Origin of the sequence: Cryobacterium arcticum (genome assembly GCF_001679725.1) — a bacterium.
Taxonomy (GTDB): domain Bacteria; phylum Actinomycetota; class Actinomycetes; order Actinomycetales; family Microbacteriaceae; genus Cryobacterium; species Cryobacterium arcticum_A.
The window spans coordinates 3,145,356-3,257,988 of the sequence record NZ_CP016282.1 but is presented as its reverse complement, the minus strand read 5'-3'; the positions used below and the strand labels follow the sequence as shown (position 1 = coordinate 3,257,988).

Sequence of the window (112,633 nt, the reverse complement as noted above, 5' to 3'; positions counted from 1 at the left end):
GGCCTGGAAACGGGCCGAGGGATTATAGGGATGAATTGCCAAAAGGCAATTGCATAGCATAGGATAAATCCTTGGTGTCTAGCACCGCCTTTATTGGCGTGTCTGGCCGCCACATCCACGCACGACCAGCAACCAATACTTTAGCGATAGTGAGTTATGGCCAAAAAAGACGGTGTCATCGAGATCGAGGGCGCAGTAGTCGAAGCTCTTCCCAATGCGATGTTTCGCGTTGAGTTGACCAACGGCCACAAAGTTCTTGCCCACATTTCGGGCAAGATGCGTCAGCACTACATCCGCATCCTCCCCGAGGACCGCGTGATCGTGGAGCTGAGCCCTTACGACCTGACCCGCGGTCGGATCGTTTACCGCTACAAGTAAAGCGTTGCTGTAAGTAACGGCCGATCTCGACAAGCTCGATCACCGGGTATCGGCACGAAGACAGCGAACATAAGGACACACCCATGAAGGTCAAGCCCAGCGTCAAGAAGATCTGTGACAAGTGCAAGGTCATCCGCCGTAACGGCAACGTGATGGTCATCTGCGAGAACCCGCGTCACAAGCAGCGTCAGGGCTAGTCACCTGGCAAGCTCAGCAGCCTCAGGGCTGGTCGAGCTTGTCGAGACCCGCAGGCCGATCTCACCGCGGTCCGCAGCTTTACAACTGAATACTTAGCAGTGCCGGGAACCCCTCGGGGTGACACCATCGGTTGGAGGCCGATGCACAGGCACTGTTACAGACCTCCACTCATCCCACAGGAGAAGCCACAATGGCACGTCTAGCCGGCGTAGACATTCCGCGCGATAAGCGCGTGGAAGTTGCACTTACTTACATTTTCGGTGTTGGCCGTACGAGGGCCCTCAAGACCCTCGCCGACGTCGAGATCGATGGAAACATTCGCGTCAAGGACCTGACTGACGAGCAGCTCGTCCAGCTCCGCGACTACATCGAAGGAACCTTCAAGATCGAGGGTGACCTTCGACGCGAGATCGCCGCTGACATCCGCCGCAAGGTCGAGATCGGTAGCTACGAAGGTATTCGTCACCGCAAGGGCCTGCCCGTTCGCGGCCAGCGCACCAAGACCAACGCTCGCACCCGCAAGGGCCCGAAGCGCACCGTAGCCGGCAAGAAGAAGGCGCGCTAGGCCTCGCCTAGCCCGTCTCGCCTCTAGGATTCAGGAGAAATCATGGCAGCACCCAAGTCGGCCGTACGGAAGCCGCGTAAGAAAGAAAAGAAGAACATTGTTGTGGGCCAGGCTCACATCAAGTCCACGTTCAACAACACCATCGTCTCGATCACTGACACCACCGGTGCAGTCATCAGCTGGGCGTCCTCAGGTGGAGTCGGCTTCAAGGGTTCGCGCAAGTCGACCCCGTTCGCCGCTCAGCTGGCCGCCGAGTCGGCTGCCCGCCAGGCGCAGGAGCACGGCATGAAGAAGGTTGACGTCTTCGTCAAGGGACCGGGCTCCGGCCGCGAAACGGCTATCCGTTCGCTGCAGGCTGCCGGCCTCGAAGTTGGTTCGATCAACGACGTGACGCCCCAGGCTCACAACGGTTGCCGTCCCCCGAAGCGCCGCCGCGTTTAATTCCTTTCAGTGACTGGCGATTGGGCTTGTCTGGGTCGAAAGATCCGGGCAGGCTCACTCGCCGTTCACCGCGACAGGGCGGCCAGCCACCCCGTCGAGTCTCACAACTTAACAACTCGCCACTAAGTGTCATATAGCGGACACTTCGCCGAAAGGAATCAATAGTGCTTATCGCACAGCGCCCCACGCTCACCGAAGAGAACATCTCGGAGTTCCGGTCCCGGTTCGTCATCGAACCGCTCGAGCCCGGCTTCGGCTACACCCTCGGTAACTCGATGCGCCGCACCCTGCTTTCCTCGATTCCCGGCGCTGCTGTCACCAGCATCCGCATCGATGGAGTGCTTCACGAATTCAGCACCGTTCCCGGGGTCAAGGAAGATGTCACCGAGATCATCCTGAACATCAAGGGACTCGTCATCTCGAGCGAGCACGACGAGCCGATCACCGCGTACCTGCGCAAGCAGGGCTCCGGCCAGGTCACCGCTGCCGACATCTCGGCTCCGGCCGGCGTGGAGGTTCACAACCCCGAGCTCGTCATCGCGACCCTGAACGACAAGGCCAAGTTCGAACTTGAACTGACCATCGAGCGTGGCCGTGGTTACGTGTCGGCTACCCAGAACCGCAACGAGTACTCCGAGGCCGGCCAGATTCCGGTCGACTCGATCTACTCGCCGGTTCTCAAGGTGACCTACCGTGTCGAGGCAACTCGTGCCGGTGAGCGCACCGACTTCGACCGCCTCGTCGTTGACGTGGAGACCAAGTCGGCTATCTCGCCTCGCGACGCCATCGCATCCGCCGGTCGCACGCTGACCGAGCTGTTCGGTCTGGCCCGCGAGCTCAACACGGCCGCCGAGGGCATTGAGATCGGCCCCGCGCCGGTCGACGCCGTTCTCTCGACCGAGCTGTCCGTGCCGATCGAAGACCTCGATCTGTCCGTGCGCTCGTACAACTGCCTCAAGCGCGAAGGCATCAACAACGTCAGCGAACTGGTCGCCCTCTCGGAGACCCAGCTGATGAACATCCGCAACTTCGGACAGAAGTCGGTGGATGAGGTCAAGGACAAGCTCGTTGAGCTTGGCCTGTCACTGAAGGATTCTGTGCCCGGCTTTGACGGTGCGCACTTCTACAGCGGCTACGACGAAGAAACCATCTAAGGCTCGTCGTTCCTCGACGCCTTTCGACTTTGATACTGGAGATTACCGATAATGCCTAAGCCCACTAAGGGAGCCCGTCTCGGTGGCGGACCGGCGCACGAGCGCCTCATGCTCGCGAACCTGGCCGCCAGCCTGTTCACCCACAAGTCCATCAAGACGACCGAGACGCGCGCCAAGCGCCTGCGTCCGGTTGCCGAGCGCCTGGTGACTTTCGCCAAGCGTGGCGACCTGCACGCTCGTCGTCGCGTTCTCGCGACGATCGGCGACAAGACCGTCGTGCACGAGCTCTTCACCGAGATCGCGCCCCAGGTTGCGCTCCGCGATGGCGGCTACACCCGCATCACGAAGCTCGGCTTCCGCAAGGGCGACAACGCCTCCATGGTGCAGATGGAGCTCGTTCTCGAGCCCGTCACGCCCAAGGTGAAGTCGAACAAGGCTTCCGCGAAGGCGTCCGCGCCGGTCGCCGAGCCCGTCGTCGAAGAGACCGAAGCCCCCGAGGCTGAGGTTGTCGAAGCCGACGCTGTCGAAGCTGAGACCGTTGAGGCCGACGCTGCCGAGGCATCCGCTGAGGAAGCCAAGTAGCATCAGCGTCATCTGCTGAACCTGTAGTACCTGAAAGGGCCCGACTTCGGTCGGGCCCTTTTTGTGTGCCCGGATGCGTTCACCGCACCTCTGGTGGGTGACCGCGCCCGCTATAGCGGGCGCGGTCGCCGACAGGCGGTGCAGCGAAGGCTAAGGAGCCTGCGGCACGGCGGCTGTCGGGCTTGGGGCCGTGGGGGAGAGGCTAGCGGGGCTGCGGGCGGAAGGCCTGCAGGGTGTCTGGGCCCGGCACCGGGGCCTGCGGCGCACCCGCCAGGCTGTCGAGCGCGGCCGCCACGGCGTCGGCGTAGATCGCGCCACCGGTGGGGCCGGGGTGGATGCCGTCGTCGGCGAGCACGTCCACGTGCGGGGCGATCGCGGCACTCCAGTCGGCCAGGGCGACGCGGGCGCGGTGCGCCGAGAAGTCCGCCAGCTCGGCGTTGACGCCCGGGGTCCAGTCCCGGTCGGCGAAGGCGTTGACCACGATGAGTTCGCGGCTCGGTCCGATGGAGCGCATGATGTCGGCGAGCTCGGTCTGGGAGATCGGGCCGTTGGTGCCCAGACCCACGACCACCACCGGGCGCAGGGTGCCGGCGTCGCGCTGCGCGGCGAGGATCTCCGGCGCGGCGTCCATGCCACGGGACACCTGCGCGTCGATCGCGATGCCGGGGAACTCCGCCTGCAGCTCGGCCGCGGACGCCAGCATGACCGAGTCGCCGACCGCGGTGATGGTCGAGCCGCGGGTGGCTTCAGCGGCCACCCCAGCGGCCTGCGCGGCGGCAGCGGCAGCGGCCTGAGCCTCGGCGGCCTCGGCCGCCCGGTCGAGCGCCTGCTGGCCGCGCAGCACCTCGGCCTGCGCGGAGGTCATCGATGGCGCCGTGAGCACGGATGCGGCGGTGCCCGCCACCAGCAGCACCGTCACGAGGGCGGCGCCCACGAGGGTTGCCCGCGGCCGACGGCGTCCCGGAACGACCGCCACCGGGCCCGCGCCGAGGGGCGCGGTGGTGGGGCGAGGGGCCCAGGCGCGCAGCCGGCGGAGCGCGCCGCGCAGGCCGAGGCGGCGGATCGGAGTCTCCAGCCAGCGGTACGAGAGCGCGGCGGCGGTGAGGGCGAGCCCCAGGGTGATGAGTCCGGTGCCCACGGTGCTCCAGGGGCCGGGGCCGACGGGTGCCCAGAGCTGCACGAGCACCAGCAGCGGCCAGTGCCAGAGGTAGAGGCCGTAGGACCGCTCGCCGAGGTAGCGCAGGGGAGCGGAGTCGAGCATCCGTCCGAACCGACCGTCGGCGATGGCCGCCCAGATGACCACGGCGCTGAGCAGGGAGACCAGCAGGAGGCCGCCGCGGTAGGTGACGGCGGAGTTGTCGGGTAGCCAGATCGCAGCGGCGAGGAGGCCCGCTACGGCGCCCGCACCCCACCAGGGGCGGGCGGCGGCGAGGGACCGTCGGAGCGGCGTGCGGCCGGGGCCGAGGTCATCGGGGCGCGGACCGGCCTGCGGAGCGATCTTGGCGTTCGAGCGCACCAGAGGGGGCTGACTCGCCGAAGGGGCGGGCCGGGGGCGCAGCAGCAGGGCCAGGCAAGCACCGATCAGCAGGCCGAAGCTGTGCGTGTCGGAGCCGTAGTAGACCCGGGTGGGGTCGCTGCCGGGCTGGAAGCCGACGCCCATCCACGCGGCCGAGGCCAGCGCGAGCGCGGCCACGAGGGCCAGGCGGAGGCCCGGGCTGCGCAGGCGCAGCAGCAGCAGGAGGATGAGCGGCCAGAGCAGGTAGAACTGTTCCTCCACCGCGAGAGACCAGAGGTTGCGGAAGAGCTCCGGTTGGCCGGAGTCGAAGTAGCTGGTGTGCGCGGTCAGGGACACCCAGTTGTAGCTGAACGTCGCAGTGCCGAGCAGCTTCCAGCCGAGGCCCACCAGAACGTCGCCGCCGATCAGCCAGGCCGTCGTGCATGCCACGAGCACCAGCGGCACCAGCGCGGGGATCAACCGGCGGGCCCGGTGCAGCCAGAACCGGCGCGGAGAGAACCGGCCGGTGCTGTCCCGCTCGGCCACGATCAGCCCGGTGATGAGAAAGCCGCTGATCACGAAGAAGATGTCCACGCCGATGAAACCGCCGCGAAGCGCCGGCGGGAACAGGTGGTAGACCACGACGAGAGCCACGGCGAGGCCCCGGAGTCCGTCGAGGCCGCTGAGGCGGCGACGGCCCGGCCCGGTGAGGCCTGCGACTCCCGCGGCGCCGGTGGCACCGGATGCCGGGTCTGACCCGGCTGCGGAGAGGGCTGTGGCGGGGGAGTGGGGGTCCGTGCGGAAAGTACTGGTCATAGCGAGGGGGGCCCGTCGAAGGCCCGTCCTACGATAACCCGGCCGGGCCTCTACACTGACCTCTGTGAGTTTTCCCGAGCCCGTAGACGGCCTTCCGCTGCCGGTGCTGACGGACCTCAACCCGGATGGCGCGCTCGCGGAGCCGTCCGATTCGATGCCCGAACCCGGCTCCACGCGCATCCGCCTCGACGTGGCGTACGACGGCACGGGCTTCTTTGGCTGGGCCCGCCAGCCCGGCTACAAGACCATCCAGGGCCAGATCGAGGAGGGCCTGGGTGCCATCCTGAAACGGCACCAGCCCACGCCGGACCTCGTGGTCGCCGGGCGCACCGACTCCGGCGTGCACGCTCTGGGCCAGGTGGCCCACTTTGACCTCAATGCCGACCAGGTCGACAGCCTCGTGCGCGTCAAGCGGGGTCGGGGCACCCCCCGGTACCCCAACGAGCTGGCGTCGATGGTGCAGCGCCGACTTGGCGGCATCCTGGTCACCCAGCCCGAGATCGTGATCCGCAGCGCCACCATCGCACCCCCCGGGTTCGACGCGCGCTTCTCCGCGCTCTGGCGCCGCTACGAATACCGCATCGCCGACACCCAGGCGCTGCACGACCCGCTGCAACGGATGCGCACCACCTGGCACGGCTTCGCCCTCGACCTTCCCGCGATGCAGGAGGCCGCGGCCACCCTGATCGGGCTGCACGATTTCGCCACCTACTGCAAGCCGCGGCCGGGGGCCACGACCATCCGCACCCTGCAGTCCTTCGACTGGCGGCGCGACCCCGACGGGGTGCTCGTGGCGACGGTGCAGGCCGACGCATTCTGCCACTCGATGGTGCGCGCGCTCGTGGGCGCCTGCGTATCGGTGGGCGAGGGCAAACTCGTGGGCACCCGCCTGGTGGACCTGCGCATCGAGCGCGCCCGCACCAGCGAGTTCAAGGTGATGCAGGCACATGGGCTCACCCTCATGGAGGTGGGCTACCCGGAGGACGCGGGTATGGCCATCCGTGCCGCGCAGACGCGGGCGCGCCGGGAGCTGCCCGAAGACGAGTGAGTTCGCACGGATCTGGTCTGCGGAGTTGTGCCGCAGTTACCCGGTGAACTAGTGTTGACCTTTGGTGTCTGAGCGTTGCAGCCAGGCCCGCGAACGTGAGCCCTCCATCGATCGTGTTCTCCTCGAGAACACACCCGGAGCGGGATTCACGAACACCTCCGTTCGAACAAGAAAGCAGCACAACAGTGACGCGCACTTATACTCCCAAGGCAAGCGAACTCCAGCACGACTGGGTCGTCATCGATGCCACCGACATCATTCTGGGTCGGCTCGCCAGCCACGCCGCGATTCTCCTTCGCGGCAAGCACAAGGCGACCTTCTCCCCCCACATGGACGGTGGCGACTTCGTCATCATCATCAACGCCGAGAAGATCGCCCTCACCGGCGCGAAGCTCGAGCAGAAGAAGGCCTACCGCCACTCCGGTTACCCGGGCGGCCTGACGGCTACCACCTACGCGGAGATGCTCGAGAAGCACCCCACCCGTGCGGTTGAGAAGGCGATTCGCGGCATGCTGCCGAAGAACTCGCTCGGCCGTGCACAGCTGCTGAAGCTCAAGGTCTACGAAGGCCCGCAGCACCCGCACGCTGCGCAGCAGCCCAAGCCGTACACCCTCAGCCAGGTCGCTCAGTAGCGTCGGCCCCCAGACTTCTCGATATCTAAGAAAAAAGGATTCACACCATCGTGGCGAAGATCGCAGACCAGATTGACGCAGCTCCCGAGAGTTACTCCACCGAGACTCCCGCTGAAGCAGCAACCAAGGCGCCCCGCGCCGTCCTCAACGTTCCCGGCGCAGCCGTGGGCCGTCGCAAGCAGGCCATCGCCCGCGTGCGCATCGTCCCGGGCGCCGGCAAGATCGTCGTCAACGGGCGCGAGCTCGACGACTACTTCCCGAACAAGCTCCACCAGCAGCTCATCAACGACCCGTTCAAGGTCCTCGACCTGCTCGGCAGCTACGACGTCATCGCCCGCATCACCGGTGGTGGCCCGTCCGGCCAGGCCGGCGCGCTGCGCCTCGGCATCGCTCGCTCGCTGAACCAGATCGACGAAGAGAACAACCGCGCGATCCTCAAGAAGGCCGGCTTCCTCAACCGTGACGCTCGCGTCAAGGAGCGCAAGAAGGCCGGACTCAAGAAGGCCCGCAAGGCGCCTCAGTTCTCGAAGCGCTAACCCGTTAGTCGAGTTCGCACTCATATGGCTCGACTATTCGGCACGGACGGCGTCCGGGGCCTGGCTAACCGTGATCTCACGGCTGGCCTGGCCCTGGGCCTCGCCCAGGCGAGCGCCGTGGTGCTCACCTCGGGCCGCCGCGCTGAGCTCCGCCGCGCACAGGGCCGTCGCCCCGTCGCCGTGGTCGCTCGCGACCCCCGTATTTCCGGTGAATTCATCACCTCCGCCGTTGCAGCAGGCTTGGCCAGCTCCGGCGTAGACGTGTTGGACGCCGGCGTCATCCCGACGCCCGCCGCCGCGTTCCTCATCGCCGACATCGGCGCAGACTTCGGCGTGATGATCTCCGCCTCGCACAACCCTGCGCCCGACAACGGCATCAAGTTCTTCGCCTTCGGCGGCACCAAGCTTCCCGACGACGTGGAGGACCGTATCGAGGCGGTTCTCGCCGCCGGCGACCAGCTGCTCACCCCGATCGCCGGTGACGTGGGCCGCATCCGCCGCTTCGCCGACGCCGAGGACCGCTACGTCGTGCACCTGCTCGGCACCCTGCCGCACCGGCTCGACGGCATCCACGTGGTGCTCGACTGCGCCCATGGCGCCGCCGCCGGCGTCTCGCCGCAGGTCTTCACGGATGCCGGCGCCCGCGTCACCGTCATCGGCGCCGACCCCGACGGCCTCAACATCAACGACGGGGTGGGCTCGACCCACCTCGACAACCTCGCCCGCGCGGTGCTCGAGCACGGCGCCGACGTGGGTATCGCCCACGACGGCGACGCCGACCGCTGCCTGGCCGTGGACCGCGACGGCAACATCGTCGACGGCGACCAGATCATGGCGATCCTGGCCGTGTCGATGGCCGAACGCGGCGTGCTCACCGACAACACCCTGGTGGCGACGGTGATGAGCAACCTCGGCCTCAAGAAGGCCATGGCCGCCAATGGCATCAGCATGATCGAGTCGAAGGTGGGCGACCGCTACGTGCTCGAGGAACTCGACGCCCACGGGCTCTCGCTCGGCGGCGAGCAGAGCGGGCACGTCATCATGACGAAGTTCGCCACCACCGGCGACGGCATCCTCACCGGCCTGCACCTCGTGGCCGAGATGGCGCGCACCGGCAAGAGCCTGGCCGAGCTGGCCAGCGTCATGACGGTGTTCCCGCAGATCCTCGTGAACGTGCGCGGCGTGGACCACCACGCCCTCGCCGGCGACGAGGTCATCGCCCAGGCCATACGCGACGCCGAGCTCGAACTCGGTGACACCGGCCGGGTGCTGCTGCGTCCCTCCGGCACCGAGCCGATGGTGCGGGTCATGGTGGAAGCCGCCGACCAGCCCACCGCCGACCGCCTGGCCCACGCCCTGGCCGAGGTCGTACAGTCCCGCCTGGCCCTGCCCGTCGCCTAGACACCCCCGCTCCCGCGCTCGGCTCGAGGGATCTCGACAAGCTCGATCACCGCAAGGGTCGCGCCCGTCTCGCCCGTTGCGTTGGTCTCGGCGGTCTCGGCCGTTGCGTCGGTCGAGCTTGTCGAGACCTCGTGACCGGGTCTGCGTCCGTTCCCGTCTCGTCGGTCGAGCCTGTCGAGACCTCGTGAGGGTCGTCGCGTACGCGTTCGGCTCGCGTGATCTCGACAAGCTCGATCGCCGTATGGGTTGCGCCGGTCTCGGCCGTTGCGTCGGTCGAGCCTGTCGAGACCTGGTGAGGGTCGTCGCGCGCGCGTTCGGCTCGCGTGATCTCGACAAGCTCGATCGCCGTATGGGTTGCGCCGGTCTCGGCCGTTGCGTCGGTCGAGCTTGTCGAGACCTCGTGACCGGGTTTGCGTTCGTTCCCGTCTCGTCGGTCGAGCTTGTCGAGACCTGGTGCGGGGTGGTGTGTGCGCGTTCGGGTTGCGGGATTTCGACAAGCTCGATCGCCGTATGGGTCGCGCTGGTCTCGGCCGTCGCGTCGGTCGAGCCCTGGGAGCGCAAAAAGCGGGCGGCCAGGAGAACCTGACCGCCCGCATCCGTCCTGCTGCCGTTACGGCGTGGGCATGCCGCCGTTCACGTTCAACGTCTCGCCGATGACGTAGCTGGATTCACCCGACGCGAGGAAGACATAGGCCGGGGCCAGCTCGGCCGGCTGGCCGGGACGCCCCAGCGGGGTCTGCTCGCCGAACTCGGGCAGCTCCTCGGTGGGCTGGCCGCCCGCGGTCTGCAGCGGCGTCCAGATCGGTCCGGGTGCCACGGCGTTGACCCGGATGCCCTTCGGCGCCAGTTGCTGACCGAGCGCCTTGGTGAACGCGTTGATCGTGGCCTTCGTGGAGGCGTAGTCCACCAGGTTCTCCGAGGGGGAGTAGGCCTGGATCGAGGTGGTGTTGATGATGCTCGAGCCCGGCTTGAGGTGCGGCAGGGCCGCCTTGGTGAGCCAGAACATGGCGTAGACGTTCGTCTTGAAGGTCTCGTCGAACTGCTCGTCGCTGAGCTCGAGCAGGTCCTCCACATGCTGCTGCTTGCCGGCATTGTTCACCAGGATGTCCAGGCCGCCGAGCCCGTCGACCGCGCTGCCGATGATCTCGCGGCAGAAGGCGGAGTCGGTCAGGTCGCCGGGCAGGGCGACGGCGGTGCGGCCGGCCTCCTCGATGAGCGCGACGATCTTCTTGGCGTCCTCTTCCTCCTCGGGGAGGTAGGAGATGGCCACATCCGCCCCTTCGCGGGCGAACGCGATGGCGACGGCGGCGCCGATGCCGGAGTCGCCTCCGGTGATGAGGGCCTTGCGTCCGGTGAGGCGCCCGGAGCCGCGGTAGGAGGTCTCCCCGCGGTCAGCGGTGTTGTTCAGTTTGGCGTCCAGCCCGGCGCCCTTCTGGGACTGCGCGGTGGTATCGATGTCGGCGTACTTCTTGGACGGGTCTTCGAAGGTGTACTGGTCAGAGGACAATTTTGTACCTTTCATCGGTCGTCGGCGTGCCGCCGCCGCGGGGTGGCAGGCACAACTGAACAAGCCTAGAACGGGCGGTCTGAGCGCCTGCTGCGAAAATTCTGACGGTTCGTGACGACTGTCAGTTTGCGCCGTCCCGACCGCCGGACGGGTCGGTGAGGGCAGTTTCGGCGGGCTTTCCGACGGCGGGCAGACGGTACCGCACGTGTCGCCGCAGGGCCGAGTCCGGGGCGACCCGCGGGTGGTCGAACTCGCCGGCCGGACGCATCCCGAGCCGCTCCATGACCTTCCGTGAGCGGATGTTGACCACCGCCGTGATCGAGTTCACCTCGGCCAGCCCCACGGTGTCGAAGCCGAACCGCAGGGCCGCCATCGCTGCTTCGGTGGCGAAGCCGTGGCCCCATGCCGTCGGCGCCAGCCGCCACCCCACTTCGACGCCGCCGGCACCGGGGATGCCCTCCGGCAGGGGAGCGAGACCGGTGAAGCCGATGAACTCGCCGGTGTCCAGTCGCTCGAGCGCCCACAGCCCGTAGCCGTGCGTGTCGAACAGCGCGTCGGCGCGTGCAGCGAGGCCGTCACTCTGGGCGCGGTCGAGGGGAGCGGGGAAGAAGCGCATCACCTCGGCATCCGCGTTGAGCACGGCGAACGGCGCGCGGTCGCTGTCGAGCCAGCGCCGCAGAAGAAGCCGCCCCGTGCGCACCTCGAAATCCATAGCTCCACCGTAGCCGCGCCCGCCAGGGTCAGACCTTGCGGAGCAGCACCTTGTCGACAGTGTGGTCGGAGTCCTTGCGCAGCACCAGTGTGGCGCGGGAGCGCGTGGGGCGGATGTTCTGCAGCAGGTTGGGCTCGTTGATGGTGCCCCAGATGGTGCGGGCGCGCGCCCGGGCCTCGTCCTCGCTGAGCGAGGCGAACCGGTGGAAGAACGACTTGGGGTTGGTGAACGCCCCGCGCTGCAGCCCGAGGAAACGCTCCTCGTACCAACGTGAGATGTCGGAGGTGCGCGCATCCACGTAGATGGTGAAGTCGAACAGGTCGCTGACCGCGAGCCCGTGGCCCGGCGCCGGCGGCTGCAGCACGTTGAGACCCTCGACGATCAGGATGTCGGGCTGACGCACGACCACCTGCGCGTCGGGCACGATGTCGTAGTTGAGGTGCGAGTAGAACGGGGCGCGCACCTCGGCGGCGCCGCTCTTGATCGCGCTGACGAAGCGCAGCAGCGCACGCCGGTCGTACGACTCGGGGAAGCCCTTGCGTTCCATCAGCCCGCGGCGGGCCAGCTCGGCGTTGGGGAAGAGGAACCCGTCGGTGGTGACCAGCTCCACCCGGGGGGTGTCTTCCCAGCGGGCGAGCAGCTCACGCAGCAGCCGCGCGATGGTGGACTTGCCCACCGCCACCGACCCGGCCACGCCGATCACGAACGGGGTGGCCCCGGCGCGCTCACCGAGGAAGTCGCTGGTGTCGCGATGCAGTTTGCGGGCGCCGGCGGCGTAGAGGTTGAGCAGCCGGCTGAGCGGCAGGTAGACATCCGACACCTCGTTGATGTCGAGCGGCTCGCCCAGGCCGCGCAACTGCACAACCTCGGTTTCACGCAACGGCAGCCGGGTCGAGGGCGCGAGGGAGGCCCACACAGCACGATCGAGCTCCACAAAGGGGGTGCTGTGACCGGTATTACCTGGGCTCACCAGCGGCTCGGACATCTACGCAAGCATAGTGCGACTAAAATCAGGCCCATGTGCGGAATCGTGGGATATGTCGGAGACAACAAAAGCGTCGAAGTGCTCATGGGTGGGCTGCGTCGACTTGAGTACCGGGGCTATGACTCGGCGGGAATCGCGGTGATCGACGCGAACGGCAAGCTCAACACGGCCAAACGTGCCGGCAAGCTCGCGGTGCTCGCGGCCGAGCTCGAGGCGCACCCGATTCCGAACGGTGTCACCGGCATCGGTCACACCCGCTGGGCCACGCACGGTGGACCCACCGACGGCAACGCGCACCCGCACCTCGGTGACAACGGCAAGCTCGCCCTCATCCACAATGGCATCATCGAGAACTTCGCGCCGCTCAAGGCCGAACTCCTCGCCGAGGGCTACACGTTCCTCAGCGAAACCGATACCGAGGTGGCCGCTGTGCTGCTCGGCCGGGAATACCAGCGTGTCGGCGACCTCGCCGAAGCGTTCCGCACCGTCGTGTCCCGCCTGGACGGCGCGTTCACGCTGCTCGCCGTGCACGAAGACCAGCCCGGCGTCGTCGTCGGCGCCCGCCGCAACTCGCCCCTGGTCATCGGCCTGGGCGAGGGCGAGAACTTCCTCGGCTCCGACGTCGCCGCATTCGTGGAATACACCCGCCGCGCCGTCGCGATCGGCCAGGACCAGATCGTCACCATCACGCCCGACCTCGTCACGGTCACCGACTTCTTCGGCGCGCCCGTCGAGGTCGAAGAATTCGACATCGCCTGGGACGCCTCCGCCAGCGAAAAGGGCGGCTGGTCCTCCTTCATGGCCAAAGAGATCTCCGAGCAGCCGGATGCCGTCACCAACACCCTGCGCGGCCGCATCCACGACGGCCAGGCCGTCGTGCCCGAGCTCGAGGCCTTCGGCGACGACGTGCTCGCCGGCATCCGTCGCATCGTGATCGTCGCCTGCGGCACCGCCGCCTACGCCGGCCAGACCGCCAAGTACGCCATCGAGAAGTGGGCCAAGGTGCCCGTGGACGTGGAGCTCAGCCACGAGTTCCGCTACCGCGACCCGGTGCTCGACGACCACACCCTGGTGATCTCGATCAGCCAGTCCGGCGAGACCATGGACACCCTCATGGCCGTGAAGTACGCCCGCGAAGCCGGCGCCAAGGCCATCTCGATCTGCAACACCCAGGGCGCCACCATCCCGCGCGAATCCGACGCCGTGATCTACACGCACGCCGGACCCGAGGTCGCCGTCGCGTCGACGAAGGGCTTCACCGCCCAGATCGCCGCGCTGTACCTCTTCGCGCTGCACCTGGCCCGGGTGCGCAACACCCTCTCGCTCGAGGAGCTCGCCGAGCAGGTCGCCGAACTGCAGGCCATCCCGGAGAAGCTCGCCACGACCCTGCTGCAGGGCGAGGCCGTGCACCAGCTGGCCACGTGGATGACCGACACCCGCGCGGTGCTGTTCCTGGGCCGTCACGTGGGCTTCCCGATCGCGCTCGAGGGTGCGCTCAAGCTCAAGGAACTCGCCTACATCCACGCCGAGGGCTTCGCCGCCGGTGAGCTCAAGCACGGCCCGATCGCGCTCATCGAGCCCGGCCAGCCGGTCTTCGTGGTGGTGCCGAGCCCCCGCGGCTCCGCGCACCTGCACCCCAAGGTGGTCTCCAACATCCAGGAGATCCGCGCCCGCGGTGCCCGCATCATCGCGATCGCCGAGCAGGGTGACGCCGCGGTGCTGCCGTTCGCCGACTCGGTGTTCCACATCCCGCTGGCCGCCCCGCTGTTCGAACCGCTGCTGGCCGTGGTGCCGCTGCAGATGTTCGCCATCGAGCTGGCCACCGCCAAGGGCCTGGACGTGGACCAGCCGCGCAACCTGGCCAAGTCCGTCACGGTCGAATAAGTCACAGCCAGCCGGATGCCCAGGGCCCGCACCGCTCCACCGCGACAGCGGTGCGGCGCGCACCCTGGGCATTTCGCCGCCACCCACGGGATGAGGACACGTTGATCAAGGGCATCGGGGTCGACATCGTCGACCTGGCACGCTTCGACCGGCAGGTCGCCCGCACCCCGGGGCTGATCCCGCGGTTGTTCGCGCCCGCCGAACGCGCACTGCCGCCGCACTCGCTGGCGGCCCGGTTCGCCGCCAAGGAAGCGCTGATCAAAGCGCTCGGCGGCAGCGTGGGTGCAAGCTGGCAGGAGTTGGAAGTGGTCTCAGACCTCGACGGCAACCCGTCCTTCGCACTGACCGGCGTGGCCGCGGCGGCCGTGGCCGCGCGCGGCATCACGGGCGTGCACCTCAGCCTCACCCACGATGCCGGCGTCGCCTGCGCGTTCGTGGTGTTGGAGGGCGACAAATGAGCAGCGCCTTCCGCGAGGCGGTCATCGACCTCGCCGCCGTGCAGGCCAACGTGGCCCACCTGCGCAGCCTCATCGGCACCCGGCACACCATGGCCGTGGTCAAGGCCAACGGCTACGGTCACGGCGCCGCCCCGGTGGCCCGCGCTGCCCTGGCCGGGGGAGCGGACTGGCTCGGCGTCGCCGACCTCGACGAGGCCCTGGCCCTCCGCGCCGCCGGCATCGACGCCCCGCTGCTGGCCTGGCTGCACGGCCCCGACACCGACTTCGCCGCCGGGATCGCCGCCGACATCGACCTCGGCCTGTCCTCGGCCGCGCAGGTGCGCCAGGCGGCGGGTGCGGCGCTGAGCGTGGGCCGCACCGCATCCGTGCAGATCAAGATCGAGACCGGTCTCAACCGCAACGGCGTGGACGAAGCGGACTGGGCCGAGGTGTTCGGCCTCGCTGCGGCGTTCGAGCGGGTGGGCCGGCTGCGGGTGCGCGGCGTGTTCAGTCACCTCGCCAACACCTCCCCGGCCGACGACGAGTCCGCGCTGCTCAGCTTCGACCGGGGACTGGAGGCCGCCGCTACGGCCGGTCTCACGCTGGACCTGGCGCACCTGGCCTCCACCGCGGCCGCGCTGCGGCTGCCCGCGGCCCGGCACACGATGGTGCGGCTGGGCATCGGCATCTACGGGCAATCCCCGTTCGACGACGCCGACTCCGCCGCGCTCGGTCTGATTCCCGCGATGACCCTGCGCGGACGGGTCGCCGCGGTGCGCCAGGTGGCCGCCGGCGCGGGCGTCTCCTACGACTACCTGTGGCGGGCCGCCACCGACACCACGCTCGCCCTGGTGCCGCTCGGCTACGCCGACGGGGTGCCCCGGCAGGCCATGAACGCCGCCTTCGTGGCGATCAACGGGGTGCGTCACCCCGTGGTGGGCCGCATTGCCATGGACCAGTTCCTGGTGGACGTGGGCGCCGTGCCGGTCGCCGTCGGCGACGACGTGGTGCTCTTCGGCGACCCCAGCACCGGGGCGCCGAGCGCCGCCGAGTGGGGCGCGGCGGCGGGCACCATCAACTACGACATCGTCACCCGGGTGGGTTCCCGGGTGCCCCGGCGGTACGTGGGCGCGCCCGCCAAGAGCGCGGGGGAGTAGCCGCCGATGCGCCGCATCATCGACGACCCCGAAGCCATGCACGCGCTGGGCGTGGAGCTGGCCGGAGTACTCCGCGCCGGGGACCTCATGGTGCTCACCGGCCCGCTCGGCGCCGGCAAGACCACCTTCACCCGCGGCCTCGGCGAGGGGCTGCGAGTGCGCGGCCCGGTCACCAGCCCCACCTTCGTGCTCGCGCGCACACATCCGAGCTTGGTCGGCGGCCCGCCGCTCGTGCACGTGGATGCCTACCGGCTGAACAGCGCCATGGAACTCGACGACCTCGACATCGATTTCGCCCGCTCGATCGCGGTGGTGGAGTGGGGCCGGGGGTTGCTCGAGGGCATCACCGAGTCCTGGCTCGACGTGGAGATCGTGCGGCCGCTCGGCGCCTCCGAGGCCGTGGGTGGCACGGCGGGCTCTGACGCCGATGCCGATGCCGATGAGATAGACGCCGACCTCGACCGCGCGGAGCCGCGCACGGTGACGATCACCGGAGTCGGACCCCGCTGGGAGTCCGGCCTCGGCCTCGCCGCCACGGCGGGCACGGGCGGCGACGCTACCGGGTCCACGCCCGCCGCCGCCCCCGATCACAGTGGCGCCGGCCCTGATGGGCCGACGACCGAATGAGCGCCACCCCGGCGACCCCGGCCGCGCCCGCGAGCCCCAAGGGCACCTGGTACTGGCTCGCCCTCATCCTCACCGGCCTGATCGGCGGACTGCTCTCGGGTGTCTTCGGCGTGGGCGGCGGCATCGTGATGGTGCCCCTGCTCATCTCCCTCGTGCACATGAACCAGCGCCAGGCCGCCACCACCTCGCTCGCGGCCATCGTGCCCACCTCCATCGTGGGGTCGATCACCTACCTGGCCAACGGCCATATCGACCTGGTCGCGGGGGTGATCATCGCCAGCGGCGCCGTGGTCGGGTCGATAATCGGCAGCAACCTGCTGCAACGCATCCCCCTGTTCTGGCTGCGCTGGTTGTTCATCGCGCTCCTCGTGGTCGTCGCCGCGCGCATGGTGGTCGTCGAGCCCGAGCGCGGCGCCGCCCTGGAGCTCAGCGTGCTCGTGGTGCTCGGCTACCTCGCGCTCGGCCTGGCGATGGGGGTCGCGTCCGGCCTGTTCGGCATCGGTGGCGGCGTCATCGCGGTGCCGGCGCTGGTGGCGGTCTTCGGTGTGAGCGACCTCATCGCCAAGGGCACCTCCCTCCTGGTGCTGGTGCCCACGAGCATCGTCGGCACCATCGCCAACCTGCGGGCCAAGCTCGTGGACCTGCGCGCCGGCCTCGTGGTGGGCGTCACAGCCACGGTGGCCGCGGTGCCCGGGGTGGCGCTCGCGCTGCTGATCCCGCCGCGCCTGTCGAGCATCCTCTTCGCCGTGCTGCTCATCCTCGCCGCCGCCCAGCTCACCGTGAAGGCCCTCCGCACTCCGCGCCCCTGACCGCACGCCCTCGCGCGCGCTCAGCTGGTCCCCGTGCGGACAAATGTGTCCGGCGCACCGGCCGCATTTGACCGATGTGGAAACTGTCGTGGGCTCCGTGGGCCCCGGCGAGCGGATGCGCCGGGGCCGCATAGGCTGGACGGGTGCTCCTCGCCATCGATACCTCCGCCGGCACCAGCGTCGCCGTCGTCGACCTGACCCAGGGTGTGATCGCCGAACGCGGCATCCCCGACACCATGCGCCACGCCGAGGTGGTCGGCCGCCTCATCCAGGAGTGCCTCACCGAGGCCGGCATCCCCGTCACGGCGCTCTCCGGCGTGGTCGGCGGTATGGGCCCCGGCCCGTTCACCGGCCTCCGTGTCGGCATCGCCGCCGCGCGGGTCTTCGCCCTCGGCGTCGGTCGGCCCCTCGTGCCCGTGATCAGCCACGACGCCATCGCGTACGGCCACTACCGCACCGGCCACACCGGTCCGCTGCTCGTGGTCACCGACGCCCGCCGCCGCGAGGTCTACTGGTCGGCGTACAGCGGGGCGGATGCGGCGACCCTGCCCGTGCGCATCGGCCCGCCCGCGCTCGCCAAACCCGCCGAGCTGCTCGCGGACGACTTCGCCCACGCCGGGATGCCCCGCCTGGACGCCACCACCATCTCCGCCGGAGACCTGGGGATGGTCGCCGAACTTACCTTCGCCGCCGGTCGCCCGTTCGCTGCCGACGACGCGCTCTACCTGCGCTCGCCCGACGTGACGGTGTCCAAAAACGGCCCCAAGCGGGTGAGCTGATGACCTGGCAGCTGCGCCGCGCCACCGCCGACGACGTCGACGCGATCATGGCCCTGGAGACGTCGATCTTCGAGAACGACGCCTGGTCCACCGAGATGATGGCCCGCGACGTCGCCGACCCCGGCTGCTACTACCTGGTCGCGTTCCCGCCCGACGCCCCAGACCACATCGTCGCCTACGCCGGCCTGCAGGCCGCCCAGCGGTCGCCCGAGAGCGATATCCAGACCATCGCCGTGGCCGAGGAAGCCCGCGGCCGGGGCCTCGGCCGGGTGCTCATGCAGAGCCTGATCACCGAGGCCCGCAAGCGCGGCGCCCGCGAGACCTTCCTCGAGGTGCGCGCCGACAACCCCGGCGCCCAGCACCTCTACCGCTCGCTCGGCTTCGAAGACCTCGGCGTGCGCCGCGGCTACTACCAACCAGACAACGTGGATGCGATCGTCATGCGCCTGCCCATTCCCCCCGCCGAGATGCAGTTCACCACGGATGCCGCCCCCGCCCGCCCGCTCAACCGCACCGACCCGCTCGTGCTCGGCATCGAGACTTCCTGCGACGAGACGGGCATCGGCATCGTGCGCGGCACCACCCTGCTCTCCAACACCATCGCCTCCTCCATGGACGAACACGCCCGCTACGGCGGCGTCGTGCCCGAGGTCGCCGCCCGCGCGCACCTCGAGGAAATGGTGCCCGCCATCCGCGCCGCGCTCGCCGAGGCCGAGGTGCGGCTCGACGAGATCGACGCCATCGCCGTCACGAGCGGCCCCGGCCTCGCCGGCGCGCTCATGGTGGGCGTGGGCGCCGCCAAGTCCCTGGCGCTGGCGCTCGACGTGCCCATCTACGCCGTCAACCACCTCGTCGGACACGTCGGCGCCGACCTGCTCCGCGGCGAGGGTGTCACGACGGATGCGCCGCTCGAATACCCCACCATCGCCCTGCTGGTCTCCGGCGGGCACACCTCGCTGCTGCTCGTGCGCGACCTCGTCTCCGACGTGGAGCTGCTCGGCGAGACCATCGACGACGCTGCCGGCGAGGCCTTCGACAAGGTGGCACGGGTGCTCGGCCTGCCCTACCCGGGTGGCCCGCAGATCGACCGGGTGGCCGCGACCGGCGACCCCACCGCCATCCGTTTCCCGCGCGGACTCAGCCACCAGAAGGACATGGCCCAGCACCGCTACGACTTCTCCTTCTCCGGCCTGAAGACCTCGGTGGCCCGGTGGGTGGAGCAGAAGCAGGACGCCGGCGAGACCGTGCCGATCGACGACGTCGCGGCGAGCTTCCGCGAGGCCGTAGTCGACGTGCTGCTCACCAAGGCCGTCGCGGCGTGCACCGACCTCGGGGTGCCCCGGCTGCTCCTTGGCGGCGGCGTGATCGCCAACGCCAGGCTGCGCCAGGTGGCCCAGGAACGTACCTGTGCGGCGGGCATCGCCCTGCGTATCCCGCCGCTGTCGCTCTGCACCGACAACGGTGCCATGATCGCCGCCCTCGGCGCCCAGCTCATCATGGCCGGGCACGCTCCCTCCACCCTCGACTTCGGTGCGGACTCGACCCTGCCGGTGTCGCTCATCCAAGCCTGAAACCGCAGTTCACCAAGCGTTTCACGGGCGGACGCGGTACTCTGACCCTGGGGGTTCACCGCGGCGCATGCACGTTGACACCCCCATGGCGTGGGTGCCACTATGGCACCGCCGCACCCAGCGCCGCTTGCCTATGCTGCACCCATGTGAAGGAGCCCTCACAATGACCGATCCAAACCAGACTCCCGCATCCAACGAGCCCACTCCGCCGCCCGCGTACACCCCGCCGGCCCCGCCCGCCTACGGCTCCGCGCCCGCCGCCCCTGCATACGGCTCGGCACCCGCCGCCCAGGCCTACTCGCCGCAGGGCTACGGCCAGCCGAACGCCGCTGACAAGTGGAATGTTCTCGCGATCATTTCCCTGGTCAGCGCGTTCTTCGTCTCCCTCGCCGCGGTGATCTGCGGTCACATCGCCCTCAGCCAGATCAAGAAGACCGGCGAGAAGGGCCGCGGCCTCGCGATCGCCGGCCTGGTCCTCGGCTACGTAGGCCTGATCGGCGGCATCATCTTCATCATCGTGATCGTCCTGGCGACGATCGCGGGCATCAACAACGGCTCGTACAGCACCTACTAGCCCCGGCCGCACCGGCTCGGCATTCTGGCCGGGCCGGTCGACCACCGGCCACGGCGCAGACTCCGGATGCCGACATCCGGGTCCCGCAGGCAGCTCCGGCAGCACAGGAAAGGAACCAGTCATGACTGATCCGAACACTCCGCACCCCGAGGTTCCCCAGGTACCCGACGTCCCGCAGGTGCCCGACGTGCCCCAGGTCCCGGATTTCCCGCAGGACAGCGCCGCGGGAACCCCTTCGGCCTCCGAGCCGTCTGACGCTGGAACCCCGGCCGCCGGGCCCCCGCCCGCCTCGAACCCGCCGCCCGCGAGCCCGCCGCCCGGTGGCCCGCCGCCCGCACAAGGCCCCCCGCCCACGCAGGGACCGCCCACCCCACCGCCCTACGGCGCCCCGCAGCCCGGCTACGGCACACCTCCGTCCGGCTCCGGTGCCGTGCAGCCCGGCTACGGCCCACCGCCGCCCGGGTATGGCCCGCCCACGCCGGGAGCCCCGGCCACCGGCTACGGCCCGCCGCCGTCCTACACGCCCACCAAGCAGCCGATCCTGAGCATCCTGTCGATGGTCGCCGGCGTGATCGGCATCCTCGGTTCGCCCGTCGCGTTCTTCCCGATCTTCGGGGGCATCCTGGCGATCATCCTGCCGGCCGCCGGTGTGGTGCTCGGTTTCATCGCCCGCAACCGGGAACCCAGCGGCCGGGGCTTCTGGCTCACCGGCATCATCACCGGATTCGTGGGCATCGCCCTGGCGCTATTGAGTATTCTGCTGTGGGCGCTAGTCTTCGCGAGCATGCCCAACAACTACTACTACTGACACTCGGATCACCCCGCGGCCGGTAGCCACATCGGCTGACTTTACGCCGGCCGATTTGAGAAATGAGCCCCACCCATGCCGCAGCCCGGGCAGCCCGACACCCGGGCAGAGCCGCAGCCGGAGAGCGCCGGAGCGCAGAACTCCACCGGGCAGGCCCAGACGCGCGCCGAAGCTCGGGCCCGGCAGGCCGCGCAGGGTTCCTCGGCCGCACCCGCCACTGAGGGACTGCCCACCGGGCAGCCCGTGCGGCGGCCCGACGGCCCACCGGCCGGCCAGCCCGCCCACCGGCCCACCGCCCAGACCGAGGCCCGGCCCACCGGCCTCACCCGGCCTCCTGTCGCCGGGGAACTGGCCTACGAGTCCACGATCACCGCGCCCACCGAATGGGTGCCCTACGTCTACACGACGGCTGAGATCCAGACGCACCCGATCCGCCGTGGCCTCAGCGTGGCCGCCGTGGTCTGCGGCTCGCTCAGCATGCTGGCGGGCATTTTCGTGGTCTGGGCGGTGCCGCTGGCTCTCGCCGCGGTCGTGCTCGCGCTCGTGGCCCGGTTCGTCGAACGCCGCAGCGGCGGACTCTGGATCCTCGGCCTGGTCACCGGGCTCGTCGGCATCCTGCTCGGCGTGGTCTGGCTTGTCGTGATCACCCAGGTGCTGCCGCCGTACTTCGGCTGAGCGGCCGCCGCTCAGACGCGTTCGACGAGCAGTGCCACCTTGTGCCCGGCCGCGCGCGTCAGCACGAGGGTGCCCGACTCCGGGCCCTTGAGCTTCAACCGGGTGCGCAGCGTCGCGGGGTCCACATCCACCCCGCGTTTCTTGATCTCCAGGGTGCCGATGCGCCGCTCGGCCAGGGCGATCCGCAGCTTCTTCTCGTCGGCGGGCAGCACCTCCACGACCCGGAACGCGGTGGCGAACGGGGTCTCGGTGAGCGTCGCGCTGGTGAGGTAGGCCAGGCCTTCGCTGAGCATGAGCGCATCCATCGACCGGGCCAGGTCGCCGATCAACCGGGCACGGATGATGGCGCCGTCGGGTTCGTAGAGGTACTCGCCGAGCTCGCCGACGGGTACGTCCTCGCTGTCGGCGGGCGCGGTCAGCTCGGCCACACCGTCGCGGGTCAGCAGCAGCGCCGCACGGCGGATGCCCGGGCGGGCGAGCGCGCCGAACCACAGGCCCATTTCCACCAGCTTGCCGTCCACCGACACCCACTGCGCCTCGGCGGTCTCCGGGATCTGCTCCCGGTCGTGGCCCGGGCCGAGCTTGACGCCCACGGGCATCCGCTCGGCCAGGGCGTACACGTCGTCGAGGTGAGGGGAGTAGTCCTCGGCGCGGGTGAGCCGGCTGGTGTTGCCGTGCCCGGCGGTGCGGCGGGCCGGGTCGAACCAGAGCGCGTCGTACTCGGCCGGGTCGACGCCGGCCGCGTCGGCGCAGAGCACCGAGGCGGTGGGGAACGGGGCGAGGTTGAAGCTCGCGACGGTGGCCGTGACCTCGTCGATGTCGATGGCGGTCACGGTGAGCTCCATCGCGGCCATGGCCATGGCGTCGCCACCGATGCCGCAGCCCACGTCGGCGACCCGGGCGAGCTTGGCCTCCACGAATCGACCGGCGTGCAGGGCGGCGACCCGCAGGCGGGTGGCCTGCTCGAGGCCGGCCTCGGTGAACAGCATCCGGCTGGCGAAATCGCCGAACTTGGCCGTAGCCTTGGCGCGCAGCCGGGACTGGTAGAGCACCGCATTCACGAGGGCGGGGGAGTGCCCAGCCTTCCGCAGGGCGCTGACCGTGCGCACGACGTCGGCGCCGGCCTCGTAGGGCGGCAGGGAGTCCAGCAGGCGCAGGCCTTCGGGTGAGAGCAGCTCAACGAGCTCGGCGCGATCCATCCCGCAAACCTATCAACCGAAACCGGGTGGAGTCCCGTGCACTCTGGCACTCACGTTGCGTGAGTGCCAGTTGCGCCCTAAACTCGACTTAGCACTCTCGCTGTGAGTCTGCTAACTACGTCTTAGCTAAGAAAGAGGTCAACCGTGTCGGTCTCCATCAAGCCGCTCGAAGATCGCATCGTCATCAAGCAGGTGGATGCAGAACAGACCACCGCTTCCGGACTTGTGATCCCGGACACCGCCAAAGAGAAGCCCCAGGAAGGCGAAGTTGTCGCCGTCGGCCCCGGCCGCATTGACGACAACGGCAACCGCATCCCGCTCGACGTCGCCGTCGGCGACAAGGTGATCTACTCCAAGTACGGTGGAACCGAAGTCAAGTTCGGTGGCGAGGACCTCCTCGTTCTGTCGGCCCGCGACGTTCTCGCGGTCGTCGTTCGCTAGTAACACCCCATATCGTTGAATCCCGGATGGCCTCGGCCATCCGGGATTTTTCGTGTCCGCACTCGCGGAATGAAACCGCTGCCCAGACAGGATCACCGGCATGACGCAGGGCCCCACACGACGTAAACCTGCCGTGCGCAGCGCCGCGAACACCGGCCTGATCTACGCGATCTGTTCCTACGGCATCTGGGGCTTCCTGCCGCTGTACTTCCTGCTCCTTGCGCCCACGGGCGCGTTCGAGATCGTGGCCTGGCGGGTGCTGTTCTCCCTGGTCTTCTGCGGTGTGCTGATCCTCGCGACCCGGGCGTGGCGCCCGCTGGTGGCAGCACTGCGCACCCCGAGGGTGGTCTGGACGATGGGCCTGGCCGGCGTGCTGATCTTCATCAACTGGCAGACCTTCATCCTCGCCGCCCTGAGCGGACACGTCGTCGAGACGGCACTGGGCTACTTCATCAACCCGATCATCACGGTGCTGCTTGGGGTGCTCGTGCTGCACGAGCGGTTGCGCGCCGCCCAGTGGGCCGCCGTGGTGATCAGCTTCATCGCCGTGATCGTGCTCAGCGTCGGCTACGGCACCGTGCCGTGGATCTCTCTCATCCTGGCCTTCTCCTTCGGCCTCTACGGCCTGATCAAGAAGCGGGTCGGCGGGCACCTGGATGCCCTCACTGGGCTGACCCTGGAGACGATGTGGCTGGCGCCCATCGCGATCGTGCAGCTCGTGGTGGTGTCGCTGCTCACCGGGCTGACCTTCGGCACGGTGTCCCCGTTGCACACCGTCGCGCTGATCGGCTCCGGAGTGATCACCGCCGTGCCGCTGCTGTTCTTCGCCGCCGCATCGCGCCGCCTGCCCCTGTCCACGCTCGGGCTGGTGCAGTACCTCGCGCCGGTCCTGCAGCTGATCGTGGGGGTCGTGGTCCTGCAGGAGCCGATGCCGCCCGAACGCTGGCTCGGCTTCGGCCTGGTCTGGGTGGCCCTGATCGTGCTCACGGTCGACATGATCGTCGCCGGGCGCTCACAGCGGCGTTTGCTGACCGACCTGGTCTGAGAGGCCGGGCCGCGCCGCATCCGGAGCGCCCCGCCCGTTACGGTTTCTTACGCCCACCCGCTGGCCCCCGTTTGGGGGCAAACCGCGCGCGCCCGCTGAACGACTGCTGAAGGCATCCTGATCAGAAGGACGTTTCGTAACGATTTGGTCGCGTTACACGCCTGTAACACGACCGCCTTGTTTGATGTCGTTCCGATGAATACCTTTGCAACACGGCAACGATCGTTTGCCGTGCTCGACCTCTCGATTCCCCTTACCCTAGGAGCAACATGAGCGTATTCGCGAAGGCCTCGGCCTCCCGCTCGGCCCGCGCCGTAGTCACAGGCGTCGCCATCTTCGGCGTCAGCGCACTTCTGCTCACCGGATGCAGCACGTCGGAGAGCACGCCGGCCGCATCCGAAGAGCCCGCAGCGACCAGCAGCGATGTCAACCCCGTCGAGGCCGGCGACCGCGATCTGGCCCTGAAGGTCGGAACGATCCTGCCGCAGAGTGGTGGACTCGCCTTCCTCGGCCCGCCCGAAGAAGCCGGTGTACAGCTCGCCATCAACGAGGTCAACGACGCAGGCCTGGGCATCGACATCGAAGCCATCCTCCGTGACTCGGGCGACACCACGACCGACACCGCCACCGTCTCCGTGACCGACCTGCTCTCGCAGAAGGTCACCGCGATCATCGGTGCGGCGTCCTCGGGCGTCTCCAAGACGGTCATCGACCAGATCACCGGTGCCGGCGTCGTGCAGTTCTCCCCGGCCAACACCTCGGCGGACTTCACGTCCTACGACGACAAGGGCCTCTACTGGCGCACCGCTCCCTCCGACCTGCTGCAGGGTGAAGTTCTGGGCAACCAGATCGCCGAAGACGGCAACAGCACCCTCGGACTGATCGTGCTCAACGACTCCTACGGAACCGGCCTCGCCGACTCCACCACCGCCGCCTTCGAGGCAGCCGGTGGCGAAGTTGTCGCGACCTCGCTCTTCAACGAGGGTGACGCGAACTTCGCGGCACAGATCGCCGAAGTCACCGCAGCCAACCCCGACGCGATCGCACTGATCACGTTCGACCAGGCAAAGGTCATCACCCCGTCCCTGGTCGGCGGCGGATTCCCGGGCGACAAGCTCTACTTCGTTGACGGCAACCTGGCCGACTACAGCGCCGACTTCGCTCCCGGCCTGGTCGAGGGCTCGAAGGGCACGCTGCCCGGACTCGACGTGGCGACCCTCGGTGACTTCACCGAGCGTCTGCTCGAGGTCGACCCGACGCTCACCGACTACAGCTACGCCGCTGAGTCGTACGACGCCGTCATCCTGATCGCCCTGGCTGCGTACGCGGCCAACGACGTCTCGGGTGAGTCCATCGCCAAGTACCTGCAGCAGGTCTCCGGCGGCAGCGGCGAGGGCACCAAGGTCACCGACTTCAAGTCGGGCGCCGAGGCACTCGCCAAGGGTGAGCAGATCGACTACGACGGTTACTCCGGCCCGATCACGTTCGACGAGAACGGCGACCCGACCGACGCGACCATCGGTATCTACCAGTACGGCGCAGACAACACCTACGCCCGCATCAACTAGTCACCACCGCTAACCGGTACACCCACAGCAGACGTACCGCACAGCACCAGAAGGGCCCCGGCTTCGGCCGGGGCCCTTCTGCGTGCCCGCGCCGCCCCGTGTGCCCCTGGCGCCCGCTGTGCCCCTGACGCCCGGTGTGCCCGTGCCCGCTGTGCCTTGCCACTGTGCCCCGTCTACCCTGGCCGTGCCCGCACACGCCCGTTCGGGGCGCGGTGTGCACAACTCCTGCTCGATTCGGCGCAGCGGATGCCCGGGCCCGTATTTCCGGGGTGCAGCATCCGTCGCCGAGGGAACTGCAGGAGCTATGCACCAGAGGCACCCAGACGCATCCGCGACCTCGGCGGCGGCGGCGCTCAGGGGCCGCTGGGAGGCCCGGGGGAGGGCGGAGCGCCCGGATGGCGTGCCCGGCGCGGTTGGCGCCTCCAGAGGGGCGCAGGGGCCGCGCGGTTAAACGCCGCGTGCCCCGGGCGGCCGGGCTGCTCCGTGGAAACGGGCAGCACGTCCGCGCCGGGGCACGGGGGTGAAGCGAGTGGTGCGGGTGGGGCTAGTCGTCCTGGCCCAGGGTGCCCAGGTACAGGCCGATCACCTTGGGGTCGTTCAGCAGCTCACGGCCGGTGCCGGTGTAGGCATCCCGACCCTGGTCGAGCACGTAGCCGCGGTCACAGATCTGCAGGCAGCGACGGGCGTTCTGCTCCACCATGATGGTGGTCACGCCGGCCTTGTTGATCTCCTTCACGCGCAGGAACGCCTCGTCCTGACGCACGGGGGAGAGCCCGGCGCTCGGCTCGTCGAGCAGCAGCACGTGCGGGCCCATCATGAGCGCCCGCGACATCGCCACCATCTGGCGCTCGCCGCCCGAGAGCGAACCGGCCCGCTGGCCGAGGCGCTTACGCAGTTCCGGGAAGATCTCGGTGACGAACTCGAGGCGTTCGGCCAGGCCCTTGGGCTTCTGGTACATGCCCATCTCCAGGTTCTCCTGGATCGTGAGCGTGGGGAACACGTTGTTCGTCTGCGGCACGAACCCGACGCCCTTGGAGACCAGCTTGTTGGCCTTGAGGTTGGTGATGTTGTCACCGCGCAGCCGGATCTCGCCCTCGCGCACCTTGACCAGGCCGAAGATCGACTTGAGCAGCGTGGACTTGCCGGCGCCGTTCGGGCCGATGATGCCGATCAGTTCGCCGTCGTAGGCGGTCAGTGAGCACTCGTTGAGGATGTTGACCCCGGGCACATACCCGGCGGTCACGTTCTTCACCTCGACGACGGCAGAGCGCACCGGCGGCGGCGTCGCGTCGATCAGCGGGCTAGAGTTCGTCATCGAGCAGCTCCTTAATGGCTCCGACATGTTCCTTCTCGGCGTCAGGATCCTCGCCGAGGTCTTCATCGTGGTGCTGACCCAGGTAGGCGTCGATGACGGCCTGGTTGCGCATGACCTCGTGCGGGTCGCCCTCGGCCACGACCTTGCCCTCGGCCATCACGATCACCCAGTCGGCGATGTGGCGCACCATGTGCATGTCGTGCTCGACGAACAGCACGCTCATGCCCTCCGCCTTCAGGTTGAGGATGTGGTCGAGCAGCGACTGGGTCAGCGCCGGGTTGACACCGGCCATGGGCTCGTCGAGCATCACCAGCGACGGGTCGCTCATGAGCGCCCGAGCCATCTCGAGGAGCTTGCGCTGTCCGCCGGAGAGGCTGGCCGCGTAGTCGTCCTTCTTGGTGTCCAGCTTGAACCTGGCGAGCAGGTCGAGGGCCTTCGCCTTGTTGTCGGTCTCCTGCTGGCGCCAGAGGAACGGCAGCACCGCACGGAACAGGTTCTCGCCGACCTGCGCCTTGGCGCCGAGCAGCATGTTGTCCATCACGGTGAGCAGGCCCAGCGCCTTGGTGAGCTGGAAGGTGCGCACCTGGCCCATCCGGGCCACCTTGAACGCGGGCTTGCCGCCGATCGGGGTGCCGTCGAAGGTCCACGAGCCCGTGTCGGGCTTGTCGAATCCGGTGAGCAGGTTGAACAGTGTGGTCTTGCCGGCACCGTTGGGGCCGATCAGGGCGGTGATCGCCCCGCGCGGAATCTCCAGGTGCTCGACATCCACGGCCTTGAGGCCGCCGAAGGTACGGCTGACGCCGTCGACCACGAGGATCGGGTCCTTCTTCTTGCACCCGGGAACGGCCTCGCCGATGTGCATGTCGACGGTCTTGACGGGCTTGGCGGTGGGAACGGTGTTATTTGACAAAAGCCAGCTCCTTCTTGTTTCCGAAGATGCCCTGCGGTCTGTAGATGACTATGAGCATGATCGCCACACCCACGAGGATGAAGCGCAGCTGCCCGGCCTGGATGCTCGACATGAACGGCAGCCAGCCGGCTTCCACCGCACGGGCGATGAAACCGGAGAAGAACGACAGGAGCACCCAGAAGATCATCGAGCCGATCACGGGGCCGAGAATCGTCGCGGCGCCACCGAGAAGCAGGATGGCGTAGACGAAGAAGGTCAGCGACGTCTGGTAGTTCGACGGCACAACGGCCCGCGGCAGCACGAAGATCATTCCGGCGATCGTGCCGAACACGCCACCGAGAATCAGCGACTGCATCTTGTAGGCGTAGACGTTCTTGCCCAGCGCGCGCACGGCATCCTCGTCTTCACGGATGCCCTTGATCACACGGCCCCAGGGGCTCCGCATGATCTGCCAGGTGAACAGGCAGGCCAGGATCACGACGGTCCAGGCCACGATGCGCAGCCACCAGTCGTAGGCGTTGTACTCGAACGGACCGAACCCGTAGGTGCCGTCGGGGATCGGGTTGAGGTCGGCGAAGCCGCCCTTGTAGCCGCTGAGCCCGTTGGCCGAACCCGTGACGGGTTCGAAGGTGTTCGTCGTGAACAGCAGTCGCACGATTTCGGCGGCCGCGATGGTCACGATGGCCAGATAGTCGGCCCGCAACCGCAGGGTCGGGATGCCCAGCACCAGCGCGAAGATCACGGATGCGCCGATGCCGACGAGCACGGATGCCCAGACCGGGAACCCGAAGGTCAGGGTCGAGATCGCGTACCCGTAGGCGCCGAGTGCCATGAAGCCCGCCTGGCCGAAGTTGAGCAGGCCGGTGTAGCCGAAGTGTACGGCCAGGCCCAGCGCCGCGAGGGCGTAGGCGGCGGTGGTCGGGCTGATCAGCTCGACGGCCGCGTTGCTAAAGATTGCTCCCCAGTCGATCATCGTCAGCCCCTAGCCAATTCTCTCTTTGCGACCCAGGATGCCTTGCGGCCGAAGCAGCAGCACCAGGATCAAAACGACAAGTGCACCGACGTACTTGAGGTCGGACGGAAGCCACAGCGTGGACAGTTCGACGAACAGGCCCACGATGATCGAGCCCACCAGGGCGCCGAAGGCGGTGCCGAGACCACCCAGGGTGGTGGCGGCGAAGACCAGCAGCAGGATCTGGAAGCCCATGTCCCAGCTGACGCCCGGACGGAAGTAGGCCCAGAGCACACCGGACAGGCCGGCCAGCGCACCGCCGACGATCCAGACGATGCGGATGACGCCATCCACGTCGATACCGCTCGCCGAGGCGAGGCTGGGGTTGTCGGACACGGCGCGGGTGGCCTTGCCGATGCGGGTGCGCAGCAGGAAGTAGGACACCGCGAGGAGCACGACGACGCTGATACCCATGCTGGCCAGGTCGATCGGCGAGAGCGAGATCGGCCCGAACTTGAGGTCGGCCATGCCGGAACCGGGCAGCTGGCTGGTACCGCCGCCGTAGAACAGCTGGAAGGTGTACCGCAGCGCGAGCGACAGGCCGATGCTGACGATCATCAGCGGGATCAACCCGACACCCTTCTTCCGCAAGGGTTTCCAGATCGCCGCATCCAAACCGAAGCCGAGGGCGCCGCTGAGCGCGATGGCGACGATGATCGCCAACCAGATCGGCACACCGAGGGTGACGGACAGGGTGAGGGTGGCCAGGGCGCCGAAGGTGATCATCTCGGCGTGGGCGAAGTTGCTCAGCCCCGTGGTGCCGAAGATCAGTGACATGCCGATGGCGGCCAACGCCAGCAGCAACCCGAAGTTCAGGCCGTTGACGAACCGGTTCACGAACTGGTCGAAGAAGCTGACGGTGGTGCGTTCCCCCTCACCGAGGAAGAAGTTCACCGACTTCACTTTCGTGAGACCGAACTCGGCATCGATGGTCGACCCGCCCTTGGCCACGACGACACCCTTGGGCAGGGTGTCCTCGTCGAGGCTGACCGTGTAGGTCTCCTTCTCGGGAACGCCGATGCGCCACTTGCCGTCGGCGTCGGTGACGACCTCGGCCTCGTAGCCGGAGCCCTTGACGGAGATGAGCACGTCTTCGATCGGTTCGCCGTCGAATTGCACGTTGCCGGCGATGACGTAGTCGTATTGGTCCGTATTGATCTCGTCCGCGTGAGCCGCTCCCGCGCCAAGCGTGGAAAGGGTCAAGGCAGCAAGGAGCAGGCCGAGTAAGAGCACCAGCTTCCTCGGTGCGAATCTACGAACAGCGTGTGTATTGCTCACTGCACCTCCAAGTGGGCACCGTCGGTGCGAATTCGAGCCGGCGGGCTTACCTGCCAGCGACGTTGCTGACAGTACGTGCCGATTATGTCGCATATGTTTCGTACGCAGAATTTAGTGGGTCTGATTCTGCTTCGCGGAATGCCTGGGGCGCAACGTCGCTTAACATTGACTACCGGTTGCATCCCTCGAGATCCCGGGCTTTCTTCCTTATTCGCGAATGCAAAAGGGGTTTCATGGATCAGCCAGATCCGTTCGGTTTCACCGGGCTCACGTACGACGACGTCCTTCTCCTTCCGGGGCACACTGACGTAATTCCGAGTGAGGCCGAGACAAAGTCCCGGCTAACCCGCAGAATCAGCGTTGCGACACCGCTGCTGTCGAGTGCAATGGACACCGTCACCGAGACGCGTATGGCTATCGCCATGGCGCGTGAAGGCGGCCTGGGCATCCTGCACCGCAACCTGTCGATCGCGGACCAGGCCGAGCAGGTGGACCTCGTCAAGCGCAGCGAATCCGGCATGATTACCAATCCGGTAACGACTTCGCCCGATGCCACCGTCGCCGAGGTGGATGCGCTGTGCGGCCAGTTCCGCATCAGCGGCCTGCCGGTCGTCGACAACGACGGCGTGCTCGTGGGCATCATCACCAACCGCGACATGCGTTTCGTCTCCAGCGTGAAGAAGCACACCACCAAGGTGCGCGAGGTCATGACCACCTCCCCGCTCATCACGGGCAAGGTCGGCATGGCGCCCATGGACGCCGTGGCCATCTTCGCCACCCACAAGATCGAGAAGCTGCCGCTCGTCGACGACTCCGGCCGCCTCACGGGCCTCATCACCGTCAAGGACTTCGACAAGAGCGAGGAATACCCCAACGCGACGAAGGACGACGCTGGGCGCCTGCGCGTGGGCGCGGCCATCGGCTTCTTCGGTGACGCCTGGCGCCGGGCCTCCGCCCTGCTCGAGGCCGGGGTCGACGTGCTCGTGGTCGACACCGCCAACGGCGACAGCGCCGGAGTGCTGGAGATCATCCGCAAGCTCAAGAGCGACCCGGCCTTCGCCGACGTCGACGTGATCGGCGGCAACGTCGCCACCCGCTCAGGCGCTCAGGCGCTCATCGACGCGGGCGCGGATGCCATCAAGGTGGGCGTGGGCCCCGGCTCGATCTGCACCACCCGCATCGTCGCCGGTGTGGGCGTGCCCCAGATCACCGCGGTCTACCAGGCCTCGCTGGCCGCCCGGGAGACCGGCGTTCCGGTCATCGCCGACGGCGGACTGCAGTACTCAGGTGACATCGCCAAGGCGCTCGTCGCCGGCGCCGACACCGTGATGCTCGGCTCGCTGCTCGCCGGCTGTGACGAGAGCCCGGGCGAACTGGTCTTCACCAACGGCAAGCAGTTCAAGACCTACCGCGGCATGGGTTCGCTCGGCGCGCTGCAGACCCGCGGCTCCAAGACGTCCTACTCCAAGGACCGCTACTTCCAGTCGGATGTACCCAGCGACGACAAGCTCATCCCCGAGGGCATCGAGGGCCAGGTGCCCTACCGCGGCCCCGTGTCGAACGTGGCGTACCAGCTCATCGGCGGGCTGCGCCAGTCGATGTTCTACGTGGGCGCGCGCACCATCGACGAGCTCAAGCAGAAGGGCAAGTTCGTGCGCATCACGGCGGCCGGCCTGAAGGAGAGCCACCCCCACGACGTGCAGATCATGGTGGAGGCGCCCAACTACCGCCGCTAACCATCCGCGAACTGTGAGCGAAGCCCCGAAACCCAAGAGTTTTCAGGGCTTTTCTCACGGTTCGCGGGAGGTGTGGGGGAAGGTCGATGGCCTGGCTGAGTGGGGGCTGCGACTAAACTGGGCGGGTGAGTATGGAAATTGAAATCGGCCGGTCCAAGCGCGCTCGGCGTGTGTACGCCTTCGACGACATCGCGGTGGTGCCCTCCCGGCGCACCCGTGACCCCGAGGATGTGTCGGTCGGCTGGTCCATCGACGCGTACCAGTTCGACATCCCGTTCCTGGCCGCCCCGATGGACTCGGTCGTCTCCCCGACGACCGCGATCATGATGGGCCAGCTCGGCGGACTGGGTGTGCTCGACCTCGAGGGCCTCTGGACCCGTTACGAGAACCCCGAGCCGCTGCTCGCCGAGATCCGCGACCTGCCCGCCGATAAGGCCACGGCCCGCATGCAGGAGATCTACGCCGAACCGATCAAGCCGGCCCTCGTCACCGAGCGCCTCGCTGAGATCCGCGCAGCGGGCGTCACCGTCGCCGGTGCCCTGTCGCCGCAGCGCACCCAGGAACTCTACGAAACCGTCGTCGCCGCCGGCGTCGACCTGTTCGTCATCCGTGGCACCACGGTCTCGGCCGAGCACGTCTCCCGCAACCAGGAGCCGCTGAACCTCAAGAAGTTCATCTACGACCTCGACGTGCCCGTCATCGTCGGCGGCGCCGCCACCTACACCGCGGCCCTGCACCTGATGCGCACCGGAGCGGCCGGCGTGCTCGTCGGCTTCGGCGGCGGCGCGGCCTCCACCACCCGCACCAGCCTCGGCATCCACGCCCCCATGGCCACCGCCGTGGCCGACGTCGCCGGCGCCCGCCGCGACTATATGGACGAGTCCGGCGGCCGGTACGTGCACGTCATCGCCGACGGCGGCTTGAGCACCTCCGGCGACATCGTCAAGGCCATCGCCTGCGGCGCGGATGCCGTGATGCTCGGCACCGCTCTCGCGCGCGCCACCGACGCGCCCGGCGGCGGCTTCCACTGGGGAGCCGAGGCGCACCACTCCCAGCTGCCCCGCGGCCGGCGCGTCGAGGTGGGCTCCGTCGCCCCGCTCGAAGCGATCCTGTACGGCCCGTCCACCGTGGCCGACGGCACCGCCAACCTGGTCGGCGCGCTGCGTCGCTCGATGGCCACCACCGGATACAGCGGAATCAAAGAATTTCAGCGGGTTGAGGTAGTTGTCGCGCCGTACTGAGTGAACTAGCGTCGAAGCAAGCACCACCGATGGCGATGGGAGTTTGCAGATGACGCACGATAATTCGGTGACCAGGTCCACAAAGCTCGGACCAGAGGAACGCGCGGCCGCGATCGAACGCCTCAAGGACAAAGAGCTCGACATTCTCGTTGTCGGCGGGGGAATCGTGGGCACCGGCTGCGCGCTGGACGCGGTGACCCGTGGCCTGAGCGTGGGCATGCTCGAGGCCAGGGACTGGGCGTCGGGCACCTCCAGCCGGTCGTCGAAGCTGGTGCACGGCGGCATCCGCTACCTCGAACAGCTCGACTTCCGCCTGGTGCGGGAGGCCCTGACCGAACGTGGCCTGCTGCTCAAACGCATCGCCCCGCACCTGGTCAAGCCCGTGCGCTTCCTCTACCCGCTCAAGAAGCGGGTGATCGAGCGCGCGTATGTGGGCGCGGGCATGCTGCTCTACGACGTGCTCTCGTACCTCGGCGGCCGGCCGGGCGTGCCGCACCACCGCCACCTCACCCGCGGCCAGGTCGCCAAGATGGTGCCCAGCCTCAACCACAACGCCCTGGTGGGCGGCATCACCTACTACGACGCCCAGGTCGATGACGCGCTCTACGTCGCGTCGCTGGCCCGCACGGCATCCGCCTATGGCGCCCACGTGGCCAGCCGGGTGCGCGTTGAGGGGTTCATCAAGGTGGGCGAACGGGTCGTCGGCGTGCACGCGCACGACCTGCAGACCGGGGAGCGCTTCGACGTGCGCGCCAAGCAGGTGGTCAACGCCACCGGCGTCTGGACCGACGACACCCAACGGATGGTGGGGGAGCGCGGCACATTCAAGGTGCGAGCGTCCAAGGGCATCCACCTGGTCGTGCCGCGCGACAGGTTCCAGTCCGCGATGGGGCTGTTGCTGCGCACCGAGAAGAGCGTGCTCTTCGTGATCCCGTGGGGCCGGCACTGGCTGATCGGCACCACCGACACCGACTGGCACCTTGACAAGGCGCACCCCGCGGCCACCGCCGCCGACATCGACTACCTGCTCGAGCACGTCAACGCCGTGCTGCAGGTTGCGCTGACCCGGGAAGATGTCGAGGGGGTCTACGCGGGCCTGCGGCCCCTGCTGGCGGGGGAGAGCGAGCAGACCTCGAAGCTCTCCCGAGAACACCTGGTGGGGCACTCGGTGCCCGGCCTGGTCGTGATCGCCGGCGGCAAGTGGACCACCTACCGAGTCATGGCCAAGGACGCCATCGACGCGGCAGTGGATGCGCTGGACGACCTGGTGCCGCCGTCGACGACCAAGGAGATCCCGTTGCTCGGCGCCGAGGGGTACCGGGCCGCGTGGAACAAGCGCGCCAAGATCGCTCACGCGTTCAACCTGCACACCGTGCGGGTGGAGCACCTGCTCAACCGCTACGGCACCCTCACCGATGAGCTCCTCGACCTGATCAAGGACCATCCGGAGCTGGCCGAGCCGTTGCCCGGCGCGGACGACTACATCCAGGCCGAGGTGGTCTACGCCGCCACCCATATGGGCGCCCTGCACCTCGAGGACGTGCTGGCCCGCCGCACCCGCATCTCCATCGAGGCCTGGGACCGCGGGGTGTCGGCGGCGCCGGTCGCCGCGCGGCTGCTCGCCGGGGTGCTCGGCTGGGATACCGAACGTGAGGAGCGTGAGGTGTCGATCTACCTCAAGCGGGTCGCCGCCGAGCGGGCCTCGCAAACCCAGCCCGACGACGAGTCCGCCGACCGGGTGCGCCTGGAGGCCCCCGACATCGTCACGACCTGACCCTGCGGGTGCGGGGCGGCGGGTACCCGCTGCCCCGTCCGGTGCGCCTCGTGTGGCGCGGTGCGCCTCGTGTGGCGCGGTGCGCCAGCTATAGCTGGCGCATCGGGCCACCAGGGGTGCAGCGACGGTTCGCGACACACGCATGGGGTCCGCTGCGGTGCGCCGGCTAGCGGGCTCGAGGGACGCCCTTGCGGGCGAGAAGGTCGCCCAGTGCCGGGAGCGAAGTGGCGACGGGCCAGCCCCACCGGAACACGCCCAGGCCCAGCGCGCGCAACCGGTCCTCCCTGACCTTCTCTGCGATGACGATGTCGGCGGCGGCGCGTCCGTGGGTGAACTCGTCACGCAGATACTTGCCGTCGCCGTCGAACTCACCGACGGTGCGGATGCCCGGCCAGAAGAAGTCGGTATACCCGATCAGCCCGGCCTGATCCCAGTGCGGCACCTGCAAGTCGGGAGCGAGAAATCCCAGCAGGAAGATGCCGGCCCGGCTGATCGACTCTCCGGCGGAGCCTGATAGCGGCGTGGCGAACTCCAACACCCGCCCGGCCGCCGCGCGGCCGGGGACATGGCCGAGCTCCGCCAGGGCCCCCTCGAGTTCGGCCCGAGTGGTCAGCGGGTCGCCATCGCGTGGCTCGTGCAGGGCCTTGTCCATCACCGCTACCGCCCGACCGAAGGGGAGCATCCGGGCCATGGCCACCGCGGTGGCCGCGACGGATGTGACCCGAAGCCCGTCGTGCTCCACGACGTCGAGGCAGTGCTCCTGCGAATGACGCACAACACCGGGCCGGGATCGTCCGCCCGCTGCCGCCGAGGAGGTGAGGTGAATCTCCGACGGCCAGGCCCCCACAACCGGCAGCCCCCACAAAGCGGCCGCGGAGAAGTGCGAGTAGACGGCGGGCCCCTCGGCGACAGCGGCATGGGCTCGGATCCGACGGAGGTAGCGGTCGTCCGCTCCCAGGGCAGCCCACTCTGCGGTGAGCACGTAGACCCCTCGACGCAGACGAAAAACAGTCTGTCGTTCGAACTCGAGGCGAAGCTCCCGTTGGAGGCCGACGCGCCCGGCATCGGTCGCGAGGATCAGTCCGTCGCGGCTGGACAGCGCGGAGAGCATGCTGAGGGTGGTCGATGACGAGATTCCCATGCCGACAGGCAAGCAGAGTGTGAGGTCTATCGGCAGGAACCGGTGACATCTGTGCACTCCCGATTCGAGCATCCGCTTGAGTGCGCCCCGTATGGCGTGGTGCGCCAGGCATAGCTGGCGCACGGCGCCACACGGGGCGCACCGAACACCGGCGGCGAGGAGTCACGAGCGAGCCCCGGTCGAGCGGATGCACAGGGGCCGCGGCCCGGCCAACCGGCCGAAAGCCTCCGGTAGAATAGGTACACCGCCCACAAGCCTCAGGAGTCGCACCATGGTTGACGTTCGACGGGTCAAGCTCCCCGGTGTGGGTGTGCTGCACACCTTCATCACCGATGACGGCGGCAAGGTCGGCGTGATCGCCCACCGCTCAGGCCACAGTGACCTCATCACCTTCGCCGATGACGAGGGCGGACCCGACGCCAGCAAGGTGTCCCTCCGGCTCAGCGAGGACGAGGCGCACACCCTCGCCGAACTCCTCGGCGGCACCCAGATCACCGAGTCGCTCACCGCGCTCGACCAGATCCCCGGCCTGAGCATCGACTGGTTCACGGTGGACTACGAGGACCATATCGCCGGGCAGCCCCTGGGCAACCCCGCCGAGCGCGGCATCGCCGGGCTCACCGTCGTGGCCGTGGTGCGCGGCGAATCCGCCAACCCGGCCCCCGCGGCCGACTTCAAGGTCTTTCCCGGCGACACCCTGGTCGTGGCCGGCTCGCCCGAAAAGGTGGCGAAGGCGTTCGCGTTCTTCCGCACCGGCGAGATCAAGGCGAAGCCCGTCGACTCGCCGCCCGGAGGCTAGCCGATGAACCTCGGTGAAGATCTACTCACCCTGGGCATCCTCCTCGTGGTTGCCTACGTCCTGGGCCGCCTGGGCAAGCTGATCGGCCTGCCGTCGATTCCGATCTACATGATCGTGGGCCTGTTGGCGAGCCCGTACAGCGGATGGTTCCCCCTCGACTTCCACTCCGCCGACATCGAACTCATCGCCGTCTTCGGGTTGATCCTGCTCTTGTTCAGCCTGGGCCTGGAGTTCGACCAGGAGGCGTTCTTCGGCGACGCCGGAAAACTGTTGATCTCCGGCGGGTCCTACATCCTGATCAACATGGGCGCCGGCTTCGCGTTCGGCCTGATGACCGGTTGGGGCACCCGCGAGGCCCTCGTGATCGCGGGCATGACCGGCACCTCCTCGAGCGCCATCATCACGAAACTGCTCATCGAGCTGCGCCGTCTGGCGAACAAGGAAACCCCGATGATCCTCGGGGTGACCGTGGTGGGCGACATCTTCATCGCCGTGTACCTGGCCATCGTGTCCGTGGTGCTCAGCGGCAAGACCGAGATCTGGCCCATCGTGTTGCAACTGTTCATCGCGTTCCTGTTCCTCGTGGTGATGTTCTCCGTCGCCCGGTGGGGTGGCCGGGTGGTGTCGCGGCTGATGCGCACCAAGGACGACGAGCTGTTCACCATCCTGTTCTTCGGCCTCGCCGTGCTCTTCGCCGGCATCGGCGAGATCATCGGCGTCACCGACGCGATCGGCGCGTTCCTCATCGGCGTGGTGCTGGGCGCCAGCACCTACCGCGGCCGCATCGAGCGGGTCGCCGTGCCGCTCCGCGACGTGTTCGGCGCGTTCTTCTTCCTGAACTTCGGGTTGGCCCTCAACGTGGCCGAGTTCGGTTCGGTCATCTCGCTGGTGGCCATCGCCATCCTGATGACCTTCGTGCTCAGCCTGGGTTCGGGCATGCTGCTGGCGCGGATGCACCAAATGGGTATGCGGGAAGGCCTCAACACCGCGGCGATCTTCGTCAACCGCGGGGAGTTCACTCTGATCCTGGCGACCCTCTCGGTGGGCGCCGGCCTCGACCAGCGGCTGCAGCCCTTCGCCGGTCTCTACGTGCTCTCCATGGCCATCCTCGGCCCGCTGTTCACCGCCAACTCCGAGAAGATCGGCGCCGCCCTCGGCCGCCGCTCCCGCACCCCCAAGCCGCCCACCCGCACCCCCGAGCGCGACGCCATGCGCGCCGAGGAGATCGCGCTGGTCGAGGCGGCCACCCACGACCAGAAATCCGGCGACCCGATGGTGGACTTCATTTCCGAGACATACCCGACCCCCGAGAAGAAGCCCGACAAGGCAGGCCAGCCCGGCAAGTCCAGCACGGACGACGGGGCGGGGGACTACTCATGATCGGCATGATGCTGCGCCCGCGCTGGATCGCCGCGCTGCTGCTGGCCTTGGCGATCGCCGCGGCGTTCGCGCTGCTCGGCCAGTGGCAGCTGGACCGCGCCATCAGCTCCGGCCAGGTCGTGGAGCGCAGCACCGAGATCGTGCAGCCGCTGCGCGACACGGTGTCGCCGGATGGGCCGCCGCCGCAAATCGCGGAGGGCCAGCGGGTCGAGACCAGCGGCTCCTTCGTGCCCGGGGATGACCAGATCATCAGCGGCCGGCACAACGGCGGCGAAGCAGGGTACTGGGTGGTCAGCCACTTCGTCACCGACGACGGCATCAGCATCCCCGTCGCCCGCGGCTGGACCGCCGACGCCGACCAGGCCGCCACGGTGCGCGACCGGCTCGCCAACGAGATGAGCATCGCCTCGCTGCAGCCGCTCACCGGCCGGTTCGTGCCCGACGAGGCGCCGCAGGTGCCCGCCGAGGGCGTCGACCCGCACACCATGACCACGGTGTCCACGGCCGCGTTGATCAACCTCTGGGCCAACTGGAACGACCAGTCGGTCTACCAGGGCTACATCGTCGACAGCGCCGCGGCCGACGGCCTCGCCGTGATCGACTCGCCCGAGCCGGTCGTCGAGGTGCCGCTGAACTGGCTGAACATCTTCTACGCCGTCGAGTGGGCCGTGTTCGCCGGGTTCGCCGTGTTCCTCTGGTACCGCCTGGTGCGGGATGCGTGGGAGCGCGAAGTCGAGGAAGCCGAGCTCGCCGCCAACGGCGGCGGCACCGACGCCGGGGGCTCAGCCGGCGACGGGCCCGACGCATCCGCCCCGCACGGCGGCCCCGACCGGAGCCACGCCAAGGCCCCGTAGAATTAGCCCATGCCACTTGCACCCAAGCCTGCCGACCTGCCCAGAATCCCGGGGGCGCTCAAGCTGTACCAGGTCTCATCGATCATCACCGGTGTGTTCCTGCTGCTCTTGTGCATCGAGGTCATCCTCAAGTTCGTCTTCCAGTACGAACTGGAGGTCGGAGGTCCCAACGGCTTCCTCGCCCTCGTGGCGCGCGACACCGTGACGGCCTTCAACCTGAGCACCGCGATCCTGATCGTGCACGGCTGGTTCTACGTTCTCTACCTGTTCGCCGACTTCCGCCTCTGGAGCCTCATGCGTTGGCCGTTCCCCATGTTCCTGCTGATCGCCCTGGGAGGCATCATCCCGTTCCTGTCCTTCTTCCTGGAGGTGAAGGTCGGCCAGCGGGTCAAGGCCTACCTCGCCGCCCACCCGACTCCCGCCGTGCAGGCCGGAGCGAACGCATGAGCGCCGTGAACCCGATGGATGTCGTGGGTGCCGACGGCGCCGAGGGCGCCGAGGGCCTCGAGAACCAGCTCGGCACCGAGGAGGGCACCGCGCCCACGGCCTCCGGCATCAGCCGCCCCGTGCTCGTGGTCGACTTCGGTGCGCAGTACGCGCAGCTGATCGCCCGCCGCGTGCGTGAGGCATCCGTGTACTCGGAGATCGTGGCGCACTCGATCACCGCCGCCGAGGTCGCAGCCAAGAACCCCATCGGCATCGTGCTCTCCGGCGGGCCGTCCAGCGTCTACGCCGAGGGCGCCCCCACCTTCGACCCGGCGATCTTCGACCTCGGCATTCCGGTGCTGGGCATTTGCTATGGCTTCCAGGTGATGGCCACCGCCCTCGGCGGCGAGGTCTCGCACACCGGCCAGCGCGAGTACGGCTCCACCCCGGTGGTCGTCGCCGACAGCAGCAACGCTCTGCTCGCCGACCAGCCGGTGGAGCAGACCGTGTGGATGAGCCACGGCGACTCCGTCTCGAAGGCCCCCGACGGTTTCACCGTTCTGGCCTCCACGGTGTCGACCCCGGTCGCCGCGTTCGCCAACGACGAGCGCCGGCTCTACGGCGTGCAGTGGCACCCCGAGGTCAAGCACTCCGCGCACGGCCAGCACGTGCTGGAGAACTTCCTGCACCGCGCCGCCGGCATCCCCGCCGACTGGAACAGCGGCAACGTCATCGCCGAGCAGGTCGCCCTGATCCAGGCCCAGGTGGGCACGGGCAAAGTCATCTGCGGCCTCTCCGGTGGAGTCGACTCCGCCGTCGCGGCAGCCCTCGTGCACAAGGCCATCGGCGACCAGCTCGTCTGCGTGTTCGTCGACCACGGCCTGCTGCGCGAGGACGAGCGCCGCCAGGTCGAAGAGGACTACGTCAAGGCCACCGGCATCCGCCTGGTCACGGTGGATGTGCGTGAGCAGTTCATCAACGCCCTCGCCGGGGTCAGCGACCCGGAGACCAAGCGCAAGATCATCGGCCGCGAGTTCATCCGCACCTTCGAGCAGGCGCAGGCCGAGCTCATCAAGGAGTCCGCCGAGATCGACGGCGACCCGATCCGCTTCCTCGTGCAGGGCACCCTGTACCCCGACGTGGTCGAGTCCGGCGGCGGCAGCGGCACCGCCAACATCAAGAGCCACCACAACGTGGGCGGCCTGCCCGAGGACCTGCAGTTCGAGCTCGTCGAGCCGCTGCGCGCCCTGTTCAAGGACGAGGTGCGCGCGATCGGCGCCGAGCTGGGACTGCCCGCCGAAATCGTGCAGCGCCAGCCGTTCCCCGGACCCGGCCTCGGCATCCGCATCGTCGGCGAGGTCACCCAGGCTCGTCTCGACCTGCTGCGTCAGGCGGATGCGATCGTGCGCGCCGAACTGACCGCCGCGGGCCTGGACCGGGAGATCTGGCAGTGCCCCGTGGTGCTGCTCGCCGACGTGCGCTCCGTGGGCGTGCAGGGCGACGGTCGCACTTACGGGCACCCGATCGTGCTGCGTCCGGTTTCCTCCGAGGATGCCATGACCGCCGACTGGACCCGCCTGCCGTACGACCTGCTCGCGAAGATCTCCAACCGCATCACCAACGAGGTCGACGGGGTCAACCGCGTGGTGCTCGACGTCACGTCGAAGCCGCCGGGGACCATCGAATGGGAGTAGGCGTTCCGCCGCTCCGCTAGCTGTTCCGGAAGCACCCCCGCCCGCGCGGGGGTGCTTCCGTCGTTAACCCCGGTGCCGGGGTGGCCTCGCGCCGGCGGCCGGGGGCATCCGTTCAGGGCGGACACGGTGGCGGATGAGGTGCGCGGGTGGGGCGCCGCTTCGCGGGTGGCGTGCCACGAGCGGTGCGGCGCGGTGCCCGCGTAACTCGGGATGTGGGCGCGGGCCGGGGTGCTGCGCGGGTGGGGCGCCGGTTCGCGGGTGGCGTGCCGCTTCGCGGATGGCGTGCCGGTGCGCGGGTGGAGCGCCGGTTCGCGGGTGGCGTGCCACGAGCGGAGCGGCGCGGTGCCCGCGTGACTCGGGATGTGGGCGCGGGCCGGGGTGGTACGCGGGTCAGGCGCCCCTTCGCGGGTGGGGCGCCGCTTCGCGGGTGGCGTGCCGGTGCGCGGGTGGGGCGCCGGTTCGCGGGTGGCGTGCCTGGGTAGGCCTCGCCGAGGCCCGAGCCAGCCGAACGCATTCACCTGACCGGCGCGGGAGACGACGAGAGGGCCGGCCCGTGGTGGGCCGGCCCTCTCGGGTGGTGCGGATGCCGCGACTGCGGCGGATGGCGCGGGGCGCCGAGTGCGCTACTCGCGGGCGATCGCGAAGATGCGCAGCAGCTCCACGTACAGCCACACGACGGTGACCATGATGCCGAAGGCGCCGCTCCAGCCGTACTTGCGCGGGGCGCGGTTGTTCACGCCCTTCTGGATGAAGTCGAAGTCGAGCACGAGCGAGTACGCGGCCATGAGCACGGCCAGGATGCCGATGACCAGGCCCAGCTTGATCTCGAAGCCGGCGATCTCGATGCTGCCGCTGCGCATGCCGAACGCACCGTCCGTGGCGCCGAAGATCATCATGCCGACGTTGACCAGCGAGAACACCGCGTAGCCGACCATCGCGATGAGGAAGACCTTGGTGGCCTTCTTCGAGGCGCGGATCTTGCCGCTGGAGAACAGCGCGAGGGTCACACCGACCACGACGAGGGTGGCCAGAACGGCCTGGGTGACGACGCCTGCGTAGATCTGCTCGAAGACGCGGGAGATGCCACCGACGAACAAGCCCTCCATCGCCGCGTAGGCGAGGATCAGGGGCGGCGACGGCTCCTTCTTGAAGGCGTTGACCAGGCCGAGCACCAGGCCGCCGATGGCGCCTAGGATCAGCAGGAACGGGGCAACCGGGGTCAGCACCCACGCGGTGGCCGCGGCGGCCAGCAGGATGGCGAACGCCAGCACGGTCTTGCCGATGGTGTCTTCGTAGGTCATCCGGTCGGTGTCCTGCGAACCGGCGGACGGCGAGTTGTACAACGCCTGCAGGTCGTTGTCGGAAAGCACCTTGGTCGTTGCAACGGCGCCGGGAGCGCCGAACGCGGCGTTTCGGAATGCGGGGTTGGAGGTTGCCATGGTTTTTTGCCTAACAATCAGCTGGATGCGGGTGCGCCGGGACCCGGCGCGAGTGTGCAACAAATCTACTGGAACAACCCGAAGTTTGCTGAGAGACTACTCAGGGTTGACAGGGGGCGCATCAACCACGAGCACCGATGCACCCTGCGCCGCCCGCAGCCGCCGTCGCGCCCGCCAGGCATCGAGCATCCGTCGGCGCCACAGCATCAGCGCCCAGCCGAGCCAGGCGCACGCCACCGTGGTGAGCGCGCCGCTGAGCAGTGCGATCCAGTTCTGCCCGTACTCGTGCAGCAGCGCCTTGAGCACGAAGCTCAGCACGATCACCGGCAGCAGCGCCAGATAGCTCAGCACCGGGCGGTGCCGGGCGAACAGCCATCCGCCCAGGAGCACGGCGAAGGCCCCGGCGAAGTCCGGCCCGGCCACGAGCACGAGCGCCGCCACCAGGCACGGCAGCAGAACCAGCAGCCGGCGCCACAACGCCCCCGGCAGGATCAGCCAGCCGAGCAACTGCACGGCCGGACCGACAGCCAGGAACCACAGGCTGTAGGTGCTGATGAGGTTGGTCGCCGCCGCGCCGAGCACGATCGTGACCAGGCCGATTCCGTACCGCCACCGGGGGTCGCCCCAGCGCACGCGGGCGGCCGGATCGATCCGAGTGGTCATAACTCCAGATTCTCGCAGCCCACAGCGACGCGCAGCTAACCTTGTGTCATGAAACCCCTTGTGATCGGCCATCGCGGAGCCAGCGGCTACCGGCCGGAGCACACCGAGGCCGCCTACCGCCTCGCGTTCGCCCTCGGCGCCGACGCCGTCGAACCCGACATCGTGGCCACGCAGGACGGGGTTCTGGTGCTGCGGCACGAGAACGAGATCTCCGGCACGACGGATGTGGCCGCCCACCCCGAATTCGCCGACCGACAAACCTCGAAGGTCATCGACGGCGTCGCCCTCACCGGCTGGTTCACCGAGGACTTCACCTGGGCCGAGCTGACCACACTCCGGGCCAGGGAGCGGCTGCCCGCCCTCCGCGGCATGAGCGCCAGCTTCGACGGGCTCTTCCCGATCATGCGTCTGCGTGACCTGTTCCGCCTCGTCGACCTGGCCGAGGCCCCGCTCGACCGGGAACTCGGCATCGTGGCCGAGCTCAAGCACGCCAGCTACTTCGAGTCCATCGGCCTGCCGCTGGACGAACTCTTCGCCGCCGAGGTGAACGAGGCCGGCTGGAACACCGGCGAGGGCAGACTCACCATCGAGAGCTTCGAACGCACCGTGCTGGCCCAGGTGCAGGCCAGGGGTATCTTCGGCCGCCGGGTGTTCCTGCTCGAGGCCACCGGAGCCCCCGCCGACCTGGTGGCCCGCTTCGGCGACCGCGCCACCAGCTACGCCGACTACCTCACCGACCTCGCGCTCTACCAGCTCGGCCACCAGGTCGACGGCATCAGCGTGCCCAAGTCCCTGATCCTCAACACGGATGAGCACGGTGTCGTGGACGGCGCCTCCGACCTGGTCGATTCCGCTCATGCCGCCGGCCTGCAGATCTACACCTGGACGCTGCGCCCGGAGAACCGTTTCCTCGCCCCCGGCAACCGGGTGGGCACCCGCAAGGCCGACGTGGGCAACTGGCAGGCCGAGTTCCGCACGATCATGGACACCGGCATCGACGGCGTCTTCGCCGACCACCCCGACCTGGCGGTGTTCGTGCGGGACGGCCTGCACACCCGGATGCCGCATCCGCTCTCGCAGTACTGACCCGCGCCCGGCACCGGTGTCAGCCGCTGCGCCTAGAATTGACCGGCCATGACTTTGTCTTCAGACCTGCCCAACACTCCGGCCACGCGGCCCTCGGCGACCCCGATCATCCTCGACGGACGGGCGGGCCCGCACGACGGGGCGCACGGTAGCGATGAGCAGCAGAACCCGCTGTTCGACGGCCTCAACCCGCAGCAGCTCGAGGCCGTGCAATACCGCGGCCCGGCCCTGCTCATCGTCGCCGGCGCCGGCTCGGGCAAGACCAGCGTGCTCACCCGCCGGGTCGCCGGGCTGATCGAGAGCCGCGAGGCCTGGCCCAGCCAGATCCTCGCGATCACGTTCACCAACAAGGCCGCCGCCGAGATGCGCGAACGCGTGCGCGGCCTGCTCGGCCAGGCCTCCGACGGCATGTGGATCAGCACCTTCCACTCCTCCTGCGTGCGCATCCTGCGCCGCGAGGCCGAGAGCGCGGGCCTGTCGACCAACTTCAGCATCTACGACTCGGCCGACTCCAAGGTCACCATCAAGCGCATCATCAAGCAGCTTGACGCCGACACCCTCGGCTTCACGCCCGGCAACGTCGCCTCCAAGATCTCCAAGCTCAAGAACGAACTGGCGGATGTGGACTCCTACGCCCGCAACGCGAACATGAGCGACCCGCAGGAGGTCATGTTCGTCGAGATCTTCCGCCAGTACACCCGGCGGCTCCGCGCGGCCAGTGCCCTCGACTTCGACGACCTGATCGGCGAGACCGTGTTCCTGTTCCGGGCCTTCCCCAAGGTCGCGGCGCTGTACCGGCGCCGGTTCCGGCACATCCTGGTCGACGAATACCAGGACACCAACCACGCCCAGTACGCGCTCGTGCGTGAGCTCACCCGCCCCGTCGACCCGGAGCTGGCCGACGACATGGAGGACCAGGGCCTGCACGTCAAGAACCTGCAGGATGCGTCCGGGCAGATCCCCGGCGCCTCGCTCACCGTGGTGGGCGACTCCGACCAGTCGATCTACGCCTTCCGCGGCGCCTCCAGCCGTAACATCACCGAGTTCGAGCGGGACTTCCCGGGCACCAAGGTGATCCTGCTCGAGCAGAACTACCGCTCCACCCAGAACATCCTCTCGGCCGCGAACGCCGTGATCGGCAACAACTTCGACCGCCGCGAGAAGCGGCTCTGGAGCGCCGGCGGCGACGGCGAGAAGATCGTGGGCTACACCGCGTACAACGGGCACGACGAGGCCCAGTTCGTGGCCGACGAGATCGAGGTGCTGCACCGCGCCGGCATGGCCTACCGGGACATGGCCGTGTTCTACCGCACCAACGCGCAGACCCGTGCGCTGGAGGAGATCCTGGTGCGCGCCGCGGTGCCGTACCGGGTCGTCGGCGGCACCAAGTTCTACGAACGCGCCGAGATCAAGGATGCGTTGGCGTACCTCATCGCCGTCGCCAACCCCCTCGACGAACTCGCGCTCCGCCGCATCCTGAACACCCCCAAGCGCGGCATCGGCCCGGCCACCGAAACCCAGCTGGCTAGCTTCGCCGAGACCAACGGCATCTCCTTCCGCCAGGCCATGCGCGACTCCGGCGGCCTGGGCCTCGGCCCCAAGGTGACCGGCGCCATCCTGCAGCTTGCCACCCTGCTCGACTCGGCCGCGTTGATGATGGACCCGCAGAACCCGGCCGGCGCCGCGAACGTCAGCGACCTGCTCACCTTCCTGCTCGACGGCAGCGGCCTGCTCGCCGTGCTGCGGGCCAGCCGCGACGCGCAAGACGAGGTGCGTGCGGAGAACATCGAGGAGCTCGTCGCCCAGACCAAGGACTTCAACCGGGAGAACCCCGACGCGGGCCTGGTCGACTTCCTCACCCAGGTGTCGCTCGTCGCCGCCGCCGACGACCTCGACGACGCCTCGGGCACCGTGTCGCTGATGACGCTGCACACCGCCAAGGGCCTCGAATACGAGGCCGTGTTCCTCACCGGCGTGGAGGAGGGCCTGCTGCCGCACCAGATGTCGGCCGGCGAGCCCGGCGGACCCGCCGAGGAACGCCGCCTGTTCTATGTGGGCATCACCCGTGCCCGGCAGCGGCTGTACCTGTCGCTGGCGATGACCCGCGCGCAGTTCGGCGAGGTCAACGTTGCCATGCCCAGCCGGTACCTGCAGGAGATCCCGGCCGCGCTGATCGACTGGAAGCAGTCGCCCGGCATGGCCAACTCCCGCGGCGGCACCCAGCCGCGCGCGCTCAACGCCCGGCGCGACGGCGGCGGCTTCGGCAGCCGCTCCGGCACCCCCGGCCAGCTGCCGCCGGCGCCCAAACCGAAGACCGAGTGGGCCAACCGGGTCACCGCGCAGGTGCGCGACAACGGCGACCTCACCCTCAACGCGGGCGATCGCATCCGTCACGTGGACTTCGGCGACGGCAAGGTCAACCAGGTCACCGGCGAGGGCACCAAGCGCATCGCGCACGTGCAGTTCGACACCGCCGGGGCGAAGAAGCTGCTGATCAAGATCGCGCCGATCGAGAAAATCGAGTGACGACCCCGCACCACAACGATTCGACGGATGCGTCCTCCCGGCCGGAAACCCTCCGGCAGTGGGCGCGCTCGCTCCGCGCCCTCGACCTCGAGGTCGCCGTGCGGGCGACGCTCGCGATGGTGGTTCCGCTCATCGTGCTGGTGCTCCTGGGCCGCATCGACTGGGCGGTGTACGCCACCTTCGGAGGTATGACGGCCCTGTTCGGCCGTGGCGAGCCGTACAAGCTGCGCGCCCGGTCGGTGAGCATCGCGGCCGCCGGGATGCTGGGCAGCATCGCTTTCGGGGTGGGGATGGCCGCTCTCGGCGCGCCGCTGGCCCTCCTCACGCTCGGGCTGATGATCGTGATCGTGCTCGGGGTGCTGCTGATCAGCACGGCCGGCCTGTTCCCGGGCACCCCGCTGTTCTTCGTCTTCGCGTACACGGTGTGCGCGCAGGTGCCCACCGACCCCGCCGATGTACTGCCGAGCCTGGCCGTGGGCGCGGTCGGCGCCGCGTTCGCGTGGATCGTGACGATGTCGGGCTGGGCCGTGCGCCGGGCGGCGGCCGACCGGTCGGCGGCCCTGTTCAAGGAGCTGCCGCGGCACCCCCGGATCAACCCGGCGGCGTACCGCGACAAGCTGGTCTGGCTGTCGATCGGACAGATGCTGGTGGGCGTGCTCGTGGCCGGCGGCCTGGCGATCCTCGTGGGCATCGGGCATCCGTACTGGGCCGTCGTGAGCGTGGTGGCGGTGCTGCCGCCACCCGGCGCCCGGCACTCCACCGCACGGGCGTTCCACCGCATCTTCGGGACCGTCGCCGGGGTGCTGCTCACCGCGTTGATTCTGCTGCCCGGGCCGCCGGTCTGGGTGCTCATCCTCACCATCGGGATCGGCCAGTTCGGGGCCGAGATCCTGATCGGACGGCACTACGGTGCCGCCCTGCTCTTCATCACCCCGCTGGCCCTCTCGGTGTCGCACCTGGCCAGCCCGGCCCCGGTCTCGGAGCTGCTCGTCGACCGGGTCGTCGAGACCGCGCTGGGCGGGGCGGTGGCCCTGGTGGTCGTGCTCGTCAGCCGAGCCGCCCTGGCCCGCGCGGCCCGGCGCCAAGCCCCGTCCGCCCCGCCCGCCTGAGCGACGACCGGTTATCAGGACATCGGCCGATTATGAGGACGTTTCGCGCCATCGCGTCCTCATAACCTCACTTTTTCCTCTCAAAGCGCCGCGGATTTTTCGGGTGAGCTGACCGCATCCGGGGCCGCACCGGCGGCGTCAGAAAAACTGCCCAATCGGATGCCGGCACCCTTGCCGCTGACCGGCGGCGCAGGTACGGTGTCACGCACTGGCACGTCGCGCAGTCCGGCGTGGCAGGCATCCGTTTCGTTTCCCGCTGTACACCCGTGTGTCCGAAGGAGGCTCGCAATGACCCATGACTCAGACGGCCTGTGGCCGCACGACCCCGAGGCTCTCGACGATAATCGCAGCGTCGACGACCTGGAGATCCCCGACGACCTGCTTCCCGACGAGGACGATACGGCCGAGAACGAACTCGACGAAGACGAGTGGGGCGACGACGCCGACAACCGCCTCGTCGAACTCGGCGACGACGACATCGACGACGAAGACGAAGACGACCTGGCCCGCTGACCTGCCCCGGTCGCCGGTCCGGCCCGTCCACTCCGTGCGCCGTCCTGCTGCGCGTCCCCGATCGTCGGTTGAGCTTGTCGAAACCGGGTGGGCCGTCCTGTGGTGCGCTCCCGATCGGCGGTTGAGCTTGTCGAAACCGGGTGGGCCGTCCTGTGGTGCGCTCCCGATCGTCGGTTGAGCTTGTCGAAACCGGGTGGGCCGTTCCTTGGACGTTGGTCGGGTTGTCCTGTCGTCACGCGGTGTCTCGACCAGCTCGACCGACGAGATGGTGACGTCCCCCGATCGGGGGTTGAGCTTGTCGAAACCTGGTGGGCCGTCCTGTGGTGGGTTCCCCCGTCGTTGGTTGAGCTTGTCGAAACCTGATGGGCCGTTCCTTGGACGCTGGTCGGGTTGTCTTGTCGTGTCGCGGGGTCTCGACGAGCTCGACCGACGAGATGGTGACGTTCCCTGATCAGGGGTTGAGCTTGTCGAAACCGGGTGGGCCGGCCTGTGGTGCGTTCCCGATCGGCGGTTGAGCTTGTCGAAACCTGGTGGGCCGTTCCTGAGACGCTGGTCCGGTTGTCTTGTCGTGTCGCGGGGTCTCGACAAGCTCGACCGACGAGATGGTGACGTTCCCCGATCAGGGGTTGAGCTTGTCGAAACCGGGTGGGCCGTTCCTTGGACGTTGGTCGGGTTGTCCTGTCGTCACGCGGGGTCTCGACAAGCTCGACCGACGAGATGGTGACGTCCCCGAGAACGACGGGACACCCCGGAGGAGTTACGTCATGGGGTGGACTCGCAGGTGACCACCGGCGGCACCCAGGCGCCGTCGAGCACCTCCCGGCGCGGCCCGTACAAGCGCATCGTGACGCCGAGCGGTCCCAGCGGCGCGGGCAGCCAGTTGGCCTCAAGGTCCGGCGCCGGGCGGTCGTGCTGCAGGTACAGGTCGAGCGACCCGTCGCCGTTGAACCGCAGGTCGTCCCGGTCGCCGATCGCGTACCGGTCGAGCTCGTTCGCGGTCTGGAAACCGTCGGAGTCGTACATCGTCACCGACCAGAACGCCTCCACCGGCGGCAACTCGGCCTTCTCGAAGTGCATCCGGTACCGGTTCTCGCCGTCGAGCGGCCGACCGTCGGCATCCGCCATCAGGATCGGGTACACGGCATCCTCCGGCGGGTTGGCGCCCAACCCCACCAGCGCCACCACGGCGCGTTTGAGGTAGTCGTTGCCGTAGTTGCCCATGGTCTCCACGTTGAGCAGCCAGCCGTTCACCCGCCGTCCCATCAGGGGGAGTGTGGCGAGCAGGGTCGCCCGGGCCTCGGCCACCCCGGCCTCGAGCTTCGCCACGGCGTCGGCAGTGAGCCGGTCTCCGTCGAACGGGGTACCGGGCACCAGGCCGAGATTCGCCAGCCGCGCCAGAACGGAGAAATCGGTGGAATGCGGCGGCACGGCGCGCAGCAGCGAGGCCGCCCGGCGGAAGAACTCCACGCCGCTCATCTGCGCCACCGTGCGCAGCGGCGGGGTGGTCGAGTCCACCGTGGGATCCAGCGGGAACGGCTCGTACGCATCCGGCAGGGTGAGCGAAAGCTGGTCTTGCAGGGCGCGCACCGCGGGGTAGTCGTCGACGCCGTTGGTCTGGAACCGGCCGACGACCCACACGAACGGGGTGGGCGCCTGGAGGAGGATTTGCCCGGCGGGCACCTCGCCCGACCAGCCAGGAGGGGCCACGAACAGGTCCGCGGCCGCGGTACCGGTGGTGCGCTTGCCCGGACTGGCGAACACCTCGGTCCACATGTCGATCAGCGGCAGCATGTAGTACCGGTCCGCGGCGTCCGGCACATGCACCACGACCGGCCCCGCCCCGAGATCGAGCCAGGCGATCGAGTAGAGCGTGTCGAAGTTGGGCCGCACCACGTCACGGAACTCGGCCGTGGGGAAGGTGCGGGTGTGCACGAACGTGTTGGCCGGCCCTCTGCCGAAGACCCGCCCCGGCGCGGTGTTGATGCTCTGCTGCCGGGTCACGTCCATGAGCACGAGCGGGTAGAGGTAGAGATAGGCCTCTTCGGCCAGGGTCTTGGGGTCGATCGACAGGGTGCTCATTGGGCTCCTCGGCGTGGGCGGGCGCCCGGGTGGGCGCGGACCGTTCACGGGCATTGTGCCCCAGCCCGGCAGCGGGGCACAGGGCCTGCTCGGTTCTGTCGAGCGAGCGTTACGCGGGACGGGCGCCGGTACGCGCCTGGCACGCCACCGGCGAAACGGCGCCCCACCCGCGGAACTGGTCAACGGCCCCGGCGGCACTCTCGAACGCGGGGCAAGCGCCGATTCGCAGGGCAAGCGCCGCTGCGCGGCCGGCCTGAGCGCTGCGCGGGGCAGGCGCTACGAGATGCGCGGATGGCGCGAGCGGCCGGTTGCGCCCCCGGCTCAGCCGATGCGCGCGGAGCGCCGACGCTGCACGAGCAGCGCGATCGCGCGCCAGCCCAGCAGGAACACGCCGAGCACGATGACCGTGACGATGACGAAGCTGAGCTGCACGCCCTGGCCGCTGGCGACGCGCAGGAGCATGCCCACGATGACGGTGACCAGCCACACGATCACACCGGTCCAGACGAGGCGGAGCGGGTGCCGCCAGGCGCGGGAGACCAGCCAGCCCACCGCGAGCCCGGCGAGGAACGGCCACCAGGTGAGCAGTACTCCCCAGAGGCCTTCGCCGTGGCTGGCCCGGCCGATCAGCACGAAGAGCAGCACCAGGGCCGCGTCCACTCCGGCGGCCAGGGGAACGAGCGAAGGGCCGGCGGGGCGAGAAGACATGCGTCCAGACTACGTCCAGACCGGGTCGCCCAGACCCTCCCAGGAGGTGCAGACCGGGTCGCCCAGACCCTCCCAGGAGGTCCAGACCGGGTCGCCCAGACCCTCCCAGGAGGTGCAGACCGTGTCGCCCAGACCCTCCCGGAAGGTCCAGACGCTGTCACCCAGACCCCGACGAGAGGTCCGGATCGCTGTCGCCGTTCCGGACCTAGATCGTCGTGCCGAGCAGGCCACCGATCAGGTAGGTCACGCCGAGGGCGAGCAGCCCGCCGATGAGCACCCGCGCGATCGCGCGCATCCGTGGGCTGTCACCGAGGAACGCGCTCAGCCAGCCGGTGATGATCAGCGCGACAGCCACCGAGACGAACGTCGCCGGCACCCGCCATTCCGGCGGCGGCAGCAGCACCGCCAGCAGCGGCAGGATGGCGCCCACCGTGAACGCCACCGCCGACGCGAAGGCCGCGTGCCAGGGGTTGGTGAGCTCGTCGGCGCCGATGTGCAGCTCCACCTCGAGGTGCGCGCCGAGCGCATCGTGCGCGGTCAGCTCGTCGGCCACAAGGCGGGCGGTCTCGGCGGAGAGGCCCTTGGCCTGGTACAGCCCGGCGAGTTCGGCCAGCTCCTGCTCGGGCATCGTGGCCAGCTCGGCTCGTTCCTTGTTGATCAAGGCCCGCTCGGTGTCCCGCTGGCTGCTCACCGACACGTATTCGCCGAGCGCCATGGAGATCGCCCCGGCGAGCAGGCTCGCCACCCCGGCGATGAGGATCGCCGCGGAGTCGGAGGTGGCCGCGGCGACGCCCACGACCAAAGCCGCGACCGAGACGATGCCGTCGTTGGCGCCGAGCACACCGGCGCGTAACCAGTTGAGCCGGGAAGCGTGCCCGGGGGAGTGCGGCTCGGTGGCATGGTCGGGTTCGGCGGCTGGGGAGGAGGGTGCGGGACCGGTGGGCTGGCGCGCCGGGTCTGATTCGCTCATAAGGCCAGCCAAGCACTGTGGGGGCGCCGTGACCAGCGGTACCGGACGTTCGGTGCGCCCCTTCTGGGCCGGCGCGCCCGCTATAGCGGGCGCATCCAGCCACACGAGGTGCAGCGAGACCGCCGAGGGACCAGCGGGCATGGCGCCCGATCTGAGAAGGTAGAGTTTGAGATGGTCAGTATCTCTCGACGTCGAGCTAGTTTTCGCGCCGGGGCATCAGGCCACACCTACCCCATGCACGGAACGCTATGACGCGGATTGGAAGAGCAGCGTGGATCTTTACGAATACCAGGCCAGAGACCTGTTTGAGCAGTATGGAGTCCCGGTTCTGCCCGGGATCATCGCAGACACGCCCGAGGAGGTGCGCGCCGCGGCCGAGAAGCTGGGCGGTGTCGTCGTCGTCAAGGCGCAGGTCAAGGTCGGAGGCCGCGGCAAGGCCGGCGGCGTCAAGGTTGCCAAGACCCCGGATGAGGCCGAAGCCGCCGGGCGCGCCATCCTGGGCCTGGACATCAAGGGCCACACCGTGCACCGCGTGATGGTGGCCGGGGGAGCCCGCATCAAGCAGGAGTTCTACTTCTCCGTGCTGCTGGACCGGTCCAACCGCTCCTACCTCTCGCTCGCCAGCTACGAGGGCGGCGTGGAGATCGAGGTTCTCGCGGTGGAGAAGCCCGACGCCCTGGCCTACGTGGCCATCGACCCGAACGCCGGCATCGACCTGGCCAAGGCCAAGGAGATCGCCGTCCAGGCGAAGTTCCCGGCCGAGCTGGTCGACAAGGTCGCCCCCGTCTTCGTGCAGCTGTACAGCGTCTTCGCCGGCGAGGACGCCACCCTCGTCGAGGTCAACCCGCTGGTTCTCACCGAAGAGGGCGACATCATCGCCCTCGACGGCAAGGTCACCATCGACGAGAACGCCGACTTCCGCCACCCGGGCCACGCCGCCCTGGAGGACAAGGCCGCGGCCGACCCGCTCGAGGCCAAGGCCAAGCAGAACGACCTCAACTACGTCAAGCTCGACGGCGAGGTCGGCATCATCGGAAACGGCGCCGGGCTGGTCATGTCGACCCTCGACGTGGTCGCCTACGCCGGTGAGAACTTCGGCGGCGTCAAGCCGGCCAACTTCCTCGACATCGGCGGCGGAGCATCCGCTGCCGTCATGGCCGCCGGCCTCGACGTCATCCTCGGCGACCCGCAGGTCAAGAGCGTCTTCGTCAACGTCTTCGGCGGCATCACCGCCTGCGACGCCGTGGCCCACGGCATCGTCGGCGCGCTCGCCACCCTCGGCGACGCCGCGAACAAGCCCCTGGTCGTGCGCCTCGACGGCAACAACGTCGAGGAAGGCCGCCGCATCCTCAACGAGGCCAACCACCCGCTGGTCACCCTGGCCGCCACCATGGACGAGGGCGCCGCCAAGGCCGCCGAACTCGCCCACGCCGCCCGCTGATCCGGCCCGTCGAGATCAAGGAATAGGAACAACATGTCAATCTTCCTCAACAAGGACTCCAAGGTCATCGTCCAGGGCATCACCGGCGGCGAGGGCACCAAGCACACCGCTCTGATGCTCAAGGCCGGCACCCAGATCGTCGGCGGCGTCAACGCCCGCAAGGCCGGCACCACCGTGACCCACGGCGACGTCGAGCTGCCCGTCTTCGGCACGGTCGCCGAGGCCATGGAGAAGACCGGCGCGGATGTCTCCATCGCGTTCGTGCCGCCGGCCTTCACCAAGGACGCCGTCATCGAAGCGATCGACGCCGAAATCGGCCTGCTCGTGATCATCACCGAGGGCGTGCCCGTGCAGGACTCCGCCGAGTTCTGGGCGTACGCCCAGGAGAAGGGCAACAAGACCCGCATCATCGGGCCGAACTGCCCCGGCATCATCACGCCCGGTGAGGCGCTCGTGGGCATCACGCCGGCGAACATCACCGGTAAGGGCCCGGTCGGCCTGGTCTCCAAGTCGGGCACCCTGACCTACCAGATGATGTACGAACTGCGCGACCTGGGCTTCTCCACCGCCATCGGCATCGGCGGCGACCCCATCATCGGCACCACCCACATCGACGCGCTCGCCGCGTTCGAGGCCGACCCCGAGACCCTCGCGATCGTCATGATCGGTGAGATCGGCGGCGACGCCGAGGAGAAGGCCGCCGAGTACATCAAGGCGCACGTCACCAAGCCCGTCGTGGGCTACGTGGCCGGCTTCACCGCCCCCGAGGGCAAGACCATGGGCCACGCCGGCGCCATCGTCTCCGACGGAGCCGGAACCGCCCAGGGCAAGAAGGAGGCCCTCGAGGCCGCCGGGGTCAAGGTCGGCAAGACGCCGAGCGAGACCGCGACCCTGCTGCGCGAGGTTCTCGCCGCGCTGTAAGCCGTTCGACGAAGGGCCCGCCGATTCGGCGGGCCCTTTCTCGTGCGCGGGGCGGCGAGTATCATGCTGCAATCGACAGCGCCGGTCGGCAGACGACGGGGCGGATGTCGATGCCCGCGATCGGAGGACCATGTCCCGCAATGACGCCACGGTTCCCGTGCGACCCGAACCGGCCCGCTCCGAGGGCAAGGGTCTGGCCACCGGCACCCTGGGCCTGTTCGGCTCCACCGTGATCGGGTTGGCGTCCACCGCCCCGGTGTACTCTCTGGCGGCGACGCTCGGTTTTGTGGTCCTCGCCGTGGGCGCCCAGGCTCCCGTCGTGTTCGTGATCGCGTTCATCCCCATGCTGCTGGTGGCATTCGCGTACCGGGAACTCAACCGGGACATCCCCGACTGCGGCACCACCTTCACCTGGGCGACCAAGGCATTCGGCCCCTGGGTGGGCTGGATGGGCGGCTGGGGCGTGGCCGTGGCCGGCATCGTGGTGCTCGGCAACCTCGCCCAGATCGGCGGCATCTACTTCTGGCTGCTCGCGGCTCCCGACCTCGCCGAGAACGAACTCGTCGTCACCCTCACCGGGGTGGTCTTCATCGTGCTGATGGTGTGGGTGAGCTATCGCGGCATCGAGATCGGGGAACGGCTGCAGAACGTGCTGCTCGGCTTCCAGTATCTGGCCCTGGTGCTGTTCACGGTGTTCACCCTCTGGTCGGTGTTCGACGGCAGCGCCCCGGCCGGCTCCACGGTGCCGCAGGCAGACTGGTTCAACCCGTTCGCGCTCACCTCATTCAACGGGCTCGTCGAGGGCGTGCTGCTGGCCCTGTTCATCTACTGGGGCTGGGACACCTGCCTGGCCCTGAACGAGGAGACCCGCGACCCCAAGCGCATCCCCGGCCGGGCCGCGGTGCTCACCACGATCATCCTGCTGGTCACCTACGTGGGCGTCACGGTCGCCGCGATGGCCTACGCCGGGCTCGGCACGACCGGCCTGGGCCTCGGGAACGAGGGCAACGCCGACGACGTGTTCTTCGCCCTCAAGGACGCCGTCTTCGGCCCCTGGGCGTGGCTGCTCGTGGCGGCCGTGATGATCTCGGCCATCTCCTCCACCCAGACCACCATCCTGCCCACCGCCCGCGGCACCCTCGCCATGGCCGTGTACAAGGCGCTGCCGCGCCGGTTCGCGCAGGTGCACCCGCGGTTCCAGACGCCGTCGTTCTCCACCCTGATCATGGGCGTCGTGGCGGTGGCGTTCTACGTGGGGATGACCCTGGTCAGCTCCAACATCCTCAACGACACCATCCTCTCGTTGGGCCTGGCGATCGCGTTCTACTACGCCATCACCGGGTACGCCTGCGTCTGGTACTTCCGGCACGACCTGTTCACCAGTTGGCGCAACGCCTGGATGCGCTTCGTCTTCCCGCTCGTCGGGGCGCTGCTGCTGACCGGAGCGTTCGTGTTCTCCGTGATCGACATGCTCGACCCCGACTACGGCTACACGGTGCTGTTCGGCATCGGCGGGGTGTTCGTGGTGGGGGTGGGCTCGCTGCTGGCCGGGGTGGTGCTCATGGTCATCTGGTCATTCTTCGCGGGCTCCAAACCGTTCTTCCGGGGAGAGTCGCTCAACGCGGCCACTCCGGTGCTGGTGCCCGACGAGGATGTGCCCCTCACCCGGTCGGTCGACGGCGGCGTCTGAGCGACCCGAGGCCCAATTCCATCCTCCTGAAGTCACTTTTGCCTCATAACCGCTCGCGGTTCCGCACTGCGCGGCGGGGTACGGCGAACCTGCGGCCGGCCCAGGGTAGGCTCCCTTTCGGATATGAACCGTATAACGACTGCCCTGCTCGCCGCGCTCGAGGCGCTCATTGTCGTCGCCATCGGCGTGGGCATCGCCCTGGTGCCGCTCACCGTGCTCTGGGGCACCCACTACGGTCTGGGCATCGACTGGTTCGTGTTCTGGCGGGCCGCCGTGGACGTCTGGCTGCTCGGCAACGGCGTGGACCTCGCGGTACAACTGCCCGTCGAGGTCACCACCGCTCTGGGCATTGCCGGGGCCGAGGCCCCGTTCAGCCTCACCATCGCCCTGCTCGGCTTCGCCGTGCTCGCGGTGCTGCTCGGCGTGCGCACCGGCCGCCGCGCCGCCGGCACCGACTACCGCCTCACCGCGGCCGGCACAGCGGTGCTCACGTATGCGCTGCTCGCCGCGCTGCTCACCTTCTCCGCCGGCACCGCGGTGGTGACCCCGGCGCCCGTGCAGGGCATCCTGCTGCCCACCCTGGTCTTCGCGCTGGGTGTGCTGATCGGCGCGTGGGCCCCGGGCCGGGCCGCCGGCACCGTGTGGCCCGGCTGGCTGGCCCGCCCGGTCACCGACCAGCTGAACCGCATCCCCGCCGAGGTGCGCAGCCAGTTGGCCGCCGCGCTCCGCGGCGGAACGGCCGCCGTCGCCGGCATCCTGGTGGTGGCGGGCCTGGCCGTGTTCGTGTCGGTGCTGGCCAACTTCGCCACCGTGATCGGCCTCTACGAGACCCTGCAGGCCGACGTGATGGGCGGCATCAGCCTCACGATCGGCCAGCTCGCCTTCATCCCCAACATCGTGATCTGGGCCGCCAGCTGGTTCGCCGGCCCCGGCATCGCGCTGGGCACCGGCAGTAGCATCACCCCGCTCGGCACCTCCGTCTCGGCCGTGCCCGGGCTGCCGCTGTTCGGCGTGCTGCCGCACGGCACCCTGGACTTCGGCTTCCTCGGCCTGCTCGTACCCGTGCTGATCGGCTTCGTCGTGGCCGTCCTCGTGCGCCAAGGCCTGGACAAGCGCGCCAACTCCCCGCACGGCACCGCACGGATGCTGATCACCGGCGGCCTGATGGGCCTGGTCGCGGGCATCCTGCTCGGCCTGCTCGCCTGGTGGTCGGCCGGCGCGATGGGCCCGGGCCGGCTCGTCGACGTGGGACCGAACCCGCTGCTGGTCGGAGCCCTCACCGTCGTGGAGGTGGGCATCGCCGCCGCACTCGGTATGCTCGTCGGTGGCCGTCGGGCCCGGAGCACGGATACGCGCACCGAGGAAGTCTCAACGAAACGGTAGGCTCGGATGGTGCTGTCACTGGTCGTATTGATCTCCGGCGGAGGCTCGAACCTGCGCGCGCTTCTGGAGGCGTCCGGCGACGCCGAGTTCCCCGCCCGGGTGGTCGCCATCGGCGCCGACCGGGACGCCGACGGGCTCGAACTCGGTGAGGAATTCGGCATCCCCACCTTCTCGGTGCCGTTCTCGTCGTACCCCGACCGGGATGCCTGGGGCGACGCCCTGCTCGAGCAGATCCAGCAGTGGCAGCCCGATCTCACGATGCTCAGCGGCTTCATGCGCCTGTTGCCGCCGCGGGTGGTGTCGGCGCTGTCGCCGCACCTGATCAACACGCATCCCGCCTACCTGCCCGAGTTCCCCGGCGCCCACGGCGTGCGCGACGCGCTCGCCGCCGGCGTGACGCAGACGGGCGCCAGCATCATCGTCGTGGACAACGGAGTGGACGACGGACCGATCGTGAGCCAGGAACGGGTACCGGTGCTCCCGGACGACACCCAGGACTCGCTGCACGACCGCATCAAACTCGTCGAACGCCGCCTGCTCGTGCAGGCCGTGCTCGACATCGCCAACGGACACGTCGATCTCAAGGAGCATTCCCCCATATGAGCGGTCACACCAACGCCCGGAGCCTCTACCGCGACCGGGACGTCATCCCCGTGCAGCGCGCGCTGATCTCGGTCTCCGACAAGACCGGCCTGGTCGAACTCGCCAACGCGCTCGCCGCCGCCGGCGTCGAGATGATCTCCACAGGCTCCACCGCCGCCACCATCCGCGCGGCCGGCCACGACGTCACGGATGTCGCCGCCGTCACCGGGTTCCCGGAGTCGCTCGACGGCCGGGTGAAGACCCTGCACCCGAGCGTGCACGCGGGCATCCTCGCCGACCTCCGCCTCGAGGCGCACGAGAACCAGCTCGCCGACCTGTCCATCGCGCCGTTCCAGCTCGTGGTCGTGAACCTGTACCCGTTCGTGGAAACCGTCGAGTCCGGCGCGGAGCCCGCCGACGTGATCGAGCAGATCGATATCGGCGGACCGGCGCTCGTGCGCGCATCCGCCAAGAACCACCCCAACGTGGCCATCGTGGTCGACCCGGAGAACTACTCGGAGATCATCGCGGCCGTCGCCGCCGGCGGCAGCACCCTGCGCCTGCGCCAGAAGCTGGCCTCGCTCGCGTTCGAGCACACCGCCAACTACGACCTGAGCGTCTCCGCCTGGTTCACCGAGAACGTCTACGACCAGTGGCAGGACGACACGGAGGCGCTCGGCGAAGAAATCCTCGACGCGTTCGACGCGATTGTCGCCGCCGAAGACCCCGAGGCCGACGCACTGTTCCCCGAGACCCTCGCGATCGAGGCCACCCGCGGCACCGTGCTGCGCTACGGCGAGAACTCGCACCAGGCCGCCGCCCTCTACCTCGGCGAGGGCGGCCAGGGCATCGCCCAGGCCACGCAGCTGCACGGCAAGGAGATGTCGTACAACAACTACGTCGACGCGGATGCTGCCGTGCGCGCCGCCTTCGACTTCGCCGAACCGGCCGTGGCCATCATCAAGCACGCCAACCCGTGCGGCATCGCCGTGGCCAACCCCAAGGCGCCCGACGCCATCGCCTCCGCGCACCACCGCGCCCACGACTGCGACCCGGTGTCGGCGTTCGGCGGGGTCATCGCCGCCAACCGCGTTGTCACGCTGGGCATGGCCGAGACGGTCAGCCAGATCTTCACCGAGGTTCTCGTGGCGCCCGGCTTCGAGCCGGCCGCGTTCGAACTGCTCAGCGCCAAGAAGAACATCCGCCTGCTGGAGCTGCCCGCCGACTACCGTCGTTCCTCGCTGGAGCTTCGCCAGATCTCCGGCGGCCTGCTCGTGCAGGAGACCGACACCTTCGACACCCTCGACACCGCCGAATGGCGTCTGGTGTCCGGCCCCGAGGTGGATGAGGCAACCCGCGCCGACCTCGAGTTCGCCTGGAAGGCCTGCCGGGCCGTGAAGTCCAACGCGATCCTGCTCGCGCACGCCGGGGCATCCGTGGGTGTCGGTATGGGCCAGGTCAACCGGGTCGACTCCTGCCACCTCGCCGTGAGCCGGGCCGGCGAGCGGGCCGAGGGCGCCGTGGCCGCGTCCGACGCGTTCTTCCCCTTCGCCGACGGCCTCGAGGTGCTGCTGGAGGCCGGCGTCACCGCGGTCGTGCAGCCCGGCGGTTCGGTGCGCGACGAGGAGGTCATCGCCGCGGCGACGGCCGCCGGTGTGTCGATGTACTTCACCGGGGAGCGTCACTTCTTCCACTGAGCCGATGTCCGGAACCGGCGGCACTCGCCGGTTCCGGACCGACTCAGCTGCCGGGGCGTTTGAGCTCGCCGGTGAGGTACTGCGCGCGGCCGAACCCGAACGACCAGTCGGCCGGGCTGTTCTCCACGAACCCGATGACGACGTCGGCTTCGGCTACGCCCACGGCCGCGAGGTTGGCAGTGAGGGCCGCGAAGAAGGCCTGCTTGGCCTCATCGGAGCGGCCGGCCTGGGTGAAGATCTGGATGATCACCAACTGCTCGGACCGCTCGAAGCCGAGCCCCACATCGAGCGCGATCATCCGTCCGGCGGGGTGCTCGGTGACGATCTGGAACCGGTCCCGTTCGGGCAGTTCGTACACCTGGACCAAGGTGTCCTGCAGGGCATCTCCGATGGCCTGGATCTGGGTGGCGTCTCGTCCTTCGACGAGATCGATGCGAACGAGGGGCATGCGGTCTCCTTGAGAGTGGTGTCGTGCCGCCGGCGTGAGACCGGGGCACCCCGCCGGGGCGGTTGGGGAAGCGTAGCCCGGCCGGCTGGGCGGCAGCGCCGCATCCGTGCCGCACTCTGTGGCTCTTCTCAGCGAGTGCTGTCATGATGGGAGGTCCACGTGACACCGCCGTTGCAGACCTCTCACAGACCTGACACGGAAAGGCCACTTGTGATCGATGTTCTCGGGCTGTCCCTGCCCGCCTTCCCCGTTGCCGCTCTCGCGGCAATCGTTCTCGCGCTCGCGATCACCGCGATCGCCGCGTTCGCGTTCCGCCTGGTCGGCAAGCGCAAGGCGTGGGCGCGTGTGCTCGTGCAGCTCATCCGGGTGCCGTTCCGCATGACCGTGCTGATCGGGCTCCTGTGGCTCGCCGTAGCGGGATACCTCGACGTGCCCGCGGGCTGGGATACCACGGTGGGCTTCGTCTTCCGGGCCCTGTTCATCGGCAGCGCCACCTGGCTGCTCTGTGCGCTGCTGTACTTCGCCGAGGAGATGGCCGCCAACCGGTACCGCATCGACGTGCGCGACAACCGGGTGGCCCGCCGGGTGCGCACCCAGCTGCGGATGATGCGCCGCATCGGCATCGTGATCATCATCATCTGCGCCATCGGCACCGTGCTGCTCAGCATCCCCGGCGCCGCCACGGTCGGGGCCAGCCTGTTCGCCTCCGCCGGCCTGCTCAGCGTCGTGGCGGGTCTCGCCGCCCAGTCCACCCTGGCGAACATCTTCGCCGGCATGCAGCTCGCGTTCAACAACGCCCTGCGCGTGGATGACGTCGTCATCGTCGAGGGGGAGTGGGGCAAGATCGAGGAGATCACCCTCACCTACATCGTCGTGCACATCTGGGACGACCGCCGCATGGTGCTGCCGTCCACATACTTCACCACGACCCCGTTCCAGAACTGGACCCGGCACAACAGCGAACTGCTCGGCGCCATCGAGTTCGACCTGGACTGGCGCGTCAACCCCGCCGCGATGCGTGAGGAGCTCAACCGCATCGTCGCGCAGACCGACCTCTGGGACGAACGTGCCGTCGTGCTCCAGGTGACGGATGCCGTGGGCGGCTACGTGCGCGTGCGCGTGCTCGTGACGGCGCAGGACGCGCCGACCCTGTTCGACCTGCGCTGCTTCGTGCGGGAGAACCTGATCGACTGGGTCAACGCCGAGAACCCCGACGCCCTGCCGATGAGCCGCGTCGAGGTGCGCCACGAGCCCGAGGCCCCGCCGGTGCGCCCGTCCTCCCGCGGCCGCAAGCCCGCCCGCCCCGTCATCGAGGCGCCCGGCTTGTTCTCCGGCGACGAGGGCGGCAAGGAGCGTGCCCAGCACTTCACCGAGTCCATCACGGTGCAGGACTGGGACGACGCCCCCGAGTCCCTCCCCGCGCCTCGCTAGTTCGGGCGTCCGCCCGCGCCCCACGCGCGGTGACTGGGATCCTCACGTGGCAAGTTGGTGACATCGGCACGGGCGGACGAAGCGAGACGCGCGGCGCGGGGGTGTTTTAGGCTGTGCGCATGACTACCTCCGGTGACTCTGGCCTGCCCACCGACACGACGCCCACCGGCGCCGGCAAGCGCGCCCTCGTGCGCCGGCCCGTCGACATCCTCGCGGAGGGGCAGATCACCCACATCGACCGCGTGCCCATCGACCTCGAGCTGGCCCGCTCCCAGTGGGAGGGCTACGTCGCCGCCCTGCAGGCCGAAGGCTGGGCCACCACCGAGGTGGCACCGGCGCCCGACCAGCCCGACTCGGTGTTCATCGAGGACGCCGTGATCCTCTTCGGCGGCACCGCCGTGGTCGCCAGCCCCGGAGCGCCCAGCCGGCGCGGGGAGACCGCCGCCGCCGAAGCAGCCGTGCGCGACCTCGACCTCACCGTGCACCGGCTCGAATCACCCGGCACCCTCGACGGCGGCGACGTGCTCAAGGTGGGCCGCACCGTATATGTGGGCCAGAGCCTCCGCACCAACGCCGAGGGCGCCGCGCAACTGGCCGCCATCGTGGAACCGCTCGGCTACACGGTCGTGACGGTTCCCGTGACCCGGGCCCTGCACCTCAAAACCGCGATCACCGCGCTGCCGGACGGCACCATCATCGGCTACCCGCCGCTGGTGGACGACCCGGGTCTGTTCGAGAAGTTCCTGCCCGTGCCAGAGGCCGAGGGCACCGCCGTCGTGATCCTCGACGAGAACACCCTGCTGATGTCGGCCGCGGCCCCGCAGACCGCCGCACTGCTCATCGGGCTCGGGTACCGCACGGTGACCGTGGACATCACCGAATTCGAGAAGCTCGAGGGCTGCGTCACCTGCCTGAGCGTGCGGGTGCGCTGACCGTGCCCGGCCGGATGCGGTCGGCCTCGCGCCCGCATCCGCGCCCGAACCAGGCGCCGGCAGAAATTCGCTCTTGCGCCCGGCGCAACCGGGGCCGTATCCTGAAAGGCTGCCTGAACATGGGGGGCACAAGACGATGAACAGACGCGCTCAGGAGGCCGACATGACCAAGACAGCCCGCACCACGCTCGCAACGATTGCGACCGGCGCTGCCTTCGTCCCGGCGCTCCGACCCGCCTCCGCCTAGGAGTCCGGCCACACCACCGCTGCTCGCCTCCGCGGGCACTCAGCTATCGCGGGCGTCACCGCCCGCTTCTCCTCTCGGACGCGGCACCCCCGCGCCAGCACGGCACCGTCGGCTTCGCCACGGCTCCCGCACCGACTCAGCACGCCTCATCCACCCGTTCGACTCCAGAATCACGCGGGTTTAGCAGGAACGACTCATGACCTCCACTGCAGAACAGCATCCGCCCCACACCGCGCCCACGCCGGCCGCCCGTCCCAACACCCTCCGCACGCTGCTGCGGCTGTACCCGTTCGCCAAGCCGGCACTGCCGCGCATCGGGCTGGGCATGCTGTCCGCGCTGCTCGCCTCGCTCGTGGCCCTGGCCATCCCGCAGGTGCTGCAGCAGCTCGTCGACGGCGCCCTCAGCCAGGGCGACACCGCCCCGATCTGGCCCGCCGTGCTCACGGTGCTGGCCCTCGGTGTGCTCGAGGCCGTGATGATCGCGTTGCGCCGCTGGTTCGTGCTCGTGCCCGGCACCCACATCGAATCCCGGATGCGCAACGCCCTCTACGCCCGGCTGCAGGACCTGCCCGTGACCTTCCACGACCGCTGGCCGAGCGGGCAGCTGCTCTCGCGCGCCATCAGCGACCTCAACATGATCCGCCGCTGGATCTCGTTCGGCCTGGTGCTGCTCGTGGTGAACTTCCTCACCATTCTCGCCGGCGTCGTGATCCTCGTGTCGATGAACTGGGTCCTCGGCCTGATCTTCCTCGTCTGCTCGATCCCGATCTGGATCTACGGCTACGTCTTCGAGGAGAAGTACTCGGTGATCGCCCGGCGCAGCCAGGACCAGTCCGGCGACCTCGCGACCGCCGTGGAGGAGTCGGTGCACGGCATCCGGGTGCTCAAGGCGTTCGGCCGCGGCAGCTTCGCGCTCAAGAGCTTCGCCAACCAGGCCGAAGAACTGCGCGGCACCGAGATCGAGAAGGCCCGCGCCATCGCCGGCATCTGGCTGTGGCTGCTGCTCGTTCCCGACGTGGCGTTCGCGCTCTGCCTGGTCTCCGGCGTCTGGCTCACCAGCCAGGGCCAGCTCAGCGTCGGCGAGCTGGTGGCCTTCTTCGCCACCGCCACCGTGCTGCGCTTCCCCGTGGAGTCGATCGGGTTCCTGCTGTCGATGACCTTCGACACCCGCACCGCCACCGACCGGTTCTTCGACATCCTCGACACCCCGAACACCATCACCGACCCGCCCCGCCCGGTCACCATCACCGCCCCGCGCGGCCGGCTGGCGTTCGAGAACGTGCACTTCCGCTACGCCGACTCCCCGGAGCGCTTCCCCGACCTGCTCGACGGGGTCGACCTGGTGCTCGAACCCGGCGAGACCATGGCGCTGGTCGGGCTCACCGGCTCCGGCAAGTCCACCCTGACGGCGCTCACCACCCGGCTGTACGACGTGACGGATGGCTCGGTGACCCTCGACGGGGTCGACGTACGCGCCCTCCGCCGTGAGGAACTGCGCCGGCACATCGCGATGGCGTTCGAGGATGCGACGCTGTTCTCGGCATCCGTGCGAGAGAACGTGCTGCTCGGCCGCCCGGAGTTCGCCGAGCGCAGCCCGGAGGCCGACGCGGTGCTCGCCGAGGCGCTGGATATCGCCCAGGCCGGCTTTGTGCACGACCTGCCCGACGGCGTCGACACGCTCGTCGGCGAGGAGGGCATGAGCCTGTCCGGCGGGCAGCGGCAGCGCGTGGCGCTGGCCCGTGCCGTCGCCGCGGCGCCCGCCGTGCTCGTGCTCGACGACCCGCTCTCGGCGCTCGACGTGAACACCGAGTCGCTCGTCGAAGCGGCGCTGCGCCGGGTGCTCGTCAAGACCACCGCGCTGATCGTGGCGCACCGCCCGTCCACGGTGATGCTCGCCGACCGGGTGGCCCTGCTGGAGAACGGCCGGGTCACCGCGGTCGGCCGGCACTCCGAACTGCTGGCCTCGAGCCCGCACTACAAGTTCGTCATCTCCAGCCTGGAAGACGAAGAACGACGAGAGTCCAACCGAACGGGAGAATCGCTGTGAGCGTCACCGGCGTCGAAGGCGAAGAACGCCTCGACTACACCAAAGCGGAAAGCGGCCAGATCCGCCGCCGTTCGCTGCGCCTGCTCGGCTCGCTGCTGTTCCCGGTGCGCTGGTCGGTGGTCGTGGCCATGCTCGTCGTGGTCGTCTCCACGGCCGCGCAGGTCGCCGGCCCCGCCCTGATCGCCTACGGCATCGACAAGGGCCTGCCCGCCCTGCTCAACCAGGACTGGATGCCGCTGGCGGCCACCGGCGCGGTCTACCTGGTCACCGGTGTCACCGGCGCCCTGCTGATCGCCTGGTACACGGTGCTCTCCGCGCGCATCAGCCAGGCGGTGCTCATCGACCTGCGCAAGCGTGTCTTCCTGCAGACCCAGCGGCTCAGCCTTGAGTTCCACGAGTCGTACACGTCCGGGCGCATCATCTCCCGGCAGACCAGCGACCTGGATGCGATCCGCGAACTGCTCGACTCCGGCATCAACCAGCTTGTGCAGGGCCTGCTCTACATGGTGTTCACCGCCATCGCGCTGGTCACCCTCGACGGGGTGAGCGGGCTGGTGCTGCTCGTCGCTCTGGTGCCGCTGCTCGCGCTCACCCGCTGGTTCCAGGTGCGCTCACAGCACCTGTTCCGCCGGTCGCGCACCGCGTCGGCGAGCCTGATCGTGCAGTTCGTGGAGACCATGACGGGCATCCGTGCCGTCAAGGCGTTCCGTACCGAACCGCGGAACGAACGGGTCTTCGGCAAGCTCGTCGAGGCATACCGGCTCGTCAACGCCCGGGTGATCCAGCTGTTCGGGGTGTTCGACCCCGGGCTGATCCTGATCGGCAACGTCACCGTCGCCGTGGTGCTGCTGGTCGGTGGCTTCCGCGTCGCGGACGGGCAGCTGGCCATCGGAGCGCTGCTGGCCGCGCTGCTGTACACCCGCCGGTTCTTCGACCCGATGGAGGAGATGGCGATGTTCTACAACTCCTACCAGTCGGCCGCCGCCGCTCTCGAGAAGATCTCCGGGGTGCTCGAGGAGCAGCCCGGCGTGCCCGACCCGATCAAGCCGGTGGACCTCTGGACGTCGACCGGTGCCGTGCAGTTCGAGAACGTGCAGTTCGAGTACCAGGCCGACCGGGTCATCCTGCCGCACTTCGACCTCACCCTGGAGCCTGGGCAGACCATCGCCCTCGTCGGCTCCACAGGTGCGGGCAAGTCGACGCTGGCCAAGCTGATCTCCCGGTTCTACGACCCGTCCGACGGCCGCGTGCTGCTGGACGGCGTGGACCTGCGCGACCTGCACCCCAAGGACCTGCGCCGGGCCATCGTGATGGTGACCCAGGAGGCGTACCTGTTCAGCGGGAGCGTCGCCGACAACATCGCGATCGGCAAGCCCGGGGCCACCCGGGCGGAGATCGAGGCGGCGGCGCAGGCCGTGGGCGCGCACGACTTCATCGTGGGCCTGCCCGGCGGGTACGACACCGACGTCAACAAGCGCGGCGGCCGGGTCTCGGCCGGGCAGCGCCAGCTGATCTCGTTCGCGCGGGCATTCCTGGCCGACCCGGCGGTGCTGATCCTCGACGAGGCCACCTCGTCGCTGGACATCCCCAGCGAACGGCTGGTGCAGGAGGCCCTGCAGACGCTGCTCAGCGACCGCACCGCGGTGATCATCGCGCACCGGCTGTCGACCGTGGCGATCGCCGACCGGGTGCTCGTGATGGAGAACGGCGTCATCGTGGAGGACGGCACCCCCGACATGCTCATCTCGGGTACCGGCCGGTTCTCCAAGCTGCACGCCGCCTGGCGCGAGTCCCTCGTCTGACCCTCGGGCTAGGACGGACCCAGGGGCGGGGCGGACGCCGGGTCGGCGAGGGGGTCGCCCTTCAGCTCGACGAAGATCGCGTGGGTGGGCGTCGAGCCGGTGTTCTCGCCCGAGTGCACCTGGGCGGGCAGCCAACGCGCCTCGCCGGCATCCAGAACCGTGTCGAACACCCGGTCGCCCAGCGAGAGCCGACGGCTGAAGTCGCTCAGGGTAACCATGACGCTGTCCGGATGCCGGTGCGGCGTGGTCGTCGTGCCCGGGTCGTCGCGGTACTCAAGCACCCGCACCCGGTCGTTCTCGAACAGCACCCGGTAGTGCTCCGGGTTGGAGGTCACCGGGTCGGCCGGTGCCGCGCCGACCGGCGGGGTTCCTTGCGGTGTGTCCGGACCGCGGTCGACCGCGGATCCCTCCGGGGCATCCATTGCAGGGTTCTGGGAGTCGTCGTCGGCCGCATTCATGCAGGCACGATACACCCGGCGTGAACCGTGAGCTAAGCCCCGAGAACGCGGGAAATTCGGCCTCAAGCCACAGTCCGCAGGGGCGTGAGCAGAGGTGTGGGCGGGGGTTTGAGTCGGTCGTGTTTCGGGCATGTCAAAGGCTTCGAACCACTGGCCGAGAACCCGCCCGACACGCTTGACACGCCCCGGCCGGGCCGCGAATCTGAACCCAGAGCACATCACACAAACCGCCCAGGACCGAGCCCGCTCGGTCCTCGAGCCGCCACCGTAGCCGGTGGCGCGCCTGTCTGATCGGGGGATCACCCAGCATGCAGTCAGTCACCATCGTGGGCGCGGGGGTGGTGGGGCATGCCAGCGCGGCTGCCCTGCGCGCCCACGGCTACACCGGACACCTCACGATCGTCGGCGGGGAACGCCACCGCCCCTATGACCGGCCGCCGCTGGGCCGTGGCTTCCTCACCGGTGAGACCACCATCGGCGAGCTGGCCCTCGAGGCCCCCTCAGAGGATCTCGGCGCCGAGTGGCGGTTGGGTGTGCCCGCCGTGGCCCTCGACGCGGCCGCGCGCCGGGTGACGCTGGCCAACGGCCGCACCCTCGAGTCGGATGCCGTCGTGATCGCCACGGGGTCCTCCGCGCGCCGCTTCGACCCGATGCCGCGCGGGGTGCACACCCTCCGCACCGTCGAAGACGCCCTCGCGCTCCGCGAGGAGCTGCTGCCCGGCGCCCGCATGATCGTCGTCGGCTCCGGCATCGTCGGCCTCGAGGTGGCGTCGACCGCCCGCGACCTGGGCCTGCAGGTCACGGTGCTCGGCAGCACCACGGATGCGCTCTGCACCGCGTTCGGCGGAGCCGTCGCCGACGCCGTGTACCGGCTGCACTCCCGCCGGGGCATCACCGTGCGCACCGACCTGCGGGTCGCCGAGCTGATCGGACCCGGCTGGGTGTCGGGCGTGCGGCTGACCACGGGGGAGGAGATCGGTGCCGATGTGGTGCTGCTCGACATCGGCTCGGTGCCGCTGGCGGGCTGGCTGGGCGAGGCCGGACTCGACCTGCGCGGCGGCGTGGTCTGCGACGCTGCGGGCGCCACCGCGGTGCCCGGCGTCGTGGCCGTGGGCGACTGCGCGGCCTGGTTCGACCCGGTCACCGGGCTGCACCGGCGCATCCCGCACTGGAGCGACACCCGCGACCGGCCGGGCATCGCCATGGCCGCGCTGCTCGGGGTCGACCCGGCCACGGCGCTGGCGCCCGCCCGGGTGACCTCGGAGCAGGGCGGCGCGCAGGTGCAGTTCGCCGGCCGGCTGCGCGGCGGCGAAGATGTCACCGTCGAGGCGGGCAGCCCGTCCACGGGCGACCTGGTCGCGGTCTACCGGCGCGGCTCGGTGCCGGTCGCGGTGCTCGGCATCGACCAGCCGCTGCTGGTCGCCGACTGGCAGGGCCGCCTGGAGCCGGCCCCGGTCGACCCGGTCATGGACGCCAGCGCGCCCGGCTGAGATCCACCCGGTAGCCGGCATCCGGAGCGGTCGCGGTGAGCAACGGCGTGTTCTCAGCCCGGTAATGCTCCAACGCCCGGTCCTCGTGCCCGACCGGCGGATGCCCGCTCGCGCGGATCACCCGCCACCACGGCGCATCCGCCCCGAACTGGGCCATCGTCTGGCCCACCACGCGGGCGGCGCGGGAACCGAGGGTGGCGGCCACGTCGCCGTAGGTCATCACGTGGCCGGGCGGGATCGAGTCCACGATCTCGAGCACAGCCGCCACGAACGGGGTGGCCGGATTCAGGCGCACTGTTTGAGAGCTGTCGGGGCTTAGAGAGTGAGGGCGCCGATGACCTCGCCGAACTGGGTCTCGCCGATGTCGACGAAGCCGATGCGGTGGAAGAAGGCCTCGGGGCCCTCCTCGCCGGGTTCCCAGATCACCGTGATGCGGTCGAAACCGCGGTGGCGGGCTTCTTCGGCGAGGGCTTCGGCGGCGAACTTGCCCACGCCCAGCCCCTGCGCCTCCGCGTCGACGTTGATGCGCCAGATGCAGGCGCGGAATTCTTCCTGGGGCGATTCGGGGTCGAAGTTGCCGTGGATGAAGCCGGCGACCTCGCCGTCGAGCAGCACCACCCGTTGCCATGCCGTGTTCGGGTTGATCACCGATGCCGCCACCGAGTAGGAGACGGGCGCGATGAATTGCTCCTGACCGGGCTTGAGGCTCAGGTTGTTGGCCGCGACGATGTTGCGTGCGGACAGTTCTTCCAGTCGGAGTTCAGGCATGACCCTAGGGTATCGTCCGGTCGCGAAGGCTGATAGTCGGGTTTGTGGGGGACCTGCACCCGGGGCCGTTTCCGGCCGGTCAACTCTCTCGATGTCGAGACAGTTACCGCCCTCGGCTAGGATTGTTGACGGCCACCACGCCCCGACTCACTGAGGAGAATCCATTGTCGAAGATCAAGGTTGCAGGTACAGTCGTCGAACTCGACGGGGACGAGATGACCCGCATCATCTGGCAGGCCATCAAGGACTCCCTCATTCACCCGTACCTCGACATCGACCTCGAGTACTACGACCTGTCGATCCAGAAGCGTGACGAGACCGACGACCAGATCACGATCGACGCGGCCCACGCCATCCAGAAGCACGGTGTCGGCGTCAAGTGCGCCACCATCACCCCCGACGAGGCTCGTGTCGAGGAGTTCGGCCTGAAGAAGATGTGGGCCTCGCCCAACGGCACCATCCGCAACATCCTCGGCGGCACCATCTTCCGTGAGCCGATCATCATCTCCAACATCCCGCGCCTGGTGCCGGGCTGGAACAAGCCCATCATCATCGGCCGCCACGCGTTCGGCGACCAGTACCGCGCCACGAACTTCCGCTTCGAGGGCGAAGGCACCCTCACCATGACCTTCACCCCGAAGGACGGCGGCGACCCGCAGCAGTTCGAGGTCTTCCAGGCTCCCGGCAGCGGCGTGGCCATGGGCATGTACAACCTCGACAAGTCGATCATCGACTTCGCCCGCGCGTCGCTCAACTACGGCCTCGAGCGCAACTACCCGGTCTACCTGTCGACCAAGAACACCATCCTCAAGGCGTACGACGGCCGGTTCAAGGACATCTTCCAGGAGATCTTCGACACCGAGTTCAAGGACCGCTTCGAGGCCGCCGGCCTCACCTACGAGCACCGTCTGATCGACGACATGGTCGCCTCTGCCATGAAGTGGGAGGGCGGCTACGTCTGGGCCTGCAAGAACTACGACGGCGACGTGCAGTCCGACACCGTGGCACAGGGCTTCGGCTCGCTCGGCCTGATGACCAGCGTGCTCTCCACCCCCGACGGCAGCGTCGTCGAGGCCGAGGCCGCGCACGGCACCGTCACCCGGCACTACCGCCAGCACCAGCAGGGCAAGCCCACCTCGACTAACCCGATCGCCTCGATCTACGCCTGGACCCGGGGACTCTCGCACCGCGCCAAGCTCGACAGCAACCCGGCGCTGGCCGAGTTCGCGCACACTCTCGAGGATGTGGTCGTGAAGACCGTCGAGAGCGGCAAGATGACCAAGGACCTCGCCCTGCTCGTGGGCCCGGACCAGGGCTACCTCACCACCGAGGAATTCCTCGCCGCGATCAGCGACAACCTGCAGACCCGCCTGGCGTAACCCGCCCGGCGTCGGCCACTGCTGACAACGAAGGCCCCGCCCCCTCGGCGGGGCCTTTCGTGTACCTGCGCGGGGCGGATGCGCCCCAAGCCGGCCCGCTGCACCTCGTGTCGGCGATTGCGACCGCTAGAGCAGGCGCGGTCACCCAGAGGTGGTGCAGCGGCGAGGCGCAAGGGCAGCCTCTCCTTGCTGGTGCGCACTCGCATCCGAGACGACAATGGAGCCATGTCCACGCTCGCTGGAGCATTCCGCCGGTACCCGGTTGTCGCGGCAGCCATCCTTGTCGGCCTGCTCGGGCTGCCACTCTGGGCCCTCGGCCTGCCCGTGGCGGTGCAATGGCTGTACTCAGGTCTCGGCCTCGTCGTGGCCGGCATCGAGGTTGTCGGCATGATCCGGCGGATGCGCCAGGGCGCGTTCGGTGTGGACCTCCTGGCGATCATGGCCATCATCGCCACCATCCTGGTGGGCGAGTACGTGGCCACGCTGGTGATCGTGCTCATGCTCTCCGGCGGCGCCGCCCTCGAGGACTACGCGGCCGGCCGGGCCCAGCGGGAGCTGAACGCCCTGCTCGAACGGGCACCGCAGATCGCGCACCTGCTACGCGACGGCTCCTCCGACGTGGAGGACGTGCCCGCCACCCTGGTGCAGATCGGCGACGTGCTGCTGGTGCGGCCCGCCGAGATCGTGCCGGTGGACGCCGAACTGGTCTCCGCATCCGCCGCGTTCGACGAGTCGTCGCTCACCGGGGAGAGCCTGCCCGTCGAACGCCGCACCGGCGACCCGGTGCTCAGCGGTTCGATCAACGGGCAGGCCGCCGCCACCGTGCGGGCCACGGCGCTCGCCGCGGACAGCCAGTACCAGCAGATCGTGGCGCTGGTGGCAGAGGCCGCGGCGAGCAAGGCCCCGGTGGTGCGGCTCGCCGACCGCTACGCGGTGCCGTTCACGGCCGTGGCGTTGCTCATCGGCGGGATCGCCTGGGTGGTCTCCGGCGACCCGGTGCGGTTCGCCGAGGTGCTCGTGGTCGCCACCCCCTGCCCGCTGCTGCTCGCGGCGCCGGTGGCGTTCATGGGCGGCATGAGCCGCGCGGCCCGCAACGGCATCATCGTCAAGGGCGGGGGAGTGCTCGAGAAGCTCGCCCGAGCCCGCACGGTGGTGTTCGACAAGACCGGAACCCTCACCTACGGCGCGCCCACCATCGCCCGGGTGGCCCCAGAGGCCCCGTTCAGCGCCGACCAGCTGCTCACCCTGGCGGCGTCGGCCGAGCAGTACTCGTCACACGTGCTCGCCGCATCCGTCATCGCGGCCGCCGACAAGCGCGACCTCACCCTGCTCCGCACCGACTCCGCCACCGAGGTGCCCGCGCACGGCGTGACCGCCCGGTTCGACGGTCGCGAGGTCGTCGTGGGCAAGCTGTCGTTCGTGGCCGAGCACGCTCCCGACGCCTACCCGGCCGACCTGGCCGGCGGCGAACTGGCCATCTACCTCGCCGTCGACGGCCGGTTCGCCGGCTGCGTGGTGGCCAGCGACCAGGTGCGCGACAACGCGCGCGCCACCGTGCAGGCCCTCGACCGGCTCGGTGTGCACGAGTCGGTCATGCTCACCGGCGACGCCCGCCCCACCGCCAACCACATCGCCCGGCTCGTGGGCATCACCCGGGTGCGCGCGGATTGCCTGCCGGTCGACAAGGTCGACGCGGTGCGCGCCATCCGTGAGCGGCCCGTGATCATGGTGGGCGACGGCGTCAACGACGCCCCGGTGCTGGCCGTGGCCGATGTGGGCATCGCGATGGGCGCCAAGGGGTCCACCGCGGCGAGCGAGTCGGCGGATGCGGTGATCCTGCTCGACGACCTGTCGCGCGCCGCGCGGGCCGTCAGCATCGGCCGGGACACGGTGCGCATCGCCCTGCAGAGCATCTGGCTGGGCATGGCGATGAGCCTCGCACTCATGGTGGTGGCCGCGTTCGGGCTGATCCCCGCCACCATCGGGGCGCTGCTGCAGGAGCTGGTCGACCTCGCCACGATCCTCAACGCCCTGCGCGCCATCGGCGGGCGCCGAGACACGCGCGCCCGCCGCGCGGCCGCGCGGGTGCAGACGGCAGCCCAGCCGGTGCCCACCCGCTGAGCCCCTCCGCCGCCCCGCGGCCGGGGCAGGCCCGCTGACGGCCTAATCTGGAGGGATGCGACGCATCCGTTTTCCGTTCGGCTCCACCCCCAGCCGAACGGCGAACGAACCCCGGCTCGGCCGGGACGTCTACGTTCTCGGTGTCATCGCATTCTTCGTCATGGTGGGCTTCGGCGTGGTGGTTCCGGTGCTGCCGGTCTACGTGAAGAGCTTCGGCGTGGGCAACCTCGAGATCGGCGCCGTGGTGTCGGCGTTCGCCCTGATGCGCTTCGTCGCCAGCCCGGTCTGCGGCAAGCTCATCGACTGGGCCGGGGAACGCACCATCCTGGCCGTGGGCATCGGCATCGTTGCCGTGTCCAGCGGCCTGGTCGGCATCGCCGGCAGCTACCCGCAGCTGTTGCTGCTGCGCGGCGCTGGCGGCATCGGTTCGGCGATGTTCACCGTCGCGGCGATGACGCTGCTCCTGCGCACCACCGCCCCGGGTATCCGTGGCCGCGCGGTCGGCTTCTACCAGGGCGGCTTCCTCATCGGCGGCATGGCCGGGCCCGCGCTCGGTGGCCTGCTCGCCACCATCTCGCTCACCGCCCCGTTCTTCTTCTACGCCGGCACCCTCGCCGTCGCCGGCGTGACCGGCCTGGTGCTGTTGCAGCCGGCCACCCGCGTCGCCGCCGGCGGCACCGGTGCGGCCGCGCCGTTGCTGCCGCTCCGCACGGTGCTGCGCGACCCCCGTTTCCGGGCCGCCTGCCTGGCCAACTTCTCCCAGGGCTGGTCGTCGTTCGGTGTGCGCGGCGCGCTCGTGCCGGTTCTCGTTGTCGAGGTGCTCAAGGGCCCCAGCGCCTGGACCGGTATCGCCTTCGCGATCGCCGCCGTCGCGCAGACCCTCGCGTTGGCGCCGGCGTCCCGGTTCGTCGACACCGTGGGCCGCAAACCCGCCATCATCGGGGCATTCCTCGTGGCGGCCGTGACGATCACGGCCATCCCATTCGCGCCGAACATCGTGCTGCTCACGGTGCTGCTCTGCGTCTACGGGGTCGCCGCGGCGTTCATGGGCACCGCGCCGGCCGCATCCGTCGGTGACGCCGCCGGCAGCGCGGGCGGGCGCCCGGTGGCGATCTTCTCGATGTTCTCCGACTTCGGCGCCATCGTCGGCCCGCTCGTGGCCGGCCTGCTCGCCGACACCGTGTCGTACCCGGCCGCGTTCCTGCTCGGGGGCCTGCTGTTCGTCGCCACGTCGCTCTACGCGCTGCGGATGCCCGGCGGCCTGCCCGCGCAGCCCGCCGCGGAGCCGCCGGTCATCGACCCCGTTGACCGCTGAGGCTCAGGCGCCGAGTTCCTTGCGGCCGGAGAGCACGCCACTGACCGTGGCGACGACCGCGAAGACGACCGCCACGATCGGCTGGCCGAGGTCCCACCAGGCGAGGGCGGCGGCGCCGAACACGAAGATCTCCACGATCGCCTTGCCGAACGGGTCGAGCCGGAACACGGCCTTCGGCGACCGGAACAGCGCCCAGACCAGGATCGCGAACGCGGGCGCGAGGATACCGAACAGGATGCCCGGCCACGGCAGCGGCCAGGCCAGGAACCCCCAGAGCGCCAGGCTCACGAAGGCGAAGAGTTCGAGCACAAAACGCAGGACGTCGTTGACGCCGACGGCGGGGGTGGGGCGGGTGTCGTTCACCCGCCAATCCTACCGGCGGGGCTACTTGAAGATGATGGTGCGCACTCCGTCGAGCAGCACGCGGTTCTCAGCGAACCACTTCACGGCCTGGGTGAGCGTGCGGCTCTCCTCGTCCTGACCGATCGCGACGAGCTCGGCGGGCGTGCGGGAGTGGTCCACCCGCACGACGTTCTGCTCGACGATCGGGCCCTCGTCCAGCTCGCTGGTGACGAAGTGCGCCGTGGCGCCGATGAGCTTCACCCCGCGGGCGTGCGCCTGCTTGTAGGGGTTGGCGCCCTTGAAGCCGGGCAGGAACGAGTGGTGGATGTTGATGGCCCGGCCCTCGAGGTACGCGCAGAGTTCGGGGGAGAGGATCTGCATGTAGCGGGCCAGCACCACCAGTTCGATGTCGAACTCCTCGACGGCCTCCACGACGCGGGCCTCGAAGGCGGCCTTGCTCGCCGCATCCGTGATGGGTAGCGACTCGAACGGCACACCGTAGAAGCCGACCAGGTCGCGCAGGGTGCCGTGGTTGCTGAGCACCAGCGGCACCTCCACGGGCAGCTGGCCGCCGCGCTGACGGAAGAGCAGGTCGTTGACGCAGTGCCCGGCGGTGGACGCGAGCACCAGGGTGCGCAGCGGCCGGCCGACGACGTCGATCACCGACGCCATGCCGTACTTCTCCACGACGGGCGCGAGCGCGGCCTGCATCTCGGCGCGGTCGGCGGGGGATTCCACCTGCAGGCGGATGAAGAACCGGCCGGTATCGGCGCTGGAGAACTGCTGGCTCTCGGTGATGTTGCCGCGGGCGCCCACGATGGCGCCGCTGACGTCGTGCACGATGCCCGGCTGGTCGGGGCAGACGAGAGTGACGACCAGGTGGTGATGGTGCGCGGGCGGCAGGCTGGGGTTCATCGCACCAGATTACCCGGCGCGGTGACCCCGCTCGGCGGCGCATCCGGCGGCGAACCAGGTGAGGCGCTCGGGAATGCGCCGGATGTCAGCGCGTTATCCCCGAGTACAGGCCGGAATTCAGCGGCCGGGAGAGCACGTAAAGCGGCGCAATAATCCGGCAACGTTGTGGTTGCAGCGACGAAACTCCCGGATGCTGAGATAGACACCAGGCAGCCACACTGCCGAGGTACCCCGGAACGACCCGAAGCGGAAGGTAGACACACGATGACCGAAGGAACCCTGCGGGCGCTCGACACTCGGCCGACGACCATCACCGGAACCGTCATCCACGGCAACGCCTGGGGCCGGGTGATCGGCTTCCCCACCGCGAACATCGAGGTCCCAGACCTCATGGCGCACACCGGCATCTGGGCCGCCATCGTGCACGGCGAGGGGCTGCCGGCCGCCGGCGCGCTCGCGGCCGTGTCGGTGGGTACCCGCCCCACCTACTACGGTGACGCCGGGCATCCGCTGCTCGAAGCGCACCTGCTCGATTTCGCCGGCGACCTCTACGGCCAGGAACTGTCCGTCGAGCTGCGGCTGTTCCTGCGCGCGGAGGTGGCCTTCGTCGACACGCCCGCCCTCGTCGACCAGCTCGCCATCGACGTGCAGAACACCCGGGACTGGTACGCCGCCGGGGCCCGCGCCGCCGCCTGAGGCCACCGAGCCCACCGTGCACTGGAAACAACGCGCAGCCCCCGGCCAGGCGCCGGCCGCAAAACGGGACGCGGGGATGCGCCGCACCGAGCGGCAGGGCCGTCGCGAGGCCGCCGTTGCCGCGGGGCTGCGGGAACTGCGCGGCCGCTGCGGCCCGGGCACGCCGACGCACCAGGCGCTTGCCGAGCACAGCGGCCTGCCGATCGGCTGGTTGCGCTGGGCATACCCGTCACTCGACGAGATATCCGGCTAGGCTGGTTGACGGCTGGCGGAACACGCTTGGCCCCGGGCGCGCACGTCGGCGCGCACCGCTTGAAGAACCCGCTCAGCCCGGCCGTGACAGCCGCCGGAGCCGAGGGCAAGCGGAACCTGTCTGTGAGCCACAGCACCCATGTCATTTACCGCGCCCATCTCGCTGCCGTCCACCGGTATGCCTCGCCCCGATCAGAAGGCCCCTACCGGAGCCTTCCCGTGGATCGGCCTGATCGCCCTCTCCGCCGCCGTCTTCCTCTCGGTCACCTCCGAGATGCTGCCCACCGGCCTGCTGCCCGAAATGAGCACCTCGCTCGGGGTCAGCCAGTCCGACGTGGGCCTGCTCGTGTCCTGGTTCGCGTTCACGGTCGTGCTCACCAGCACGCCGCTGGCGCTGCTGACCCGACGGATGCCCCGGCACGGCCTGATCGTTCTCGTGCTCATCGTGTTCGCGTTGAGCAACGTGCTCACCGCCATCGCGCCCGACTACACCTTCGTCGTCATCTCCCGGGTGATCGGCGGACTGGCGCACGGCCTGTTCTGGGGCGTCGTGGGCGCCTACTCCGCGCACCTCGTGCCCAAGGACCAGATCGCCAGGGCCGTGTCGATCACCATCGCCGGCGGCACCCTCGCGTTCGTGTTCGGTGTGCCGCTTGGCACCTTCCTCGGCCACCTGCTCGGCTGGCGGCTCTCGTTCATCGTGCTCGCCGGGCTGATGCTCGTGGGCGCCGTGGTGATCTGGCGGTTCCTGCCCAAGGTCGAGCACTACACGGGCAAGCGCACCGAGTCCGTCACGACGGCGACCGGAACCATCACGGTGGCCAAGCTGCCCCGTGACCCCACCATCGGCCCGGTCGCGCTGGTCTGCGTGATCACCGCGCTCACGATGATCGGGCACTACACCTTCTACACCTACATCGCACCGTTCCTCAGCGACACCCTCGGGGTGGGCAGCGACGCCGTCGCGCCACTCCTGTTCGCGTACGGCATCGCCGGCGCACTCGGCCTGTTCATCAGCGGCGTCGTGTTCAGCAAGCGCCCGCAGCTGGGCCTGGTGCTCGGGATGTCGGTGACGGTCGTCAGCGTCACCGTGCTGGCGCTGTTCACCCAGACGCTGCCCGTGGCGATCGGCGCGTTCCTGGTCTGGGGCCTCGCGTTCGGCACCTTCCCGCCGCTGCTGCAGACCCGGTTGCTGCACACCGCGTCGGTGCGCATCCGCGACACCGCCAGCGCCGTCTACACCACCGCGTTCAACGTCGGCATCGGCCTGGGCGCGTTCGTGGGCGCCTTCCTGCTCGACCAGGTGGGCCTGGGCTCCGTGCCGTTCGTCTACGTGGGCATCATCGTGCTCGCCCTGGCGCTCGTGCTGGCCAGCGACATCGTCATTCGCCGCCGCGCGCTCTGACCCCGACCGCCGACCCGCACCGCGCCTCCGGGGGCAACTGGTCCCGCAGCGGACATCTGCACCCGGTACACCGGGCGCAGATGTCCGGCCGGGGACCAGTTAGGGCCGCGGGGAGGTTCCGCGGGCCGGCAGCGGGGGACGGGACGCCGCGATCTCGAGGATGCGGCCCCGGCAGGCGTACCAGCCCAGCACCAGCGCCGGGATGATCAGGCCCAGCGAGCTGATCGTGAGCGTACCGACCGGCCAATCGAAGGCCATCAGCACGAGAACCGTGGCCAGGAACGCCAGGGTGAGGTAGCCGGTGAACGGGGCGCCGGGCATCCGGAACGCCGGCCGGGTGAGGATGCCCGCCTTCGCCCAGGCCTGCAGCCGCATCTGGCAGAGCACGATCATGCCCCACGCGCTGATGATGCCGATCGCGGCCATGTTGAGCACGATCTCGAACGCCTCGTCGGGCACGACCGCGTTCAGCGCCACTCCGAGCAGGGTGACGACACCGGTGAGCAGGATGCCGCCGAACGGTACCCCGTTGCGGCTCACCTTGCCGGCGAAGCGCGGCGCCGACCCGGCCAGCGACATCGACCGAAGGATGCGCCCGGTGGAATACAGTCCGGCGTTCAGCGACGACAGAGCCGCGGTGAGCACCACGAGGTTCATGAGCACGTCGACCCCGTCGATGCCGATCGAGCCGAAGAACGTCACGAACGGGCTCACTCCAGCCTCATATGCCGTGTACGGCAACAACAGCGAGAGCAGCAGGATCGAGCCGACGTAGAACACCGCGATGCGCACGATGACCGTGTTGATGGCCTTGGGCATCACCTTCTCCGGGTTCTCGGTCTCGCCGGCGGTGGTGCCGATCAGCTCGATCGACGCGTAGGCGAAGACCACGCCCTGCACCACGAGCACCGAGGCGAGCAGACCGTTGGGCAGCCAGCCGCCGTTGTCGGAGATGAGGGAGAAGCCGACGGCGGCTCCTTCCACCGGGGTGCCGAAGATGACCATCCAGGTGCCCACCAGGAGGAACACCACGATCGCGACGACCTTGATCAGCGCGAACCAGAACTCCAGCTCGCCGAACACCTTGACCGAGAGCAGGTTGAGGCTCATCACCACGGCCAGGGCGATCAGGGCGAACAACCACTGCGGCACCTCGCCGAACGGCGCCCAGTAGCGGCCGAAGAAGTTCATGTACAGCGCCACCGCCGTCACGTCGACGATGGCCGTCATCGCCCAGTTGAGCCAGTACAGCCAGCCGGTGACGAACGCGGTCTTCTCACCGAAGAACTCCCGCGCATACGACACGAACGAGCCCGAGGTGGGCCGGTGCAGCACCAGCTCGCCGAGCGCCCGCAGGATGAGGAACGCGAAGAAACCGCAGATGGCGTACACGAACACCAGGGCGGGGCCGGCGCTGGCGAGCCGTCCGCCTGCGCCGAGGAACAGGCCGGTGCCGATGGCGCCGCCGATCGCGATCATCTGCACGTGGCGGGCCTTGAGCCCCTTATGCAGACCCTGGTCTTCGTGCACACTCAACGCGTCGTCGATGTGCTCCAGCGGCGTTTCGTCGTGCCCGGAGTGGTGCGCGGGGCGGCCGGTGGGGGTGACGCTGTTCTCCGGCCGATCCGGCCCGGTGGTGCTGGTGGTCACGTGAAGCATCCATTCTGGGGGTTGCGGTAACACTAGCCGACGGCTAGAGGATGGTCAGGGTCGAAAGGCCCACTCCTGTACACTGAAAAGCGACACTCTGACCGTAGAGACGACACTCTTTTGTAGAGAGCCGGGAGGCCGCATGGCGACGATCCTCCTGGTTTTCCTGCTCGTTTCCGTGCTGACTCCCACGCTCACCCGACTGCTCGGGTTGCGCGTTTTTTATGTGGTCGCCGTTCTGCCCGCGATCGCGTTCGGCTACACCCTCACGCAAACCAGTACGGTCGCCGCCGGCGGGGCCGCCACCGAGAGCCTCCCGTGGATCCCGTCGCTCGGCATCAGCCTGTCCTTCCGGGTGGATGCGCTCGCCTGGCTGCTCGCCCTCGTCGTGACCGGTGTCGGCGCCCTGGTGCTCATCTACTGCGCCCGCTACTTCGACGCCGACGAGCCGAGCCTGGGCCGGTTCGCCGCTCTGCTGCTGGCCTTCGCCGGAACTATGTACGGGCTCGTCACCGCCGACGACATCCTGGTCATGTTCATGTTCTGGGAGATCACCAGCGTGCTCTCGTACCTGCTGATCGGGCACTACACCGCCAAGCGGGAGAGCCGCGGTGCCGCCCTGCAGGCCCTGCTGGTGACCACCTTCGGTGGCCTGGTCATGCTGATCGGCGTCGTGATGATCTCCGTCGACGCCGGAACCACCTCGCTGGCCGCGATCGTGGCGAACCCCACCGGCACGCCGGTCGCCATCTGGGCGGTGCTGCTGATCCTCGTCGGCGCCCTGTCGAAGTCCGCGCTCATCCCGTTCCACTTCTGGCTTCCGGCCGCGATGGCCGCACCCACCCCGGTGAGCGCCTACCTGCACGCCGCCGCCATGGTGAAGGCCGGCATCTACCTCACCGCCCGCTTCGCACCCGGCTACGCCGACTCACCCGGCTGGCTTCCGGTGTTGGTGACCATCGGCGTGTGGACCATGCTCGTGGGCGCCTGGCGGTCGCTGCGCCAGCACGACATCAAGCTGATGCTCGCCTACGGCACCGTCAGCCAGCTCGGCTTCCTCATGGTGGTCGTGGGCTTCGGCACCCGTGATGCCGCCCTCGCCGGGGTGGCGCTGCTGCTCGCGCATGCGCTGTACAAGGCGACCCTCTTCCTTGTGGTGGGTATCATCGACCATCGCGCCGGCACCCGCGACTGGCGCAAGCTCTCCGGCCTCGGCCGACGCGAACCGGCCCTGGCCGCGATCGCGCTCATCGCCGTCGCGTCGATGGCCGGGCTCCCGCCGCTGCTCGGCTTCGTGGCCAAGGAATCCGTCTTCACCGCATTCCTCGAAGCCGGCGAGGCCGGCGACGGTTGGGGCTGGATCGCCCTGGCCGGCACCGCGATCGGGTCCGTTCTCACGGTCGCCTACAGTGCCAAGTTCTTCTGGGGCGCGTTCGGCACCCGCCCGTCGATCAGCGACACCCCGATGCACTCCAGCCGGTGGGACTTCATGCTGGCCCCCGGCATCCTCACCGTCGCCACGATCGTGCTCGGCCCGTTCATCTTCCTGCTCGACCCGGTGCTTGCCCAATACGCCGACACCATGCCCGGCGAGGGCGACGCGCACCTGATGCTCTGGCACGGTTTCGAACCGGCGCTGTTCCTCAGCATCGTGGTCGTGGCCCTCGGCCTCGTCATCTTCTGGCAGCGCAAGCGCGTGGCCCGCTGGCAGGCCACGGTGCCGGCCTGGGTGGACGCCGGTCACGGCTACGGCCACACCGTGCGTTTCGTCGACAGAATCGCCGCCCGCACCACTCACCTCGCCCAGAGGGGCGGCCTGCCGCAGTACCTCTCGACCATCCTTGTGGTGTTCGTGCTGGCCCTCGGCGCCGTCTCGTTCGTCAACCGCACCTGGCCCGACGCCGTGGTGCTCTGGGACTACCCGGCCCAGGTCATCATCGGCCTGGTCATGATCATCGCCGCCGCGATGGCCGCCCGGGTCGGGCAGCGGATGACCGCGGTGCTGCTGGCCGGCGTCACCGGCTACGGGCTGGTCGCCCTGTTCGCCTTCCACGGTGCACCCGACCTGGCGCTCACCCAGGCGCTCGTCGAGTCGATCACCCTCGTGGTGGTGGTGCTCGTGCTGCGTCGCCTGCCCAGCCGTATCGCCCAGCACAATCGGCCCATGCACCGCCGCCGGCGCGCCCTCATCGGCATCCTGGTGGGCCTGACCATGGGCACCATCGCCGTCATCTCGCTCGGCGCCCGCCAATGGCCCGACATGGCCAAGGACCTGGCCCGGTTGTCCGTCGTGGAGGGCCACGGCAACAACATCGTCAACGTCATGCTCGTCGACATCCGCGCCTGGGACACCATGGGCGAGATCTCGGTGCTCATCGTCGTGGCCACCGGCGTCGCCAGCCTGCTATTCGTCTCCGGCCGCAGCGAGCAGATGCCGCGCCTGCGGGAGTCCCGCAAACGCCGCGAACCGAAGAACCGCCGCCGCGTCGTGGCCGACCCGCACGCAAGCTCCGCCGGGCATGCCGTGACCCGGCAGTCCTGGCTGCTCGGAGGGCGCACCCAGTCCGCCGAGAACCGGTCGATCCTCATCGAGGTGCTCGTCCGGCTGCTCTTCCACCCCGCAATCGTCGTGTCGATCTACCTGCTCTTCGCCGGCCACAACCTGCCGGGCGGCGGGTTCGCCGGCGGCCTCCTGGCCGGCCTGGCCCTCGTGGCCCGGTACCTGGCCGGCGGCCGGTACGAGCTGGGCGAAGCCGTGCCCATCGACCCGGGCAAGATCCTCGGACTCGGCGTGGTCCTCGCCGTCGGCACCGCCGTCGGGTCGATCTTCGTGACGGGCACCCCGCTCGAATCCGCCTACTTCCAGGCCGACGTGCCGCTGCTTGGGCACCTCTCCTTCGGCACCTCCAGCATCTTCGACATCGGGGTGTACCTCGTCGTGATCGGCCTGAGCCTGGATATTCTGCGCAGCCTCGGCAGCGAGATCGACCGGCAGAGCGAGCTCGACGAACCAGGCGACGACGACCCGGACGAGCCCATCATTCCCGCCATCGGCAACGCCTCCAGCGACGCCGGCGACGCGATGGGTTTCGACGCCTCCTCCGAGTGGACCCCAGCGGAGGCCCCGGCGCCGGGCACCGGACCTGAAACCGCCCCGATCACCCAGCCCGCCGACCCGGCGGAAGACAGCACACCGGCAGGAGGCACCCGATGAGCGCCTCCCTGACCCTCGTGATCGTCATGGCCGCGATGTACGCCGCGGGCATCTACATCATGCTCGAACGCAGCCTCACCCGGGTGCTGATCGGGTTCCTGCTGGTGGGAAACGCCACCAACCTGCTGATCTTCATCATGAGCGGACGGCCCGGCAGCTCGCCGATCGTCACCGGCACGTCCCTGGACGACACCATGGTCGACCCGCTGCCGCAGGTGCTGATGCTCACCGCCATCGTGATCAACTTCGGGATCACGGCCCTGCTGCTCGCGCTGATCTACCGCTCCTGGTGGCTGGCCCAGCTCGGCGACGAGGGCGACACCCTCACCGACGAGCACGCCGCCGAAACCAGCGAAGACTCCGAAATCACGTTCCGGTCCTCCACCGACGACGAGGCCGCCGTGCAGGCATCGCTCGACGCCAGTGAGGACGGCAGCGACGACGACAGCTCGGCTGTTGACGCGACCGACCGCTCCGACGAACGCGCACCCGCCGCCGGCGACGCCGCGCGCACCGACCGCGAGGGCGGCACCCGATGAACGTACTCGTGCCCCTCGTCGTCGCCATCCCGCTTCTCGGCGCCGCCCTCGCCATCGCGCTCGGCCGCCGGTCGCGCTACCAGGTGGCGGTGAGCGTGCTCACGCTCTCCGCGGTCGTGGTGATCAGCAGCATCCTGTTGGTGCTCGTCGACCAGCACGGCCCGGCCGTGGTGAATGTGGGCGGGTGGCAGCCACCGTTCGGCATCGTTCTCGTCGTGGACCGTCTGTCGGCCATCATGCTGCTCGTGTCGGCCCTGATGCTGCTCGGCGTTCTGCTCTTCGCTGTCGGCCAGGGCATCGTCGACAGCAACCGGGAGACCCCGGTGTCGATCTTCCACCCCACCTATCTGGTGCTGTCGGCGGGTCTGTTCAACGCGTTCATCGCCGGTGACCTGTTCAACATGTACGTGGGCTTCGAGATGCTGCTCTCGGCCAGTTACGTGCTGCTCACCCTCGGCGGCACGGGTGCGCGCATCCGGGCCGGTGTCACGTACATCGTCGTCAGCCTCATCTCGTCGATCCTGTTCCTGTCGGCCATCGCGCTCATCTACGGCGCGACCGGAACCGTGACGCTGGCGCTGCTGGCCGAGCGCATCCCGCAGCTGCCCGGTGACGTGCAACTCATTCTCGGGCTCATGCTGCTCATCGCCTTCAGCGTGAAGGCGGCCGTGTTCCCGCTGTCGTTCTGGCTGCCGGACTCGTACCCCACCGCGCCGGCCCCGGTCACCGCGGTGTTCGCGGGCCTGCTCACCAAGGTGGGCGTGTACGCCATCCTGCGCACCCAGACGCTGTTGTTCCCCGACAACCAGTTCTCGCTGCCGTTGATGATCGTGGCGCTGCTCACCATGGTGATCGGCATTTTCGGCGCTCTCGCCCAGGCCGACATCAAACGGTTGCTCTCGTTCACCCTGGTGAGCCACATCGGCTACATGATCTTCGGCATCGCCCTGGGCACCGAGGCGGCGATCGCTGCCACCATCTTCTACGTCGTGCACCACATCATGATCCAGACCACGCTGTTCCTCTGCGCCGGCCTCATCGAACGTATCGGCGGCACCACCTCGTTGGCCCGCTTGGGCGGGATGCTCAAGGCCGCGCCGTTGGTCGCCGTCCTGTTCTTCATCGGAGCGCTCAACCTCGGCGGCATCCCGCCGTTCTCCGGGTTCCTCGGCAAGGTGGCCTTGTTCGACGCTGGTGTGCAGGTGGGCGGCGCCCTCAGCTACGTGCTGCTCGCCGGGGGAGCGGCCACCTCGCTGCTCACCCTGTACGCGCTGGCCCGCGCCTGGAACATGGCGTTCTGGCGGCCGCGACGGGACGTGGAGAACTACGACTCCGCCGTGCTCGACGCCCTGCAGGACGACCCGCACGACGAGGGCACGGTCACCACCAAGACCACCTCAGCCCTGATGACCGCGGCGACAGCCACCATGCTCGCCCTCACCGTGAGCCTGACGATCTTCGCCGGCCCGGCGTTCGACCTGGCCACCCGCGCCGCCGCGAACATCTCCGACCCGTCGGTCTACATCGACGCCGTCTTCCCGGGAGGCACCCCGTGAGCAGTGTGCGCGAACGACTCGGCGGACTGATCAGCCAGCTGCCCCTGTTCCTCGGCCTGGTGCTGCTCTGGTCGTTGCTCTGGGGCAAGTTCTCCTGGCTGAACCTCGTCACCGGCGCGGTGTTCGCGGCCCTGGTCTCCGTCGTGTTCTACCTGCCGGCGGTGCAGCTCAGCGGCCGGATCAACCTGTGGCGCAGCGTCTGGCTGTTCGCCAAGCTGATCTGGGACATCGTGCGGGCATCCGTGGATGTGTCCTGGCTCGCCCTCGGCCCGCGCTACACCGCGAGCAACGCGATCCTCGCCGTGCACCTGCGCACCCGCAGCGACCTGATCCTCACCTGGACCGCCGTGGCCACCTCGATCGTGCCGGGCTCCATCGTGGTCGACATCGAGCGGGTCGACTCGACCCTGTACCTGCACGTCATCAACATGCACGACGAAGTGGAGGCCGACGCCTTCCGCGCCCGGGTGCTCGCGACCGAGCGTCGTATCGTGATGGCCTTCGGCTCGCGCGAAGACGTGGAGCGGGTCTGCCAGGTGCGGGCCGATGAAGACCTCAGCGACGGCGCCCCCGGCGCCCCGGGCCCGCACGCCCCGCACGGCCCCGGAACGCACTCCTCCACCGATCCCGAGAACGGAGCCACCGCATGACCCCCATGGACATCGTTGCCATCGTCGCCGGAATCCTGTTCGGCGCCGGCGCCCTGGCGGCCGTCTACCGCATCATCCGTGGACCGAGCGTGCTCGACCGGGTGATCGCCTCCGACGTGCTCGTGGCCACCATCATCTGCGCCCTGGGCGCCGAGATGGCGTTCAACCGGCACACCGACAACCTGCCGGTGCTGCTCGTGCTGGCCCTCTTCGCGGTGCTCGGCTCGCTCAGCGTGGCCCGGTTCCTGCCCGGACGGGACCGCGCATGAGCGCCGTCTGGAGCGACGTGGTCACCGCCGTCCTGGTGCTGCTCGCCGCCGTGATGTGCCTGGCCGCCGGCGTCGGCCTGCTCCGCTTCCCCGACGTGCTCACCCGGCTGCACTCGGCCACGAAGCCCCAGATCCTCGGCCTGATGGCGGTCACCCTCGACATCGCCGTGACGAACTTCAGCGTCGGCACCGTCACCCTCGTCGTCGCGATCGTGCTGTTCCAGTCGCTCACCGCGCCCATGGCGGCACACCTGGTGGCCCGTGCCGCGTACCAGACCGACCACCTGCGGCCGGATTTGCTGGTGCTCGACGAGCTCCGGGACGCACGCGGCTGATAGTATGGCCGAGTCGCAACTGGCGTAGCACGAAAGATGGGTCACCATCGGGGAGCGACTGACACGGTTAGTGGCCGCACGCCTGGGCCACGACACATCCATCTATATGTATGAGGAGTTTTCCCGTGTCCGACACTGTGCTCACTAGTTCCGTACCCTCCACCTTCAACGATTCCCTCGAGGTCGTCGACCCCGAGATCGCCGCGATCCTCGAGCTCGAGCTCGGTCGCCAGCGCGACTACCTCGAGATGATCGCCAGCGAGAACTTCGTGCCCCGCGCCATCCTGCAGTCGCAGGGTTCGGTGCTCACCAACAAGTACGCCGAGGGCTACCCGGGCCGCCGCTACTACGGCGGCTGCGAGTACGTCGACGTGGCCGAGCAGCTCGCCATCGACCGCGCCAAGAGCCTCTTCGGCGCCGAGTACGCGAACGTGCAGCCGCACTCCGGTGCCACCGCCAACGCCGCGGTGCTCTCCGCCATCGCCACTCCCGGCGACACCATCCTGGGCCTGGAGCTCGCGCACGGCGGCCACCTCACCCACGGCATGAAGCTCAACTTCTCCGGCAAGCTCTACAACCCGGTCGCCTACGGCGTCGACCCGGAGACCTTCCGCGTCGACATGGACGTGGTGCGCGACAAGGCCCTCGAGCACAAGCCGCAGGTCATCATCGCCGGCTGGTCGGCCTACCCCCGCCAGCTCGACTTCGCCGCATTCCGCGCCATCGCCGATGAGGTGGGCGCCAAGCTCTGGGTCGACATGGCCCACTTCGCCGGCCTCGTCGCCGCAGGCCTGCACCCGTCACCGGTGCCCTACGCCGACGTCGTGTCCAGCACCGTGCACAAGACCCTCGCCGGCCCGCGCTCGGGCTTCATCCTCTCCCGCGACACCGCGCTGGCGAAGAAGCTCAACTCCAACGTCTTCCCCGGCCAGCAGGGCGGCCCGCTCATGCACGTGATCGCCGCCAAGGCCACCGCGTTCAAGCTCGCCGCGACCCCCGAGTTCAAGGAACGCCAGGAGCGCACCCTCCGCGGCGCCCGGATCCTCGCCGACCGCCTCACCGCCGACGACTCCCGTGCAGCGGGCATCGACGTGCTCACCGGCGGCACCGACGTGCACCTCGTGCTCGCCGACCTCCGCCACTCCGAGATCAACGGCCAGCAGGCCGAAGACGCGCTGCACGAAGTGGGCATCACCGTCAACCGCAACTCGGTGCCGTTCGACCCGCGCCCGCCCATGGTCACCTCCGGCCTCCGTATCGGCACGCCCGCCCTGGCCACCCGTGGCTTCGGCGACGCCGAGTTCACCGTGGTCTCCGACGTCATCGCCGAGGCCCTCAAGCCCGGCGCCGACATCCCCGCGCTCCGCGCCCGGGTGAAGGGCCTCACCGACGCGTTCCCGCTCTACCCCGGCCTGGCCCAGTAGGTCTTTCGAGCGCTGACGGATGCGTAACCCCCGCGTGAACGCATCCGTCACCGCCCGCACCCGGCATCGCCCGCGCCTCAGGTACGCCGGGTCGATGCGCGTTCGGCGTGGTCCTGCCGCACTCCGGCAGCCGCGCAGCACCACCGACAGATCGGATTTCGCATGACCGCACTCACCCTCGACGGCGTCGCCACCGCGACCCAGGTCAAGCTCGAACTCGCCGAGCGCGTCCGCGCGCTGGCCGCCCACGGCGTCGTGCCGGGGCTCGGTACCCTGCTCGTCGGCGACGACCCGGGCTCCCGCTCCTACGTGGCCGGCAAGCACCGCGACTGCGCCGAGGTGGGCATCGAATCCATCCGCATCGACCTGCCCGGCTCCGCCACCTCAGCGGATGTGCGGGCCGCGATCAAGGACCTCAACGCCGCCCGTGAGGTGACCGGCTACATCATCCAGCTGCCGTTGCCCGTTGGCCACAACGAGAACGCCATGCTCGAGCTGATGGACCCCGCCAAGGACGCCGACGGCCTGCACCCCACCAACCTGGGCCGCCTGGTGCTGGGCATCGAGGGCGAGCTCGACTCACCGCTGCCGTGCACCCCCGCCGGCATCGTGGAACTGCTGCGCCGTTACGAGGTGCCCATCGCCGGCAAGAACGTCGTCGTCATCGGCCGCGGCCTCACCGTGGGTCGCCCGCTGGGCCTGCTCTTCACCCGCAAGGGCCTGGACGCCACCGTCACCCTCACCCACTCCCGCACGGTCGACCTGGCCGGTGAGGTGCGCCGCGCCGACATCGTCGTGGCAGCCGTGGGAGTGCCGCACCTGGTACAGGCCGACTGGATCAAGCCCGGTGCCGCCGTGCTCGACGTGGGCATCACCCGCGTGGAGAACCCGGAGACCGGCAAGGGCGTGCTCACCGGAGACGTGCACCCCGACGTCGCCAACGTGGCCGGCCACCTCTCGCCGAACCCCCGCGGCGTCGGCCCGATGACCCGCGCCATGCTCCTGGCGAACGTCGTCAAGGCCTCCGAGCGCCTCCTCAAGCCCTAGCGCCCTCCGCGAACCCGCCTTTCGCGAACTCTGAGCTAAGCCCCCGAAACGGCCCGATTCCGGTGCCTAGGTCAGAGTTCGCGGGGGTGGGTCAGGTCGCGAGGCGGTGCAGGGCCGCGTGGCCGAGGTAGTTTTCGGCGTTGTGGCGGATGCCGTCGATCTCGTCCGCGGTGAGCTCGCGTCGCACCTTGGCCGGTACCCCGGCCACGAGCGAGCCCGGCGGCACGATGGTGCCCTCGAGCACCACGGCCCCGGCGGCCACGAGCGACCCGGCACCGATGACGGCACCGTTGAGCACCGTGGCGGCCATACCGATCAGGGCGCCGTCCTCGACCGTGCAGCCGTGCAGCACGGCACCGTGGCCCACCGACACGTCGCGACCGACGATCAGCGGAAAGCCGCCGTCGACGTGGCACGAGACGTTGTCCTGCAGGTTGGAGCCCGCGCCGATGCGGATCGGTTCGGCCTCGGCACGCAGCACCGCGTTGTACCAGACGCTGGCGTGCTCGGCGAGGCTCACGTTGCCCACCAGCACGGCACCGGCGGCGACAAACGCGCTCTCGGCCACGTGCGGCCCCGGACGGTCGGGCAGGGTGATGAGGCGGGCGGCGTTGTCGGCGGTCATGGCTCCACCCTAGTTGCGCATCCGTCGCTCACCCACGCCCCGCGAACAGGGAGTTGAGCCCCGAAAATCTCGGATTGTGGGTGCCCTGCTCAGGGTTCGTGGGCTCTAGGATTCAGGGATGGTGAACACTGCGCATCCCGCCGTTGACAGAGTGCGCCTGGCGCTGAACGCCCAGGGAGTGGACCCCGAGATCCGCTGGTTCGACGACGCGACCACGACAGCCGTCGCAGCTGCCGCGGCGTTGGGCATAGAGGTGGGTGCCATCGCGAACTCGCTGGTCTTCACCCTCGACGGGGCGCCGTTGCTGGTTCTCACCTCTGGCGCACACAGGGTGGACACGGCCTGGCTGGGGGAGCGCCTCGGCGGCACCATCGGCCGCGCGTCGAAAGACCTCGTGAAGGAAGCCACCGGACAAGTGATCGGCGGAGTCGCGCCGCTGGGGCATCCGTCGCCGATCCGCACCCTGGTCGACGAGGATCTCGCCGGCTATCCCGTGGTGTGGGCCGCTGCCGGGCACGCCCACACGGTGTTTCCCACCACGTTCACCGAGCTGCTGCGCCTCACCGGAGGCGAGGCCACTCCGGTGGTTCCGCCCGTCTAGGCGTCCAGGTCAGCCCCGTCCCAGACCCCAGTGCGGACACGCGAGGCCTCCCAAGAAAGCGCGTTTCCTGAGCGGACCTCGTGACGTGCGTGCACGTCGCGCCCCCGTCGCTGGTCGACCCTGTCGACGTGTGCTGAGACTGTTGAAGCGGACCTCGTGACGTGCGAGTATGTCGCGCCCCGTCGTTGGTCGAGCCTGTCGAGACCCCGTGACGTGCGTCGAGATCTGCTCACCGGGTCTCGACAAGCTCGACCAGCGTCCGACAGGCTCGACCAGCGTCCGACAAGCTCGACCAGCGTCCGACAGGCTCGACCAGCGTCCGACAGGCTCGACCAGCGTCCGACAGGCTCGGCCAGCGTGCGACGGGCTCGGCCAACGACGGGGCGCGATCCTCCTAGGACAGGCGGGCGGCCCCGGCGGCTGCGCGCACCACGAACATGTCGGGGGCGGTGAAACCGGCGGCCGCGAAGGCCTCGGACACGGCGTGCTGCACCGCGGGGATCAACGCGTGCGGGGTGAGCGCGATGGCCGAGCCGCCGAAGCCGCCGCCGGTCATCCGGGCGCCGAGGGCGCCGGCGGCACGGGCCGTGTCGACCGCGAGGTCGAGCTCGGGGACGGAGATCTCGAAGTCGTCGCGCATCGAGGCGTGTGACGCGTCGAGCAGCGCGCCGATGGCGCCGGGGCCCTCCTCGCGCAGCACCCGCACGGTGTCGAGCACGCGCTGGTTCTCGGTGAGGATGTGCCGCACCCGGCGGAAGGTCTCGTCGTCGAGGGTCGTGGCGGCGCGGGGCAGGCCGTCCACCGTGAGGTCGCGCAGCGACGAGACCCCCATCAGCCGGGCCCCGGTCTCGCAGGACGCGCGGCGTGAGGCGTAGCCGCCCGTCGCGTGCGCGTGGCTGACCTTGGTGTCGATCACGAGGAGCTCGAGGCCCGCGTCGTCGAAGCCGAGCGGGATGACCTCGGACTCGAAGCTGCGGCAGTCCAGGAACACGGCCGAGTCGGTCTCGCCCAGCAGCGACGCCGACTGGTCGAGGATGCCCGTGGGCGCGCCGACGACCTCGTTCTCGGCCAGCTGGCCCACCCGCACGAGCACCTGCTTGTCGAAGCCGAGGTTCCACACCTCGTCGAGGGCCACGGCGGTGGCGCACTCAATCGCGGCGGAGGACGACAGCCCGGCGCCGATCGGCACATCGGAGTCGATGAAGATATCGAAGCCGATCACGGCAGACAGGTCGGCGCCCTTCTGGCCGAGCGCCCACGCCACGCCCAGCGGATACGCCGACCAGCCCGACACGGTCTCGGGGGAGAGGTCGTCGAGTGAGATCTCCACGATCTCCTCGGTGAACGAGCTGGCGACCCGGAGCATCCGGTCGTCGCGGAGCGCGAGGGCGACCACGGCACGGCGGTTGATAGCGAAGGGGAACACAAAACCGTCGTTGTAGTCGGTGTGCTCGCCGATCAGGTTGACCCGACCGGGGCCGAACCACAGGCCGGCCGGCTCGCGGTCGAACCGGTCGCGGAAGCCGCTCGTGGTGCTCGGGGTGGTGTCGTTCACGAGTGGGCCCTTCCGGTGCTGCTGTCGGTGGATTCTGCGGAGGCGGCATCGGCGGCCGCATCCGCGGCATCCGAACGCGCGATCGCGGCGCGGATGTTGTCGGCGGCCTGCTCCGGCGTGACGTCGCCGATCCAGGCGCCCATGGCGGCCTCGGAGCCGGCCAGGAACTTCAGTTTGTCCTCGGCCCGGCGCGGGCTGGTCAGCTGCAGCATCAGGCGGATGTCGTCGCGGTGCACGTTGACGGGCGCCTGGTGCCACGCGCCGATGTACGGCGTGGGCGTGGAGTAGAGCTGGTCGATACCGCGCAGCAGGCGGCGGTAGAGCACCGCGAGCTCGTCGCGCTCGGCCAGCGTGGTGCCGGCGAAGTCGGCCACGTGGCGGTGCGGCAGCATGTGCACCTCGACGGGCCAGCGGGCGGCGAACGGCACGAACGCGGTCCAGTGCTCGCCTTGCAGGATGACCCGGTCGCCGGCCTGCTCGCTGGCCAGAATGTCGGCGAAAAGGGTGGGGCCGTAGCTCTCGATCGAGTCGATCAGGCGCTGGGTGCGCGGAGTGACGTACGGGTAGGAGTAGATCTGGCCGTGCGGGTGGTGCAGCGTGACGCCGATGGCCTCACCGCGGTTCTCGAACGGGAACACCTGCTCGATGCCGGGCATCTGCGAGAGCTTGTGGGTGCGCTCGGCCCAGGCCTCGATCACGGTGCGGGCGCGGGTGACCGACAGGCTGCCGAACGAACCCTCGGTGGCGGGGCTGAAACAGACGACCTCGCAGCGGCCGACCGAGGTGCGGATGCGCCCCAGCCCGATCGCGCGCAGGTCGTCGAGTCCGGTGGGCGCGTCGTCATCGGTGAGCAGCGGCCCGAACGAGGGCGACTTGTTCTCGAACACGGCCACGTCGTAGTTGCTGGGCACCTCGGAGGGGTTCTCCGGCGTGGACGGCGCGAGCGGATCGAGGTGCGCCGGCGGCAGGAACACCCGGTTCTGCCGGGCCGCGGCGATGGAGATCCACTCGCCGCTGAGCGGGTCCTGGCGCATGCGCGCGTTCGCCGGGCGCGGAGCCAGGTCGCGCAGGTCGGGGGCCCGGTCGGGCGAGAGGGTGGTGTCGGGGTCATCGAAGTAGATGAGCTCGCGACCGTCCGCGAGGGTGTGCGGGTGACGCGCGATGCCGGCGTCTGCGACGAAGTCTGGGGTGTTGGTGAGGTCAGTCATGGCGGGATCAACGCTAGCCGATTTGCGCAACCGAAACCAGTACTTGTGTATTGAAAAGCGAGGGAAACTAAGTGAAGATGGGGGCATGGCCTCAGTCGAACATCCGCCCGACCGCGACGCCCTGCCCGCGCACCAGCGCCGGGAGCAGATCCAACGGCTCGTCGACGCCCGCGGCTTCGTGCGTGTCAGCGAACTCAGTGACACCTTCGGCGTCTCCGGGGTCACCGCCCGCGCCGACCTCGACCAGCTCGAGAGCACCGGCAGCCTCATGCGCATCCACGGCGGCGCGGTGCCGGCCGGCATCTCCACCACCAGCCGGCCCGACCGGGAATTCTCCTTCGAGGAGGCCCTGGCGTCGTCGGTGGTGCCCAAACAGCAGGTCGGCGGGCTCGCCGCCTCCCTGGTCTCGAGCGGGCAGAGCGTGATCCTCGATGTGGGCACCACCACCCTCGCCGTGGCCCGGGCGCTCGTGGCCCGCACCGACCTCACCGACGTCGTCGTCATCACCAACGGCCTGAGCATCGCCCTCGCCCTGGAGCCGGCCATCCCGCGGTTCACCGTGATCGTCACCGGTGGCTCGCTCCGGCCGTTGCAGCACTCGCTCGTCGACCCGCTCGCGGCCACCGTGCTCAGCCAGGTGCACGCCGACCTGGCCTTCATCGGCTGCAACGGCGTCGACGTGGACGGCGGGGTCACCAACATCAACCTGCCGGAGGCCGGCGTGAAGACCCTCATGCTCGCCGCCGCGGCGCGCGCGATCATCGTGGCCGACGGTGCCAAACTAGGGCAGGTGCACCTGGGCCGGATCGGTCCGCTTGCCGCCTTCGACACCCTGGTGACGGATGCGGCCGCCGACCCGCTCACCCTGGCCCCGCTCCGCGAGGCCGGCCTCGCCGTGCTCCAGCCCACCTGATCCGAAAGACACCCATGCCCCTTGCCGCCGCCACCGGAACCCAGTACGCCCTCGTCTGCACCACCCCGCAGGGCCCGGCGACCGCGACGGTCACGGAGGTCGCCGGAGGCCTCCGCGAATACGCGCTGAACGGCATCGACCTGGTGGAGGGCTTCGGGCCGGAGTCGGTGCCGCCGCTCGGCGCCGGCACGGTACTCACGCCCTGGCCCAACCGCATCCGCGACGCCGTCTGGAGCCACGGCGGCACCCGGCACCAGCTGGTCATCACCGAACCCGAGCTCGGCAATGCGATCCACGGCCTGCTCGCCGTCACCGCCTACCGGCTGGTCGCGCAGACCGACAACGCGGTGACCCTGGCCGCCACGGTCTACCCGCAGGCCGGCTACCCGTACCAACTCGACACCACGGTCACGTATGCGCTCACGGCCGACGGCCTCGACGTGACCCACAGCATCCGCAACGTCGGCGCAGCGGATGCCCCGGTGGCCCTCGGCACCCACCCCTACCTGAAGATCGGCGACGTGCCCACCGGCGACCTCGTGCTACGGCTCGCCGCCACTAGCCACATCGACGTGGACGCCCGGCTCAACCCGGTGGGTGTCAGCGACGTGGCCGGCACTCGCTTCGACCTGCGCGACGGGGCCCGGGTGGACGAACTCGACCTCGACGACGGCTTCGGCGGCGTGCTCGTGCAAGACGGCCGCGGCGAGCACTCGCTGACCGCCCCCGACGGCCGCCGCGTCACCCTGTGGGGCGACGAGAACATGGCCTACGTGCAGGCGTTCACGCCGCGCAACTTCCCCGTGCGCACCGGCGACTCCGTGCGGATCGGCCAGGCCGTCGCGATTGAGCCGATGACCGCGCCGGCGGATGCGTTCAACTCCGGCCAGGGCCTCAACTGGCTGGCCCCGGGCGAGGAATGGGTCGTTCGCTGGGGAATCACCCCGACGGGTTTCGCGTCCTGAGAAACCCGGCCTAGGGTGGCGGGAGCGCCGCGCTTCGGGCGGCCCCGGATCGACGAGGAACGACCAGACCCATGGCAGCACCGTCCCTGACCTCACCCACCCTGACCGGGCCCGGCCCCCGGGCGCCCCTGAGCGCACCGGACGAGGCGCGCCGGGTGGCGCTCGTGGGCATGAAACGGCTGGCCCTCGGCCTGCTGCTGGCGATGACGCTGATCTTCGCGGTGTCGTTCGCCCTCGAAGAGCGCTACCCGTGGCTGGAGTACGTGCGCGCCGCCGCCGAAGGCGGCATGGTGGGCGCCATCGCGGACTGGTTCGCGGTCACGGCGCTGTTCCGGTATCCGCTCGGGCTGCGCATCCCGCACACCAACATCATCGCCAACCGCAAAGACGAGATCGGCGCGAGCCTGGGCGAGTTCGTGGAGTCCAACTTCCTCTCCGACGCCGTCGTGCGCGGCAAGCTCGAGTCCATCGGGGTATCCAGGAGGCTCGGCGCCTGGCTGGTGCAGCCGGCGAACGCGCAGCGGCTCACCGACGAGATCGCGCACGCTGGGTCGGGGCTGCTCGACCTGCTCAGCGACGACGAGATCAAGAACCTGCTCGAGGGCGTCGCGCGGGAGCACCTGCTGCGACCGGAGTGGGGACCGAGCCTCGGCCGGCTGGGGGAGCACCTCGTGGCCTCCGGTCGGCACCACGCCGCCGTGGACCTGCTGCTCGACAAGGCACACAGCTGGCTGACCGCGCACCCCGAGGCGTTCGGTCAGTCCGTCTCCACCCGGCTGCCGCGCTGGCTGCCCGGCTTCGTGGGCGAGATGGTCGACGACAAGGCCTACCGCGAGGTGCTCGCGTTCGTGACGACGGTGCAGCGAGAGCCGGAACATCCGTTGCGGGGAGCCATCGACCGGTACCTGGCCGAGCTGATGACCGACCTGCAGTTCGACGACACCATGATCGGGCGCGTCGAGGTGCTCAAGCTCGAACTGGTCGACAATGCCAAGCTGCGCGAGTTCGCCGGGGATGCCTGGGAGTCGCTCAAGGCGTCGCTGCTGGCCGCCCTGGCCGACCCGGACAGCGCCGTGCGCGCCGGCGTGCAGTCGACGGTGCTCGACGTGGGCGCCCGGCTCGTGGGCGACCAATCGCTGGGCGCGCGTATCGACCGGTGGCTCGCCGACACCGCCGGGTACGTGCTGCAGAAGTACCGGCACGAGATCGCCGGCGTGATCACCGAGACCGTGGAGCGCTGGGACCCGGCCGAGACCACCGAGAAGATCGAGCTGCAGGTGGGCAAGGACCTGCAGTTCATCCGCATCAACGGCACCGTCGTCGGCGCGCTGGCCGGCCTGCTGATCTTCGCACTGGCCCAGGGCGCCCTGGTGCTGTTCGGCGGCTGAGTCGCGTGGCCGGCCTGCCACACGTTCTGCCCGGTGAGCCATACTGAAGTCGTGAACACCGGCTCGAATGGTCCCGGGGATGGCACGGCCCCGGCTTCCGGTGCGCCCTCCACCGCGCGCATCGTCGACGAGGGCATGCTGATCGCCCTCTCCGCGGTGCGGATGGCCGTGAAGAACGGCATCATCGTGGGCGCCCTGCGCGACCACAGCGACTACGACCCCGAGCGTTACGCCGCGCTGGCCCGGCACGAACTAGAACACGTGGCCCAGGAGAACGACGAGGACTCCACCCGGGTCGAGCGGCTCGGCTCCTACCTGAAGCGCACGACCGGGGCGGGCAAAAGCCGTGAGCTGGAGAACAAACGCCGCGACGTGGTGCGCCTCGGCCGTCGCCGCACCCTGCACGACCACGTCGCTGAGCGGCTGCGGGAGTTCGCCGCGGACGAGAGCCGGGTGACCGACCTCGTCGCGAAGGCCCGCACGGATGCCCTGCAGGAGATCAACGACGCTCTCTCCACCCGGCTCCTTGCCCAGCGCATCGACCCCCGCCAGCCCGGCTACCAGGCGGTGCGGGCCGAACGGATGCGCGCCGTCGCGGCGATCGACCTGGCCAAGCTGGCGAAGACCGCCCGGCACCCCGGCCCGACCGGCTGAATACCGCCCGGGCAGCCCACGCGGCCCGGGGCATCCGTCGCAGCGGCACCGGGGCCCGCCGCCCGTTCGCTACGCTCGAAGGGTGGATACCCAGGCGATACAGACTTTTCTCGACGACAGCGATTTCTCCGGTGTGGTGTTGGTGCGTGACGGCGACCGCACCATCTTCGAGGCGGCCCGCGGCTTCGCCACCCCGCGCTGGCAGGTGCCCAACACCCTCGACACCCGCTTCGACACCGCGTCGATCACCAAGCTCTTCACCAGCGTCGCCGTGCTGCAGCAGGTCGATGCCGGCCGGCTCGACCTCGAGGCCTCGATCCACGAGTACGTCGACCTCGCCGGCAGCACCATCGGCACCGACGTCACCCTGCTGCACCTGCTCACGCACACGAGCGGCATCGCCGACGACGTCGATGAGGAGGCGGGCGAGAGCTACGCCGACTTCTGGGCCCAGACGCCCAACTACTCGCTCGTCGAGACCCGCGACTACCTGCCGCTGTTCAGCCAGAAGCCGCCGCTGGCCGCGCCGGGCGTGGAGTGCGTGGACTGCAACGTCGGTTACATCCTCGCCGGCCTCGCCGTGGAGAAGGCCTCCGGACTCGGCTACCGCGACTACGTGCGCGAGGAGATCTTCGCCCGCTCGGGCATGACCGACTCGGGGTTCTTCGACCGCCGTGACGGCGTCGAACGGGTCGCAGAGGGCTGGGACCGCCGCGAGGACGGCAGCTGGGTCTCGAACATCTACAGCTCCCCGGCAATCGGCTCGCCCGACAGCGGCGCCCACGCCACCGCCGGCGACCTGATGAACTTCCTCAACGCCGTGCGCGGCGGGCAGCTGCTCTCCAAGGAGTACACCGACGAGTTCTTCACCCCGCAGGTGGCCTACGACGACGACGTGAAGTACGGCTTCGGCCTGGAGTTCGACCTCAACGAGAACGGCTCGGTGCGCTCGTACTACAAGGACGGCGTCAACGCCGGCGCCAGCGGCATCCTGCGGCACTACCCCACCTCGGGCCTGGACGTCGTGGTGCTCAGCAACGCCGAAGAGGGCGCCTGGGACCTCGTGGTCGAGCTCGACGCCCAGTTCTAACCCTCCACCCCTCCCTACCTGGGAGTGAAGCCATTGCGCGGGTCGGACGCCGGTTCGCTGGTGGCGACAGGCTCCGGATGCGGATGCGCGGGTCAGGCGCCGGTTCGCGGGTGGCATGCCTCGGGCGTAGCGGCGTGGAGCCCGCGCACCTCGTCGCCGCTGTGGTGCGCGGGTCGGGCGCCGTTGCGCGGGTGTCACGCCGGTGGCGACAGGCTCCGGATGCGGATGCGCGGGTCAGGCGCCGGTTCGCGGGTGGCGTGCCGCGGGCGGAGCGGCGTGGAGCCCGCGCACCTCGTCGCGGCTGTGGTGCGCGGGTCAGGCGCCGCTGCGCGGGTCTCGGGCCATAGGTTCAGGCTGCGGGCGTGGGCAGGGGGCAGCGCAGCTGCGTGCGCTCGCCGCTGCGGTCGATGTCGTGCTCGGTCATCGGGGCTCCACAGAGCGGGCACCGCGCGATCGGGCGCTCCTGCACCGGAACCTCGTCGTCATAGGGGCCGAGCGGCGGCGGGCCGATGAGGGGCAGCAGCCGACCGTTCAGCCACGCGGTGAAGCCGCCGGCCTCCTTGATGGTCGGTTTGCGTTTCTTGGCTGACGTCATAATAGTTAGTGTACTAAGTAAATCTTGGCGGGTGCCGAATGCCTGCCGATCGATGAGCCCGGAGACCCGATGACGCAACCCAACGTGCTCGCCCTGGAGAACCAGGTCTGCTTCGCACTCACGGTCGCGGCGCGCACCACGGTGGCCCTCTACAAGCCGATCCTGGAGCCGCTCGGGCTCACGCATCCGCAGTACCTGGTCATGCTGGCGCTGTGGGAGCAGGACCCGCGCACGCTCCGTAGCCTGGCCGATGCGCTGCGTCTCGAGCCGGCCACCCTGTCGCCGCTGCTCAAACGGTTGGAGGCGGTCGGGTACCTCCGCCGCGAACGGTCGACGACCGACGAACGCGCGCTGCAGGTCACCCTGACCGAGCACGGCCGCCAGCTGCGCCGGATCGCCGAGACCATCCCCGAGCGGGTGGCCCGCAGCCTGGAGATGTCGCCGGAGTCCCTGATCGCGCTGCGCGACAGCCTCACCGAGGTCATTCAGGCCACGACGGCCGTCACGCCGCGGCCCTAGCCGGCAGATTCGCGGGCCGGAAGCCGCCCGCGGCGGGCTCGGGCGTCGTACGCTGGCGCCATGAAGAAGATCTCGATCGAGGCCCTCGCCCGCCAGCAGCTCGCCGCCGCCACGTCCGGCAGCAGTGGGCGTGCCGCCGCCACGGTCTTCGGCGGCCACGAGAAGGTGCTGCGCCAGACCGTGATGGGCATGGCCAAGGGCACCGTCATGGCCGAGCACGAGAGCCCCGGAGATGCCACCGTCTACGTGCTCAGCGGGAGGGTGCGACTGATCGTCGGGGAGGACGTCTGGCAGGCCCGCACCGGCGACCTGCTCATCATGCCCAAGGCGCGGCACAGCCTCGAGGCCGAAGAAGACGCCACCATCCTGCTCACGGTGGCCAAACTGCCCTGACCGAACGGCGGATGCGCCGAAAGACGGCCGCGCCGAACGGCGGTTGCGCCGCCCGGTGCCCGGCTACTCGGCCGTCGCCGGCCAGCCCAGGGCGAGCTCGGTCGCGGCGGCGCTCGCCGCGGTGATGTCCTCGGCAGTGCCGCCGGCCTGCGCCGCCGCCAGGCCCACGAGGAACAGGCTCAGCGGGGCCGCGGGTCGGGCCACGTTGTGCGCCACATCCCTGGCCACGTCGAGCAGCAGCCCGGTGGGGATGATCTCCGCATCCAGGCCCAGGTGCGCCGCGAGGGCGGCGAGCCACTCGTCGAGGGCTTCGGGCGGCAGGGGGGTGTTCGTGCTCATGGTGTCACTCCTCGGTGGATGCAACGGTGGATGACGCAGAGACTGGTTCGGCCTCAGGGCTGGTGTCGCCGGTGGGCGCGGAGGCGCCGGGCTGGCCGGGCTGCAGCACGGGCAGGGGAGCGGCGTCGAAGCGGCCGGTATCGGCGTCGATGGTGAGCACCCGGCCGATCAGGGGTTCGCCCGTGCCGGTGATCAGGCGGATCGCCTCGGCGGCCAGCAAGGCTCCGGCCTGGCCGCGCAGCGCGCCGAGCACGCCCGGGTCGACGGATGCGGCGGTGCCGGCCGCATCCGCGCCGAAGAAGTCACGCAACCGGGTGGAGCGCTGGCCGCTGCGCCGGGGCGGGCTGGACCAGAACACCGACAGTTCGGCGTTGCCGCGCGCCACCGAGCCCCAGACCAGCGGCAACCCGAGGGACGCGCAGGTGTCGCCCACCAGGAACGGCTGCGGGGTGAGGTCGCTGCCGTCGAGCACGAGGTCGTAGCTGCCCAGGATGCGGGCCGCCGACTCGGCGGTGATCTCCTCGTCGTGCGCCGTGACGGCGGTGTCCGGCGACAGCGTGAGGATGGTGGTGGTGGCCAGTACGAGGGAGTCCACGTCGAGCGGGCCCACGTCGGCCAGCCCGATGGTGCCCACACCGGCGGCGGCGAGGGTGCGCAGGGCGGGGGCGCTGAGCCCGGAGGTGCCGAGCACCAGCACGCGGGCCGCGGCGAGCCGCCGGTGCCCGAGGTCATCGATCGCGGGCAGCCGCAGTTGCGGGAGGCTCCGCACCTGCGCGAGGCGCGCGGTTTCGGTGGGACTGAGCGGACCGGTGGGTTCGACGAGGGGAGGAAGTGCCATGACACCACGGTACGCGGCAATCGGCCTCGCCCGGCCACGCCGCCCCGCTCTCCCCTCACGCCGTGCTGCTCTAGCGTGGCAAGCCCGGGCAGGGGCCGCAGAGGCCACCCGTTGCACCAGATGGAGGTTTAGGCTCGAAGGGAGGTCTCGCTGCGCCCCGGCGCACTCGGACCGCACTCTCGAGGAGGGCACCCATGAACAGAGTCACGGCACGACGCAAGATCACCCGGCTCACGGTGGGCCACGCGCCCATCCGCCGCGAAGACGTCCTCGCGGTCGAGGAGCCCCTGGAGATGCGGGTCAACGGCCGCTCGCTGGCCGTCACCATGCGCACCCCCGGCCACGACGTCGACCTCGCCGCGGGCTTCCTCGTCTCGGAGGGCATCATCAGCCAGGGCGAGCACCTCGCGACAGCCCGCTATTGCGCCGGCGCCACCGCCGAGGGCGTCAACACCTACAACGTGCTCGACCTGCGCCTGGCGCCGGGCGTGGCAGCCCCCGACCCGAGCACGCAGCGCAACTTCCTCACCACCAGCTCCTGCGGCCTCTGCGGCAAAGAGAGCATCGACGCCGTGCGCACCAAGTCCACCTGGGACGTGCGGGCGGATGCCGTGCGCGTCGATGCGGAGATGCTCACAGGCTTCCCCGACAAGCTGCGTGAAGCGCAAGCGGTGTTCGAGAAGACCGGGGGCCTGCACGCGGCCGCCCTGTTCGATGCCGCCACGGGCGAGATGCTCGTGCTGCGCGAAGACGTGGGCCGGCACAACGCGGTGGACAAGGTGATCGGCTGGGCCGTGAAGGAGAACCTGCTGCCGCTGCGGGGCACCGTGCTGATGGTGTCCAGCCGGGCCAGTTTCGAGCTGGCGCAGAAGGCGCTGATGGCGGGCATCCCGGTGCTCGCCGCGGTGTCGGCGCCGTCGTCGCTCTCTGCCGAGTTCGCCCACGAGGTCGGCCTCACCCTGGTGGGATTCCTCCGCGGCGACTCCATGGTGATCTACGCCGGCGAGGAACGCATCACCCAGGGCGCACTCGCCGCGGTGTAGCCGCCCCGTGCCATGACTGGCCCACTTTTGCTAGTCGGACCTCCTGCCGCACTAGCAATAATGGGCAACTCACGAGCGGGGCGGCGCCGCTCGGGTCAGCTGAGCACCGGCGCCGGCACCTCGTGCGGGATGAACCGCACGCTCATGGCCTTGTAGCCGGGGGTGTTCGACTCCCGGGCCACGAGCTCCCGGTGCATCAGCTGGTTCGCCTCGGGGAAGTACGCCGCCGCGCAGCCGCGCGGCGTGGGGTACACCACGAGCCGGAACTTGTCCGCCCGGCGTTCCTGCCCGCCGAAGGTGCTGATCACGTCGACGAGGTCGCGGTCCTGAAAGCCCAGCTCGGTGACGTCGTCGGCGTGGATGAGGATGACCCGGCGGCCGTCCTTGATGCCGCGGTAGCGGTCATCCAGCCCGTAGAACGTGGTGTTGTACTGGTCGTGGCTGCGCATGGTCTGCAAAATGAGGTGCCCGGGCGGCGGCGTGAGGTACTCGAGCGGGCTCACCGTGAACCGGGCCCGGCCGATGTCGGTGGCGAAGCTGCGGGTGTCGCGCGGCGGGTTGGGCAGCACGAAGCCGTTCTTGTCGCGCAACCGCTTGTTGAAGTCCTCGAAGCCCGGCAGCACCCGGGAGATGTGGTCGCGGATGACGTCGTAGTCCTCCGCCATCGCCTTCCAGTCCACCGGGTGGTCGTCGCCGAGGGTGGCCCTGGCCATCCGTGCCACGATCACCGGTTCGGCCAGCAGGTGCTCCGATACCGGGTCGAGCCGGCCCTGGGTGGAGTGCACCATCGACATCGAGTCCTCCACCGACAAGACCTGCCGGCCCGACGGATGCTTGTCATCGGTGTCGGTGCGGCCGAGCGTCGGCAGGATCAGCGAGGTGACCCCGTGCATGACATGCGACCGGTTCGGCTTGGTGGAGATGTGCACCGTCAGGCCCACCCGCTGCATCGCGGCCTCGAGCGCGTCGGTGTCGCTGCAGGCGAGCGCGAAGTTGCCGCCCATCGACACGAACACGTCCACGTCGTCGTTCTCGAAAGCCTCGACGGTGTTGACCGAGTCGAGGCCGTGCTCGCGTGGGGAGACGATGCCGAATTCGGCGTCGAGCGCGGCGAGCATCGGCTCCTTGGGCTTCTCCCACACGCCCATGGTGCGGTCGCCCTGCACGTTGGAGTGCCCGCGCACCGGGCAGGCGCCGGCGCCCGGCTTGCCGAAGTTGCCCTGCAGCAGGAGCAGGTTGATGATCTCCTTGAGCGTGTTCACCGAGTGCGGCTGCTGGGTGAGGCCCAGCGCCCAGCAGATGATGGTGGCGTTGGAGGCGGCCATCATCTTCGCGACCACGCTGATGTCGAGCCGGGAGAGCCCGGTGGCCTTCTCGGTTTCGACCCAGTCGATCTCGGTGCGCGCGGCGCGGTAGGCCTCGATGCCGTCGGTGTTGGCGTCGATGAACTCCTGGTCCACGACGGAGCCGGGCACTCGGGCCTCTTCCTCGAGCAGCAGGTGGCCGAGCGCCTGGAACAGGGCCAGGTCGCCGCCGACCTTGATCTGCAGGAACTCGTCGGCCAGCGGCACCCCGTGGCCGACCAGTCCGGTGGGCGTCTGCGGGTCCTTGAAGTTGAACAGCCCGGCCTCAGGCAGCGGGTTCACGGCGACGACCTTGCCGCCGTTGGCCTTGCACTCGGCCAGGGCCGACAGCATCCGCGGGTGGTTGGTGCCCGGGTTCTGGCCCACGACCAGGATCAGCTCGGCCGCGTGGATGTCTTCGAGCGAGACGGTGCCCTTGCCGATGCCGATGGTGGGATTCAGCGCCGAGCCGGAGGATTCGTGGCACATGTTGGAGCAGTCGGGCAGGTTGTTGGTGCCGATCGACCGGGCGAACAGCTGGTAGAGGAACGCGGTCTCGTTGGCGGTGCGGCCGGAGGTGTAGAACACCGTGCGGTCGGGGGTGGTGGCGCGGATCTTCTCGCCGATCAGCGCGAACGCGTCTTCCCAGGCGATGGGGGAGTAGTGGGTGTCGCCGGGGCGCACCACGACCGGCTGGGAGATGCGGCCCTGGTTGCCCAGCCAGTACTCGGTCTTGCCGGCCAGCTCGGCGAGCGAGTGCTCGGCCCAAAAATCGGGGCCGACGGTGCGGAGGGTGTTCTCCTCGGCGACGGCCTTGGCGCCGTTCTCGCAGAACTCGGCGGTCTTGCGGTGCCCCGTGGACTCCGGCCAGGCGCAGCCGGGGCAGTCGGTGCCGTTGCGTTGGTTGAGTCGCAGCAGCGCCCGGGCGGTGCGGCTCACGCCGGCCTGGGCGATGCCGCGCTCCAGCGCCACGACCACCGCCTCGAGGCCGGCGGCGGCCTTCTTCGGGGTGCCGACGACGAGGTCGTCTTCGTTGATGTCCTTGACCGGTGCGCGACGTGTCATGGGTCCATCCTGCTCCTCTCGGAGCCCGATGCTGACATGCGCCCGGCGGGTTTTTTCAGTTTTACCGGGTCAAACGGATGCCTAGGCTGCCAGACCGTGCGACCGGCGGCCGTCTGCTCCCACGTTGCCGGTGGCCACATCGGTATCGTCCGGAACCCGGGTGTCCCGGTCCAGTCGCACGCCGGCGGCGATGCGCACGTTGCGGCCGATGCGCACGTGGCTGCCCAGGTGGGCGCCGCCGCTGACGAGGCTGCCCTCGCCGATGTGCACGTTCTGGCCGATGAAGACCTTGTCCCCCACGACGACACCGTGGTCGATCCAGCTGCCCGGGCCGATCCAGGCCTCCCGGCCCACGGTGGCACCGGACTCGATGTACGCGGACTCGGAGATGAACGCGCTCGGTTGCACGGTGGATTTGCCCGATACCCAGCCATTGCCGTTCGGGTGCCTGCGGTACTTTTCGATGACTCCGGTGTCGACTTCGACGTCAATGTTCTTGCGCACTGGTTCTCCTCCCGTGGCGCTCGCTGTGTGCGTCACTCTGCTGCTGCACGCACGATATGCGACTGCGGCCGTACCCCAGCACAACAGACCATGCGTCAACACTGGGGGAAACACCGGGTTCTCGCAGCACATTCCGTGCGGGCGCCCAGTCCCAGCGAACTGCCGGGTTCGGACCGCGCCGGACCGGCGCGCATCCGGGGCTGCGCCGATCGTGTCACGGCCTTATGCTGCCCGTATCGATGGAATGAGGCGGGTATGTCGCTGGACGCAGGCACCTTGACGGCCGAGCAGCGCACCGAGCTGCTCAACTACGAGGTCGCCCGGTTCGCGGCCGAAGGCTGGACGGTCAGCAGCGTGGCCGGCAATCAGGCCGTGCTGCAGCGCACGAAACGCATCAGGTTCTGGCTGAACGTGTTCCTGACCTTCGTCACCTGGGGTCTGTGGCTGTTCGTCGTCGCCCTGAGCATCCTCAACCGCAAGATCGAATCGCTCATCCTCACCGTGGACCACTACGGCAAGGTCGAGCGGCAGTTTCCCCGCACCTGGCGTCCGTGGGCCAGGGAAACCTGGTCACACTGAATCACACTGAAAGTGGGCCCCGTCGGGCTCGAACCGACGACCCAAGGATTAAAAGTCCTTTGCTCTACCAACTGAGCTAGAGGCCCGCGGTTAATAACTTAGCGTGGATTGCCGGACGGTTTTTGTGACTAGCGTGGATGCATCCGCCAGAGACGCCGGCACGACCACCCCACCCACGATTTACCCGGCGGCAACACCGACGCCGCCGGCCGAGACAGCCAGGAGGAGCGCGATGGCCGACGATTTCCACAAGCCCACCAAGTTCTCGGGCGCCAAGTTCGAGTCGATGATGGGCGGCGAGGATCCCGCCCAGATCAGCCGGATCGCGCATGAGACGGCGCAGGCCTTGATCGCACGGGTGCGCGACAGTCCAGACCCCGAGGTCGTCGAACGCCTCGTGGCGTACACCGACGAGCACGGCATCGACGCCGTCGCCGAGCTCTGGTCCCGGGCCACACCGCGCAGCCTGCCCGGTGCGCTTTGGCGCATCTACCTGGTGCGGCTGCTGATCCGGCAGGATGCCGACGGCACGTCGTACCTGTACCAGCGCGGCATCGACGTGGCCGTCACCATCGACCCGATCGTGGCCGGGGCCATCGTGCCGACCGGCCCCGCCGAGATCATCCAGCTGGCCGACGAGATCCTCCGTGGCGTGTTCACCGGCGACTTCGCCATCGCGCTTGACCGGGCGGCGGCGTTCTGCCGGGTGATCGGCGCCGGTTGCGCCAGCGTGGCCGACGACCTCGACGCCACCGAACCGGGCCGCTCCACCGAGCTCACCACGCGCGCCCTGCGATTCTCGACAACCGCACAGGAATTCGCCTCCTGCGCCCGGCTCTGGCGCAGCGACTCGCTCGAGTAGGTGCGTGGAGGCATCCGGGAATGAAGTCTGGGCCCAAGTCGTTTACACTTGATGCTGGCCGGACCGCAGTAACCCCGGGCTCCAATATTCGCCGTCTAGAACGGCCTCGCGCCGAGAGGCGTTCTGCGGTCCGGCCTTCACTCTGCTCCCACGGATGCCGCTCACCGGCTCCGGCGGGCGTCACAGACACACAACATTTTTTGATTCCACACCAATCCATGCAGGACTCGGCACCGAACCCTCTGCATGGAAGGGGACTGGACCTGACATGCTGGATCTCATGACTGCTGAATTCAACCTCGACTCCTCGTCGACGGCGCCTTCGAAAGAAGAGCTGCTCGCCCGCGTAGCCGGAGGGGACGAGTCGGCGTTCGGAGAGCTCTACGACCAGATCGCCCCGCGGGTGCTTGGCCTTGTCAAGCGCGTGCTGATCGATCACGCACAGTCCGAAGAAGTGACCCAGGAGATTTTCCTGGAGATCTGGCAGACGGCTGCGCGGTATGAGTCACAGCGTGGCGGGGCCTCGACCTGGATCATGACCATGGCGCACCGACGTGCGATCGACCGAATCCGGTCGTCTCAGGCCGGCCGCGACAGGGATACCAAAGTGGGCATCCGCGACCTCGCGGTGCCGTATGACCACGTCGCGGAAACCGTTGAGGTACGCATCGAGCACGAAAGGGTGGAAAAAGCGATGTCCAGACTGACCGAACTGCAACGTCAGGCCGTGAGCCTGTCGTACTTCAGCGGGTACAGTCACCGTGAAGTCGCTGATTTCCTGCATATCCCGCTCGGCACGGTGAAGACCCGCCTCCGCGACGGGTTAATCCGCTTGCGAGATGAATTGGGGGTGACCTCGTGAACGACCACGACAAGTCCACCGGCGACCTGACCGGCAACGGGTCCGTCGAGAACCCGGCCGACCTGGCCGGGGCCTACGCTCTGCACGCCCTCAGCCCCGACGAGGCCGCCGTGTACGAGCGCTACCTCGCGCAGTCTGAGCAGGCCCGCACCGAGGCCGCCGAGCTGGGCGACACCGCCGTGGCCCTCGGCCTGTCCGTCGCCCCTGTGCAGCCCTCCAGTGCCCTCAAGGCCAGCCTGATGGCCAAACTCGCCAGCACGCCGCAGCTGGCTCCGCGGGGTGCCGCTGAACCCTCCGCCCCCACCGACACGACCACAGACACGACCACGGATGCGCCGCCCGCGGCCATTCCGATCGGCTCCGCCCCCTCGCACGCTGCAGCCACCGCACCGGGCGCTACCGGGCAGAACCCGGCAGCGCCGGGCTCGGACGTCACCGGCGCCGGCGACGGACGGGGCTCAGGCTCCGCCGCCGACCGGGCCCAGCGCCGCTGGTTCCAGCGTCCCGCCGGATACCTCGTTGCGGCCGCCGCCGCCATCGCCCTGTTCGTGGGCGGCACCGTCGCCGGGCAGGCCATCTACGGCAACCCGAACGACGACTTCGCCCAGCAGCAGGCCTCGAGCCTGGCCGAGATCGAGGCGTCGCCCGACAGCCAGCGCGCCGCAGCGCAGACCGCGACCGGCCAGGATGCCACCCTGGTGTGGTCGGGCGAGCTCGGCCTGTCGGCGATCATCGTCGAAGACCTGCCCGCGCTCGGCGACGACCAGGACTATCAGCTCTGGTACATCGGCGAGGCCGGACCGGTCTCGGCGGGCACCTTCGACTCCGACGGCTCCGGCACGGCCTGGCGGGTCCTGGACGGAACCATGACCGCCGGCGACACCGTGGGCGTCACCGTCGAACCCAAGGGCGGCTCCGAGCAGCCCACCACCGACCCGATCGTGGCCATCCAGAGCTCCTAGCCACCCGCGCCCGCCCGCCGCCCTGGCGGGCGCTCGCGGGCATCCGCCATCGCGACGTGCGGCAAAGCGCCCCTTCCCGGCAGCGGAGAGGGCATCTTGACGCAACTCACTGGCATCCGCCATCGTGAATTGCGGCGAACCTCCCTCTCCCGAGCGTCGAGGGGCCGATTTGGAGCAACTCGGTAGGCTCGGTACATGACCCTGCCCTTCACTTTGCTCATCGATCCGGAGCCCGCAGACTCCACCCGCACCGACTTCGTCGACACCTTCCACGAGATCGATTCCGGCGCCCCGGCGCTGCGCGTGGCCGAGCTGAGCACGCAGCGCGGCGACGGCATCTTCGAGACCCTCAGTGTGGTCAACGGGCATCCGCAGGAGGTTGAGCCGCACATCAGCCGGCTCGTCAACTCGGCGCAGATCTGTGACCTGCCGGTGCCCAACCCGGCGCAGTGGCGGGCGGCGATCGCCTATGCCGTCGACCGCATCCCCGGTGAGGGCGAGCTGGCGCTCAAGTTCGTGCTCAGCCGCGGCGTCGAGCACGGCCCGGCGCCCACGGCCTGGTTGCACGCCACCCGCGCCGCGGACTTCAGCGCGGTGCGTGAGCACGGCGTCAAGGTGATCACCCTCGACCGCGGTTACCCGCGTGGCGTTGCCGAGGAAGCGCCCTGGCTGCTGATGGGCGCGAAGACCCTCAGCTACGCCATCAACATGGCCGCCCTGCGCGAGGCCAAGCGACGCGGCGCCGACGACACGATCTTCCTCACCCACGACGGTTATGTCATGGAGGGTCCCACCTCCAGCGTCATCCTCCGCACCGACGGACGCTACGTCACCCCGGCGCCTAGCGGTGCGATCCTGCACGGCACCACGCAGCAGAGCGTGTTCGAGTACCTCACCGAGCACGGTGAGAGCGTCGAGTACCGCGACGTCACGGTCGACGAGCTCCGGTCGGCGGATGCGGCGTGGCTGGTCTCCAGCGTGCGCCTCGCGGTCGCCGTCACCGCGCTGGACGGCGTGGAGTTCCCCCACGACGACGAGCTCACCCGAACCCTGAACGCGTCCCTGCTGGCCCGCACCGGCTCCTAGTGCCCAGTCTGGTCGGGCCCGTCGAGACTGGGCGGGCTGGCCTGCGGAACGCACCCTTTCCGCTGCTCGGGCTTGTCGAGACCCGGTGAGGTGTCCCGGTGTGCCCCCATCCCGTCGTCCGGCGCGTGGTTGCGTCCGGGGGCTGTCTTGCGAGGTCTCGACAGGCTCGACCGCCGAGGCGGGAACGCCCCACAGGTCGGCTCACGCGCCCATCCCGTTGGGCGAGCTTGTCGAGACCCGGTGAGGTGTCCCGGTGTGCCTCCATCCCGTCGTCCGGCGCGTGGTTGCGTCCGGGGGCTGTCTTGCGAGGTCTCGACAGGCTCGACCGCCGAGGCGGGAACGACCCACAGGTCGGCCCACGCGCCCATCCCGTTGGGCGAGTTTGTCGAGACCGGGTGAGGTGTTTCGGTCCGCCACCATCCCGTCGGTCGAGCTTGTCGAGACCCGGTGAGGTGTCCTGGTTCGCGACCAACGTAGGGGCGCGTCTGTGAGACCACCTCGCGGACTGGAACGCAGAAACGCCCGGCGGGCCGAGAGGCCTGCCGGGCGTTTCTGCGTGGTGCGGGTTTAGCCGAAGCGGCCGGAGACATAGTCCTCAGTGGCCTGCACGGTGGGGTTGGAGAAGATCGTGGTGGTGTCGTCGTACTCGATGAGCTTGCCGGGCTTGCCGGTGCCCGCGATGTTGAAGAACGCGGTGCGGTCGGAGACGCGGGAGGCCTGCTGCATGTTGTGCGTCACGATGACGATCGTGTAGTCGGTCTTCATCTCTTCGATGAGGTCCTCGATCGCGAGCGTGGAGATCGGGTCGAGGGCAGAGCAGGGCTCGTCCATCAGGATCACGTCGGGCTGCACGGCGATGGCACGGGCGATGCAGAGCCGCTGCTGCTGGCCGCCGGAGAGGCTCGAGCCTGGCTTGTCCAGGCGGTCCTTCACCTCGTTCCAGAGGTTCGCGCCCTGCAGCGACTTCTCGATCAGCGCGTCGGCGTCGCTCTTGGGCATCCGCCGGTTGTTGAGCTTGACGCCGGCGAGCACGTTGTCGCCGATCGACATGGTGGGGAACGGGTTGGGCCGCTGGAAGACCATGCCCACCTGGCGGCGCACGAGCACCGGGTCCACGCCGGGGCCGTAGAGGTTGTTGCCGTCGATGAGCACCTCACCGTCCACGTGGGCGCCCGGGATGACCTCGTGCATGCGGTTGAGGGTGCGCAGGAACGTCGACTTGCCGCAGCCGCTTGGGCCGATCAGAGCGGTCACGGTGCGCGGCTCGATCGTGAGCGTCACGCCCTCGACGGCGAGGAATTTGCTGTAGTAGACGTCGAGGTCGTTGACTTCAATGCGCTTGGACATGTATTCCTTCGAATCTGGGTGAACTGTACGAGTGGCGGCGGCGTCAGCGGCCGAGTTTGGGGGAGAAGGTGCGTGCGACGAGACGGGCGATGAGGTTGAGCAGCATCACGATCACGATGAGCGTGAGCGCGCCGGCCCAGGCCCGGTCGATGTACGCCTGCGAGTCGGCACCCTGGCTGGCGTACTGGTTGTACACGAACACCGGCAGGGTCATCATCCGTTCGCTGAACATGTCGTAGTTCATGCTGGCGGTGAAGCCCGCGATGATCAGCAGCGGTGCGGTCTCGCCGATGACGCGGGAGATCGAGATCATCACACCGGTGACGATGCCGGCCAGCGAGGTGGGCAGCACGACCTTCACGATGGTGAGCCACTTCGGCACGCCGAGCGCGTACGCGGCCTCGCGCAGTTCGTTGGGCACCAGCTTGAGCATTTCCTCGCTCGAGCGCACCACCACGGGGATCATCAGCACCGACAGCGCCACCGACCCGCCGAAGCCGAACCGGATGCCCGGGTCGTTGAACAGCAGCGAGAACAGCGCGTAGGCGAACAGGCCGGCCACGATCGAGGGGATGCCGGTCATCACGTCGACGAAGAACGTGATGCCGCGGGCGAGCCGGCCGCGACCGTACTCGGTGAGGTAGATCGCGGTGAGCAGGCCGATCGGCACCGAGATGAGCGTGGCGAGCCCGGTGACGAAGAGCGTGCCCACGATCGCGTGCAGGGCGCCACCGCCGGCGCCGACGACGTTGCGCTGCGACTCCGTGAAGAAGGTGGGGGTGAGGAAGGCGGGCAGGCCGTTGACCACGGTGGTGCCCACCAGGGAGATCAGCGGGATCAGCGCCACCACGAACGCGATGGCGACGACCGCGGTGACCAGGCGGTCCTTGGCCCGGCGCACCCCCTCGACGAAGTAGGAGAACAGGAACAGGGCGACGCAGTAGAGCACGGTGCCGAAGAACAGCGTGCCGGCCCAGTTGAAGCTCTCCGTGGCGCCGGAGAGGAAGATCACCACGAAGAACGCACCCACCACGAGCCAGCTGGCCACGAGCACCATCAGGGGCGTGTTCTTGGGCAGCTTGCCGGCGGTGAGGGAGTTGCTGACGGGAGACGAGACGGTCATGGTGCTCATCAATTCGCTCCAGAGAAGGCCTTGCGGCGGTTGATGATCACGCGGGCGATCATGTTGACGACCAGCGTGATGACGAAGAGCATGAGGCCGGTGGCGAGCAGGATGTTGACGCCCACGCCGTGTGCCTCAGGGAAGTTCAGCGCGATGTTCGCGGCGATCGTGGTGGAGTTCTGCGAGGTGAGCAGCTGGAAGATCACCTGCGGGCTGGGGGAGAGCACCATGGCCACGGCCATGGTCTCGCCGAGCGCGCGGCCCAGGCCGAGCATGGCGGCGGAGATGATGCCGGCGCGGCCGAACGGCAGCACGGCCATGGTGATCATTTCCCACCGGGTGGCGCCGAGGGCCAGCGAGGCTTCCTCGTAGAGCACCGGGGTCTGCAGGAAGATCTCGCGGCAGATGGCGGTGATGATCGGCAGCACCATCACGGCCAGCACGATGGCAACGGTGAAGATGGTGCGACCGGTTCCGGAGACCGGACCGGCGAAGAGCGGGAACCAGCCGAACCAGTCGACCAGGTTGGCGTAGAACGGCTGCACGAGCGGGGCCAGCACGCCGATGCCCCAGAGACCGAAGACCACCGAGGGAACCGCGGCGAGCAGGTCGATGAGGTAGCCCAGACCCTGCGCGAGTTTGCGCGGCGCGAAGTGCGAGATGAAGAGGGCCACGGCGATGGCCACTGGTACTGCCATCAGCAGCGCCAGGAACGCGGACCAGACGGTGCCGAAGGCCAGCGGCAGCACGTAGGACCAGAAGTTGGTGAATTCCCCCTTGAAGGCATCCGCCGGCGCCACGAAGGCGGGGATGCTCTGGATCAGGAGGAAGGCGGCGACGGCGGCGAGCACCGCCAAGATAAGGCTGCCGGCCACCACGGTGGCCGTGGAGAAGATACGGTCGCCCGGTCGTTCCTTGGCCTTGATCGCAATACGGTCAACTGCGGTCGTCATTCCGAGCGTCTCCCTGAGGGGCTGGGTCTTACCGGTACGGGTGGATCTGAAGCCTGACCCCACGCCTCAGTGTGCCCGACCGGGCGACCGCGTGCAAC

General features: G+C 69.2%; 108 protein-coding genes, 1 tRNA gene and 1 riboswitch. Of the genes, 75 read left to right on the top strand and 34 right to left on the bottom strand.

Annotated features, from left to right (window positions below):
• Positions 1-156 precede the first annotated feature (156 nt).
• From infA to rplQ, 6 genes are all read left to right on the top strand, one after another.
• Positions 157-378, top strand: a complete 222-nt coding sequence (gene infA / locus PA27867_RS14770; RefSeq protein ID WP_022883252.1) for a translation initiation factor IF-1 — start codon at positions 157-159, stop codon at positions 376-378.
• A gap of 83 nt (positions 379-461) precedes the next feature.
• Positions 462-575: a 50S ribosomal protein L36 gene (rpmJ, locus tag PA27867_RS14765; RefSeq protein ID WP_035834639.1), complete on the top strand. Its 114-nt coding sequence runs from the start codon at positions 462-464 to the stop codon at positions 573-575.
• 191 nt (positions 576-766) lie between these two features.
• Positions 767-1,141, top strand: a complete 375-nt coding sequence (gene rpsM, locus PA27867_RS14760) for a 30S ribosomal protein S13 (protein ID WP_066597575.1) — start codon at positions 767-769, stop codon at positions 1,139-1,141.
• Positions 1,142-1,183: 42 nt separating this feature from the next.
• Positions 1,184-1,582, top strand: a complete 399-nt coding sequence (rpsK, locus tag PA27867_RS14755; RefSeq protein ID WP_066597573.1) for a 30S ribosomal protein S11 — start codon at positions 1,184-1,186, stop codon at positions 1,580-1,582.
• Between the two features lie 164 nt (positions 1,583-1,746).
• Complete coding sequence (locus PA27867_RS14750; protein WP_066597571.1) at positions 1,747-2,736, top strand: DNA-directed RNA polymerase subunit alpha; 990 nt, start codon at positions 1,747-1,749, stop codon at positions 2,734-2,736.
• A gap of 51 nt (positions 2,737-2,787) precedes the next feature.
• A complete protein-coding gene (gene rplQ / locus PA27867_RS14745; protein ID WP_066597569.1) occupies positions 2,788-3,318 on the top strand; it encodes a 50S ribosomal protein L17 in 531 nt (176 codons plus the stop codon).
• Positions 3,319-3,520: 202 nt separating this feature from the next.
• Here rplQ and PA27867_RS14740 read toward each other — a convergent pair whose 3' ends face one another.
• Positions 3,521-5,629: an acyltransferase family protein gene (locus tag PA27867_RS14740; protein ID WP_157109247.1), complete on the bottom strand. Its 2,109-nt coding sequence runs from the start codon at positions 5,627-5,629 to the stop codon at positions 3,521-3,523.
• 64 nt (positions 5,630-5,693) lie between these two features.
• Between PA27867_RS14740 and truA the strand changes: the two genes are divergently transcribed.
• From truA to PA27867_RS20750, 5 genes are all read left to right on the top strand, one after another.
• Positions 5,694-6,677 carry a tRNA pseudouridine(38-40) synthase TruA gene (gene truA, locus PA27867_RS14735; RefSeq protein ID WP_335582764.1) on the top strand — a complete coding sequence of 328 codons (984 nt, stop codon included), beginning with the start codon at positions 5,694-5,696 and terminating at the stop codon, positions 6,675-6,677.
• Between the two features lie 185 nt (positions 6,678-6,862).
• Positions 6,863-7,309 carry a 50S ribosomal protein L13 gene (gene rplM / locus PA27867_RS14730; RefSeq protein WP_066597567.1) on the top strand — a complete coding sequence of 149 codons (447 nt, stop codon included), beginning with the start codon at positions 6,863-6,865 and terminating at the stop codon, positions 7,307-7,309.
• A gap of 50 nt (positions 7,310-7,359) precedes the next feature.
• Positions 7,360-7,845 (top strand): 30S ribosomal protein S9, encoded by a 486-nt coding sequence (rpsI, locus tag PA27867_RS14725; protein WP_066597565.1) that lies wholly within the window; start codon positions 7,360-7,362, stop codon positions 7,843-7,845.
• Between the two features lie 24 nt (positions 7,846-7,869).
• The gene (gene glmM / locus PA27867_RS14720) at positions 7,870-9,246 is read left to right on the top strand and encodes a phosphoglucosamine mutase (protein WP_066597562.1); all 1,377 of its coding nucleotides are present in this window, start codon (positions 7,870-7,872) and stop codon (positions 9,244-9,246) included.
• 184 nt (positions 9,247-9,430) lie between these two features.
• A complete protein-coding gene (locus tag PA27867_RS20750) occupies positions 9,431-9,832 on the top strand; it encodes a hypothetical protein (protein ID WP_157109246.1) in 402 nt (133 codons plus the stop codon).
• 24 nt (positions 9,833-9,856) lie between these two features.
• On the opposite strand, the gene PA27867_RS14715 is transcribed toward PA27867_RS20750, so the two are convergent.
• The 3 genes from PA27867_RS14715 to coaA form a co-directional block, all read right to left on the bottom strand.
• Positions 9,857-10,768: a glucose 1-dehydrogenase gene (locus PA27867_RS14715; protein ID WP_066597559.1), complete on the bottom strand. Its 912-nt coding sequence runs from the start codon at positions 10,766-10,768 to the stop codon at positions 9,857-9,859.
• A 106-nt stretch (positions 10,769-10,874) separates the two neighbouring features.
• Positions 10,875-11,465 (bottom strand): GNAT family N-acetyltransferase, encoded by a 591-nt coding sequence (locus PA27867_RS14710; RefSeq protein ID WP_066597557.1) that lies wholly within the window; start codon positions 11,463-11,465, stop codon positions 10,875-10,877.
• Between the two features lie 28 nt (positions 11,466-11,493).
• On the bottom strand, positions 11,494-12,450 hold the full coding sequence (gene coaA, locus PA27867_RS14705; protein ID WP_066597553.1) for a type I pantothenate kinase: 957 nt from the start codon (positions 12,448-12,450) through the stop codon (positions 11,494-11,496).
• Between the two features lie 33 nt (positions 12,451-12,483).
• On the opposite strand from coaA, the gene glmS reads away from it, so the two are divergent.
• The 10 genes from glmS (at position 12,484) to PA27867_RS14655 (ending at position 21,771) form a co-directional block, all read left to right on the top strand.
• The gene (gene glmS / locus PA27867_RS14700) at positions 12,484-14,334 is read left to right on the top strand and encodes a glutamine--fructose-6-phosphate transaminase (isomerizing) (RefSeq protein WP_066597551.1); all 1,851 of its coding nucleotides are present in this window, start codon (positions 12,484-12,486) and stop codon (positions 14,332-14,334) included.
• A 101-nt stretch (positions 14,335-14,435) separates the two neighbouring features.
• Positions 14,436-14,792 (top strand): holo-ACP synthase, encoded by a 357-nt coding sequence (locus PA27867_RS14695; protein ID WP_066597548.1) that lies wholly within the window; start codon positions 14,436-14,438, stop codon positions 14,790-14,792.
• Positions 14,789-15,928 carry an alanine racemase gene (alr, locus tag PA27867_RS21210; RefSeq protein ID WP_066597547.1) on the top strand — a complete coding sequence of 380 codons (1,140 nt, stop codon included), beginning with the start codon at positions 14,789-14,791 and terminating at the stop codon, positions 15,926-15,928. Before PA27867_RS14695 ends, alr begins: the two co-directional genes overlap by 4 nt.
• 6 nt (positions 15,929-15,934) lie before the next feature.
• On the top strand, positions 15,935-16,555 hold the full coding sequence (gene tsaE / locus PA27867_RS21205; protein WP_236900721.1) for a tRNA (adenosine(37)-N6)-threonylcarbamoyltransferase complex ATPase subunit type 1 TsaE: 621 nt from the start codon (positions 15,935-15,937) through the stop codon (positions 16,553-16,555).
• Positions 16,552-17,364 carry a sulfite exporter TauE/SafE family protein gene (locus PA27867_RS14680; RefSeq protein ID WP_066597546.1) on the top strand — a complete coding sequence of 271 codons (813 nt, stop codon included), beginning with the start codon at positions 16,552-16,554 and terminating at the stop codon, positions 17,362-17,364. Before tsaE ends, PA27867_RS14680 begins: the two co-directional genes overlap by 4 nt.
• A 143-nt stretch (positions 17,365-17,507) precedes the next feature.
• Positions 17,508-18,143, top strand: a complete 636-nt coding sequence (gene tsaB, locus PA27867_RS14675) for a tRNA (adenosine(37)-N6)-threonylcarbamoyltransferase complex dimerization subunit type 1 TsaB (protein WP_066597544.1) — start codon at positions 17,508-17,510, stop codon at positions 18,141-18,143.
• Positions 18,143-19,714, top strand: coding sequence for a tRNA (adenosine(37)-N6)-threonylcarbamoyltransferase complex transferase subunit TsaD (gene tsaD / locus PA27867_RS14670; RefSeq protein WP_084021202.1), 1,572 nt, complete (start codon positions 18,143-18,145; stop codon positions 19,712-19,714). The genes tsaB and tsaD overlap by 1 nt, the downstream gene beginning before the upstream one ends.
• 163 nt (positions 19,715-19,877) lie before the next feature.
• On the top strand, positions 19,878-20,288 hold the full coding sequence (locus PA27867_RS21095) for a DUF4190 domain-containing protein (protein WP_066597541.1): 411 nt from the start codon (positions 19,878-19,880) through the stop codon (positions 20,286-20,288).
• Positions 20,289-20,409: 121 nt separating this feature from the next.
• Complete coding sequence (locus tag PA27867_RS14660; protein ID WP_084021201.1) at positions 20,410-21,096, top strand: DUF4190 domain-containing protein; 687 nt, start codon at positions 20,410-20,412, stop codon at positions 21,094-21,096.
• A gap of 75 nt (positions 21,097-21,171) precedes the next feature.
• Positions 21,172-21,771 (top strand): hypothetical protein, encoded by a 600-nt coding sequence (locus tag PA27867_RS14655; RefSeq protein WP_066597539.1) that lies wholly within the window; start codon positions 21,172-21,174, stop codon positions 21,769-21,771.
• Between the two features lie 11 nt (positions 21,772-21,782).
• Here the strand turns inward: PA27867_RS14655 and PA27867_RS14650 are convergent, their stop codons facing one another.
• Entirely contained in the window at positions 21,783-22,970 is a 1,188-nt protein-coding gene (locus tag PA27867_RS14650; RefSeq protein ID WP_066597537.1) for a THUMP-like domain-containing protein, read from the bottom strand.
• Between the two features lie 144 nt (positions 22,971-23,114).
• Between PA27867_RS14650 and groES the strand changes: the two genes are divergently transcribed.
• The 3 genes from groES (at position 23,115) to PA27867_RS14635 (ending at position 26,024) form a co-directional block, all read left to right on the top strand.
• Positions 23,115-23,411: a co-chaperone GroES gene (gene groES, locus PA27867_RS14645; protein ID WP_066597535.1), complete on the top strand. Its 297-nt coding sequence runs from the start codon at positions 23,115-23,117 to the stop codon at positions 23,409-23,411.
• A gap of 100 nt (positions 23,412-23,511) precedes the next feature.
• The gene (rarD, locus tag PA27867_RS14640) at positions 23,512-24,456 is read left to right on the top strand and encodes an EamA family transporter RarD (protein ID WP_066597533.1); all 945 of its coding nucleotides are present in this window, start codon (positions 23,512-23,514) and stop codon (positions 24,454-24,456) included.
• A gap of 269 nt (positions 24,457-24,725) precedes the next feature.
• Positions 24,726-26,024 (top strand): ABC transporter substrate-binding protein, encoded by a 1,299-nt coding sequence (locus PA27867_RS14635; protein ID WP_066597530.1) that lies wholly within the window; start codon positions 24,726-24,728, stop codon positions 26,022-26,024.
• Positions 26,025-26,568: 544 nt separating this feature from the next.
• Here PA27867_RS14635 and PA27867_RS14630 read toward each other — a convergent pair.
• Genes PA27867_RS14630 through PA27867_RS14615 form a run of 4 tightly spaced genes read right to left on the bottom strand, consistent with a single transcriptional unit; the run spans position 26,569 to position 30,539 of the window.
• Complete coding sequence (locus tag PA27867_RS14630) at positions 26,569-27,339, bottom strand: ABC transporter ATP-binding protein (protein ID WP_066597528.1); 771 nt, start codon at positions 27,337-27,339, stop codon at positions 26,569-26,571.
• Positions 27,326-28,201: an ABC transporter ATP-binding protein gene (locus PA27867_RS14625; RefSeq protein WP_084021438.1), complete on the bottom strand. Its 876-nt coding sequence runs from the start codon at positions 28,199-28,201 to the stop codon at positions 27,326-27,328. Before PA27867_RS14625 ends, PA27867_RS14630 begins: the two co-directional genes overlap by 14 nt.
• A 37-nt stretch (positions 28,202-28,238) precedes the next feature.
• The gene (locus PA27867_RS14620; RefSeq protein ID WP_066600032.1) at positions 28,239-29,219 is read right to left on the bottom strand and encodes a branched-chain amino acid ABC transporter permease; all 981 of its coding nucleotides are present in this window, start codon (positions 29,217-29,219) and stop codon (positions 28,239-28,241) included.
• 12 nt (positions 29,220-29,231) lie between these two features.
• Positions 29,232-30,539, bottom strand: a complete 1,308-nt coding sequence (locus tag PA27867_RS14615) for a branched-chain amino acid ABC transporter permease (protein WP_066597523.1) — start codon at positions 30,537-30,539, stop codon at positions 29,232-29,234.
• A 233-nt stretch (positions 30,540-30,772) separates the two neighbouring features.
• Between PA27867_RS14615 and guaB the strand changes: the two genes are divergently transcribed.
• From guaB to PA27867_RS14600, 3 genes are all read left to right on the top strand, one after another.
• The gene (guaB, locus tag PA27867_RS14610) at positions 30,773-32,275 is read left to right on the top strand and encodes an IMP dehydrogenase (protein WP_066597521.1); all 1,503 of its coding nucleotides are present in this window, start codon (positions 30,773-30,775) and stop codon (positions 32,273-32,275) included.
• Between the two features lie 131 nt (positions 32,276-32,406).
• On the top strand, positions 32,407-33,516 hold the full coding sequence (locus PA27867_RS14605; protein ID WP_066597519.1) for a GuaB3 family IMP dehydrogenase-related protein: 1,110 nt from the start codon (positions 32,407-32,409) through the stop codon (positions 33,514-33,516).
• A gap of 49 nt (positions 33,517-33,565) precedes the next feature.
• Positions 33,566-35,290 (top strand): glycerol-3-phosphate dehydrogenase/oxidase, encoded by a 1,725-nt coding sequence (locus PA27867_RS14600; protein WP_066597516.1) that lies wholly within the window; start codon positions 33,566-33,568, stop codon positions 35,288-35,290.
• Positions 35,291-35,456: 166 nt separating this feature from the next.
• On the opposite strand, the gene PA27867_RS14595 is transcribed toward PA27867_RS14600, so the two are convergent.
• The gene (locus PA27867_RS14595) at positions 35,457-36,431 is read right to left on the bottom strand and encodes a hypothetical protein (protein WP_084021199.1); all 975 of its coding nucleotides are present in this window, start codon (positions 36,429-36,431) and stop codon (positions 35,457-35,459) included.
• A 271-nt stretch (positions 36,432-36,702) separates the two neighbouring features.
• Between PA27867_RS14595 and PA27867_RS14590 the strand changes: the two genes are divergently transcribed.
• The 5 genes from PA27867_RS14590 to guaA are packed head-to-tail and all read left to right on the top strand — an operon-like array spanning position 36,703 to position 41,584.
• The gene (locus PA27867_RS14590; RefSeq protein WP_066597514.1) at positions 36,703-37,230 is read left to right on the top strand and encodes a cation:proton antiporter regulatory subunit; all 528 of its coding nucleotides are present in this window, start codon (positions 36,703-36,705) and stop codon (positions 37,228-37,230) included.
• 3 nt (positions 37,231-37,233) lie between these two features.
• Entirely contained in the window at positions 37,234-38,610 is a 1,377-nt protein-coding gene (locus PA27867_RS14585; RefSeq protein WP_066597512.1) for a cation:proton antiporter, read from the top strand.
• Complete coding sequence (locus PA27867_RS14580) at positions 38,607-39,464, top strand: SURF1 family protein (protein ID WP_066597508.1); 858 nt, start codon at positions 38,607-38,609, stop codon at positions 39,462-39,464. Before PA27867_RS14585 ends, PA27867_RS14580 begins: the two co-directional genes overlap by 4 nt.
• Before the next feature lie 9 nt (positions 39,465-39,473).
• Positions 39,474-39,911 (top strand): DUF3817 domain-containing protein, encoded by a 438-nt coding sequence (locus PA27867_RS14575; protein WP_066597505.1) that lies wholly within the window; start codon positions 39,474-39,476, stop codon positions 39,909-39,911.
• Entirely contained in the window at positions 39,908-41,584 is a 1,677-nt protein-coding gene (gene guaA, locus PA27867_RS14570; RefSeq protein WP_257783621.1) for a glutamine-hydrolyzing GMP synthase, read from the top strand. Before PA27867_RS14575 ends, guaA begins: the two co-directional genes overlap by 4 nt.
• Positions 41,585-42,207: 623 nt before the next feature.
• Here the strand turns inward: guaA and PA27867_RS14565 are convergent.
• Together PA27867_RS14565 and PA27867_RS14560 are read right to left on the bottom strand one after the other, a co-directional pair.
• A complete protein-coding gene (locus PA27867_RS14565; RefSeq protein WP_066597504.1) occupies positions 42,208-43,023 on the bottom strand; it encodes a Bax inhibitor-1/YccA family membrane protein in 816 nt (271 codons plus the stop codon).
• A gap of 96 nt (positions 43,024-43,119) precedes the next feature.
• On the bottom strand, positions 43,120-43,686 hold the full coding sequence (locus tag PA27867_RS14560) for a hypothetical protein (protein WP_066597503.1): 567 nt from the start codon (positions 43,684-43,686) through the stop codon (positions 43,120-43,122).
• Positions 43,687-43,734: 48 nt separating this feature from the next.
• Between PA27867_RS14560 and PA27867_RS14555 the strand changes: the two genes are divergently transcribed.
• The 4 genes from PA27867_RS14555 to PA27867_RS14540 all read left to right on the top strand — a co-directional run bounded on the left by PA27867_RS14555 (position 43,735) and on the right by PA27867_RS14540 (position 48,920).
• Positions 43,735-44,772 (top strand): glycerophosphodiester phosphodiesterase family protein, encoded by a 1,038-nt coding sequence (locus PA27867_RS14555; RefSeq protein WP_066597502.1) that lies wholly within the window; start codon positions 43,735-43,737, stop codon positions 44,770-44,772.
• Positions 44,773-44,820: 48 nt separating this feature from the next.
• Positions 44,821-47,298: an ATP-dependent helicase gene (locus tag PA27867_RS14550; protein WP_066597498.1), complete on the top strand. Its 2,478-nt coding sequence runs from the start codon at positions 44,821-44,823 to the stop codon at positions 47,296-47,298.
• Positions 47,295-48,407 carry an FUSC family protein gene (locus tag PA27867_RS14545; protein ID WP_236900719.1) on the top strand — a complete coding sequence of 371 codons (1,113 nt, stop codon included), beginning with the start codon at positions 47,295-47,297 and terminating at the stop codon, positions 48,405-48,407. Before PA27867_RS14550 ends, PA27867_RS14545 begins: the two co-directional genes overlap by 4 nt.
• 288 nt (positions 48,408-48,695) lie before the next feature.
• Positions 48,696-48,920 carry a hypothetical protein gene (locus PA27867_RS14540; RefSeq protein WP_066597496.1) on the top strand — a complete coding sequence of 75 codons (225 nt, stop codon included), beginning with the start codon at positions 48,696-48,698 and terminating at the stop codon, positions 48,918-48,920.
• Between the two features lie 762 nt (positions 48,921-49,682).
• Here PA27867_RS14540 and PA27867_RS14535 read toward each other — a convergent pair.
• The 3 genes from PA27867_RS14535 to PA27867_RS14525 form a co-directional block, all read right to left on the bottom strand.
• Positions 49,683-50,999 (bottom strand): DUF1254 domain-containing protein, encoded by a 1,317-nt coding sequence (locus tag PA27867_RS14535; protein ID WP_066597493.1) that lies wholly within the window; start codon positions 50,997-50,999, stop codon positions 49,683-49,685.
• Positions 51,000-51,320: 321 nt separating this feature from the next.
• Positions 51,321-51,707: a DUF3054 domain-containing protein gene (locus PA27867_RS14530; protein ID WP_066597491.1), complete on the bottom strand. Its 387-nt coding sequence runs from the start codon at positions 51,705-51,707 to the stop codon at positions 51,321-51,323.
• Positions 51,708-51,912: 205 nt separating this feature from the next.
• Positions 51,913-52,677, bottom strand: coding sequence for a VIT1/CCC1 transporter family protein (locus PA27867_RS14525; RefSeq protein WP_066597489.1), 765 nt, complete (start codon positions 52,675-52,677; stop codon positions 51,913-51,915).
• A 271-nt stretch (positions 52,678-52,948) separates the two neighbouring features.
• Here PA27867_RS14525 and sucC point away from each other — a divergent pair, with 271 nt between their 5' ends.
• The 6 genes from sucC (at position 52,949) to purH (ending at position 60,391) form a co-directional block, all read left to right on the top strand.
• Positions 52,949-54,118 carry an ADP-forming succinate--CoA ligase subunit beta gene (gene sucC, locus PA27867_RS14520; protein ID WP_066597486.1) on the top strand — a complete coding sequence of 390 codons (1,170 nt, stop codon included), beginning with the start codon at positions 52,949-52,951 and terminating at the stop codon, positions 54,116-54,118.
• Positions 54,119-54,151: 33 nt separating this feature from the next.
• On the top strand, positions 54,152-55,039 hold the full coding sequence (gene sucD, locus PA27867_RS14515; RefSeq protein WP_066597484.1) for a succinate--CoA ligase subunit alpha: 888 nt from the start codon (positions 54,152-54,154) through the stop codon (positions 55,037-55,039).
• A 130-nt stretch (positions 55,040-55,169) separates the two neighbouring features.
• Positions 55,170-56,729, top strand: coding sequence for an APC family permease (locus PA27867_RS14510; RefSeq protein ID WP_066597483.1), 1,560 nt, complete (start codon positions 55,170-55,172; stop codon positions 56,727-56,729).
• Positions 56,730-56,852: 123 nt separating this feature from the next.
• Positions 56,853-58,112, top strand: coding sequence for a DUF6350 family protein (locus tag PA27867_RS14505; RefSeq protein ID WP_066597481.1), 1,260 nt, complete (start codon positions 56,853-56,855; stop codon positions 58,110-58,112).
• Positions 58,113-58,121: 9 nt separating this feature from the next.
• Positions 58,122-58,715, top strand: coding sequence for a phosphoribosylglycinamide formyltransferase (purN, locus tag PA27867_RS14500; protein WP_066600020.1), 594 nt, complete (start codon positions 58,122-58,124; stop codon positions 58,713-58,715).
• On the top strand, positions 58,712-60,391 hold the full coding sequence (purH, locus tag PA27867_RS14495; protein WP_066597480.1) for a bifunctional phosphoribosylaminoimidazolecarboxamide formyltransferase/IMP cyclohydrolase: 1,680 nt from the start codon (positions 58,712-58,714) through the stop codon (positions 60,389-60,391). Before purN ends, purH begins: the two co-directional genes overlap by 4 nt.
• A gap of 43 nt (positions 60,392-60,434) precedes the next feature.
• Here purH and PA27867_RS14490 read toward each other — a convergent pair whose 3' ends face one another.
• A complete protein-coding gene (locus PA27867_RS14490; protein ID WP_066597479.1) occupies positions 60,435-60,839 on the bottom strand; it encodes a tautomerase family protein in 405 nt (134 codons plus the stop codon).
• Positions 60,840-61,049: 210 nt separating this feature from the next.
• Between PA27867_RS14490 and PA27867_RS14485 the strand changes: the two genes are divergently transcribed.
• The 4 genes from PA27867_RS14485 to PA27867_RS14470 all read left to right on the top strand — a co-directional run bounded on the left by PA27867_RS14485 (position 61,050) and on the right by PA27867_RS14470 (position 67,298).
• Positions 61,050-62,270, top strand: coding sequence for a mechanosensitive ion channel family protein (locus tag PA27867_RS14485; protein ID WP_084021198.1), 1,221 nt, complete (start codon positions 61,050-61,052; stop codon positions 62,268-62,270).
• A gap of 119 nt (positions 62,271-62,389) precedes the next feature.
• On the top strand, positions 62,390-63,202 hold the full coding sequence (gene ddaH / locus PA27867_RS14480) for a dimethylargininase (RefSeq protein WP_066597477.1): 813 nt from the start codon (positions 62,390-62,392) through the stop codon (positions 63,200-63,202).
• Between the two features lie 443 nt (positions 63,203-63,645).
• Entirely contained in the window at positions 63,646-65,496 is a 1,851-nt protein-coding gene (locus tag PA27867_RS14475; protein WP_066597473.1) for an ABC transporter ATP-binding protein, read from the top strand.
• Entirely contained in the window at positions 65,493-67,298 is a 1,806-nt protein-coding gene (locus PA27867_RS14470; protein WP_066597471.1) for an ABC transporter ATP-binding protein, read from the top strand. The genes PA27867_RS14475 and PA27867_RS14470 overlap by 4 nt, the downstream gene beginning before the upstream one ends.
• 8 nt (positions 67,299-67,306) lie before the next feature.
• Here the strand turns inward: PA27867_RS14470 and PA27867_RS14465 are convergent, their stop codons facing one another.
• Positions 67,307-67,756: a cupin domain-containing protein gene (locus tag PA27867_RS14465; protein ID WP_236900718.1), complete on the bottom strand. Its 450-nt coding sequence runs from the start codon at positions 67,754-67,756 to the stop codon at positions 67,307-67,309.
• Between the two features lie 308 nt (positions 67,757-68,064).
• On the opposite strand from PA27867_RS14465, the gene PA27867_RS14460 reads away from it, so the two are divergent.
• Positions 68,065-69,246, top strand: a complete 1,182-nt coding sequence (locus PA27867_RS14460; RefSeq protein ID WP_066597469.1) for an NAD(P)/FAD-dependent oxidoreductase — start codon at positions 68,065-68,067, stop codon at positions 69,244-69,246.
• Here PA27867_RS14460 and PA27867_RS14455 read toward each other — a convergent pair.
• Together PA27867_RS14455 and PA27867_RS14450 are read right to left on the bottom strand one after the other, a co-directional pair.
• Entirely contained in the window at positions 69,221-69,541 is a 321-nt protein-coding gene (locus PA27867_RS14455) for an MGMT family protein (RefSeq protein WP_066597468.1), read from the bottom strand. The genes PA27867_RS14460 and PA27867_RS14455 overlap by 26 nt on opposite strands.
• A 20-nt stretch (positions 69,542-69,561) precedes the next feature.
• Positions 69,562-70,014 carry a GNAT family N-acetyltransferase gene (locus PA27867_RS14450; protein ID WP_066597467.1) on the bottom strand — a complete coding sequence of 151 codons (453 nt, stop codon included), beginning with the start codon at positions 70,012-70,014 and terminating at the stop codon, positions 69,562-69,564.
• A 164-nt stretch (positions 70,015-70,178) separates the two neighbouring features.
• Here PA27867_RS14450 and PA27867_RS14445 point away from each other — a divergent pair, with 164 nt between their 5' ends.
• The 3 genes from PA27867_RS14445 (at position 70,179) to PA27867_RS14435 (ending at position 74,829) form a co-directional block, all read left to right on the top strand.
• Positions 70,179-71,393, top strand: a complete 1,215-nt coding sequence (locus tag PA27867_RS14445) for an NADP-dependent isocitrate dehydrogenase (protein ID WP_066597465.1) — start codon at positions 70,179-70,181, stop codon at positions 71,391-71,393.
• 225 nt (positions 71,394-71,618) lie between these two features.
• Positions 71,619-73,514: a heavy metal translocating P-type ATPase gene (locus tag PA27867_RS14440; protein ID WP_066597463.1), complete on the top strand. Its 1,896-nt coding sequence runs from the start codon at positions 71,619-71,621 to the stop codon at positions 73,512-73,514.
• Positions 73,515-73,569: 55 nt separating this feature from the next.
• Positions 73,570-74,829, top strand: a complete 1,260-nt coding sequence (locus PA27867_RS14435; RefSeq protein ID WP_066597461.1) for an MFS transporter — start codon at positions 73,570-73,572, stop codon at positions 74,827-74,829.
• A 3-nt stretch (positions 74,830-74,832) separates the two neighbouring features.
• Here the strand turns inward: PA27867_RS14435 and PA27867_RS14430 are convergent, their stop codons facing one another.
• Both PA27867_RS14430 and purU read right to left on the bottom strand, forming a co-directional pair.
• On the bottom strand, positions 74,833-75,192 hold the full coding sequence (locus PA27867_RS14430) for a YrdB family protein (RefSeq protein WP_066597459.1): 360 nt from the start codon (positions 75,190-75,192) through the stop codon (positions 74,833-74,835).
• Between the two features lie 21 nt (positions 75,193-75,213).
• Positions 75,214-76,086 (bottom strand): formyltetrahydrofolate deformylase, encoded by an 873-nt coding sequence (gene purU / locus PA27867_RS14425; protein ID WP_066597457.1) that lies wholly within the window; start codon positions 76,084-76,086, stop codon positions 75,214-75,216.
• A gap of 264 nt (positions 76,087-76,350) precedes the next feature.
• Between purU and PA27867_RS14420 the strand changes: the two genes are divergently transcribed.
• The 3 genes from PA27867_RS14420 to PA27867_RS14415 all read left to right on the top strand — a co-directional run bounded on the left by PA27867_RS14420 (position 76,351) and on the right by PA27867_RS14415 (position 78,439).
• The gene (locus PA27867_RS14420) at positions 76,351-76,782 is read left to right on the top strand and encodes a riboflavin kinase (RefSeq protein ID WP_066597455.1); all 432 of its coding nucleotides are present in this window, start codon (positions 76,351-76,353) and stop codon (positions 76,780-76,782) included.
• Positions 76,783-76,798: 16 nt separating this feature from the next.
• On the top strand, positions 76,799-77,035 hold the full coding sequence (locus PA27867_RS20730) for a hypothetical protein (RefSeq protein WP_157109245.1): 237 nt from the start codon (positions 76,799-76,801) through the stop codon (positions 77,033-77,035).
• A gap of 138 nt (positions 77,036-77,173) precedes the next feature.
• Positions 77,174-78,439, top strand: coding sequence for an MFS transporter (locus PA27867_RS14415; RefSeq protein ID WP_084021197.1), 1,266 nt, complete (start codon positions 77,174-77,176; stop codon positions 78,437-78,439).
• Between the two features lie 99 nt (positions 78,440-78,538).
• Here the strand turns inward: PA27867_RS14415 and PA27867_RS14410 are convergent, their stop codons facing one another.
• Positions 78,539-79,996 carry an amino acid permease gene (locus PA27867_RS14410; RefSeq protein ID WP_066600006.1) on the bottom strand — a complete coding sequence of 486 codons (1,458 nt, stop codon included), beginning with the start codon at positions 79,994-79,996 and terminating at the stop codon, positions 78,539-78,541.
• A 235-nt stretch (positions 79,997-80,231) separates the two neighbouring features.
• Between PA27867_RS14410 and PA27867_RS14405 the strand changes: the two genes are divergently transcribed.
• The 8 genes from PA27867_RS14405 (at position 80,232) to PA27867_RS14370 (ending at position 89,123) form a co-directional block, all read left to right on the top strand.
• Positions 80,232-83,303, top strand: a complete 3,072-nt coding sequence (locus PA27867_RS14405) for a Na+/H+ antiporter subunit A (protein ID WP_066597454.1) — start codon at positions 80,232-80,234, stop codon at positions 83,301-83,303.
• Positions 83,300-83,842 carry a sodium:proton antiporter gene (locus tag PA27867_RS14400; protein WP_066597452.1) on the top strand — a complete coding sequence of 181 codons (543 nt, stop codon included), beginning with the start codon at positions 83,300-83,302 and terminating at the stop codon, positions 83,840-83,842. Before PA27867_RS14405 ends, PA27867_RS14400 begins: the two co-directional genes overlap by 4 nt.
• The gene (locus PA27867_RS14395) at positions 83,839-85,398 is read left to right on the top strand and encodes a Na+/H+ antiporter subunit D (protein ID WP_066597447.1); all 1,560 of its coding nucleotides are present in this window, start codon (positions 83,839-83,841) and stop codon (positions 85,396-85,398) included. The genes PA27867_RS14400 and PA27867_RS14395 overlap by 4 nt, the downstream gene beginning before the upstream one ends.
• Positions 85,395-86,048 (top strand): Na+/H+ antiporter subunit E, encoded by a 654-nt coding sequence (locus PA27867_RS14390; RefSeq protein ID WP_066597445.1) that lies wholly within the window; start codon positions 85,395-85,397, stop codon positions 86,046-86,048. Before PA27867_RS14395 ends, PA27867_RS14390 begins: the two co-directional genes overlap by 4 nt.
• Positions 86,045-86,317, top strand: coding sequence for a monovalent cation/H+ antiporter complex subunit F (locus tag PA27867_RS14385; RefSeq protein WP_084021193.1), 273 nt, complete (start codon positions 86,045-86,047; stop codon positions 86,315-86,317). Before PA27867_RS14390 ends, PA27867_RS14385 begins: the two co-directional genes overlap by 4 nt.
• Positions 86,314-86,652 (top strand): monovalent cation/H(+) antiporter subunit G, encoded by a 339-nt coding sequence (gene mnhG / locus PA27867_RS14380; protein WP_066597443.1) that lies wholly within the window; start codon positions 86,314-86,316, stop codon positions 86,650-86,652. The genes PA27867_RS14385 and mnhG overlap by 4 nt, the downstream gene beginning before the upstream one ends.
• 5 nt (positions 86,653-86,657) lie before the next feature.
• Positions 86,658-86,747: riboswitch (ZMP/ZTP riboswitch) on the top strand.
• A gap of 15 nt (positions 86,748-86,762) precedes the next feature.
• The gene (gene glyA / locus PA27867_RS14375) at positions 86,763-88,076 is read left to right on the top strand and encodes a serine hydroxymethyltransferase (RefSeq protein ID WP_066597441.1); all 1,314 of its coding nucleotides are present in this window, start codon (positions 86,763-86,765) and stop codon (positions 88,074-88,076) included.
• A gap of 162 nt (positions 88,077-88,238) precedes the next feature.
• Complete coding sequence (locus tag PA27867_RS14370; protein WP_066597439.1) at positions 88,239-89,123, top strand: bifunctional methylenetetrahydrofolate dehydrogenase/methenyltetrahydrofolate cyclohydrolase; 885 nt, start codon at positions 88,239-88,241, stop codon at positions 89,121-89,123.
• A gap of 91 nt (positions 89,124-89,214) precedes the next feature.
• Here the strand turns inward: PA27867_RS14370 and PA27867_RS14365 are convergent, their stop codons facing one another.
• Positions 89,215-89,748, bottom strand: coding sequence for a gamma carbonic anhydrase family protein (locus PA27867_RS14365; protein WP_066597437.1), 534 nt, complete (start codon positions 89,746-89,748; stop codon positions 89,215-89,217).
• 118 nt (positions 89,749-89,866) lie between these two features.
• Between PA27867_RS14365 and PA27867_RS14360 the strand changes: the two genes are divergently transcribed.
• Positions 89,867-90,349 carry a YbaK/EbsC family protein gene (locus PA27867_RS14360; RefSeq protein WP_066597435.1) on the top strand — a complete coding sequence of 161 codons (483 nt, stop codon included), beginning with the start codon at positions 89,867-89,869 and terminating at the stop codon, positions 90,347-90,349.
• Positions 90,350-90,743: 394 nt separating this feature from the next.
• On the opposite strand, the gene galK is transcribed toward PA27867_RS14360, so the two are convergent.
• Positions 90,744-91,904, bottom strand: a complete 1,161-nt coding sequence (galK, locus tag PA27867_RS14355) for a galactokinase (RefSeq protein WP_066597433.1) — start codon at positions 91,902-91,904, stop codon at positions 90,744-90,746.
• Positions 91,901-93,112 (bottom strand): galactose-1-phosphate uridylyltransferase, encoded by a 1,212-nt coding sequence (gene galT / locus PA27867_RS14350; RefSeq protein ID WP_084021191.1) that lies wholly within the window; start codon positions 93,110-93,112, stop codon positions 91,901-91,903. The genes galK and galT overlap by 4 nt, the downstream gene beginning before the upstream one ends.
• A gap of 85 nt (positions 93,113-93,197) precedes the next feature.
• On the opposite strand from galT, the gene PA27867_RS14345 reads away from it, so the two are divergent.
• The 5 genes from PA27867_RS14345 to PA27867_RS14325 all read left to right on the top strand — a co-directional run bounded on the left by PA27867_RS14345 (position 93,198) and on the right by PA27867_RS14325 (position 98,122).
• Positions 93,198-94,025, top strand: a complete 828-nt coding sequence (locus PA27867_RS14345) for a DeoR/GlpR family DNA-binding transcription regulator (RefSeq protein WP_066597432.1) — start codon at positions 93,198-93,200, stop codon at positions 94,023-94,025.
• A gap of 14 nt (positions 94,026-94,039) precedes the next feature.
• Positions 94,040-94,990, top strand: a complete 951-nt coding sequence (locus PA27867_RS14340; protein WP_066597431.1) for an aldose 1-epimerase family protein — start codon at positions 94,040-94,042, stop codon at positions 94,988-94,990.
• Positions 94,991-95,061: 71 nt separating this feature from the next.
• Positions 95,062-96,378: a DUF445 domain-containing protein gene (locus PA27867_RS14335; protein WP_066597429.1), complete on the top strand. Its 1,317-nt coding sequence runs from the start codon at positions 95,062-95,064 to the stop codon at positions 96,376-96,378.
• A gap of 51 nt (positions 96,379-96,429) precedes the next feature.
• Positions 96,430-97,032, top strand: a complete 603-nt coding sequence (locus PA27867_RS14330) for a hypothetical protein (protein WP_066597422.1) — start codon at positions 96,430-96,432, stop codon at positions 97,030-97,032.
• 82 nt (positions 97,033-97,114) lie between these two features.
• Positions 97,115-98,122 carry a serine hydrolase domain-containing protein gene (locus tag PA27867_RS14325; protein ID WP_066597420.1) on the top strand — a complete coding sequence of 336 codons (1,008 nt, stop codon included), beginning with the start codon at positions 97,115-97,117 and terminating at the stop codon, positions 98,120-98,122.
• A 349-nt stretch (positions 98,123-98,471) separates the two neighbouring features.
• Here the strand turns inward: PA27867_RS14325 and PA27867_RS14320 are convergent, their stop codons facing one another.
• Entirely contained in the window at positions 98,472-98,717 is a 246-nt protein-coding gene (locus PA27867_RS14320) for a hypothetical protein (RefSeq protein ID WP_066597419.1), read from the bottom strand.
• 69 nt (positions 98,718-98,786) lie between these two features.
• Between PA27867_RS14320 and PA27867_RS14315 the strand changes: the two genes are divergently transcribed.
• Positions 98,787-99,236: a MarR family winged helix-turn-helix transcriptional regulator gene (locus PA27867_RS14315; protein ID WP_066597418.1), complete on the top strand. Its 450-nt coding sequence runs from the start codon at positions 98,787-98,789 to the stop codon at positions 99,234-99,236.
• 60 nt (positions 99,237-99,296) lie between these two features.
• Positions 99,297-99,629, top strand: a complete 333-nt coding sequence (locus tag PA27867_RS14310; protein WP_066597416.1) for a cupin domain-containing protein — start codon at positions 99,297-99,299, stop codon at positions 99,627-99,629.
• 63 nt (positions 99,630-99,692) lie between these two features.
• On the opposite strand, the gene PA27867_RS14305 is transcribed toward PA27867_RS14310, so the two are convergent.
• Both PA27867_RS14305 and PA27867_RS14300 read right to left on the bottom strand, forming a co-directional pair.
• Entirely contained in the window at positions 99,693-99,968 is a 276-nt protein-coding gene (locus PA27867_RS14305; protein WP_066597415.1) for a DUF6457 domain-containing protein, read from the bottom strand.
• Between the two features lie 4 nt (positions 99,969-99,972).
• Positions 99,973-100,806 (bottom strand): HesA/MoeB/ThiF family protein, encoded by an 834-nt coding sequence (locus tag PA27867_RS14300; RefSeq protein WP_066597414.1) that lies wholly within the window; start codon positions 100,804-100,806, stop codon positions 99,973-99,975.
• A gap of 194 nt (positions 100,807-101,000) precedes the next feature.
• Here PA27867_RS14300 and fdhD point away from each other — a divergent pair, with 194 nt between their 5' ends.
• Positions 101,001-101,849, top strand: a complete 849-nt coding sequence (gene fdhD, locus PA27867_RS14295) for a formate dehydrogenase accessory sulfurtransferase FdhD (RefSeq protein ID WP_066597413.1) — start codon at positions 101,001-101,003, stop codon at positions 101,847-101,849.
• A 95-nt stretch (positions 101,850-101,944) separates the two neighbouring features.
• Here fdhD and PA27867_RS14290 read toward each other — a convergent pair whose 3' ends face one another.
• Both PA27867_RS14290 and PA27867_RS14285 read right to left on the bottom strand, forming a co-directional pair.
• The gene (locus tag PA27867_RS14290; RefSeq protein ID WP_066597411.1) at positions 101,945-104,257 is read right to left on the bottom strand and encodes an FdhF/YdeP family oxidoreductase; all 2,313 of its coding nucleotides are present in this window, start codon (positions 104,255-104,257) and stop codon (positions 101,945-101,947) included.
• 81 nt (positions 104,258-104,338) lie between these two features.
• Positions 104,339-104,761, bottom strand: coding sequence for a DapH/DapD/GlmU-related protein (locus PA27867_RS14285; protein ID WP_066597409.1), 423 nt, complete (start codon positions 104,759-104,761; stop codon positions 104,339-104,341).
• A 255-nt stretch (positions 104,762-105,016) separates the two neighbouring features.
• Between PA27867_RS14285 and PA27867_RS14280 the strand changes: the two genes are divergently transcribed.
• Positions 105,017-105,340 carry a hypothetical protein gene (locus PA27867_RS14280; RefSeq protein WP_066597406.1) on the top strand — a complete coding sequence of 108 codons (324 nt, stop codon included), beginning with the start codon at positions 105,017-105,019 and terminating at the stop codon, positions 105,338-105,340.
• A gap of 13 nt (positions 105,341-105,353) precedes the next feature.
• Here PA27867_RS14280 and PA27867_RS14275 read toward each other — a convergent pair.
• Positions 105,354-105,426, bottom strand: a tRNA-Lys gene (locus tag PA27867_RS14275).
• 146 nt (positions 105,427-105,572) lie between these two features.
• On the opposite strand from PA27867_RS14275, the gene PA27867_RS14270 reads away from it, so the two are divergent.
• The 4 genes from PA27867_RS14270 to PA27867_RS14255 all read left to right on the top strand — a co-directional run bounded on the left by PA27867_RS14270 (position 105,573) and on the right by PA27867_RS14255 (position 109,112).
• Positions 105,573-106,202: a DNA-directed RNA polymerase subunit beta gene (locus PA27867_RS14270; protein WP_066597405.1), complete on the top strand. Its 630-nt coding sequence runs from the start codon at positions 105,573-105,575 to the stop codon at positions 106,200-106,202.
• Between the two features lie 280 nt (positions 106,203-106,482).
• The gene (locus tag PA27867_RS14265) at positions 106,483-107,064 is read left to right on the top strand and encodes a sigma-70 family RNA polymerase sigma factor (RefSeq protein WP_066599994.1); all 582 of its coding nucleotides are present in this window, start codon (positions 106,483-106,485) and stop codon (positions 107,062-107,064) included.
• Positions 107,061-108,026 carry an anti-sigma factor gene (locus PA27867_RS14260; protein WP_236900717.1) on the top strand — a complete coding sequence of 322 codons (966 nt, stop codon included), beginning with the start codon at positions 107,061-107,063 and terminating at the stop codon, positions 108,024-108,026. The genes PA27867_RS14265 and PA27867_RS14260 overlap by 4 nt, the downstream gene beginning before the upstream one ends.
• 195 nt (positions 108,027-108,221) lie before the next feature.
• Entirely contained in the window at positions 108,222-109,112 is an 891-nt protein-coding gene (locus PA27867_RS14255) for an aminodeoxychorismate lyase (RefSeq protein WP_066597404.1), read from the top strand.
• 567 nt (positions 109,113-109,679) lie between these two features.
• Here PA27867_RS14255 and pstB read toward each other — a convergent pair.
• The 3 genes from pstB to pstC are packed head-to-tail and all read right to left on the bottom strand — an operon-like array spanning position 109,680 to position 112,535.
• Positions 109,680-110,459 carry a phosphate ABC transporter ATP-binding protein PstB gene (gene pstB / locus PA27867_RS14250; protein WP_066597402.1) on the bottom strand — a complete coding sequence of 260 codons (780 nt, stop codon included), beginning with the start codon at positions 110,457-110,459 and terminating at the stop codon, positions 109,680-109,682.
• A 43-nt stretch (positions 110,460-110,502) separates the two neighbouring features.
• Positions 110,503-111,591 carry a phosphate ABC transporter permease PstA gene (gene pstA / locus PA27867_RS14245; protein ID WP_066597401.1) on the bottom strand — a complete coding sequence of 363 codons (1,089 nt, stop codon included), beginning with the start codon at positions 111,589-111,591 and terminating at the stop codon, positions 110,503-110,505.
• On the bottom strand, positions 111,591-112,535 hold the full coding sequence (pstC, locus tag PA27867_RS14240) for a phosphate ABC transporter permease subunit PstC (RefSeq protein WP_066597397.1): 945 nt from the start codon (positions 112,533-112,535) through the stop codon (positions 111,591-111,593). The genes pstA and pstC overlap by 1 nt, the downstream gene beginning before the upstream one ends.
• Positions 112,536-112,633 lie beyond the last annotated feature (98 nt).

Coding starts and splice junctions, on each gene's coding strand:
- infA (WP_022883252.1), top strand. CDS start 157: ATGGCCAAAAAAGACGGTGTCATCGAGATCGAGGGCGCAGTAGTCGAA.
- rpmJ (WP_035834639.1), top strand. CDS start 462: ATGAAGGTCAAGCCCAGCGTCAAGAAGATCTGTGACAAGTGCAAGGTC.
- rpsM (WP_066597575.1), top strand. CDS start 767: ATGGCACGTCTAGCCGGCGTAGACATTCCGCGCGATAAGCGCGTGGAA.
- rpsK (WP_066597573.1), top strand. CDS start 1,184: ATGGCAGCACCCAAGTCGGCCGTACGGAAGCCGCGTAAGAAAGAAAAG.
- rplQ (WP_066597569.1), top strand. CDS start 2,788: ATGCCTAAGCCCACTAAGGGAGCCCGTCTCGGTGGCGGACCGGCGCAC.
- PA27867_RS14740 (WP_157109247.1), bottom strand. CDS start 5,629: ATGACCAGTACTTTCCGCACGGACCCCCACTCCCCCGCCACAGCCCTC.
- glmM (WP_066597562.1), top strand. CDS start 7,870: ATGGCTCGACTATTCGGCACGGACGGCGTCCGGGGCCTGGCTAACCGT.
- PA27867_RS14715 (WP_066597559.1), bottom strand. CDS start 10,768: ATGAAAGGTACAAAATTGTCCTCTGACCAGTACACCTTCGAAGACCCG.
- PA27867_RS14710 (WP_066597557.1), bottom strand. CDS start 11,465: ATGGATTTCGAGGTGCGCACGGGGCGGCTTCTTCTGCGGCGCTGGCTC.
- coaA (WP_066597553.1), bottom strand. CDS start 12,450: ATGTCCGAGCCGCTGGTGAGCCCAGGTAATACCGGTCACAGCACCCCC.
- glmS (WP_066597551.1), top strand. CDS start 12,484: ATGTGCGGAATCGTGGGATATGTCGGAGACAACAAAAGCGTCGAAGTG.
- alr (WP_066597547.1), top strand. CDS start 14,789: ATGAGCAGCGCCTTCCGCGAGGCGGTCATCGACCTCGCCGCCGTGCAG.
- tsaE (WP_236900721.1), top strand. CDS start 15,935: ATGCGCCGCATCATCGACGACCCCGAAGCCATGCACGCGCTGGGCGTG.
- PA27867_RS14680 (WP_066597546.1), top strand. CDS start 16,552: ATGAGCGCCACCCCGGCGACCCCGGCCGCGCCCGCGAGCCCCAAGGGC.
- tsaD (WP_084021202.1), top strand. CDS start 18,143: ATGACCTGGCAGCTGCGCCGCGCCACCGCCGACGACGTCGACGCGATC.
- PA27867_RS21095 (WP_066597541.1), top strand. CDS start 19,878: ATGACCGATCCAAACCAGACTCCCGCATCCAACGAGCCCACTCCGCCG.
- PA27867_RS14660 (WP_084021201.1), top strand. CDS start 20,410: ATGACTGATCCGAACACTCCGCACCCCGAGGTTCCCCAGGTACCCGAC.
- PA27867_RS14655 (WP_066597539.1), top strand. CDS start 21,172: ATGCCGCAGCCCGGGCAGCCCGACACCCGGGCAGAGCCGCAGCCGGAG.
- PA27867_RS14650 (WP_066597537.1), bottom strand. CDS start 22,970: ATGGATCGCGCCGAGCTCGTTGAGCTGCTCTCACCCGAAGGCCTGCGC.
- rarD (WP_066597533.1), top strand. CDS start 23,512: ATGACGCAGGGCCCCACACGACGTAAACCTGCCGTGCGCAGCGCCGCG.
- PA27867_RS14635 (WP_066597530.1), top strand. CDS start 24,726: ATGAGCGTATTCGCGAAGGCCTCGGCCTCCCGCTCGGCCCGCGCCGTA.
- PA27867_RS14630 (WP_066597528.1), bottom strand. CDS start 27,339: ATGACGAACTCTAGCCCGCTGATCGACGCGACGCCGCCGCCGGTGCGC.
- PA27867_RS14625 (WP_084021438.1), bottom strand. CDS start 28,201: ATGCACATCGGCGAGGCCGTTCCCGGGTGCAAGAAGAAGGACCCGATC.
- guaB (WP_066597521.1), top strand. CDS start 30,773: ATGGATCAGCCAGATCCGTTCGGTTTCACCGGGCTCACGTACGACGAC.
- PA27867_RS14605 (WP_066597519.1), top strand. CDS start 32,407: ATGGAAATTGAAATCGGCCGGTCCAAGCGCGCTCGGCGTGTGTACGCC.
- PA27867_RS14600 (WP_066597516.1), top strand. CDS start 33,566: ATGACGCACGATAATTCGGTGACCAGGTCCACAAAGCTCGGACCAGAG.
- PA27867_RS14595 (WP_084021199.1), bottom strand. CDS start 36,431: ATGGGAATCTCGTCATCGACCACCCTCAGCATGCTCTCCGCGCTGTCC.
- PA27867_RS14590 (WP_066597514.1), top strand. CDS start 36,703: ATGGTTGACGTTCGACGGGTCAAGCTCCCCGGTGTGGGTGTGCTGCAC.
- PA27867_RS14585 (WP_066597512.1), top strand. CDS start 37,234: ATGAACCTCGGTGAAGATCTACTCACCCTGGGCATCCTCCTCGTGGTT.
- PA27867_RS14580 (WP_066597508.1), top strand. CDS start 38,607: ATGATCGGCATGATGCTGCGCCCGCGCTGGATCGCCGCGCTGCTGCTG.
- PA27867_RS14575 (WP_066597505.1), top strand. CDS start 39,474: ATGCCACTTGCACCCAAGCCTGCCGACCTGCCCAGAATCCCGGGGGCG.
- guaA (WP_257783621.1), top strand. CDS start 39,908: ATGAGCGCCGTGAACCCGATGGATGTCGTGGGTGCCGACGGCGCCGAG.
- PA27867_RS14565 (WP_066597504.1), bottom strand. CDS start 43,023: ATGGCAACCTCCAACCCCGCATTCCGAAACGCCGCGTTCGGCGCTCCC.
- PA27867_RS14560 (WP_066597503.1), bottom strand. CDS start 43,686: ATGACCACTCGGATCGATCCGGCCGCCCGCGTGCGCTGGGGCGACCCC.
- PA27867_RS14555 (WP_066597502.1), top strand. CDS start 43,735: ATGAAACCCCTTGTGATCGGCCATCGCGGAGCCAGCGGCTACCGGCCG.
- PA27867_RS14550 (WP_066597498.1), top strand. CDS start 44,821: ATGACTTTGTCTTCAGACCTGCCCAACACTCCGGCCACGCGGCCCTCG.
- PA27867_RS14540 (WP_066597496.1), top strand. CDS start 48,696: ATGACCCATGACTCAGACGGCCTGTGGCCGCACGACCCCGAGGCTCTC.
- PA27867_RS14535 (WP_066597493.1), bottom strand. CDS start 50,999: ATGAGCACCCTGTCGATCGACCCCAAGACCCTGGCCGAAGAGGCCTAT.
- PA27867_RS14530 (WP_066597491.1), bottom strand. CDS start 51,707: ATGTCTTCTCGCCCCGCCGGCCCTTCGCTCGTTCCCCTGGCCGCCGGA.
- PA27867_RS14525 (WP_066597489.1), bottom strand. CDS start 52,677: ATGAGCGAATCAGACCCGGCGCGCCAGCCCACCGGTCCCGCACCCTCC.
- sucD (WP_066597484.1), top strand. CDS start 54,152: ATGTCAATCTTCCTCAACAAGGACTCCAAGGTCATCGTCCAGGGCATC.
- PA27867_RS14510 (WP_066597483.1), top strand. CDS start 55,170: ATGTCCCGCAATGACGCCACGGTTCCCGTGCGACCCGAACCGGCCCGC.
- PA27867_RS14505 (WP_066597481.1), top strand. CDS start 56,853: ATGAACCGTATAACGACTGCCCTGCTCGCCGCGCTCGAGGCGCTCATT.
- purH (WP_066597480.1), top strand. CDS start 58,712: ATGAGCGGTCACACCAACGCCCGGAGCCTCTACCGCGACCGGGACGTC.
- PA27867_RS14490 (WP_066597479.1), bottom strand. CDS start 60,839: ATGCCCCTCGTTCGCATCGATCTCGTCGAAGGACGAGACGCCACCCAG.
- ddaH (WP_066597477.1), top strand. CDS start 62,390: ATGACTACCTCCGGTGACTCTGGCCTGCCCACCGACACGACGCCCACC.
- PA27867_RS14475 (WP_066597473.1), top strand. CDS start 63,646: ATGACCTCCACTGCAGAACAGCATCCGCCCCACACCGCGCCCACGCCG.
- PA27867_RS14465 (WP_236900718.1), bottom strand. CDS start 67,756: ATGAATGCGGCCGACGACGACTCCCAGAACCCTGCAATGGATGCCCCG.
- PA27867_RS14460 (WP_066597469.1), top strand. CDS start 68,065: ATGCAGTCAGTCACCATCGTGGGCGCGGGGGTGGTGGGGCATGCCAGC.
- PA27867_RS14450 (WP_066597467.1), bottom strand. CDS start 70,014: ATGCCTGAACTCCGACTGGAAGAACTGTCCGCACGCAACATCGTCGCG.
- PA27867_RS14440 (WP_066597463.1), top strand. CDS start 71,619: ATGTCCACGCTCGCTGGAGCATTCCGCCGGTACCCGGTTGTCGCGGCA.
- PA27867_RS14435 (WP_066597461.1), top strand. CDS start 73,570: ATGCGACGCATCCGTTTTCCGTTCGGCTCCACCCCCAGCCGAACGGCG.
- purU (WP_066597457.1), bottom strand. CDS start 76,086: ATGAACCCCAGCCTGCCGCCCGCGCACCATCACCACCTGGTCGTCACT.
- PA27867_RS14420 (WP_066597455.1), top strand. CDS start 76,351: ATGACCGAAGGAACCCTGCGGGCGCTCGACACTCGGCCGACGACCATC.
- PA27867_RS14415 (WP_084021197.1), top strand. CDS start 77,174: ATGTCATTTACCGCGCCCATCTCGCTGCCGTCCACCGGTATGCCTCGC.
- PA27867_RS14405 (WP_066597454.1), top strand. CDS start 80,232: ATGGCGACGATCCTCCTGGTTTTCCTGCTCGTTTCCGTGCTGACTCCC.
- PA27867_RS14400 (WP_066597452.1), top strand. CDS start 83,300: ATGAGCGCCTCCCTGACCCTCGTGATCGTCATGGCCGCGATGTACGCC.
- PA27867_RS14395 (WP_066597447.1), top strand. CDS start 83,839: ATGAACGTACTCGTGCCCCTCGTCGTCGCCATCCCGCTTCTCGGCGCC.
- PA27867_RS14385 (WP_084021193.1), top strand. CDS start 86,045: ATGACCCCCATGGACATCGTTGCCATCGTCGCCGGAATCCTGTTCGGC.
- mnhG (WP_066597443.1), top strand. CDS start 86,314: ATGAGCGCCGTCTGGAGCGACGTGGTCACCGCCGTCCTGGTGCTGCTC.
- glyA (WP_066597441.1), top strand. CDS start 86,763: ATGAGGAGTTTTCCCGTGTCCGACACTGTGCTCACTAGTTCCGTACCC.
- PA27867_RS14370 (WP_066597439.1), top strand. CDS start 88,239: ATGACCGCACTCACCCTCGACGGCGTCGCCACCGCGACCCAGGTCAAG.
- PA27867_RS14365 (WP_066597437.1), bottom strand. CDS start 89,748: ATGACCGCCGACAACGCCGCCCGCCTCATCACCCTGCCCGACCGTCCG.
- PA27867_RS14360 (WP_066597435.1), top strand. CDS start 89,867: ATGGTGAACACTGCGCATCCCGCCGTTGACAGAGTGCGCCTGGCGCTG.
- galT (WP_084021191.1), bottom strand. CDS start 93,112: ATGACTGACCTCACCAACACCCCAGACTTCGTCGCAGACGCCGGCATC.
- PA27867_RS14345 (WP_066597432.1), top strand. CDS start 93,198: ATGGCCTCAGTCGAACATCCGCCCGACCGCGACGCCCTGCCCGCGCAC.
- PA27867_RS14340 (WP_066597431.1), top strand. CDS start 94,040: ATGCCCCTTGCCGCCGCCACCGGAACCCAGTACGCCCTCGTCTGCACC.
- PA27867_RS14335 (WP_066597429.1), top strand. CDS start 95,062: ATGGCAGCACCGTCCCTGACCTCACCCACCCTGACCGGGCCCGGCCCC.
- PA27867_RS14320 (WP_066597419.1), bottom strand. CDS start 98,717: ATGACGTCAGCCAAGAAACGCAAACCGACCATCAAGGAGGCCGGCGGC.
- PA27867_RS14315 (WP_066597418.1), top strand. CDS start 98,787: ATGACGCAACCCAACGTGCTCGCCCTGGAGAACCAGGTCTGCTTCGCA.
- PA27867_RS14310 (WP_066597416.1), top strand. CDS start 99,297: ATGAAGAAGATCTCGATCGAGGCCCTCGCCCGCCAGCAGCTCGCCGCC.
- PA27867_RS14305 (WP_066597415.1), bottom strand. CDS start 99,968: ATGAGCACGAACACCCCCCTGCCGCCCGAAGCCCTCGACGAGTGGCTC.
- PA27867_RS14300 (WP_066597414.1), bottom strand. CDS start 100,806: ATGGCACTTCCTCCCCTCGTCGAACCCACCGGTCCGCTCAGTCCCACC.
- fdhD (WP_066597413.1), top strand. CDS start 101,001: ATGAACAGAGTCACGGCACGACGCAAGATCACCCGGCTCACGGTGGGC.
- PA27867_RS14290 (WP_066597411.1), bottom strand. CDS start 104,257: ATGACACGTCGCGCACCGGTCAAGGACATCAACGAAGACGACCTCGTC.
- PA27867_RS14280 (WP_066597406.1), top strand. CDS start 105,017: ATGTCGCTGGACGCAGGCACCTTGACGGCCGAGCAGCGCACCGAGCTG.
- PA27867_RS14270 (WP_066597405.1), top strand. CDS start 105,573: ATGGCCGACGATTTCCACAAGCCCACCAAGTTCTCGGGCGCCAAGTTC.
- PA27867_RS14265 (WP_066599994.1), top strand. CDS start 106,483: ATGACTGCTGAATTCAACCTCGACTCCTCGTCGACGGCGCCTTCGAAA.
- PA27867_RS14255 (WP_066597404.1), top strand. CDS start 108,222: ATGACCCTGCCCTTCACTTTGCTCATCGATCCGGAGCCCGCAGACTCC.
- pstB (WP_066597402.1), bottom strand. CDS start 110,459: ATGTCCAAGCGCATTGAAGTCAACGACCTCGACGTCTACTACAGCAAA.
- pstA (WP_066597401.1), bottom strand. CDS start 111,591: ATGAGCACCATGACCGTCTCGTCTCCCGTCAGCAACTCCCTCACCGCC.
- pstC (WP_066597397.1), bottom strand. CDS start 112,535: ATGACGACCGCAGTTGACCGTATTGCGATCAAGGCCAAGGAACGACCG.